This is a genomic window from Vibrio sp. D404a (assembly GCF_030248535.1).
Classification (GTDB): domain Bacteria; phylum Pseudomonadota; class Gammaproteobacteria; order Enterobacterales; family Vibrionaceae; genus Vibrio.
Genome location: NZ_JAHGAJ010000026.1, coordinates 1 through 106,740, shown reverse-complemented (window position 1 = coordinate 106,740; position 106,740 = coordinate 1). Strand labels below are relative to the sequence as shown.

Sequence of the window (106,740 nt, the reverse complement as noted above, 5' to 3'; positions counted from 1 at the left end):
ACCTGCACCTGCACCGAAATATCAGCCTGCTCCAGCGCCAATGCAAGTGATGTCGACTTCCCCTCGCCCACAAAGCCGCGGTGGAATGAATGGCAACACAATTTCAACTCACGATCTGGATGAAGAGAACATTCCATCGTGGGCTGAACGTGCGTTTAAGTTTTCCGGATTGTCCGGTGACCATAATCTAATATGGAAGAAGTTTGTCCTTTGGTACAAAGCCAAAGCCAATGAATTAATGCCAATATCTCGAATTGAATCTAAGTTGCAGTACTGGCTAGTTAACGAGAAGCAAAATGAAAGACAACAACCGAAAACCGCTCAATATTCAGGAACTTCAGGACAAACTCAAGGAAATGGGTATCGACAAAAGCTTAGCCCATCTGAGCGCTTCAGGCAGCAACTCATCCAGAAAGGCAAAAAGCCAACTTTCTGATCCTGAGCCTGCTGTTGTTCCAGAAGTTTTACCGGTCGCTGCTTCGCCATCGGTACCTGTTGTTGAGTCCAATACAGGCTCAAATCAGCAAGTGCCTGTCGTTGACCAAGATCCGGCTGAGCTAGAGCTGTCTGACTGGTGTATCCATGTATTCGGTTCATTCCTTAGCGTGTATGAAACGCAATGGGAATACCAATACGGTAGTGAGCCAAGCGGTAAGTTCATTGAGTTCGCGAATACCATCGACTCTGACGGCTTAAACCGCGTGCTGATGCACTGTCATGAGCGTATTCAATTGGGTAACAGCTGGCCACCACAAATGGGTGAGCTGTGGATTCTAAAAGATTCACTGACAGAAGAAGAACTATTGGATAGCCGCATTCGCGTGCTGTCTCGCACAGCAATCAACCCAATTGAGAAGTGGCTAATTCAGAACAAGCTCTACGATTTGAAACGCACAGCTGAAAACAAGCTTGATGCTCTATTTAAGAAGTACTACTTGGAAGCGAAAAGACTTGATGAGAAAGGTATGCTTCATACTGAACTGCCACAACATTTACTGGCGGCGAACTCAGTGAAGAACCTCAACGACTTGAAACGTGAAGAGTACGAAGAGAAGCACGGTAAGGCTCTGAACCCGAGAATCCAACAGATTCTAGACAGTAAAAAGTCTCGATAGACTAGTTAGTTGTAATCGAGCTAGCTCCTTACAATAAACTTAGCTACTCGCAATAAACTCGCTACTTAAAGCCCAAATACAAAAACGCCAGCAATTACGCTGGCGTTTTTATTAATTCGTTGTTTTTGGTGCGATTCAAATCGAAAGCGCCAAAATGACGACTCACTGCTATAGAAAAATCTTACAGTAGGTGGATTGTCGCGTTTAGCGTGAATACACCTGAGTCATCGTCTTTCATCTTGAAGTTCTGGTAGCTTGCACCAACAGATACTGGGCCAAAGATGAAGTACTCTGCACCAACACCGTACATGATATCAACGTCGTCTTGCTTGAAAGAATCGCCCTTCAGCTCGTAAGAGTGCAGACCGCCTTTCGCGTAAACGTGTAGAGGGCCGAAGTCGATGCTTGGCTTAATAGCTAGGTATGCAGTGCTTGCATCCATGTTCTTAACATCGCGGTTACCGTACTTAACGCTATCGAAAGAACCTAGATCCCAGTAACCTGCTTCTACACCGATGATAGGTAGAATACCTGTACCCACGTGGATACCAACTGCCGTTTCTTCTTCGTTGCCTAGTGAGTTTTGACCACCCATTACGCCACCGTATAACCATGAATCAGCCATCGCTGTTGAAGATGCACCTAGCAGAGCTAGCGCTAATAACGTTTTTTTCATACTTGACCTTCTCGTCCTAGCGACGCTTAAGCGGTAAATGATTGCCACTAAAACGTCTTTTTGTAATTACTATCCAATTAACAAGAAAACAAGCAAGATTCATACCTGAACCTTGCTCGGTTATCTCGCTCAATCCTTAACAAGCATCGATAGCGTTTTTAACACGCTTATCCGATACTGGGTACGGCGTGCCAAGTTGCTGTGCGAAGAAGCTTACACGAAGCTCTTCTATCATCCAACGCACCTCTTTGACATTTTCTGGAACCGCGATCCCTTTTGGCACCTTATTCAGTAACTCTTTGTAATCGTTCATTACTGATTCGACTTTAATCATGTGTAGGCGGTCTTTGTTCGGATCAATCGGCAGTTTCTCCATACGACGCTCAATCGCGCGCATGTAGCGCAGGATGTCCGGCAGACGCTTCCAACCACACTCAGTCGCAAAGCCCTTGAATATTAACCCTTCTATCTGCGCTTTGATATCCGACAAGGCAAATGCCATCGATAGATCAACACGCCCTTTCAGCTTTTTGTTGATGTTGAACGCTGTGGTCAGAATGGTTTCAACTTGCTGAGCGATCTCAACAACCGTATCACCAAGCTCTGCACGAACGTGTTCTTTCAATGCTTCAAACTGCTCTGGTTCCCAAACCAAACCACCCTTCTCTTCGATAAGCTTATCGATACCACAAGCGATACAATCATCAATCAAATCAAGGACTTTACCGTAAGGGTTAAAGTACAGACCTAGCTTAGATTTATTTGGCAGGTTCGAGTGTAGGTACTTAATCGGCGATGGCACGTTAAGCAAAATCAGACGACGCTGACCCGCTTTCATGGCTGAGATCTGTTCTTGCTCGGTTTCGAACAGTTTGATCTCTACGCTGTCTTTGGTATCCACTAACGCAGGGAAGGCTTTTACGTCGTAGCCGCCACGTTTTTGTTGGTACACCTTAGGCAGTTCGCCAAAGCTCCACGTGTGAAGGTTCTGCTGTTCGATATCGTCGTCAGCCACTTTCGACAGTGTCTCTTGAACCTTGTCTTTCAAGCTCTCTTTCAGCTCGTGCAGATCTTTGTGCTCTTTCAGCTTACGACGGCGGTGGTCTACCGCGCGGAACGTTACTTTCAAGTGTTCTGGGATCTGGTCAAGTTTCCAATCATCACGTACTACTTCGACACCTGTCATACGGCGTAGCTCTTTCTCTAGAGAATCAAGCAGCGGCGCTTCAAGTGGTGTTACTCGCGCAAGGAATGCATCTGCGTAGTTTGGCGCAGGCACAAAGTTACGTCGTAACGTCTTAGGTAACGATTTGATAAGGCTAATGACAAGTTCTTGACGTAGCCCCGGGATCTGCCAATCAAAGCCACTCTGCTCTACTTGGTTCAGAATCGGCAGTGGTACGTGAACCGTCACACCATCGTTATCGTCGCCCGGCTCAAATTGGTAGCTTAGTTTTAGCTTCAAGCCATTTTGGTGCCAGAAGTTAGGGTAATCTAAATCGGTAACGTGGCTCGCATCGCCACGGAACAGCATCGATTTCTCGAAGTTCAGTAGCTCAGGCGTCTGTTTGCTGGTTTTCTTCCACCACGTATCGAAGTGACGGCCAGAAACCACCTCTTCGCCAACACGCTGGTCGTAGAAATCAAATAGCTCATCGTCATCAATCAAGATGTCACGACGACGCGATTTATGCTCTAGCTCCTCCACTTCTTGTAGAAGCTTGCGGTTCTGTTTGAAGAACGCGTGCTTGGTTTCCCACTCACCTTCAACCAATGCGCTGCGTACAAACAGTTCACGGCTGACGGTTGGGTCAATCGCACCGTAATTCACAAGGCGCTTAGGTACGATTGGAATGCCGTAAAGCATCACTTTCTCGTGCGCCATTACTGCGGCTTGTTTCTTCGACCAATGAGGTTCGCTGTAGCTGCGCTTAATTAGGTGCTTGGCTAATGGTTCAATCCATTCAGGCTGAATCTTAGCAATGATACGCCCCCAAAGTTTTGAGGTTTCCACCAGCTCAGCGGACATGATCCACTTAGGCTGCTTCTTAAACAGGCCAGACGCAGGGAAGATATGGAAGCGAGCGTTACGTGCACCTTGGTACTCGTTCTTCTCTTGGTCTTTCATACCAACGTGCGATAGCAAACCCGATAGCAGCGACTGGTGAATGCCTTCGTAGCTACCCGGTTCGTCGTTAAGCTTGGTATCTAACTCACGCATTGCTTGGTGAATTTGGAAGTACACATCTTGCCACTCACGAATACGCAGGTAGTTCAGGTAATCTTGCTTACACTGTTTGCGGAACTGGTTGCTCGACAGCGCTTTTTGCTGCTTCTTGATGTAGTCCCACAGGTTCACGAAGGTGATGAAGTCTGAGTCTTTATCGAAGAAACGCTTGTGTTTGTCGTCAGACGACTGCTGTTTGTCAGACGGACGCTCACGCGGGTCTTGAATCGACAATGCAGACGCAATAACCATCACTTCGTGCAGGCAGCGATTATTTGGTGCTTCAATCACCATGCGTGCTAAACGCGGGTCGATTGGCAGTTTAGATAGCTTACGACCAATGGCCGTTAGCTTCTTAGTATCGTCGCTGTGATTCTTGTTCTTGCTGTTTGGTTTGCCCGATGCAATCGCACCTAGCTCTTCAAGCAGTCTTACACCATCTTGGATGTTGCGTTTGTCTGGCGCTTCTACAAATGGGAAGGCTTGGATATCACCTAGACCAAGAGCCGTCATCTGCAAGATTACCGACGCAAGGTTGGTACGCAGAATCTCAGGATCAGTAAACTCTGGACGTGATTCGAAATCTTCCTCTGAGTAAAGACGAATACAGATACCTTCAGCCACACGACCACAACGACCTTTACGCTGGTTAGCACTCGCTTGAGATACAGGCTCAATCGGTAGGCGCTGTACTTTAGTACGGTAGCTGTAACGACTAATACGCGCAGTACCTGGGTCGATTACGTACTTGATACCCGGAACCGTTAGCGAGGTTTCCGCTACGTTGGTTGCCAGTACAATTCGACGCCCCGTGTGCGATTGGAAGATACGGTTCTGCTCACCCGCTGACAAACGTGCATACAGCGGCACGATTTCAGTGTCACGCAGGTTACGCTTACTTAGCGCATCTGCGGTATCACGAATCTCACGCTCACCGTTCATGAAGATCAGGATGTCACCTAAGCCTTCATCGCACAGCTCATCAACCGCTTCGAAGATGCCTTCCATTTGGTCACGATCAGAATCGCTATCTTCACCACCCAGTGGGCGGTAGCGAGTTTCTACTGGGTACGTACGACCTGATACTTCAATGATGGGTGCATTATTGAAGTGCTTAGAGAAGCGCTCAGGGTCGATGGTTGCCGACGTGATGATCACTTTTAGATCAGGACGCTTTGGTAGTAACTCTTTCAAGTAACCCATGATGAAATCGATGTTCAAGCTACGTTCGTGCGCTTCATCGATGATGATGGTGTCGTACTGATTTAAGAAACGGTCGTGTTGAATCTCCGCCAGTAGAATACCGTCGGTCATCAGTTTGATTTGAGTGTTATCCGAGATTTGATCGTTAAATCGAACCTTATAACCCACAAACTCACCCAGTTGGGTTTCCATCTCTTCCGCAATACGGTTCGCTACCGAACGCGCAGCCAGACGACGTGGCTGAGTATGGCCAATTAGGCCATAGCGACCGCGTCCAAGCTCAGAACAGATCTTAGGAAGTTGAGTTGTTTTACCTGAACCCGTTTCACCCGCCACGATCACCACTTGGTTCTCTTCAATTGCCTTAGCGATATCGTCACGCTTTTGGCTTACGGGCAGGATTTCTGGGTATTCGATGGTCGGCTTTTGCGCAGCGCGCTGAGTTGCCGTCATCATCGATTGGGCAATATCTAATGCAATCTCGTCAAAGACGGCGTGTTTCGATTTCTCATTTTTAATTCGGCTAGCACCTGCAATTCGCTTACTCAGACGGAAGCGATCACGCATCATACATTCTTTGAGCGCTTTACGAAGAGAGGCAGGTGTATTTTGGGAGGCCTTAGCCTGAGAAGCAGAATTCTTGTCTGCCGCGTCCGAACGTGCGGCGTCTTGATTCTTATCTGCTTTTTCCGGAGACGAAGTCAAAGCGTGTCCTATTCTTTTCATTACATAAAACTTTGCGAATTGTAGCACATAAGGGCTAGAACAAGATAACGGAAAGCACCTTACAAAAAGCCCTCTTCTAGAGTCATTCAATTTTTTCGAACAACTTAAGCAAATCTATCGCCTTTTAGGCTTTCTTTGTTCTCCTATAATGCATCACATAACAAAAAGCACTTATTCAAGGAAAACCATTATGTCTCGTGTACTAGCCCTAAAATCAAGCATCCTAGGCGATTACTCTCAATCAACTAAACTGGTTGAAGAGTTCATCAAAAATGTAGACCAAGATAAACTGACTGTTCGCGACCTAGCTGCAAATCCACTTCCAGTATTGGACTTTTCGGTAGCTACTGCGCTTCGCGCAACGGAAGATCTTTCTCAAGACCAGCAAACGATTGTTGACCTATCTGATACGCTAATCGAAGAGATTAAAGCTGCAGATACGCTAGTGATTGCCGCACCTATGTACAACTTCACTATCCCGACTCAGCTTAAAAACTGGATTGACCTGATTGCTCGTGCTGGCGTGACGTTTACTTACACAGAGAACGGCGTAAAAGGTCTAATCGAAGGTAAGAAAGCGATCGTAGTAACGACTCGTGGTGGCATCCACAAAGACGCAGCGACTGACAGCGTGACACCTTACCTACGTACAGTACTTGGCTTCGTTGGCATCACAGATGTGGAATTTGTTTACGCAGAAGCACTGAACATGGGTGAAGACGCAGCAGCAAAAGGCATCTCAGAAGCGCAGAGCCAACTTGCTGAATTGGCGTAAGTTAACGCTGATTGAAACAAGTAAAATCTGAATAGAAAACAAAAGCCTCATATCACTATGAGGCTTTTGTCGTTATATCGAGTTGTAATTAAAACTCATACTGGAAGTAGATGGTGTTGTAGTTACTGCCGCCCTTGATGCGACCAAACTGGGACGCGTTTTCGAAGATAGCCGAACGGTGGTGCAGCGAGTAACCGAACCAAAGATTGTTGAGGTCATTCTTACCGAACAGATCGCCAACATTCACGTCGAACGAGAAGTCTAGGTAGTTCAATAGATGGCTGGCGGTATAGCCCTTGCGTTCCATCTCAGTCGCTTCGATGTAAGTAATCGAATCGATGTAAGACATACCTTCTGCGACACCAAAACGCCACTGTGTTGGCCAATTGAAGGTGTAGTAAGCCTTAATCGCCACGACATATTCGGTACTGCTCGACTGAACGTCTGAGCTCCAGTGATGAACGATACCCGGCGTTAGGTAGATATCCAACGGGAAACCGAAAATCTCATCCGTCAGAGGGTGACCGTAGAAGAACGACGTAAGCTGGTTATTAAACTCATCTTTCTCAGCGTTGAACTTCATAATATCGCCGATGTTTGAAGGCGTTGCCCAACCGTGTGCCACACGAAGATAAGCTGGGTTACTCAATCGAGGTTTTGGTGCTTTCTCTTTATCGTTAAAGAAGCCAAAGCCAAGGTAGAGTTCACCTTGATAACGGTCTTCCACAATCGATGATTCATAAGCGTTGTCATCTAAGCGTGTCACACTGGTTGAACCCAGTAGATACAGGTTAGAAATGACGTGATACCTAGCTTCAACGCCCACGTTCAAATCAACGCCAGCACCAATATTTTTACCGGTTACCTCATAATATTCGCTGTTAAAGTCGGCACTTTTGTAGCGAAGGGTCGCACTTGGGGTAAATTCCCAGTCACCCACTTCGTAAAAACCTTTCGCACGTAAGTTACCGTGGAAGTTGTATTCACTATCGCTCATTATTTCGGTTTCGACGGCCCACTCATCATCAATTTGATAAGTGAGTTGTCCACCGAAGTCTGCAGTATCACCTTCTATCGCATTTTGCTCTGATGCAGGAATATCAATAAAGCGCATACGTGAGATGGCGTTGAGAGACCACTTCTCATCGTCCGATTGGAGCAAGTAAGCGCCCATTTCAGTGCCATCAATAAACACGTATTCATTTTTGAAAAACAGCATAGGTACAAACGAGCTTACCGATTGATCACCACCCGATGTGTCATAAGGGATACTCGCCGTTCGAAACATCGCGGCTATCCCCCACTCCTGCTCTTCGATCGCTGCTGCATTACCACTGCCTAGTAGTGCACCCGAGCCGACTAAGGTTGCTATTAATTTGTTCTTCATTGTTATTTTTTCTCTGCTGAGCTTATTTCTGCTAACGAATAGACATTTCTTGACCAATTTTGGTCAACTAACTTAATTTTAAGTAACTAACTTTAGGTTTGATCGTCATTGCCCGTTACAATGAAGGTCACCCTTGGTCAATTTAAAGTATTGTGAAAGTTTCAGAATTACAAAACATTATAAACCAGCTTCCGAGCGATGCCGATCCTGACATTGTCATGGGAGAGGCTTGGCTACCTGAAAGACTGGTCGACACCACACTTGATGGTGAGTTGTTGTTTCTTCAATTTGATAATGCTCCTGAAGAAACACAAGGAGACGAAGAAGGTCGTGGTTTCGTGGAGCACGAAATTACCATGATCCGAGAAAAACTCGAACAAATACTTGATGCTCCTTCAGACACCAAGACAAAAGCCGACGCGATGCTGGCGCTATTTTTAATGGGGCATGAACTTTCTAGCTCAGAAGTTATCGAAGTACTGGAAACACCCGACCTCGACAAAGACCCTGTTTAGCTTAAAGACTTCGTTTAACCGAAAGACCCTGTTTAACTTGAACACCTTGTTTAATTTAAAGAATAGTCCACCACCACAATTTTAGGAACACTGTGAAGCCTTCAACACCTCAGACACTCCCTTTGCTTATTGCAGGCCCAATACTGCGTAAAACGACTCAACAAGAGATCGTAATTTGGATCGTGACCAGTCAGCCCCTTTCAGGCTCAGTATCACTTTATCATCGCGATGATGAGCAGGCGTTTTTTGAAGCAGACCTTACTACTCAACAAAGCCTGCAAATCGGGCAGTCTGCCTGGGTAAGTTTGATTCAGCTAAACGGTGAATTCCCTACCAACACCCCATTAGAATACGACATACTGACAGATCAAGGCTCCCTCAAAGAGCTTGCGTCGCACCTCACATATAATGATCGTCAGCGTGTTGAGTTCGTGGTCTCTGAAGAATCGAACTACATTCTTCATGGTTCTTGTCGTAATCCGCACCACCCAAGCAAAGACAGCTTAGTAGCAGCAGATGCTAAGTTAGCAAACCAAGCCCCTTTAGAGCGCCCTGATCTATTGATGATGAGTGGCGATCAGATATACGCCGATCATGTGGCAGGCCCAATGCTCGATGCGATTTGGCAGGTGATTCAGTTACTCGGCCTCCCAGATGAGCGTCTACCTAATGATGCACAGGTGGCTGCGATTCAAGATAGCCAATCTCTGTTCGACAGTGAGTATCACCTATACCAGCGCCATGAATATCTTCCGCACCACAGTCAATCATATTCACTACTAGACAAACTGCTGCCAAATCGAAAGATCCCAATTTTTAGCTCTCGTGAGAGTGAAAACCATTTGGTGACACTCTCTGAATTTGTCGCCATGTATCTGTTAGTGTGGTCACCAACCCTGTGGCAGTGCATCAATCGCGAGCGCCTGATCGAGAATAACTTTGAACAAGGTGGCAGAAAGCTGACACCGCTTGAGCAGCAACAGTGGCGTGATGAAACGGTGGTTATCAATGATTTCATTGAAGGTCTGCCGCAAGTCCAGCGCCTGCTCGCACACATTCCCACCTACATGATTTTTGACGATCACGATGTGACTGACGATTGGAACCTCACCGTCGGTTGGGAACAAGCGGTATTACAAAACCAACTTGCGACACAAGTAATCGGCAACGGTTTGGCTTCATATTGGCTTTGCCAAGGCTGGGGTAATGCACCAGAAAAGTTTGATGATGTGTTTATCGAACACGCGAGGTCTGTGTTTGAGGTTCGCAGCAATGACGAAGCGGAAAACCGTCAGCCAATCATCGACGAGCAAGCGCATCAGGGATTCATTGAATACCTGAGCCGTTTTGAGGAGTGGCACTACACCATCGATTTGTCACCAAAAGTGATTGTGCTTGATACTCGAACGCGACGTTGGCGTTCGGAATCACGAATGAACAAACCTTCTGGCTTAATGGACTGGGAAGCGCTGATTGAATTTCAGCACCAGTTGATGCATCAAGACAAGGTCATCATTGTCTCGGCTGCGCCTATGTTTGGAGTTAAGTTTATCGAAGCACTGCAGAAGATCATGACGACCTGCGGTCAGCCACTCGTGATTGATGCGGAGAACTGGATGGCGCATCCAGGCAGTGCCAATACGCTTATTAGCATTTTCACTCACACCAAGACACCGACCAACTTCGTGGTACTTTCGGGTGACGTACACTACTCGTTCGCCTATGACATTAAGCTGCGCTACCGAAAGAACAGCCCTAATATCTATCAGATCACCTGTAGCGGAATTAAGAATGAATTCCCAGCGCCACTACTCAAGTTCTGCGATGTGTGTGATCGACTACTCTACAGCCCACGTTCAATACTGAACTACTTCACCAAACGTAAGCGTTTGAGAATCGAGAAGCGAAGCCCTGACAATCAGAGCTTTTACCGACTTTCAAACCGCAGCGCAATTGGTGAACTTAAGCTTGATGATTCGGGTAAACCCATCTCTATCACAACCCTAAGTGGTGATGGCAAAGTCACTCGATTCCCAGAGCCTGATTAGTGCCAAGTGGCTTTTCCTACAAACGACAATTTTGTCAACATAGTGTAAATCCACTTGCGATCAGCCAAGGTAAGCCCAATATTTAATAATAAGAGGCTTACCTATATCTCTTTGTTATCAATTCGGTAAGTGCTCGATGTTTATCCGCCGTCGTACTATTGGAGCTTGTTATGTTTAATTCCCTCACTTCGATCTTCAAACAGCTGATTGAAGGCCAAGACCTTAGTAAAACCCCGAAAGCGTCACCCAATATCGCGATAGCAAGCTTGCTGTGTGAAGTGGCAGGGGCAGACCATCAAATTGATGAGACCGAGCAAGCGGCAAAGTTGAAGCTAATTCAGCGCCTACTCGATCTAACGGAGGAAGAAGCGGCAGAACTGCTTGAGAAGGCACAACCGCAGGTAGAGCAATCCGTTTCTCTCTACGACTTTACTTCGCAACTGCGCGAACTTTCTCAACCTGTTCGCATTGACCTAATTCAAGCGATGTGGGAAGTGGCGCACGCTGATGGTGAGATAGACCCAATGGAAGATGCCGTGATCCGTAAAACCGCAGAGCTGCTTTACGTTGACCACAGTGATTTCATTAAGACTAAATTGAATGTGATTGGCGAGAATAAATAACAAAGCTGTTGATACCGAGGTCTGAGATGACCTCAAGCCGCCTTTAATGAGGCGACTTCAATCGCTCGCTTTTGTGTCAGCTTAAGCGCTCACCATGTAAGATCGCCTTGAGTTCGAGTGCTTTGCCATCTTTGGTTACGAATACGCCTCTCTGATCTGAGATATACACACTCTGGTTGTCGTTAATGTCCTCTATATAGGCATTTTTGATATTAACCGTTTGTGGCTCATAGGGCTGTGATTGTTCTAACTGGTACATGAAGTAGTGGCTCCCCCACTTCATGAATACACCAAAAAACTGCTTGGTTTTAACAATACTCTCGTTTTTGTCGTATCCCACATATTGCATTTTTACGCGCCCTTGGTTGAGGTTTAGGTACACTAACTCTGAACCAAGGCCTTCATAATTCGCTTGAAACTGGTAAGCACTCTTAGTTGAAAGTGCCGATACCATACCAAATCCGATAATCGACAAAATGGTCACTCCAATAGGTGTCCAGAATTTATGCATAGCTAGGCTCCTTAGGCGTGCAGAGGGTTTCATTAAGTTCACTCATATCTTGCCATACCAGATCTTCACCAGCGTCTGACCCCTTCGTCACCATAATCTGAGTGCTCTTACAACGAATGCTATTGCGATGAAGCACCACCACGTCTGATTGAACCCCAGCGTGCGAGAGTAAATCTGGTAGTTGCTCTAGATTAGACAATGTGCCGTCGTGATACACCTCAATTCCTTGATACTTATCCTTCTCAATAAAAAAGGTGACGTTGTAGAAACCAACGACGATTAGAGCACTCGCTGCCCACCCTGCAAGAGACGCCACACTAATAGATTTTGGAAGCCAAGAGGTCTGGCGTATATCGACTGCTTTCTCTTCGGCTACAACAGGCTGAGGCGTGCTTTCAATGCTTTGTGTTTCGACATTGGCTTCTGGGAGGCTAAGCGTTTCCAATTGCGCTTTCTCGGCGTCACCTGCCAGTTCAAGTCCCTGCTGCTGTGATCGACTGTTCAGGTTCGGAATGCAGTAACCTTCTTTCTGTACAGTGACGACTTTAAAATCCGCATCCAACTCTTTGAGCGCGGTACGGATATTCTTGATAGCGACATTCAATGAACTGCCTGTGACCACTTTCCCCGGCCAGCAGTGTTCAAGTAAATATTCTCGCTTTAATGTTTGAGGGCTAGACTCTAATAAGTATTTGAGAATAAAGCACTCAGACAGTGATAAGGGTATTTCTCTATTTAATTTAGCACTCTTTAATATACAATTTTCAAATTCTAACGTCATATCACATATATTAACTTTATCTTTATTTAATGAGTTCATAAGGCGAGAAATTTAATTAAAACAACTCGCCTTAGAGTATCATAATAATACGATCAAGATCACAGGTTTAATTTAAACCCTAATTCACTAATATGCATATTTGCCAAACCTAGCTTTACCGCTTCTAGTTCATGGGCAATATTACCTGCATCAGTTTCGTCTTTCGCCAATACCGCAATAGAATATATCGGGCGAATCATTTTCTCTGAGGCGTCATCGGAAACAATATTGGTATCCATTATATAGGCTGACGTAATTCGACCTTGTGCGCTCCAGTCTACGACTTTCTGTAGGTCTCTCGCGATAACTTGATCCACCAGCATTTTGTCTTCTGGCTCTTTCCACTCTAATTCGATCGCATAGTTTTTAAATGCTACGTTAATATCAAGCCATTTGTTGCCTATCTCTCGAACCTCAGTTATCTCAACTAAGTCTTTGTACTGGAAAGGTAGATTGCCGATCACCTTTCTCACTTCATCAGCACTCTCCGCTTCCATCACAAACTTGATGATTGGGAAGCTTTGACCGCCTACCATACTCTCACTCACGAACATGTCATGGATATAGCCGGCATCGATGAGATGAGCGAAGGCTTTTTTCTGTTTTGGCATTACGTCAAATATCGCCTGAGGGTCGTCAGTTTTCCACGCAACCGCTACGCCAAAGGCCGCTGCAGAGCTTTGTATTGAAAACACTAAGCTAAAAAAAGCTAAAAACAGAGTGCTCACCACTTTGAGAGCGCGGTTTCGACCTGAAAAGTCAAACAGACGGGCGGAGCGATTAACACTAAACGTATTGATAACAGTATTTGAATTCATGCGGAGCCTCATTAGTTGCGGATAACTTCATATAAATTGGGATCAGCAGCAATGCCATCTTGGCTTAGGGCTGGCAGTTCATTGCGCATAACATTGATTGCGTCCATAAAGTGTTGTTGACTCGACCACTGAGCAACGTTGATGTAACGGTAGGTCGCATCTTGGCTAAGTGAACGATGCAGGCTTGTAGAGATATAGCCCGGTTGCTTTTCTAGAATCGCACGAGCCTCCTCCCAATACGCCAATGTCTCCACATCTTTGTCACCATAAACAGAAAATGTATTAATTAGCACTACAGGTTGAGCTTGCGCAAATGTCGTCAATATTATTAACGCGCTACCTAGACAATATTTTAACTTGTTGTTCATTTTATTCTCCATGTTAAAGGCGAGTTAAAGCTAACATTCAGACTCTTTGCCTAGAACGGCAAAACACCAATTTTAATATTAATTAATTCAAATAAGATGAAATAATATTAAACATTAGGCTTTATTCTTCTTTATTGAGCGGGATGGAAATATAGTTCCACGACTTATCACTGGAGAAAGTTACTATGGAAAATAATAAACATAATTCTAGACTTAGCCTAAATCACGTTCATATATCTCATTGGGTTTTGGTGCTTTTAGTGTTAACAACATTAACGATTGGCTTCACTCTAACCAAAATCTTAGAGCATAACGAGAAAGCCAATTTGGCGTTTATTCATCAATTATTAGGGTTCCACATCATCGCGGTTTCTTTATACCTAATCATGAAGGTGCTTCGAAAGAACAAACTCAATATCACCTTAGCGACCATGGTGCATATCGCGTTGCCAATCACGCTCATCACAATTGCTGTCACCGGCATCAGTATGGCTGTGATAGGTACGCCATGGTCGGCAGCATATACATGGCTGATCCCAGATCTGACAGCGCCCAAGCAACAGTTTGTATTTCTGTTTTCGCTTCATTCCAATGCCATCAAGATATTGCTTATGTTGGTCACGCTTCATCTGCTTGGCGCACTAAAGCATCACTTTATTGATAAAGGGGACAAAGTTATGAAACTCATCGGAAAAGTGTCATAGATGAAACAGTAACCCACAAATTTGAAGAGCAGCTCAACTTCTGAGCAAAGCCCTCATTACTCAACCGTAATGAGGGCTTTTTTGATTGGCCTTGCTGAATCTTCATTTTGATTCTCACATTGAGATATTCACTTGATCTCCTATCTCCAAAATAACAAAAACCCAAAAAAGAACTAACTTTCAATCAGTTAACTTTTGGCACCCTGTTTGCTCTATTTAGGTTTTTAGGGACAAAAGGGAATCAACCATGAGAAAGCTACTTCCAACAATACTAACAACATCAGTCGCGCTCACCTTGTACGGATGCGGAGGTGGCGGAGGCGGTGGTAGCACATCAACGCCAGCAGCTACACAAAGTTTTACCGATATCTCCGTACCGAGCTCTTTTGAGTGGAGCGGATCGACTTCTCGCGATTTGACCATCAATGTTGTCAGCGACGTTTCGCAACGCGACGGTGAAGCAGCAGCGATACGCGGCTCTCACATCATCAAGCTGTACAGTATGAGCAGCGACGGTACTGACTCCCAACCTTTTTATACGGGAATGACCAATAGCGACGGCCAACTGACTAACACATTAAGCCTGTTGGACACATGGCAAGGCATTAAATTGGTGGCACTCGTTCGTGGCAATGAGTGTATCTCTCAGGTTGATTCGACAGACATTGCCAATGATCTGTACGTCAGTTGCAACATCGTTTTAGACGCTGATTAAGGAGTGAATATTATGGATAATATGAAAAAATCACTGCTTGTAGCTGGTTCCATCGCCGCGTGTAGTTTTTCCAATCAAGTCTTCGCAGCCGCTTCAGAGAACCAAACCGTCGACAACGGCGATGGTTCTACCACTGTGACTCAGAAGATCAATGCGAGCAGTACCCCTCCCCATTATGTTGCACCTTCTGGGTACGGCTTTTCAATCTACAGTGATAAGAACGAAGACTATTCATGGCAACATGACATCTCTATCCCATCAGGCGCACAAGTCACCTCTGCGACCCTAACTATCTATGCCTATGATGTGGATTCAGAGGCGCATCACGGTGAAAATGGTGAGTACGACAGTGTTACCGTCGACGGTACTATGCTGAACCCTGGTTTCCTTCAAGGGACCAACAACAATTGGTCTACCACTGTATTTGACTTACCGCTTGCTTCATTGGATGACGGTTTAATTAACGTTGACTTAGACATTGATGTTAATGGCGACGGTTGGTTAACCACGCTCGATTACAGCTTATTGACGGTAACCTACACGGAGATCGAGAACGATCCCCCATTCACTCCAACCTTATCTCGCAGTAGCGGTTTAGGCGATAATGACCCGCTAGTGGTTTCAGTAACAGGCCCTAGCCCTGCCGACCCAGATGGCGACTCGGTCACCTATACCTACCGTTGGTTTGTCGATGTTGGACAAGGTTTCTATGTAGACGATGAGTTCGTTGGCAAGAATGACAACAACGGCGCTACCCTACCTGCTAACCAAACGGAAAATGGTGAGCTGTGGAAAGTACAGGTAACTGCGGTTGACTCAAACGGTCTGATTAGTAACTTTGCAGAAATCAGCTGGCCAGAAATTGGTGATAGCGATGGCGACGGTGTGGCTGATGCCAATGACTACGCACCAAATGATCCGAATATCGCGTTCTACAGCCGCACGCCAACCACTGGCTGGCATACACTAGCGTACGAAGATCTATGGCCATATGAAGGTGATTACGACCTGAATGATTTCGTCACTCGCTACGCCTACGGTGTTTACACTAATGCCAGCAATGAAATCACGCGATTCGACTACTATGGTCAAGCAGTAGCGCGTGGTGCGGCAGACAACAATAGCTTTGCAATATCTCTTGCAGGATTAGAAGCCTCTGATGTCGGCAATCTGACGCGTACAATTGATGGTGTGACTACAACGGTGACTCCGGAAACTGGTCACACTGGTGAGATGGTATTTGTATTAATTGATAGTGTGAGTGATTTACTACCAGCTAACGGTTCATCTAACTTCTACAACACCGAAGCAGGTGATAACCGAAGTGCGGTCGATTACAGCGCGTCACTTGTAATCAATGGTTCAATGAGCAGCTTGGCACCAAAAGCGTTCAACCCGTTCATTTTCAAAGTTGGTTCTCGAAACAAAGAGATTCACTTGATGAACTACCCGAACACAGACCTTGCCAATACCAGCATATTTGGCGTCGGTGATGATGACAGTGTCGCTGAGGATAACGAGTTCTATCAAACTCAAGCCGGTCTACCTTGGGCATTGGATATCCCTGCAAACTGGGCTCACCCTTACGAAAGAACAGACACCAGCCAAGCTTACCCAGACATTACACCTTGGGTAGAGAGCGGCGGTGCAACCCATACCGATTGGCACTCTAACCCTGCTCCATCTAAAACGTGGTAACGGACTCGTGAGTCTAATCAACAACCAATAACCAAGGGCTAAGAGCCAAAAGCTAATAAGAAAAAAGCCACCATTACCGATTGAGTAATGGTGGCTTTTCTAATGAATAACGCTGAGTTTTAAAGCATCGTCAATGTCAGCTTGGCGAGATTGTAAGCATCCACATAACCTGAGTGCTGACGACCTTCCCACTCAATATTTTGCGCTTCTTGAGCCGCTCGGTGACCGATGCGTTTGTCTTTCAGACGATGTTGAATGCGGTACAAAGTCGCGATATTGAGGAACTCTGTAAACGGAGGTTCAATCCCTTTCTCAATACACTCTTTGTGTAAAATCAGGTCATCACGTCCCCAAGCAGCGTAAATCTTGTTCGGGCCACCGAAGTTTTTGATCATCGATTGAACGACAGATGCTAGTGGGCGACCTTGCTTTTCGATTTTACGCGGAGTAATACCGGTTAATTCTGCGCAGAACAAAGAGACTTCATCTTTTTCAGGCTTAACGTAGTACTGTGCTCGTTTTACGATTTGACCAGAAGCCAGATCAATCTCAGCCAGACCCACTTCAATGATCTCGCCGGTTGTTCCTACTCCATCTTCGTTCCAACAGCACATTTCCAAATCGAAACAGACTACTCGATTGTGATTCATACGTTGCCTAATTCTCTCGTCTAAAATTTCAAAGCAGGGATTGTACCTGAGCCTATTCAAGATCTCGACCCCAAGGCTGTTAAGTGCTCAATTCACCTGCAACTTATGTTTGTCTGCTGAGTCACATAGGTAAGCTGTTAAGTCACATAGATACTCAACTATCGTAGGATACAGAAACCGCCGTTGTTGCTATAAAGCACGCTAACCATCGCTGTGAGTATTCGCGATCGTCACTTGATCTCGCCCATTGAGCTTACTTTGGTAAAGCATGCTATCAGCCTTCTGAAGAATACCATTATTGGTTTCACCTTGATAAACCGAAGCACCAATACTCAGCGTACAGCCAATCGGCTTTCCTTGATACTCAACGACTGTCGTACGTACTAGAGACAAGATCGTATCTAAATAAACGGCCAGTTCATCTGTCTCGATCACCGTTGAGATAATGCTAAATTCATCGCCGCCTAATCGGAAAAAGCGGTCATCAGATCTAAGTACCTTGCTAATTACTTGGCTAATTTCAATCAGTAAAGCATCGCCGGCGGGGTGTCCGTAATGGTCATTCACCGTCTTAAACTCGTCGATATCAAAACTGACCAAACTGAACTGACAGCCTTGTTTTACAGCATCATCTAGCTGCTTGTTGAACGCTCGACGGTTGTAGATTTCTGTCAACGAATCGTGCTCTACAAGAAAACGTAGCTCTTCGGTTCGTTCATCCAACATTTGCGAGAGACGTTCTTTCTCTCTAACTTGGAGATTAACGATGTAAGAGAGTAATAGCGCAATCGTAAAGCCGACAAACGCGATCCCGGCGAGAACCAAGTAGCTACTTCGCGTTAAGTGTTCACCAAGTTTAAACTCAACCATCCAATCTCGATTCGTCAAACTAATGGTTTTTTTGATGCTGTGACCTGCAACCAAGTCAAACCCTTCCGTCTCAAAGAGAATGGGATCATCTTCTGCATCAAAACCGGTGTCACTGACTCGAACAAACACATCGATATCACCGATCGTTGAAGCTAGTAAGTTTTCAAAGTAAAAAGTCGTGCGTACGACACCCACAACCACGCCAAGTAACTCATCGGTATACCCCTTAAAGACTGGGTGATAAACCAGCATGCCTGTCTTTTCCAAACTTTGATCAAGGCCATCTTGGATCAAGCGTACCTTGTCAGACAGGTTCGCTTCGCGCGTGTCGCGAATGCTGTCGACAATGCGTTTAAAGCGTTCTCGGGACGAGTAAAAGCCGAGTAACCCAATATTCTCTTCGGAATTTGGATAGATGTCTGACGCGATGAAGATTGGTTCTCCATCCATGATGTAGCCGTAGGTTTTAGGCCCGTCTTTAGGAATGGTGAAAACTCGATATTCAGGATAGCGTGCTTGCATGGCCTCGGTATGAGCAGGGATTTGCTCTTCAGTCACCCGCTCCATCCACTGCAATCCAATCAAACTTTTGGAGCCATTAATGGTGTGCTGGGCGAAAGTATCAAATTTGTCCCAGTTTTCTCTGTCTGTCGAATAGAAAAAATTGGCACCAGAACCAATATAAGCCACATCGTTATTAATAAAAACACGCAAGCTTTGGGTTTGGTTTTCCGCAAAGTTATCGAGGTTCGACAAGAGAGCACGGTTTTGATTCACCACGACAATAATGAAACATAACGCCGTGATAAGAAAAACCACAGCGAATGTGATAAGCGGCAGTGAACGTCTTTTCAACCCAGTAAATGGGTCGACCGTATGGGGCATGTGACTTCCGAATTGATGTTAATTAACAAGCAAATTATACACCGACAGAATGCCAGTCTTTAATTAGCTTTTGCAGTTTAATAAGAGAAATAGAACACCGTTAGCAAAAATCCAAGTCAAGCGACCAATAAAACAACACAAACAGATTAATATTCAAGCTAACACACTAAAAAAACCTATCTTCAAAACCATTAAATAAAGCTCTTAGGCCTTGAATATGCTAGTATCTACCCATATTTATAGCTTGAAAGAAACCCATTTACCTCAAGGTAAAGCACCGTTCTTTCCGACCAGTATATTCATTTATACAAGCGAATATACCGTTAAATCAATCTAAAGAGAAATCACAATGAACTTTGATTTAAACCTTATCCCACAAACGTTTGATATGCTTCACGCAGGCCTTACTGCATCAAGCGTTTTACTACTGCTTATCGCTGTGTCTCGCAAATCTAAAGTCGTCGAAAAAGTGGTAGAAAAACCAGTAGAGAAAATTGTTGAAGTAGAAAAGCCAGTCGAAAAGATCGTTGAAGTTGAGAAAGTTGTTGAAGTAGAAAAAGTCATCGAGAAAGTAGTAGAAGTTGAGTCTAAACTGGCTACCGCGTCTACTGATTCAGCAATGCAACTTCTGTCTATCATGCAGCAAGAAGCTCGCCTTATCGATTTCCTAAAAGAAGACCTAACTTCATTCTCTGACGAAGAAGTAGGCGCTGCAGCTCGTGTTATTCACACTGGCGGTCAGAAAGTTCTGAGCGACTACGTGACTCTATCTCATATCCGCACTGAAGATGAAGAGACTCGCATTACTGTAGCTGAAGGCTTCAACCCACAAGAAGTTCGCCTAACGGGTAACGTAACTGGTAGCGCTCCATTCAACGGTACGCTTGTTCACAAAGGTTGGAAAGCGACTGAAATGAAGCTGCCTAAGCTAGCTGAAAACTACGATGCATCAGTAATCGCACCAGCAGAGGTGGAGCTATAATGGAACAGCACAACCATTTATCTCAAGACGCTTCGTCTCAAGAACAACCAGCACAAGAGCAAGGCGCTAAATACAGCGTTGGTATCGACTTGGGTACAACACACTGTGTACTTTCGTTCATCGATACGACAAACGAAGACGCTCGCGTTGAAGTAATGCCAATCCCTCAGCTTACTGCTCCGGGTACAGTAGAAACACGCAGCCAACTTGGCTCGTTCCTATATCAACCGCACGAACATGAGATGAACGAATCATCACGCGTTCTTCCTTGGTCAACAGAACCAAAAGCACTGGTTGGTGCTATCGCGCGTAACCTAGGCTCAAAAACGCCAATCCGCCTAATCGCTAGTGCAAAGTCTTGGCTATGTCACGGTGGCGTGAACCGTCGTGATGCTTTCCTTCCTGCAGGTAGCCCTGAAGAAGTTGAAAAAGTATCACCGCTAAAAGCGACTGAACTTTACCTAGAGCACCTGAAAGATGCATGGAATCACGCGAATCCGTCGCACCCTCTTTCAGAGCAAGATGTTACGATCACTGTTCCTGCGTCTTTCGACCCTGCGGCGCGTGACCTAACGGCAGAAGCAGCGCGTAATGTTGGCTTCACTCACCTAACTCTACTTGAAGAGCCACAAGCGGCACTCTACAGCTGGATCGATAACAGCAACGATCAGTGGCGTGATGAAGTTGAAGTTGGCGACATCGTATTAGTTGTCGATATCGGTGGTGGTACGACCGACCTTTCTTTGGTTGAAGTAACTGAAGACGAAGGCAACCTAACTCTGAACCGTATCGCGGTAGGTGAACACATCCTACTTGGCGGCGACAACATGGACCTTGCTCTGGCTTACCGTCTGAAGATGAAGCTAGCACAAGAAGGCAAAGAGCTGGCTCCTTGGCAAGTTCAAGCGATGACGCACGCATGTCGTGACGCTAAAGAAGCGCTACTGAATGATGCTGAGCTTCAAGCTGTGCCAATCGTGGTTCCAAGCCGTGGCTCTAAATTACTGGGCGCGACGCTAAAAACTGAGCTGACACAGCAAGAAGTTCAACAAACTCTGGTTGATGGTTTCTTCCCTAAAGTGGCAGTCACAGACCACCCAGTTCAAAAAACGCGTGGCGCACTGACTCAAATGGGTCTGCCTTACGCTCAAGATGCGGGTATTACGCGTCACATTGCTGCTTTCCTCTCTAAGCAAGCAAACGCGCTATCATGTGGTGAAGACACGGCTCAGCAAGACTTCAACCCATTCGCAAACATGCCAGGTATGCCAGGTGGTGAAGCGCCTGCTGCTGATTTCATTAAGCCAACCGCTATCCTATTCAACGGTGGTGTTCTGAAATCTAGCCTATTGGCGGATCGCCTTTCAGACACGATCAATGAGTGGTTGATCAACGCTGACGCTGAATTTGCTAAGCAGCTTTCTGGTCTAGATCTTGACCTTGCCGTTGCAAGTGGTGCTTCTTACTACGGCGCTGTTCGCCGCGGTCAAGGCGTACGTATTCGCGGTGGTATCGCTTCTGCTTACTACGTGGGTATTGAAAGTGCGATGCCAGCAATTCCGGGTATGGCTCCTCCAATGGAAGCACTGTGTGTTGCACCATTTGGTATGGAAGAAGGCTCAAGCGTTCAAGTACCAAGCCAAGAGTTCGGCCTAGTCATCGGTCAACCGGTTCACTTCCAGTTCTTTGGTTCAACGACACGCCGTGACGATGAAGCAGGTACTCACCTTGATCACTGGGCTCCAGAAGATCTTGAAGAGCTTCCAGAAATTCAAGTGACTCTACCAGTGTCTGAAGGTCGCCGTGAAGGTGAGGTTGTTCCTGTAACACTAGCATCACGCGTAACTGAGCTAGGCACGTTATACCTAGAAGCCATTGCGACTGACAACGGTCAAAAATGGCATGTTGAGTTCGACGTTCGCGAAGATGCGAATAGCGACTCCAACGAAGAAGCATAATGACTCAACGGCACCTTAGCGGGTGCCGTTATTTTATCAATGTGTCACTCCCTACCACACTGCGCGAATCGATAGGGAGTCTATTTATAACCAGATGTGATGAGATTCCCGACTCAGTTGTTTACTACGATTAGTATTACACCTCCATCAATGGAATCAGGTTCTAGAGCAAGACAACAATAAGATCAACGCTCTCTACTCACTGGTCATCACTCTGGCAGAAAAAGGTTTTGTATGGCATCTCCTCGTTTCTTAGTCGGTATCGATTTGGGTACCACCAATACTGTGGTGGCTTACTGTGAAATCACCGACGATTTACAACAATCCCCTGTTTCTCTGTTCGACATCGACCAGCTTATTGGCCCTGGCGAAGTGGTTCGTAAACCCCTACTCCCCTCTTTCCGTTATCACCCAGCTCAAGGGCAGATTGCACAAAACGACCTGATTCTGCCGTGGGACGTTGAGCCCGTTGCTGGTGATATCAGTAACGTCATTGTTGGTGAATGGGCCCGTGAACTTGGTGCTAAGGTTGAAGGCCGCCAAGTGTCCAGTGCTAAAAGCTGGCTCTCACACCAAGCTGTCGATCGTAACTCAGATATCCTACCTTGGGCAGGCGCAAGCGATGTGGATAAGGTTTCTCCTGTGGTTGCGAGTGCAAGCTACCTAAACCACATCCGCCAAGCTTGGAACTACCGCAACCCGAGTAACAAGCTGGAAGATCAAGATGTTGTGGTAACCGTGCCAGCATCGTTCGACGAGACAGCACGCAAACTCACGCTTGAAGCAGCGCAACTTGCAGGCCTAACAAAAATTCTACTGCTAGAAGAGCCACAAGCCGTATGTTACGACTGGTATGCACGTCACCAGCAAACTGCTGCTCAGGAGCTTGAGCAACTGCCGCTGATCTTGGTGTGTGATGTCGGCGGTGGTACGACCGATTTAAGTTTGATTGAAGCACGCTTTAATTCTAAAAATGGCGGTGAAGCTGAGCTAGCCCTTGATCGTATCGGCGTTGGTGAGCACTTAATGCTTGGTGGTGATAACCTCGACTTAGCATTAGCGCACCTTGCTGAGCAGCGTTTCAACCAAACCAAAAAGCTCAATGCTTCTAGCCTGACAAAGCTTATTCAACAGACTCGTAGTGCCAAGGAAAGCCTGCTTTCTAGCGAAGCGCCAGAGGATGTGAAAATCACCATGCTGGGCAGCGGTTCAAAGTTGCTAGGTGGTACTAAGAGTATTGGATTAACCAAATCAGAAGTACACCAGATTGCTCTTGAAGGCTTCTTCCCTCTTTCTGATTTCAATGAAGTTCCAGACAAGCGCCGCAGTGCCGTGGTTGAGTTTGGTCTTCCTTATGTTGCCGATCCAGCAGTCAGCAAACATATCGCTGAATTCCTGACTCAACATCAACAAGTATCGAAAGCAGCGCTAGATAACTCTTCAATCGAGTACGATGAATCTACACCGGCTATTCCGGTAGCAATCCTATTGAACGGTGGTGTGTTCAACAGTGATTTAGTGACTGAACGTATCACTCAACTGATTACGAGCTGGAAAGGCTCTGAAATCACGGTATTGGATAATCCACACCCTGACTGGTCTGTAGCACTTGGTGCGGTTGCCTTTGGTAAAGCACGCCGCGGTGCACAACTGAAAATCGGTGGCGGTGCCGCTCGTTCTTACTTCCTGCACCTGCAAGAGAAGAACAAGATGGGTAAAGCGCTTTGTCTGCTTGCTAAAGGTACCGAAGAAGGCCACGAGATTCGTCTAAGCAGCCGCCGCTTCTCATTGACTCTGGGTGAGCCTGTTCGCTTTAACTTGTTGACCTCAACACATGATCAGATCGCGCATGATACTGCGATTCAAAACGGCGTGATGGTGGATGTCGATGCCGACTTATTCTCTCCACTTCCTCCTTACATCTCGACCCTTGAAAGTTTTGATGACAAAGAGCTGCAAGCCAACCAAAAAGAACGTGTTGAGGTTCAGCTTGCTTGCCAACTGACCGAAGTCGGCACACTTAAAATGGAGTGCGTGAGCGTTAATGACGACAGTCAGCGCTGGTCATTAGAGTTTGAGGTACGTAATAAGCAAGGTGACGATGCAGAGCAAGAGAAGCTGCACCCTCGCCTTGAAGAGTGTAAAGAGCTCGTGTCTCGCCTCTACAGCGGCAACAAGAAAAGTGCAGAATCCAAAGAGATCAAAACTCTCGCTAAGGATCTTGAAAAGCGCTTGGGTAAACGCGACGAGTGGGATTTCACAACTCTGCGTCATCTGTTTGATACTTTCTCCTTAGGTAGAAAACGTCGCCGCCGCTCAGAAGCCCATGAGAAAAACTGGCTTCGCTTAGCTGGGTATTCAATGCGCCCGGGCTTTGGCGATCCAACAGACTCTTGGCGTATGGATCAATTATGGGGACTCTACCAACAGGGCATCCAGTTTAAGAACCACCAAGGCTGGACAGACTGGTGGGTGTTCTGGCGTCGCGTTGCCGGTGGTTTAAACCAAGAGCAGCAAGAGACCATATTGGCAGACATTGCTAAGTACCTGCACCCAGGAGCGATGAAGAACCCTAAATCAGCGAAAGATGCGCAAGACCATGGCTATGAATCTATGGTGCGTTTAGCCGCATCTTTAGAGCAGCTTGAGGTCGAAGACAAAGCGCTACTTTCAACTTGGTTCCTCAACAAAGCCATCAATCATAATCAGTTTGAGCAGGCACACTGGTGGGCGCTAGGTCGCTTGGCCTCACGTACTCCACTGTATGGTAGCCAACACAGCGTGATCCCTCGTGAGCAAGCTGAGCAGTGGTTGCCTAAACTACTTGAGCAAAACTGGCACAAAGAGCCAATGATCGCGTTTGCGGCGGTAATGATCTGTCGTAAAACCGGTGACCGCTTATTCGATATTTCTGATGACTTCCGTGACCAAGTGGTTGAGAAACTGAAGAGCAGTAAAGTGCCAGACTCGTGGCTAACGTTAGTGACAGAGGTAACAGAGCTGTCAGAGAGCGAATCTAAGCGCGTATTTGGTGATGCTCTACCAAGCGGGCTGAGTTTGATTCAAAGCTAATCGCTGAACACGATCACTTGATAATAAAAAAGCCACTTTCGCTGATTGAAAGTGGCTTTTTAGTTTATGTTGGTTACCTTGTTTAACCATTTAAATCGTTGAACCATAACGTGGTTTGTCATTACTAATGTTTTGTTCCAGTTGGGTTAATCGTAAAATCCGTGTGTTCGTAAATATCAGACAGCTTTTTAGGTTTCTTTGGTTTTGCTCCTCGTTTAGTTGGCTGATGAGTTTCGTTCAATATCCACTCCTCATGCATTTTTGCCGAATCCAAGAAATCTGGATCTTCCATTGCTTCCTTGCGAAGTTTATTTACACGTTCGAGAGTTTCCCAAATCATAATACTTCACCTCCACTAAGGCAGTACTATAAATTTAGTTCATAACGGAAAAACTTCAAATAAACTAATGAGATAGCGATCTCATTTTGAGAATAGACTCAATAAATCTCGATTTAACCACACCAGTTTATGGCCTTCGACACGATCAAAAAAGCGAGCCAACCGCTCGCTTTTTCATGTTCGATTCCGCTTAAGATCAATCTGCGCGGTTGCCGATCTTCACAGTGCCGTTGGTTGCGAACCAAAGCGCTTGTGAGCGACGACGACCTAACAGGATTGGGCCATCATCATAGAATAGGAAGTTCTTCCAGTGCTTCTTGAATACTGACCATTTGGTCTCAAGCACATTGTACTTTTCATAGCAAAAATAAACAGTTACGTCATCTTGCCAATCGATAAAGTCTAAGATCTCTTGTGGCATCTCAGGCTCATCGGCTTCCCAATTCTCCATCCAACTGATCTCTTGCTCCCAGTTCGATGCCTTGCTCGGCCAGTCTTGTGAGCTCAGTCTTTCTGCGTCTGGGCTCTGCGGGCTCACGTTCTCTTTCCAGAACTGAGAAGCACGCGCCTGTGTCATAGGTTTGATCTTTTCTAAGTCTTCAGCAGGCAATGGCATTGACTGATGAGTGAAAATCCATTTTCTTTGGTATTCGTCCAAAGTTGTATATGACATCAAATTTCCTTAACTTTTAAAAAGCCTTGTTCAATCGGCTTGATATTTTTACTACCGAGCTTAAACACTCAGCAAATTCTAATTCTAGATCATCGCGATCATTTATCTTCCCAATTCGGGTTGATCAATGAAGTGAGGACATGATCTCGCCACTGGCCGTCGATCAAAAGGTAGTCTTTAGCAAACCCTTCTTTCTCAAAGCCTAAATGCTGTAATACCGCCGCACTTCTTTCATTATGTGGGATATACCCAGCCATGATGCGATGCATCTTCTGCACTTCAAACATGTAGTCCAAAGCCATGCGAAGCGCTTTACGCATGTAACCATTGCCCTGCGCATCTTTCGCCAGGGAATACCCCAGGTTACACGCATGAAATGGGAATCGAGATAGATTACTGAACGACACGGTGCCTAACATTTCGTTAGTCTCTGCGTTGATAATCAAGCAGTAGTAAGCCAGCCCCATTTTGTGTAGCTCATTTAACTTAATTAGACGCTGAGCCCAACCCGTGCGTTCGAAAAACGCTTCTTCACGAGTGGGTTCCCACGGCTTTAAATGCTCACGGTTAGCTTGAAAATAACCACTGATCAAAGACGCATCGTCTATTTCCGCGGTACGCACAATCAGATTGCCTGAGCGTTTATATAGACGCTCAGGAGTGCTTCTATCTTCCATCAAACGTCCCTAATTCTTGCGAATACCATAGTCTCGAAGCTTGTTAGCAATCGAGGTATGAGACACATTCAATCGCTTAGCGAGTTTACGGCTAGATGGGAAAGACTGATAAAGCTTCTCTAAGATTTGCGATTCGTAGTCTTTCATTATCTCATCCAGTGAACCGTCTAGGCTAAGGTTAGCCATTCCAGAGTTCATGGTTTCTAGCTGAGGTAAGTGGAACTGCTCGACCGCTAAAGTATCGCCTTCTAACTCAGTCAGTGCGCGAAGCACCATGTTATCGAGCTGACGGATATTACCCGGCCACTGATAATTGCCAAGCTGCTCAACCAGTTCTGCAGTTAGCTTAGGTTTCAGCATACCGAGTTGCTGCGCGTACTTAGCCACAAAAAGCTCAAGCAGAGGCGCAACGTCATTCGAGCGCTCTCTCAGTGCTGGAATCGACAGCGTCAGTACATTTAAGCGGTAGAAAAGGTCTTCACGGAACGAACCAGAGTCTGCCAGTTCAGACAGTTTGTGGCGCGTTGAAGCGATAATACGCACATCTGCATGCATCTCTTCTTCTTCACCAACACGTCTAAAGCTGCCGTCTTGTAGGAAGCGCAGTAGTTTAATCTGCAGGTGCGGGCTCATCTCACCAATTTCATCGAGGAAGACCGTACCGCCATTCGCTTGCTCAAAGATACCTTTATGGCCCTGCTCATGGTTAAACGAGCCCGGAGCGTGACCAAACAGTTCGGTTTCCGCAACATCATCTGGCATAGAGGCACAGCTCAAAACAAGGAAAGGCGATGAAGAGCGATGAGAGCGGTTATGACAAGCTTTCGCTAGCATCTCTTTACCTGTGCCCGTATCACCTTCAATCAGTAGCGGTTGGTCAAGCATCGCCAGTTTCTTAGCTTGGCTAATCAGTGCTTTATGACGGTTAGAGACACCGACAAAGTGCTCGAAGCCTAAGTTGTTCTGCTCTGGTAGCGAGTCTTGTTGCGCTTGATCTTGCTGACACGAGCGAATGGTCATTACGCCACTGGCCAATACTGGCTCATTGACGTCACCACCAAGGTAAACAGGAAGGATTTCGATAGAGAAGTCTAATCCGTCCAACACAACCACTTCACGATGACGTTTTACGTCACCCTCAATCCAACGACTGAAGTTAAAGTTAGGGACAAATGTAGAAAGCGGCTCACCCACTACCTCACCTTCGGTTTTACCAAATAGGTTAAGGGCAGCGTGGTTTACCATGTCCACCGAACCTTTTAAGTCGATGGAAATAACCGGGTCGGGAAGGTTTGCGAGCAGTGCAATCAGCTCTGTGTTATGCCTTTCGCTCGGCATAAACTGAATCTTTCGGACGTCCTTTACACCAGAAATTCGACGAATTTCAGCCATAAGTTCACTAAAGGCATCAAAATCGATATCTGGACAATTCAGATAGATAATGCCTTTAACATCGATCTCAATACCGCGTAGGTCGATGCTTTTTGTTGCTAAAATATCAAGCAGCTCACGGGTTAAACCGAGTCTGTCTTCACACAATACTTCAAGACGCACAAGTATTCCTATTCAAGGTGTCAGGATAAGTTGACAGTAGTGTGAATTAAGGCCTCAATTCAGTCAAGAAGAAGAGTAAACAGATGTTTACTCTTCTCTCAATAATTACTTGATTGCGATACGTTTCAGCTCGTGTACCACTGCTTTGCGCATATGCGATAACTTCACTTTGCGATCCTGATGCCAAGGCATTGGACGCAGCAGTGCCATCGCTTTCAAGCCCAAGCGAGCCGTGAGTATACCGACACCTAAGCCTTGACCCGCTCTTGCTGACACCTTGCCCGCCAGATCCATAGAAACAAGGTCCATGCTGGCATCAATCGCCAGTTCACTTGCCCCAGCGGCCGCCATGTTGATCAACACCAATTTAAACAGCTTCAATCGAGACCAGTAGCCAAGCTCAATACCATACACATCGGCGAGCTTTTCAATCATAGTGAAACTGCGCCACGCCACCAGCAACATATCCGCTGCTGCTAACGGGCTCAAGGCAACCAATGCCGCCGACTCAGTCGAATACTTGGTGACCAAGTTAGTCGCTATCTTGTCTTGTTGGGACACCACAAGCGCATCGTACATGTCTAGCACTTCAGCGTCACTGTGCGCTGGGTTAACGCTGTTCTTCCATCTATCATACGCTGGCGACTCAGCAATAATGCCACCCTGTTTTGCAATCTCTTCACAGAAGGCTTTGCCCTTACCCACGCTGTCGCTTTTCAGTAGCGCTTCACTTTGCTCTTGCACGCTAAAGTGGTTTCGTAATGAACGCAGTTTCCATAGCTCTTTACCCATAGCACCAAGGCCTAAGGAGGCGATCGCTGCCATAAAACCAACCCAACCTAGTGATAGCCAGTCCGCGGTTTGGATTGCCGTTACCACACTGTCGATAGCTTGCCAGCCCACTAGGCCCGCAAAAGCCGTCAGTAAGCCTGAAGCCAACCATTTACGACCGCGACTTGGACGGATGATCTGCTCGAGTTGTTGCTCTGGTTCGCCCTGCAGTTCGCTGTCCTGTTCAACCGCGGCAGGGACAAACTTCTCCTGCTCTTCGAAAACCGTCTGCGCATTAAGCTCTGGCGTCGCTTGATGTTTCTGCTCTTCGGCAAACTCACTGTTCAGTGGTTGGTCGAAGACCTTTTTTGATTTCAGCTCACTCATATTGTCTCGCCCCCTACTTAAGTTTGTCGCCAATAAGATATTCCAACGCTTTGTCCATTCTCAGGTGCTGACAAGGTTCATCAGAATGCTGAGGCATGGGTCTGAAGCTGGTAAAGTCAAAGCTACTCTCTTGCCAATACTCTTTATGTGGCAGTTTCTTAGGCACTTCACCCGGATACATAGTTTGTGGCTCTCCATCCAATGTCGTACCTTGTAGCGCTGGTTGGCTGCTAGAGCCTGAAGCGATGAAACCTGCACTGGTTGCTTGAATAGACGCGATGCTCATGCAGCTCATCTCGATATGTTCAAACGCTGCTTGTTGCCACGCTGGATGCACCATCTGTTGTAGCAAAGAGACAAGGTTTGGATGCTGATCCGGTGTTACGTGGTCTGCTTTGGTCGCGGCGAATAGAATCTTGTCGATCTTAGGAGCAAACAGGCGACGTAATATATTGCTGCGACCATACTTAAAGCTTTTTAGTAGCTGCTCTAGAGCGCCACGCATATCCATAAAGGAGTCGTGCCCTGCGTTTAAAGGCTGTAAGCAATCCACTAGTACTATCTGGCGATCGAAGGTCGAAAAGTGATTCTTATAGAACGCCTTGACGACTTTCTGCTGGTACTCTTCATAGCGCGCTTTTAGTACAGCATAGTTACACCCTTTGCCATATTTCTGCTCAGGCTCAAGGCATGGGAAAAACTGCAATACTGGTGCACCTTCTAGCTCTCCCGGTAACACAAAACGACCCGGCTGAACCCAGTGCAAACCTTGCTCCTTACACCCATGCAGATATTGAGTATAAGTATCAGAAATCTGCGCCAAACGCTTTTCGTCGGCATCGGCCAACAGATCCAGCGCACTCGCTTCGTCTTTCCACGCATCAGCGAGTTCGGCACGTTGTCCTTTTAATGCTGCAAACTGAGACTGACTCCAAGTATTGAAGTCCATATCCAGCAGCGGCAAATCGAGTAGCCACTCTCCCGGATAGTCAATGATATCTAGGTACAGAGTGCTGTTTTTACTGAGAAGCTTTTTAGCTCCTTTCGCTGGCTTGTATTTAAGTGCCAAGCGAATCTCACTCACATCGCGTGTCGGAACTGGCCAAAATGGTGGCTCCGCATGCAGGGCATCCATCGCTTCGTCATAAGAGAAGCGTGGGATCATCATGTTATGCTGCGGTATGCGTTTCGCTCCAATCAATCGGCTATCACGCGCTGCCGAAAACAGTGGCAGATTACTGTGCGTTGAGGTGTGCAGCAGCTGGTTCACTAAAGAAGTGATAAACGCGGTTTTACCGGCACGCGATAAACCCGTCACCGCAACTCTGATATGAGAATCCGTTCCTCGACTGATAAAGTCACTCACTTCTTGTGTTATTTTTTTCATTCGAACGACTCCGTTAAACTTGGCTCTGCATGCTTGAACGCACACGAGCGTAATTCAAAAACAGGGGATAAGAAAGAGAAGTAAATGAATGCATCCGGCCTGTCTATGCGAGGTATTATCTAATATCGTTTCTTAATGCTAGATGAATAAAAGCCCCTGATTACCGTTATAATCAGGGGCTTTATACATTTTGCTTTTTACATACGTTCTTTTTGAATCAAGAAACGTTTGACGACTAATCGTCTTCTATCAATTTATAGATAACAAATAGCGCAATCTCTGCAATCAACCACAATGCACATGTAATTGTGACGTATTTATTATCGAAAATGCTAATCCCTTTCAAGATCAGATCATAACCAACAAAACCACCAATCACCACGGCTAAAATAATCTGGAGGATCTGAATAAAACGAGGCATCCGTTTCTCCTATGTTCTTATATCAAACTATGTGTTTATCACTATATCATTGATAATAAGACAAAAGTGCAGGAGTTGCTGCACTTTTGTCGTTTTCGAGCAATAAATCTAGATTTTTTGCCCTAATCGCTCACTGATTACTGCTCTGCTTCAGCGATTTTCACTTTCCAAGTATCAGGACCAATTTGGTGTGCGTTAGCGCCTGTCGAGTCTACCGCTACGGTTACTGGCATATCTTCAACTTCGAACTCGTAGATCGCTTCCATACCCAAATCTTCAAACGCCACAACGCGTGCTTTCTTGATCGCTTTCGCTACAAGGTACGCAGCACCGCCTACCGCCATTAGGTAAACCGCTTTGTGCTCTTTGATAGACTCAACGGTTGCAGGGCCGCGCTCTGCTTTACCGATCATACCCATGATGCCTGTTTCATTGAGCATCATGTCAGTGAACTTATCCATACGTGTCGACGTTGTTGGACCCGCTGGACCTACTGCTTCATCACCAACTGCATCAACTGGACCTACGTAGTAGATAAACTTACCTTTGAAGTCGACACCTTCAGGTAGACCTTCACCGCTCTCAAGCATGCCTTGAATACGTTTATGCGCCGCATCACGACCCGTTAAGATCTTGCCTGATAGAAGAACGGTTTCGCCCGTCTTCCACTCTTGAACATCTTCCTTAGTCACTTCATCAAGGTTCACGCGACGTGTATTTGCGCCCGCTTCCCAAGTGATGTCTGGCCACTCTTCTAGCTTAGGTGGCGTTAGCTCTGCTGGGCCGCTGCCGTCTAGCGTGAAGTGTACGTGACGCGTCGCTGCACAGTTAGGGATCAAACATACTGGTTTAGATGCAGCGTGTGTTGGTGCTGTCTTGATTTTAACGTCGACTACAGTCGTCAGACCGCCAAGGCCTTGTGCGCCGATACCCAGCTTGTTTACACGGTTGAAGATGTCTAGACGAAGCTCTTCTTCTGCGTTCTCTGGGCCTTTCTCGATAAGCTCTTGGATATCGATGTGTTCCATTAGAGACTCTTTCGCCAGTACCGCTGCTTTCTCAGCCGTACCACCGATACCTATACCTAGCATGCCCGGTGGACACCAACCTGCCCCCATGGTTGGCAGTGTCTTTTCTACCCACTCTGCAATGTCATCAGAAGGGTTTAGCATCACCATCTTGGTTTTGTTTTCTGAGCCGCCGCCTTTCGCTGCGATCTGAATTTCTACCTTGTTGCCCGGCACCATGTTGATGTGAACGACAGCTGGCGTATTATCTTTGGTGTTAATACGCTTGCCCGCAGGGTCCATTAGGACAGATGCACGCAGTGGGTTATCTGGGTTGTTGTAAGCTTGACGAACGCCTTCATCAACCATCTCTTGAACTGTTAGGTCTGTTTCCCATTTCACATCCATACCGATGTTAACGAAACAGGTTACGATACCCGTATCTTGACAGATTGGACGATGACCTTCTGCCGACATGCGAGAGTTAATCAGAATCTGAGCAATCGCGTCTTTTGCCGCTTGGCTCTCTTCTTTCTCGTACGCTTTTTCTAGGGCTTGGACAAAGTCTAAAGGGTGGTAATAAGAAATGTACTGAAGTGCGTCAGCGACACTGCTGATCACATCTTGCTTACGAATAACCGTCATTGCATGCCTCTTTATTGTTCTAGTTCCATGTTGGGCTCATGGCTCTATGGGTGTTTAGCTATTTATAATGTTGAGCTTAATTTAGTTGCGTTCACTGATGTTTCTATGGGGAATCGAAATCGCCCAGATATTCGCCAGTCTCGCTTTGCACTAAACCCCTTGTTTGAACTGTGTGAATCAAGAGCCCATTTTAATTTCAATTTATGATACTCTTGCTTCCTCTCACACGCCATGCAGTGATCGAACTCTTTGTCACAAATTAAACAAATGAATAACAACGAACTCCAGTCTATCCAAATCAAGCCGCTCGAATATCAATCAACTTTAGCTAAACAGCTGTTTTCAGGTATTGAAACCCTACCTTGGGCAATGCTATTACGCTCTGCATCAGAAAGCCATGTTGATAGCCGTTTTGACATTTTGGTTGCTCAACCGGTCGCCACATTCGAAACAATCGGTCAAAAAACCACGATAAATGTTAATGAAAATCGTATCGTTTCTGATACGGATCCGTTTGAGTTGCTGCATCAATATCAACAGGAGTTAATCCCTGATCTTGATTGCGAACATGACTTGCCGTTCGTCGGTGGTGCATTGGGTTATTTCAGCTACGATTTGGGACGTCGTGTAGAGACACTACCAGAACTGGCTAAACATGATATTAGCGCACCCGATATGGCTGTGGGTTTGTATGACTGGGCGGTGATTGTTGACCATAAACTAAAGACAGCCTGTGTAGTCGGATTGAATGTTGAAGAACGCTTTGCATGGCTGCAAGATCACCAACAGAAAGCGTTGTCCTCTTTTGGCTTAACCAGTGAATGGCAATCGAACATGACCCAAACCGGTTACGGTGAAAGATTCGACTCTGTGCAGGAGTACCTACTTTCAGGCGACTGTTACCAAATCAACTTAGCGCAGCGTTTCCACGCCAGCTACCAAGGCTCTGAATGGCAAGCGTATGACAAGCTTGAGCAGTACAACAGTGCGCCCTTCTCTGGCTTTATTCGCCTTGCAGACTGCGCGATTTTGAGTGTCTCTCCAGAGCGATTCCTAGAGCTCAAAGACAACACGATTGAGACTAAACCGATCAAGGGCACGCGCCCTCGCTCTGAAGACGCACAAGTCGATGCCGAATACGCGACTGACTTAGCCAATGCAGAGAAAGACCAAGCGGAAAACCTGATGATCGTTGACCTATTGCGTAACGACATTGGCCGTGTGGCAAAGCCGGGCACCGTGCATGTGCCTAAGCTGTTTGATATTGAGAGTTTCCCAGCCGTTCACCACCTTGTAAGCACCATACGTGCTGACTTAGATGAGCAGTACCATGCGACAGATTTATTGAGAGCGTGTTTCCCGGGCGGCTCTATCACTGGTGCACCTAAGGTAAGAGCAATGCAGATCATCGAAGAGCTAGAGCCTCATCGACGCTCTGCGTATTGCGGCAGTATCGGCTATATCAGCCGTCATGGTCGTATGGACACCAGCATCACCATTCGTACTCTGGTTGCGGAAGATGAGACGTTATACGCTTGGGCGGGTGGCGGTGTGGTTGCAGACAGTGATTGCCAATCTGAATACCAAGAGACACTAGATAAGCTAAGCAGAATCCTACCTGTGCTTGCTCAAGACTAATCGAAAGCACAACGGCAACGGAATGTTCTAGATACTCTATATGTGCGAACAGCATAAAAAAACCAGAAGTACGAGCTTCTGGTTTTTTGTTTTTTACGGGTGAAATCGTAGTAGATAGACAGCACTGAACTTGTGCTACTGGTTAACCGAAGACACGCCCCACTTCTTGAGCATCTCTTTTAAATCATTGGCCGTGTATGGCTTACTGAGTATGTCATCCATTCCACATTCAATGCAGCGTTCGCGCTCTTCCAGTGTGGTACCCGCGGTGAGTGCAACAATCGATCGGCTGTAACCCTGTTCACGCAGTTTCTCTGTCGCTTCAAAGCCATCCATGACTGGCATTCGACAATCCATAAACACCACGTCATATTCGTTGGCACTGGCCAAGTCAAAGCCCTCGACACCATTGTTTGCGATGGCGGGTTCAATCTCATGCTTACGCAGCATTTGTTGGATGATGATCTGGTTCATCTTGATGTCGTCTACTACTAGTACTTTGAGCAGTGACAAGCCCGTATCAGAGACGACGTTCTCTTTTCCTGTCTCTTCATCATGAGTGGTATTGACCACAATCAAGGGCACAGCGATGGTAAAGGTTGTACCAACACCCTGTGTGCTCTCTACAGAGATACGGCCATTCATCAGGCTCACGAGTTTACGACAGATCGCAAGCCCCAACCCCGTCCCTTCATAGTTACGGCTGCTGGAACGGTCTGCCTGAGTAAATGGGTCAAACAGCGTATTGAGCGCCGCTTCAGCAATCCCGACCCCGGTATCTTCGACAGCAAACACAAACTGATTGTCTTTCCAATTCACATTGACCTTTACGTGGCCCTCTTCGGTAAACTTAATCGCGTTACCTATCAAGTTCACAAACAACTGAGTAATACGCTCTAAGTCACCATTGAAATAATCAGGAACTTGCTGACCTATGGTGATTGTAAAATCAATCTGCTTCTCAGCGGCGCGGTTAACGAAAATGCTCTCGATGGTTTTCTTAAGATCGCGCAGTGCAAAAGTTTTGGGAATCAGCTCTAACATCCCTGCGTTGATCTTACTGTAATCAAGCAGGTCGTTAATTATGGTTCTGAGGAACTCACCGGATTGGCTCAGGTTATTGATGATCTCACGTTGAGGTTCAGTCAGTTCCGTATCGCTGATCAGTTCTGCACTGCCAAGCAAGCCATTGAGAGGCGTCCGCAGTTCGTGGTTGATCATCGCCACAAAGTCTCGAGTCGAACGCTCTGACTCCTCTGCGCGGCGTCTAGATTCAATATTGCGGTTAATAGCGAGTTGATGAGTGATGGCGCTGCAGATGAGGTCTGTCACCAGCATTAATTGGCTCTGAATAAAGTCGCCGTCTTGGTCCCCTAGGTTCACCTTAACCAAAAGTGAGCCGATAATGACCTGCTCAACCTCAAGCGGGATCACCAATACATCGCCTTGCCAAGTCAGCTCTTGAATATCGAGGTCGACGTCGCTGAGCGCAGCATCGCCGTAATCAAAGGTTTGAAGTTCTGGTAACAGTTTGGGTGGTAAGACTAATCGACTGGCTTCAATAAGATAACTGTTGGTGACATTGGTCGTGAGCTCCTGAAGCATCACGTCATCAAGGTCATTACGCAGAAAGGCTCTACCAAAGTCGATCAACAGGTTGTCGATCTGCTCTTGGAACTCAATACGTCGAATATTGGCGTTGGAACGTTTCTCAAGCTGACGCAGTGCCAGCTCAAGCTGTTGGTTCGCTTCAAAAAGCTCTAGGCTTTTCTGCTCAAGTAACCTTTCTGCTTCTTTTCTTGCTGCAATCTGTCGTTTGAGCTTTCGCTCAAGGGCCGACTCTGAACTCATACGGCTATTCTACTCTCAAGTTGAAACGTACTACACTCTGGTCTTCATTTTGAGGGATCATCTCGATAGCGATAGATTCGTTGTGGTACTCGGCACACCCCTCAATCAAACCGAGGCAGACGTGAGACATACAACGGGCACTTTTGTAGTCAAACACCAATTGAGCTTCTTCTGTGGTCAAAAAGGTAAATTGAGGTGGCTCAGCGTCTGGGTACAGCTTCTTCACTTCCACATGAATATAACGCTCTACGTGCTGGATAAACTGAAAGGTGGTATTGCTGTGGTTAAGACTGGCTTTATCAGGTAAAGAGTCGAGTAAATTCTTAAACACCGATTGGCCGAAAACACGCTGCAAGCTTGCAGCATCAATGTCAGTTTTTTTACTAAGGTTGATGATCAGCTTAACCAAGTCTTTGTGGTCATAGCTGCCAACCGAGGTATAGATACCTTCGTCTTCTGACATCTCTAGCACTTCTTCTAGAAGATCTAGGCCAAACTTATCTTCAACAAGCTCTAAGAATTCGGTAAATATGATTCCCTTCATTGCATACCTTCCACTTTGTTGTAATTAGAATATCGTTATTTGAATGTTCACCCTTTCTTATCCTAAGAACGTAATCCCAAGCTAAATGCCTAACAATTCAATAAATAACGATTGTCGGCAGGGTTTCTAACAATATAGCAAATATGCAACGCTTCGCATCCCCTCTGCCATAAAACTGTCGTCTGTTACGGATTGGTGTTGAGCCAGAAGTTGTGCTTATACTTAATAGCATAATAATCAATAAATTGGCTCAGCATGAACAGACAGAACTTCTTACAGCAATTCCAACTTAACCCTATTGTGGGCTATCACCCAGAATCTATTGAGCGCGTGGCGCAAATTCGTGATGAAGATCTACGCCAAGCCGCCGTCGTTGTCGGATTAGTTGAACGTGACAATGGGCTTAACGTAATTTTTACTAAACGGGCTGCACATCTGAAACATCACCCCGGTCAAGTGAGCTTTCCCGGTGGCAAATACGAACAAAGCGACCCGACTTTACAACACACTGCACTACGAGAATTACAAGAAGAGATAGGGATTGTTAAAGAACAGGTAAAAGTTATCGGTCAGCTCCCTGCTTTGAACACCATCAGTAAATTTTCAGTAACGCCGATTGTGGCTCTGATTGATCCTGACTACCAACCGAGAATCGACCGCAATGAAGTGGACTCTATTTTTGAAGTGCCAGCTGAATATGTGTTCGACCAAGCGAACTTACATAGTCATTTAGTGAATTTTAAGCAGGTCAAGCATCGTGTGTTCGCTATGCCCTACGAAGACCAGCTAATCTGGGGTGTAACGGCACAAATTGTACAATCAATGCAGCAACATGTACTGAAACAAGTTACATAAAATGGAGGTTTCGGTTATTTTTTCTTAACAAATGCTCAAATTTTCATGGAACAGATTTATTAATACATTTTTACGCAAACGGTTACCTTGTATAAAACTAAAACAGCCCACCTTTCAGATAAGAAAAACTAATATCAAACATTAACAAAAATCACCTGTAGCACGCCAAAATCGTGATCATAAAACCGTTTTTCGCATATCATATAACAAGCCGTTTCATTACATGATTTAGATCTATTTTTTGCCGAAGAAAATTCTGCAAAATTAGCCCCAACTTATTTCCTGTTCCCAAAAAATGAGTAATTTAACATGAACACAACAACTTCTTCGGCAAATGCCGTAAAAGACTCGAGCAAGTTTACTTATAAAGATTTTACTTGGTGTCTTTCTCTGTTCGGTACAGCAGTCGGTGCTGGCGTACTATTCCTTCCAATCAAAGCTGGCGCGGGTGGTTTTTGGCCATTAGTTATCCTAGCTCTAATCGCAGCACCAATGACTTGGTTTGCACATAAATCTCTAGCACGTTTTGTACTGTCTGCAAAAAACCCTGAAGCAGATATCACAGATACAGTAGAAGAACACTTCGGTAAGACTGGCGCGAACCTTATTACTTTCGCTTACTTTTTCGCTATCTACCCAATCGTTCTAATTTACGGTGTTGGTATCACAAACACTGTAGACTCTTTCCTTGTAAACCAAATGGGTATGGAATCTATCCCTCGCCCTCTTCTTTCTGGTGCACTTATCCTTGCTATGACAGCGGGTGTTGTATTCGGTAAAGAACTGATGCTTAAAGCAACTTCAGCGATGGTTTACCCACTAGTATTCATCCTACTAGCGCTGTCTTTCTACCTAGTTCCTGATTGGAACACATCTATGATGGACGTAAGCCCAGAATGGTCTGCTATGCCTTCTATCATCTGGCTAGCAATTCCAATCATCGTGTTCTCTTTCAACCACAGCCCAATCATTTCTCAGTTCTCTAAAGAGCAACGTCGTGTACACGGTGAAAACGCAGTTAAGAAGACTGACGCGATCACTGGTGGCGCAGCAATGATGCTGATGGGTTTTGTAATGTTCTTCGTATTCTCTGTTGTACTTTCTCTATCTCCAGAGCAACTAGCAACAGCGCAAGCACAAAACATCTCTGTACTTTCTTACCTAGCTAACGTTCACGAGTCTCCACTTATCTCTTACATGGGTCCTCTAGTAGCGTTCGCAGCAATCACTTCTAGCTACTTCGGTCACTTCCTAGGTGCACACGAAGGTCTAGTAGGTCTAATCAAATCTCGCTCTAACACTCAAGTAAGCAAGATTGAAAAAATCTCTCTAGCGTTCATCGTTGTGACTACTTGGATTGTTGCGGTAGTTAACCCAAGCATCCTAGGTATGATTGAAACAATGGGTGCTCCAATGATTGCAGCTATCCTGTTCCTAATGCCTATATTCGCGATGAACAAAGTACCAGCGATGGCTAAGTACAAAACTTCAGCACCTGTACAAATCTTTACAGCTTTATGTGGTCTAGCGGCTATTAGTTCTGTAATCTACGGCGCTCTTTAATCTCAGCACCATTACACTGATGCCCATGAGTGAAGCATTACTCATTGAGCAAGCTGAGCATTAAAACCAAATATAATGATAATAAATGAGCCTCCCTACTCCCCTTGGGAGGCTCTCTTTTGAGGTAATCACTATGATTAGTGTTTTTGATATCTATAAAATCGGTGTTGGTCCATCGAGCTCACACACAGTTGGACCAATGAAAGCGGGTAAAGAGTTTATTGATGATCTTCGTTCAATGGGAAAATTGCGCGACATCACTAAAATCACCGTGGACGTATATGGATCACTATCACTGACAGGGAAAGGTCACCACACAGATATCGCTATCATCATGGGTCTTGCTGGCAACACCCCTGAGAAAGTAGACATCGATTCTATTCCGGGCTTTATCGCTCGCGTAGAAGAAACTGAGCGCCTTCCTGTTGGCATGCACTGTCACACAGTATCGTTCCCGAAAGACGGTGGTATGAACTTCCATACTACTAACCTTGAGCTACACGAAAACGGCATGACTATCCACGCTTGGATCGATGACGAAAAAGCGTACTCAAAGACTTATTATTCTATTGGTGGTGGCTTCATCGTTGACGAAGAGAACTTCGGTAAAGAAGAAGAGAACCCAATCAAATCGCCTTACGAATTCACAACCGCTGAAGAGCTAGTGAACCAGTGTAAAGAGAGCGGCCTTTCTATCAGCACACTTGTGATGAAGAACCAAGCAGCCCTTCACTCTGATGAAGAGTCTCGCACTTACTTCGCGAACATCTGGAAAACGATGCGTGAATGTATGGATCGCGGCATGAACACTGAAGGTATTCTGCCTGGTCCACTCCGTGTACCTCGTCGTGCTGCGGCACTTCGCCAACAGCTGATGACTTCAGAGAAAACGACTAACGACCCAATGTCAGTGGTTGACTGGGTTAACATGTTCGCTTTCGCTGTAAACGAAGAGAACGCAGCTGGCGGTCGTGTAGTTACTGCACCAACAAACGGCGCATGTGGCATCATCCCTGCGGTACTTGCTTACTACGATAAGTTCATCCAAACAGTAACAGAGAAAGACTACATCCGTTACTTCGCGGCTTCTGGCGCGATCGGTGGTCTTTACAAGCGTAACGCTTCTATCTCTGGTGCTGAAGTTGGCTGTCAGGGTGAAGTTGGTGTGGCATGTTCTATGGCTGCTGCTGGTCTTGCTGAGCTTATGGGTGGTAGCCCTGAGCAAGTATGTATGGCTGCAGAAATCGCAATGGAGCACAACCTAGGTCTAACGTGTGACCCAGTTGCTGGTCAAGTACAAGTACCATGTATCGAACGTAACGGTATTGCTGCAGTGAAAGCAATCAACTCGACTCGTATGGCACTACGTCGCTCTTCTGCTCCAACTGTTTCTCTAGATAAGGTTATCGAAACCATGCTAGAGACAGGTAAAGACATGAACGCGAAATACCGTGAGACTTCTCAAGGTGGTCTAGCAATCAAAGTGGTTTGCTAATCGCAAGCACCTTGAATCGCTAAAATAGAAAAGGAACGCCGAGGCGTTCCTTTTTTGTATCTGTCACTTAGTTACTTTGGTTAATAAGCTTAACAGCAAAAATTAAATCACTTGTGAGATCAACAAGAAGCAACCAAACAGCAGTGAGAACAACATCATTACATTCCCACCTTCTGCCGTGTATCGTCCCTCTTCTACCTTCATGAAGCGTTGCTTGTGTACCATCACTAATGGGATAAACACCGCTAAGAAAACTAAGATAATACCTGCATAGTTCAACACTTGAAGGAATTTATCCGCAGCGAGTAGCGAACCCGTTAGTGGCAGAATGAAGCTGATGACATAAGTCACTACTGTATTCTGGTTAAACATGTCACGGTTCTGGTTGAACAGCGCCATGGCTACACCGAAGAATGAGGTAAGCAGTGCCAAGCCAGTAAAGGTCGACAGGATGTTACCAATCCAAGGTGATTTGGTTTCAAAAGCCGCCATTAGGTCTGAAACATTATGGAAACTTCTGAACTGCTCTTCACTCAGGTTACCCACTACGGCGAACAGCCAGCATAGGTAGCACACTAATGGGATAAGAGAGCCCACAATCACCATATTACGCAGTTGCTTGTCGGTCGCTTCTTGGTTGTAAGAAACCAAAGTAGGAATCACCACCATAAAGCCAAAGCTGGTAAACAAGATCGCACTGGTTTTGATTAGTGACAAATGATCATGACTCGTTACTTGCGTCAGGTTTTCTTGGGTCATACCCGGAGCAAGGAAGGTCATGGTGATAGCTAAGCTAGCAAGCATCACAAAGAATAGAGCTCGGTTTAGCTTATCAATAACACCTGTACCACATGCCACTACAGCACCAGCAATCAAAGTGAACGCGATTTGTCCCGTAGTCGCACTGATGTTAATACCAAGGCTTGCCAATACCTGGCTCAGAAGATCGCCAGCACCTAAGATGTATGCCATCAATAGGCAGATAAGCAGGGCGTATAGTAGGCCATTGGTAATTAATTGACCTTGTCTACCTAGCGTTTTGCGCGCGATTGAGTTCAAGCCAAGGCCTCCACCAGCCTTGATTGTCGCTTCCAATAAAAGAAGCGCTGCGTAAGTGGTACCGAAACAGATCAGCACCATCAAAAGTGAACCGTATAGCAATCCAAATTGAGCGAGAACCATTGGAATTGCAAGCATACCAGCACCCAGAGCGGTACCAGCGATAATTAGGGAGCTCCCTATCATTTTAATATTCATTGTCTTTAACTTATTTATTTTGTTTTTAATAGGTGTACTTCTCTGTCATCAATCAAGATGCAAAGAAAATTCGAAAGAAGTTAAGCTTTAAAACGAATATCGATAGGAGCGATAAGCGGAGTTAAATCGCGAGAAGGCAGTAGAAAGCGAGCTGTGATAAAAGCGAGATTGTAGAGAAAGAGAGGCAACTGAAGAGTTCTGTTGCTGATGTGGTGAACCTTCTGTCGGTTCGATGATTGGTGATGTGATTTTGAATTTCATCTGTGTGTCCAAACTAATCACATTCCATGTTATTGCAAGCAGCGATCCGTTACTGCCCTCCTCAGTATTGAGGTAAATTCATCTTAACGAAAGACGCCTGAAAAACAACGTTACAACCTTATTTTCTGCTATTTTTTGTTCATTTGTCTGTAATTTAAACAATCAGAGTTAAAAAGCATCACATATATTCTAAATAACCCAATTAAACGATCCTATTGGCCACATTTATCGCAAAGTTTTAACCAATATTTACAAGCTATTTTCATTTCTAATTACACGCCCAACCCTATAGATAGACATATCAATTAAAGATTTAATTAGTTGAAAGAAGATCAACATATCACCCGTATCGCGTTATTTTTATGACGTTTTTACGCCAAAATTCCATCACAAAGCTGCTACATCACAGAAACATAACCACAATCGGAGTGTGGTCACACAATTACCCCTTTATGATAGGTACCGCATAGTTTTATCGCTAGAGTATGCTCGTCATTATAATTAATAAAAATATGTGTTCGGTATGCGCTCAACAATAACGTTTAAAATACTGGTAGCACTGGCAGTGGTCTTCTCCCTACTCCTCGCTATCTCTACATACTTCCAATACAGCCAACAGAAACAGCTTGTAAACTCAGTTTTGAGTGAGCAACTGCACGACAAAGCCAGCAATTATTTCGATAGCCTGAACATGATGATGCTGACAGGCACCATGTCGCAAAAAGAGACCCTACGCCACAAAGCGTTGGCTCAAGAAGGCATTGAAGATGTTCGTGTTCTGAGAGCTGACTCTGTTAGCAAACTCTATGGTCCGGGTAATGCAGACCAGCAGCCTAAAGATGACATAGACAGACGCGCTTTGGCGGGTGAAACCGTGATTGAACCTTTCAGTGCCGATTGGGGCAAAGGCTTGGTCATCGCGTTGCCAATGAAATCAAGCGAGAACTACCGAGGCACCAACTGCGTTTCTTGTCATATTGCGCCTGAGGGCGAGGTGTTGGGTGCTATTCGTCTAGAGTACAACTTGAGCCATGTTAACGACCTGATTCACACTCAAACCATTACCGCGATCGTCATTATGGCGGTGATCTCGTTTGTCGGCTTCGCCCTTACCATGACACTGATCCGTAAGATCATTGTTCGTCCGCTTCAGCAAACCTCGCGTTTTATGACTCAAGTAAGCGACAACAAAAATCTATCAGAAAGACTGCCTATTGAACGCAACGACGAGATTGGGTCTTTGTCTGCCGCTATTAACTCATTTATGAAAACCGTATCGAATAGCTTGAGCCAAGTTCAGGATACCTCTCATAAGCTGAACACGTCAGCCAACCAACTGACCAGTGTTGCCCATATTACTGAAACAGCCGCTAGCGACCAACAAGATGAAACCGCAGAAGTTCAAAGTAATATCGAGGGTATTCAAGCGCAGCAAGTAAGTGCAGAGCAAGCCACCGTTACAGCCTCTAACCTTATCAATCATACAGCCGATGTCGCGTTCAAGAGCGCTAACCAAGCGCACGATGCCAGCAATGAGATCAAGAGCCTAGTCACCAGTATTGAAGAGGTAAAAGAGAAGATTCAGTCGCTCAATCAACAGACGGGTGAAGTCTCCTCTATCCTGACCGTGATTCACGGTATCGCAGAGCAGACCAACCTGTTGGCGCTTAATGCCGCTATTGAGGCAGCACGAGCAGGTGAACAAGGTCGTGGGTTTGCTGTCGTGGCGGATGAAGTGCGCCACCTCGCGTCTCGCACAGCAGAAGCAACCGGCAACATCGAGTCGATCATCCATCAATTCCAACAAGGCAGTGAACAGTCGCTTCATTCAGCCGATCGTGTTTGCGCTCAGGCATACCAAAGCTCAACGGATATCGATTCGCTTGCAGCGGAAATGAACGGTGTGGTTGAAGAAATGAAGCAGGTATTGGCTCACGCTCAAGATATTCAGCATCAAACGCAGTCAACGACCCACGCGACCAAGGATGTACAGAACAAGATTGAGGCGATCACCTCTCATGCCAATAACACGTCTCAATCGGCGGCAAGCACACGTGATATCAGTAACGACCTTGAAGAGCTGTCTGATCACCTTGAGAGCTTGATCAACCAGTTTACCCTTTCTAATAAGCAACAAGGAAGCTAATCACGCTTCTTCTTATCTGCAACAAGGCCGACTAATAGAGTAAAAAGTCGGCCTTTAAAGAAAAATAAGTCCATATAGGAAATATTTCTTTCTTCAACTAACAATAAAGGTTGAAGCTCTCTGTGTGACAGGTAATATGTTCCATTGATTTAAAAAGTTTATACAACTCAATGTTTCGATTGTTTTTTGTTCAAGTATCAGAAAATTAAAACTATCGTGATTTAGCATTGGGTTGAATTTGTCCCTCAATGGAGAATGAAACCAACATGACTTACGCGCCTGTAAAAGACGTACTTGGCGGCAAGCTAGCGGTAGACAGTGAAGTAACTGTTCGCGGCTGGATCCGTTCACGTCGTGATTCCAAAGCTGGAATCTCTTTCCTTGCCATTTATGACGGCTCTTGTTTCGACCCGATTCAGGCCGTGGTCCCTAATAATCTTAATAATTACGAAAACGAAGTACTAAAGCTGACTACAGGCTGCTCTGTTGAAGTAACTGGTAAGATTGTTGAGTCTCCTGCGAAAGGTCAAGACTTCGAACTTGCTGCAACTGACGTTAAAGTTGTAGGTTGGGTTGAAGACGCAGAAACTTACCCAATGGCGAAGACTCGTCACTCAATCGAATACCTACGCGAAGTAGCACACCTACGTCCACGTACTAACGTAATCGGTGCGGTTGCGCGTGTTCGTAACTGCCTATCTCAAGCAATCCACCGCTTCTACCACGAGCAGGGTTTCTTCTGGGTATCTGCTCCACTAATCACAGCTTCTGATGCAGAAGGTGCTGGTGAGATGTTCCGCGTTTCTACGCTAGACATGGAAAACCTACCTCGCACTGAGAAAGGCGATGTTGATTACAACGAAGATTTCTTCGGCAAAGAGACATTCCTAACGGTATCTGGTCAGCTAAACGCAGAAGCTTACGCTTGTGCACTAAGCAAGGTTTACACGTTCGGTCCTACGTTCCGTGCTGAAAACTCAAACACAAGCCGCCACCTAGCTGAGTTCTGGATGGTTGAGCCTGAAGTTGCATTCGCTGACCTAGAAGACGTTGCTAAGCTGTCTGAAGACATGCTTAAGTTCGTGTTCAAAGCAGTACTTGAAGAGTGCCGTGATGACCTTGAGTTCTTCGCTCAACGCATCGACAAAGAGGCAATCACTCGTCTAGAGCAGTTTGTTTCTTCTGACTTCGCACAAGTTGACTACACTGACGCAATCCAGATTCTTCTAGATTCAGGTCGTGAGTTCGAATTCCCAGTTGAATGGGGTATCGACATGTCTTCTGAGCACGAGCGTTACCTAGCTGAAGAGCACTTCAAAGCACCAGTAATCGTGAAGAACTACCCGAAAGACATCAAAGCATTCTACATGCGTGCTAACGATGACGGTAAGACGGTAGCAGCTATGGACGTACTAGCACCTGGTATCGGTGAAATCATCGGTGGTTCTCAGCGTGAAGAGCGTCTAGACATCCTAGACGAGCGTATGCGTGAAGTAGGTATCGACCCTGAACACATGAGCTGGTACCGCGACCTACGTAAATACGGTACAGTGCCACACGCTGGTTTCGGCCTAGGCTTCGAGCGTCTAGTATCTTACGTAACAGGCATGGGCAACGTACGTGACGTGATCCCATTCCCACGTACTCCTCGCTCTGCGAACTTCTAATTCCGCATTTAGCTAGAATTAAAAGAAAGAAAACAAAAACCTCCGCAATTGCGGAGGTTTTTTTATGGGGGATATATAGGAGTATAAAGATATTAACTTTGATCTTGCTTTTCCGCATAGCGAATCGCCAACGCGCAGATACCAAACAGAACAAAGGGAATAGCAGCTGTGGTGTATTCAGTCCATGCCATGTCAGCAAAGGCTTTAGCGAGCAGGACATGCCCGAAGATCAATAAAACGGCACAAAAAATCGCGACTAAGATGAGCTTAAGTTCATTACCGGCTGGGGATTTCAACATAACGGTTTCTCCAATATTTGGTCTACCGTTATTCAATCACAGATTATGTTGTTGAAAGGCGTACAGTTATGCGTGATTCGAGGCGTACAGTTTCTGAAAACGCAACCTTATGACCGCCTCGACAGTTGATGAGCCAACTTCCCTACCGTTTTCAATGCAGACTCTCGCTCAGGAGTAAATTCATGAGAAAAGTTGAGTCGAATCGCATGAGACACTTGCTGGCTATCACTAAACAGATCACCCGAAGCAATACTGATCCCCTGCTCCATCGCCAGTTTATACAGCTTATGGCTATCAAATGATTCTGGAAAACGAACCCAGATGAAGTACCCTCCTTGTGGCTCTTCCAATTCAATCGAGGTCGGGAAGTGTTCTCGTATCGCATCAATAAAGCCCTGTTTTCTTGCTTGTAGATGCTTACGTAGCTTGCGTAGGTGGTTGTCGTAGCTCTCGTGCGTCAAAAAGTGTGCGACCCCAAGTTGGACAGGTGCGCTACTCGATAAAGTAGACAGCAATTGCTGTTTTTGAATCTGATTGTGATAACGGGCATTAACCACCCAACCAACTCGATAACCGGGGCATAGACTCTTGGAGTAAGAACCACATAGCAATACCGAGTCGTCAGTATCATAAGCCTTGAGCGGTTTAGGCTTTTCCCCTTCGTAATAGAGATCCGCATAGACATCATCTTCAATGATCAATGTCTGATACTCACGAGCAATAGACGTAACCTCTTGCTTGCTCTGCTCTGATAGACAAGTACCCGTCGGGTTTTGGAAGGTAGTCATCAGCCAGCACGCTTTAACGTCATGGTCATTGAGCACCTGCCTAAATGCTTCAATATTCAGCCCCTGCTTTGGGCAAACCTCGACTTCAATCGCATTCAGGCCCAATCGTTCCACGGCCTGCAATGCTCCGTAGAAAGCTGGCGCTTCAATCACAACGGTATCACCGGGCTTAGTGACGGTTTGTAAACTTAGATTGAGCGCTTCCATTGCGCCAGAGGTGATCACGATATCTTGATGGCTTACAGCGATACCTTGTTGAAGATAACGCTGTGCAATCTGACGCCTTAGAGATTCACTCCCGGGTGGCAGGTTATTGATAACACTGGCGCCAGTCATCTTGCGACCTGCACTGGCGAGGTTTCTCGTCAACACAGGCAGCGGAAATAGGTCAGGGTCGGGAAAGGCAGAACCAAATGGCACCACGCCCTCTGCTGAGCTCGAGGTCAGGAAATCGAACAATCGATCATTGATGGCTCGCTTAGGCTCTGAAGCTTCAGGCAGAGTTACTAACGTCTCAATTTTCGGTGCAACAAAATAGCCGGACTGCGGCTTAGCGATGATCCAGCCCTCGCTCTCTAACAACTGGTAGGCTTGTAGAACAGTGCTATTGCTGACTTTATAGTTACGACAACTCATACGAACTGACGGGATCTTCTCGCCAGATCGCCAAGTATTATTGGCTATCTGAGTGCGAATGTCCTTTGCCAGCTCTTCGTAACGTGCCATAAACTCTAGTACCTAAAGAATCAATAAACCCAATACTCTAGCATTAACATGGGCTTAGATTATAGCTATCCCACTGATTAAACATCATTTATATAATTGTGTGAAAAACTTCACAGAACTACTGACGTGCTCTGCTAACTTTGATGCATAGCGATAAATCTAGATCGCTCTAAACTTATACAGATGTTCACAATAACAATGCGAGACCATAATGAAAAAGATAGAAGCAGAACACTTAGAGTACAAAGGTGAATCAAATGGTGTCCACAGTTGGACAACGCCGAGTGGTCAGCCTTATTACTGGCACCCAGATTGGCTGCACATCGCTGAAGATGCGACTGGCTCGCACCCAAAAGAGAAACTCGATCTTGTCGATGACCAACCTGCAACTGAAAAACATGCAGTATCGGCAATCCTAAAACACATCAACCAATGGGCTGCAGATAAGCTTGCTTCACACCCAGAAATTGAAGCGGGTTCAGTAGAAGCTGAGATCAACTTGAAGAAATAGAACCGCTCATTATACGTTCACTGGTGAAGCCAAATTTGCCAGTGAACCGTTCCTCTCCCCGTCTCACCTTTACTGGCTCACCTCACTTTAACCGACTTTCCAAAAGCAAACGTTTCATTTAACAAATCACTCAATATGTTCACTTAGCTCTATCAATTCTCGCCCCTCACCGATAGAATCGTCAAAATCCATACAAAATAATAATTATTAAGAAATGTTTTTTTGCCTGCCTCGTTCTAATAAAGAGTCATGGAAGCAGACTAGGATAATAACAAGGATTAATCGATGGATTCTTCGCACTACAATGCTAACCTAACCGCGAAACTCTACCTTCTTGCGGGCTTGCTGTTTGGAACCTACGGCAGCCGTGTCTGCCCAATGCTTGAAACACTCACAGCAATCGAAACCCTAACTCATGTAGGACTGGTTTTTGCAGCTCTACTCTTCATACGCCTTCAAATCGCAACGCGCTGGGCTACTTTTCAAAAAAGCGAGTACATCAAGCTCGATACCACGCTGTTTTTCGCTTTCAGTGTACCTCTCGCGACGTATTACAACCTGAGTTACGACTTCCCATTAGACAGCAACCTCAAGGTACTGTTTGGGCTTGCTTTGTTTGGCTTTTTCACGGGCAGTATTCTTGAATTAGATTCAAAGTTAAAACAGATGGATAGCTACCAAACTCAAGGCGCTAACAGCATTGAATTAAGTGGCGTTCGTCAGTCATTGGTTAAGCAATTGATTGGTTTAGTGTTGATTTTACTGACCTCGTTAACCTTAATGCTCAGCATGGTAGCAATAAAGGATGTGTTCTGGCTTGAGCACAATCCAGAACGCATCTTAGATGGCAGTGGCAAGATCAGTATCATGAAAGAGTTTGCTTACCTATCGCTTGTTTTGGGCGGTTACGCTGTAGTGATCATGACGATGTGGAGCAAGCTGATTAAGAAAATTCTATTGAGTCACGAATGCGCACTGGTTGAAGTCACCAGAGGGAATATTCAATCTCGCCTGCCTGTTTTCAACCATGATGAGCTTGGCTCTATGGCATCACTCACCAATGACATGCTCGACAGTCTTCAATCGGTTCAGCAAGAGGTAAAAACCACCCGCGACGTCGCAATTGTGAGCTTGTCTGCTTTAGCAGAATCTCGCGATAACGAAACAGGCGCGCATATTTTACGAACACAAGAGTATGTCAAAGCCTTAGCCGAACAGATGAGTTTGTCATCGAAACACGCGTCTCTACTCACACCAGAATACATAGAGCTACTGTACAAATCGGCCCCGTTGCACGATGTTGGAAAAGTCGGCGTGCCTGACAACGTGCTGCTAAAGCCAGGTAAACTGACCGATGAAGAGTTCGACATCATGAAAAAGCACCCAGAGATAGGTGCTGAGGCGCTGTCTATTGCCGAAGGTCAACTTGGTAGCAGCTCATTCCTAAGAGTTGCAAAAGAGATATCTCTAACCCACCATGAAAAATGGAATGGCAGCGGTTACCCCAACCAACTCGCGGGTGAAAACATCCCTCTGTCTGGCCGCTTGATGGCACTGGCTGATGTGTATGACGCATTAATCTCTAAACGTGTTTACAAGCCAGCGTTTAGCCACGATAAAGCAAAAAGCATCATTATTGAGGGCAAGGGGGAACATTTTGACCCCGATGTTGTGGAAGCCTTCTTAGCCGTAGAACAGAAATTTGTTGCAATAGCTGCAACTCATAAAGATGGAAAGCAGGATATCAATGAGTTAGAGCGAGAAAACTTCACTTTACAACCCGCTTAACGTCCCCACCAGACGCTTCGCTATTAAGACAAAACACACTAATTTCTTACACCCTATTGGTTTATCCGTAGGGTGTTTTATTAGATATATTCGTGCTTTACTCATAAATTCAAACGAAATAGATTTTTTTTCCTCTTTCTACCCAATTCGTATTGTCTTCAAAATTTCATACAGGTATAAATACCACTAGATACTATCCCCTCTCAATTGACATGGATGAAGATTATGTTTGAAAAAGTACTCGCTGCCCCAGCAGACCCTATTCTCGGCCTGACTGAAGAGTTTAAAAAAGACGCTCGCGCAGAAAAAATCAACCTTGGTGTTGGTATTTACAAAAATGAAGATGGCCAAACGCCAGTTTTAAAAACCGTAAAAAAAGCGGAAGCAGCTCTTCTAGAAAACGAGAAAACTAAATCTTACCTAACAATTGAAGGTACTGCTGAGTACGGCCTAGCGGTACAGAAACTACTATTCGGTGCTGACGCTGAGATCGTAACTTCTCAACGTGCTAAAACGGCACAAGCTCCAGGTGGTACTGGTGCTCTACGTGTTGCTGGTGAATTCATCAAGCGTCAACTTGGCGACGTGAAGATCTGGATCAGTAACCCAACGTGGGCTAACCACAACGGTGTTTTCTCTGCTGCTGGTATTGAAACGGCTCAATACAGCTACTACAACGCAGAGACTAAAGACAAAGATTTCGCAGGCATGGTTGCTGACCTAGAGAAAGCCTCTGAAGGCGATATCGTTCTACTGCACGGCTGCTGCCACAACCCAACAGGCATCGATCCAACAGCAGAAGAGTGGGAAGTGCTGGCTAAGCTGGTTGCTGAGAAGAAACTTCTTCCACTATTCGACTTCGCTTACCAAGGTTTTGCTAAAGGCGTTGAAGAAGATGCTGCTGGTCTTCGTACTTTCGCTAAGTACAACAAAGAGATCCTAGTCGCGAGCTCGTTCTCTAAGAACTTTGGCTTGTATAACGAGCGTGTTGGCGCATTTACTCTGGTTGCAGAATCTGCAGACGTTGCAAACACAGCCTTCTCTCAAGTTAAGAGCATCATCCGTTCTATCTACTCTAACCCACCAGCGCACGGCAGTGCTGTTGTAACTCACATCCTAGGCGATGCTGAACTGCGTGCAGAGTGGGAAGCTGAAGTAGCAGAAATGCGTGACCGTATCCAAGAGATGCGCGAACTGTTCGTATCGACGCTTAAAGAGCAAGGTGTTGACGCTGACTTCACGTTCATCGAACGTCAAAACGGCATGTTCTCTTTCTCTGGTCTATCTAAAGAGCAAGTAAACCGCCTAAAAGAAGAGTTTGCGATCTACATTGTTGGCTCTGGCCGTATCAGTGTTGCAGGTATGACTAAGTCAAACATGCTACCACTATGCAAAGGCATCGCAGCGGTACTATAAGTGACGTCGAATGTAGAAAAAGCCAGCTTTCTGCTGGCTTTTTTGTTATTGAATGATTGTGTTTTCTATCGTTTCGATACATCAACCGACATGAGACGTCGATTTGTTAGCGTTTTTAGCCCGCTAGTACTCCAATCTAAACTCTAAACCCAGTTCGTTGGTACGCTCCCCGGCACCATCACTTTCACCGTCTCGGTGCTGATATGCCCCTTCAATTGAGAACTTAGACGTCACCTTATAACGTAATCCTAGGTGGTAAATCTCTTCATCAAACAGGTCGCTTCGATTGGCTTGAATACTGCCATTGGCAACCCAACGTTTAGCAAAGCCGTAGTTCAGCTCAACCTTACCGCCATGAATAAATTCAGTATCCGATTCAAGGGTTTTATTATTTGAATTGAGCTCGATTTCCCCTTTCGTTACCCCTAACAAATAAGAAGCGACGACATCAAGATCTTGGCGGATATTAAAACGATAACCCGCGCCTCCCATGAGGGTATCAATACGCGTAGTACTCTCATCTGGGTGAATAAAACGTGCAGTATAATCACCAATCAGCAACCACTGGTCCGTCATTTCATAGCTTACATCCAAGCCAAACACGGAGGCGTTATTATTCCCCCCAGCATCTTCATTTAAGCTGCCCGAATAAACCGAGGCTGAAACGTAGTTATAATCGAGAATGGTTGATTCTCTATCTTCAGCCATAGCGCCTGCAGAGAAAGCAGTACATACAGAGATTAAGCCCAGCTTCCATATCGACATTTAACTCTTCCTTAACACTTTTTCTTTAAATCAAAGGTTAGTCTATCCATAAGACTTTAAAAAGGTTTTACCTCACAGAATGATTTGTCCCGGAAAAAAATTATCAAATGATGTACCATGAAATCATATTAACTTACGGATGATTATTATGGATGCTGAGTTATTAGAGATTCAAAATTTCCTCGCGCAATATCCCCCTTTTAGTGAATTACCGGAAGAGATGCTGACGAAAGTCACAAGCAGCGTGGAAATCTCCTATTACCGTCAAGATACGCCCATTATTCACTTTGGCGACCAAATCCACGATTTATACGTGGTACGCAGTGGCGAAGTAGAGGTTTATCGACGTAAAGGAGAACTCTATAACCGTTTAGATGAGGGTGACCTATTCGGTCAAATGGGTCTGCTAACCAATAACAAGGTGCGCTTCCCAGTCAAAGCCATCGAAGATACCCTGCTGTACTGCATCCCAGAATCCATCTTTCAAGAACTCTACGACGGTTACGACTCGTTCGCCGATTTTGTAGAGGTAGAAGATAACGCCCGCCTGCGCCAAGCCATTTCAAACAACAGCGACGCGAACGATCTCACGACATCAAAGGTAAAAACGCTACTGACTAGCGATGCACCGATGATCGAAAAAACGCGCACCATTCAACAAGCAGCGACCATGATGGCAGAAGATAATGTCTCTTCACTGCTGATTATCGACCCAGATATTGTTGAAGACGATGAAGATGATTCAACGCCCGTGATCGGCATCATCACCGACCGCGACTTGTGTACACGTGTGCTTGCAGCAGGACTTGATCCGTCGGATGAAGTCTCTAGCGTAATGACACCAGAGGTTATCTCTCTCGACCACAACGCTTACGTATACGAAGCCATGATGACCATGCTTCGCTACAACGTACACCACCTGCCAGTACTTAAAGATAAGAAGCCAATCGGTATTATCGAAGCGACTGACATTGTCCGCTACGAATCTCAAAACTCATTACTGTTGGTGAGCAGCATCTTCCAGCAACAGAGCATTGAAGATCTTAAAGTGCTCTCAGAACAGGTCAAAGACAGCTTTGTTCGTTTGGTCAACGAAGACGCCAACGCTCACATGGTGGGAACGGCAATGTCGGTAATTGGCCGAAGCTTCAAACAGCGTATCATTGAACTTGCAGAAGAGACATTAGGTCACGCGCCTATCCCTTACTGCTTCCTCGCTCTCGGCTCAATGGGCCGTGATGAGCAGTTACTGGTTACCGACCAAGACAACGCGATTATTCTCGACGACACATACAACGAAGCCAAGCATGGCGCTTACTTTGAGGCTTTCTCTAAGTTCATTTGTGATGGTTTAGATCAGTGTGGCTATAGCTACTGTACTGGCGACATCATGGCAACCAACCCAACTTGGCGTATGACGCGCACAGAGTGGGAAGAGTGCTTTGCTGACTGGATTGATAATCCAAACCCGAAAGCGCTACTTAATGCCTCGATCTTCTTCGACCTAGATGGTGTTTATGGACGATTGAAATGGGCTGAGCAGCTGAACAGCTTTATTGTTCGCCGTTCGCGTAAGAACAACCGTTTCTTGGCGTGTTTGGCACGTAATGCGCTCAACCGTACACCACCTCTTGGTTTCTTCAAAGATTTCGTGATGGAGAAAGATGGTCGTCATAATAACTCCATCAACCTTAAACGACGCGGTACGGCGCCACTGGCCGATTTGATTCGTGTCCACTCTCTCGCGGTTGCCTCACGCTCAAAGAACTCTTTTGAACGACTAGATGACATCATCGATGCGGGTATCCTACCGAAAGGGCGAGCTCAAGATCTGAAGGATGCGATGGAGTTTATCTCTATGGTTCGTATTCGCCACCAAGCACTGGACGTCGATAATAATATTGAACCAGACAACAATATCGAGCCTGAGAACCTATCGGACTTTGAGCGCCGCAATTTAAAAGATGCGTTCCAGATCCTAAGTAATGCTCAGAACTTCCTGAAGTTCCGTTACCAAGCCAACAACAATTTTAAGTAGAGACGATGAATAAAATATTTAAGTCACCTGCGGTAGATTGGCACTTTAAGTTCGCGCAAAAACTCGACCGCGTTAAAGATGAACGACTCAAGGAGTTCTACACTAAGCCTCTGCCCGACCCGGATACCCCACTCTCTGAGGTGACCTTTCTGGCGTTGGACTTTGAAACAACCGGATTGAATGCATCGAAAGATGGCATCATTACGATTGGCTTGGTGCCATTTACGCTCAACCGCATCTATCTTAAACAAGCGCGTCACTGGACACTAAGACCAAGCCAAAAGCTTGAGGAAGAGTCAGTGGTGATTCACGGGATCACTCACAACGACATCATTGATGCTCCAGACCTGAATGAAGTGCTGGATGAAGTGCTAAAAGCGATGGCTGGACATATCCCAGTGGTTCACTATCGCCGCATTGAGCGTAACTTCCTCGATAACGCGCTGCGTGTGCGCTTAGGTGAAGGGATAGAGTTCCCAGTGTTGGATACGTTAGAGATTGAGTCTCAAGTGCAGTACAAGCTCGCTGGCGGCTTATGGAACAAACTCAAAGGTAAAAAGCCGGGGTCAGTCAGACTTGGTCAAAGCCGACGTCGCTATCACCTTCCCGATTACACGCCGCACCACGCATTAACGGACGCGATAGCCACCGCTGAACTCCTTCAAGCGCAGATTGCCCATCACTACGATGCGAGCCGTCCCCTGAAAGAGTTCTGGCTGTAAATGGGATAAAGCGCCCCATCACAAAAACGATAAAAAAGGAGCGACTCAGCTCCTTTTTGTTTGCCCTTGAAAGCCTTAATCGCTTTGGGCCTCATAGAAGCGACGCTTTTCGTTATACATGTCTTGGTCTGCGACGCTGAACATGTCACTGAGTTCAGAACTGTCACTCTGGGCATGACCAATAGAAAAGAGTACAGGTATCTGCTGAGCATTGACCAAAATGTGCGCCTGTTTCTGGTCGGCATACAGTTGCGTCTTAAGCGCTTCAACGTTAGGCAGAGCACTTGGCGTTAAGGTCAACACGGCAAACTCATCCCCACCCAGTCGATACATATTGCTATGCCCGTCTAAACGCCCTTGTACAATATCAACACACGCTTGAATTAATCGGTCACCCGCTTGATGCCCATGAATATCATTGGTCGGTTTTAACCCGTTAACATCGATAATCAACAACGATAACACCCAACCTTTTTCCAGCACTTTTCGCTCGCTGTAATTAAGGTCATCATCGAACGCTTTGCGATTAAAACAACCTGTTGCGAGGTCAATTCGAGTCAGGTTCTCTAGCTCAATCCATGCGGCAAGCTGCTTCTGGTAGAGGTCGAAAATCAACTGCTCTTCATCATTCAGCATCGGCTCATCATTGCTGCGTTTAAAGTATCCAATCACCTTCCCTTTAGAATCGAGAAGGGATTGGTAACGGAATGCCTTATTCTCTCGTAACGAAGGCTTGGTAAACGAGAATTGAATGCTCTTAACCGAAAGCAGGGCCCCTAGTTGGGTTTCCACTAGATTAGGGATCAAACGGTACTCAACCCCTTGTCGCATCGAAGAAAACTCAACAATCCTCATGATACTGCGCTTTTGGTCTTCCTCACGCTGAAGTGAATTGGTCAACCTGCTCGTCTTCTCTTCGACTGTTTTTTCAAGTTGGATATTGAAATTTTCCAGCTGAGCGTTGTTCACTTTGATCTGTTGATACGCCGATTTCAGCTTGTCATTGCGAATGGTTAATTCATCTAACTGAAGTCCAATGCGTTGCCACATCTTATCGAGCAAAACACTGAAGGCAAAAAACTCAGAGAACCTATGCTGCTCAGGCTTATTGGTGGGTAACTGATCTTGAGAATAAGACTCCACAGCTCCTGACAGCAAATTCAGCTGACGTGAGAACCAGTGGTTCAATACCAAAGCGAACACAACGGCTATCCCAAACGTCGCAAACAAGATTCGCACGAACACCACTTGCGCCTGCTGCATCTCTTCTTGGCGAGCTTCATCAGAGACATTGTGCTTCACTTCAACCGATAACGGTTCTAAAAAAAGTGGGTTGCTGATGGTCACCAAATGCGCGTCTTTATCGACAGGGTTCAAGTCCGCAGTATGGGAATAGTGAAACTCGACAGATTCCTGCTCATAAAGAAATGGCTCAACCTTGGCTTGAAGTTGATCATAACCCACTAATACAACGAGATAGCCTTGAGGTGAGTATTTGGACCCTTCTACCAATCGATAAGGCAGTATTGGCGCAACAATCGCTATGCCTGAGTTGGACTCATCTGCAATCGATGGTTCAGCGAATTCACTATGGAACAGCTTTCCCTGAACATAGGTCGCCTTGGCTCGTTTAATCTGACTGAGCAGTTGACTGTTTTCAAAGTGATATAGACTGCCTTTGTTGTCGTAAATTGGGCGCCAGCTCTTATCCAAAATGTAAGTCGCGGAAACGCCTTCTGCGAGCTCATTGAAGCGCGCCATTTTTTCCCAAACCACGCTGGAGAAGAAGACATTATTCCCCGCTTTAAGCAGAGATCGATCTTGGGCATACCACTCTGTTAGGCGCAAAGTCAGATCGATTTGGCTCTGTACGGTTTGCGTAATGCCTTGGGTAGAATTCTCAAGCTTGACTAACTTCTGCTCCAACAAGCTTTCTGACTGCTTATTCAGAATTAACTGGCCTGCAAAATAAACCGGCATAATCGCACAACAGAACAGCACCAAACCCATGGTGTATTTGAGAGAGAGCCTCACTATTGTTTCCCTCCGACTTGCTTAGCGTAGCGCGCCACAAAATCATCATAGAAAGCTGGGATCTCATCCTTTGGCATCCCCAACTTATAACGCTCAAGAGCGCGTGCAGAGGCCTCCCAAACGATCGCCATATAGTAGTCACTCGACATCATCTGCGCAGCCTGAAACTGGCGATACATCTGAGTGAAATCTTTTTGATTGGATGTCATTCGCTTATGATTCACATCTTTAAACGGCGACATCATGGCGTCACTTCGTGCCAGATAGCTGAATCTGTTCGACTGCAAGTAGCTGACCATTTCACGCAGCACCATTTGCTTTTCAATGTCTTGCATCCCTTTCTCAGTGATCGCGAACACTTTTGCACCACTGAATGACGCCATCTTCTTACCTTTGTAAGTCGGCAGTGAGTTAATGGTTAGATTAGGTTCCGCTTCAACGAGTTGGTGATACGCCCAGTCGCCATCAATGAGATAGTCGATCTCACCTTCGATAAACATTTTGCGTGCACACTGGTTATCACAATCGCTCGCAATCACGCCTTGACTCTCTAGATGTTCTATAAAATCAAAAATGGCGACCACACTCTCACCGTCAATATTTCGAGACGATAGCGGTTGATTCGAAAATAGCTGATGGAACGACAAGTAGAAGTACATATTTGGATTAGGGAATGCGATCGTTTTACGCGACGACGCCTGTGCCTGAGCAATCAACAACTCCCATGTTACCGGTGTCCTGACTTGGTTACGTGAGTAAAGTGCTAATTGATTTCCAATCGCAACAGGCAACGCTTTGAGTTGTCCATTAATGTCGACCACTTCCAACGCTTTTGGCTCATAGCGGCTCTTATCCACCCAACTGTTTGGAATGGTTGAAATATCAATGTAGTCAGATAAGCCTAGGAAGTCTGAAGGCACCCAAATCGCATCTGGGAACGCGGCATCCCTTGGATCAGCGACCACTAACTCAGCTCGAATGCTATTGATATCAAAAGGTCGAACTTCAACCGTATGTTCGGTCAAGGCTTCTACATGCTCTTTTACGTTCTGAGCTGTTTCAAATTCTATGCCTGCCCATATCTCAATGGTTGCTGCCTGCGTCACTGTCGTAGAATGCGCCACCAAAAGGAGAAACGCTGCTAGCCCCGCTAATATTTTCAAACCTGCCTCATTGCCAAAACAAACGCTATTGGAGACCGCAAATTTGCGGCGATACGTTATATAGTATTTGTTCATTAAAAAGAAGAAAATTCACCATCAACACCCATTCAAACGGAGCTTTTATCTCCACGGCATTGAGTACCATTTACAATAACGCGTACGGTTATGATTGACGAGGAAATAGTTTCCGTGTCTTGACCTGGCTCATCTTATGTAGCTGTGTGGGCTTTATGTTGCATGCTCATCCAAAGGTAACGCACGAATAGCAGATACAAAAAAGGGTGCCACACCGTGACACCCTTTAGGAAAATCGTCTTTAGCGACTATACGTTTTGCAATTATGCGTTCTCTTTTTCAAACTCTTTCATGAAGTTCACGAGAGCTTGAACGCCTTCTAGCGTCATCGCGTTGTAGATAGATGCGCGCATACCACCCACAGCTCGGTGACCTTTTAGTGACTTAAGGCCCGCTTTGTCTGCAAGCTCTAGGAACTTGCCGTCTAGCTCAGGCTTAGCCAATTGGAAAGGTACATTCATACGAGAGCGGTTCGCTGGGTGAACTTGGTTACGGTAGAACTCTGACTCGTCGATCGCGTTGTAAAGCAAATCAGCTTTCTCTTTATTAACGCGCTCAACCACTTCTACGCCGCCTTCCGCTTTTAGCCACTTGAACACTAAACCAGACAAGTACCACGCAAATGTTGGCGGTGTATTGAACATAGAGTCTTTCTCAGCAAGCACCTTGTAGTTCAAGATGCTTGGTAGAACTGAATTTGCCAGTTCTAGAAGATCATCACGAACAATCACGATACAGATACCCGCAGGGCCAATGTTCTTCTGAGCGCCAGCGTAGATCACACCGTATTTTGATACGTCAATTTTACGAGAAAGAATGTTTGAAGACATGTCTGCAACGATTGGCTTATCTGTTACAGGCAGCTCGTTGATCTCAATACCATCAATGGTCTCGTTTGGACAGAAGTGAACATACGCCGCTTCTGGGTCAATCTTCCATTCGCTCGCAGGAACCACAGCAGCTTTACCATCAACGGTCGTTTTCGCATTAAATACATCGATTTCTGCGTACTTGCTTGCTTCAGTTACGGCGCTCTCTGCCCAGTAACCCGCATCAACATACGTTGCTTTGGTTTTATCACCTAACAGGTTCAGTGGAACCGCAGCAAATTGAGCGCGTGCGCCACCTTGGCAAAACAGAACTTTGTAGTTGTCAGGGATATTCAAAAGATCACGTAAGTCTTGCTCCGACTCATCCGCTACTTGAATAAATTCTTTGCTGCGATGGCTGATTTCCATCACGGATGTGCCTAAGCCATTCCAGTCGATAAAATCCGCTTGCGCTTGCTTCATTACTGGTTTTGGTAATGCTGCCGGACCTGCACTGAAATTAAAAACGTTATCTAAAGTGTTTTCCATGGGGGGTGATGCTCCTGCTCGATAATAACTAGGCTAGATTAAAAACTAAGGCTCGATAAAACGGTAGATCGATATAACTATGCAAGTAATACCACGTTTTACTCAACATAAAAAGCAACAAAAGAGGTCTACAGACCTCTTTTGTTATGTATCGGTTAAAAATCTTAGCTTTGGCTAGCTACTGGTCGTATTCACGATGATTGCACTTCAAATTACTGCATTAAAGCCGGCATTAACAGTGCAATTAGTGGAATTTCTTGCCCATTTTCAAAGACTAAATTTCCATTTTCTAGCGCAGCGTGAATTTCATAACCTGTATCCGTTTGTTTAATCATCTCCATCACCATCAATTCATCGATGCCTTCTTGAATAAATGGATACTCTTGGACTAGCTCATTAGAGAAGCTTGAACTGATATCACCTGTCAGAGCAGGAATGATTAGGCTCGGATCACTGCTGATGTTTTCAGTACCTTCTGGAACGCTCACTAACCACTTAGATTGGAACTCACCCTCACCAAGGTCGAGCGAGATGTTCTTCATTGAAAGGTCGAAACCTTTTGCGAACAGAGTATCGATGTAAGGAATGATCTGTTCGATGTCTTCCTGTGTTAGTACTGGATTCGATTGGTAGATCTCAAAGACTTTCTCAAACGACTGGCTATCTAACTTATCCATCTCAAAGTCAACGTTCAGGTTGTTCACTTCACCGTCACTGGTTTGAATCGATGCGATGTTTAACTTTAGGTTGCTGCGCAGACGCTTGGTCGCTTCATCAAGGTGTGATTCAAAATCGTATTGAGAGTTTTCGATAGAGACATAAGGCTGCATTGTTGCATCGGTCACCGCAAACGACTCAATCGTGAAGTTTTGCGTACCTAGCCAGTAACCTTTCGCTTGTTTGCCTTCACCAACACCTTGTAGGTTGGATAGGGTCATCTCTTCGCCAGATGGGAAATCAATCTGAATAGAAGGAATATCAAGCTTGTAATCGATCTGACCTAATACCGTCGCGTGACCAGACACCGTTGATTTCGTAATAGAGACCGATGTAGCGTTCTCCTCTGTACCTTGGTGGTTCAGCTGGCTTAACTCAAGGTTAAAGCTTGTATTGCCATTCAGCTCTGTGCTTGTTGTTAACGTCAGTGGTAGGTTTGGCTGGTCTTCTAGTGTCGACAGTGCATCAAGGCCAATCAGACCATGGCTAACGTCACTGTTCACAATGTACTCACTCGGTAAGCCATCAATTTCCAACTGCTCTTTTAAGCTCTCATCAACAACCGTAATGCGTGTTTTAACATTCGATGAGAAGTAACCGCGGTCATAGTCGACAATTTCAGCCTGAATGCTAGAACTGTTTAATGTTGCGATACCATCTGTAATCGCATTCTGTCCAATCTGACCAACGGCTAGCGGCCAACAGAGTGCTAATGAAATAGCGCCGCCGATGGCACCAATTTTTCTAAGCTGTTCCATGTGTTCTCTTTAATTACGATCGTTTGTATTACTCAGTCTAACCTAACAATAGCATTCAGGAAACATTGAGTTAAATCAGTCTATTGCCTGATACTTCAATCAGCTCGGCAAATTACTAACTAGCTCTCATCCTTTACTGACGCATATTGATATTCTAATGCTAGGGAAGTCATTGAGGGAAAAATGTGAATCAATACGCTGTGATTTGTTTAGATAATAATCCTGTTAGCATTGAGCGAATAAGGATCGAACTCGCCCCACTTTCGGCGGCGTTCGATATCTATACGGCTGAGGATCTCGACGAAGCGCATCAGGCTCTGCGAGACATTCACGACAACCATCAAACTGTCGCTCTAGTGATTACACACCACCATTCTCAATTCGATGGCGTGCAGTTTCTTATTGAGCTAGAGCAGTTACCCCATACTAATACTGCGCGCACTATTTTGGTTAGCGCATCGTCAGATATCCAAATTATTTTAACCGCAGTTAATGAAGGACGTCTGAATCACTGTTTGACGAAGCCCGTGCCTGATCAAGTGCTGTTCAAATCTGCACAGAAGGAGCTCACCTCTTTCATCATAAAGTACGCGTCCGATGACCTGCTTGCCTACAGCCAAGTGCTCGACCAGCAACGTATCCTTAGAGCTCACATAGAACAGAAGATTCGCTCGTTCCAATCGGGTTTTATTCATGACTTTCATCAGCTGTCAGATTCGGCTTTAGCAGAAAAAGTGATCACTGCACTGCAAGACTTTTTCTCTCAAAACGACAAAACCAAAGCGATACGCGTCTATTCTTCCGATCACTTGCTCACTAAAGAGGGCGAAGACAACCGCTTCTTATGGTTTATTACACAAGGTGAAGTGGCGCTTTATAAGAAAGACGAACTGGGGCAGCAACGCGAAGTGGTTCGGCATACCAAAGGGAATATCGTTGGCGGGATGTCCTTTGTGACGGGTGAGCCCTCTTTTTCAACCGCAATTACCCTAACCTCAACCCATGTTATCAAGTTAGACCGAGATGTATTCTCGCAAGTGATGCATTCAAACAGCACCCTGTTACCGCTATTCACCAATCTACTACTGCGCCACTTCAATCGCCGTCTGCAGCGCAGTATTACCACCAAGCTTCGCCTGCAAGAGACGCTGGAATCACTCGAATCTGCCCACCAGCAACTGATTGAGAAAGAGAAGATGGCAATGTTGGGTCAACTGGTGGCCGGTGTTGCTCATGAGCTCAATAATCCGATTGCCGCAATTCTTCGCAGCATTGAAACGCTTGCCGACAATCTCGATTCGATTTTGGTTAACTCCACCTTGCCTAACTCGACACTCGCCACACAGGTTCTCGACAAAGCGAAACAATCCAAGCCTCTGTCGACCGCACAAGAGCGAGATCTCGTTAAAGCCCTATCTTCAACAATCAGTGATCGAACTTTGGCTAAGAAAGCGGTCAAGCTTAACCTGACTGACCAACAGCAAGTGATAGAGACACTTCAACAGTCTCCGAATGCCGCTAAAGAGCTATTAAACGACTTAGAGCACTACCACTTGGTTGGCAACTCCATTCGCTCTATCCATGTTTGCAGTAAACGAATCGCCGACATGGTGAAAAGCCTCAAGGGGTACGCCAGACAAGATGACGAGGCCAAGCTGCAAGCCGATCTTCATGAAGGGCTAGAAGACACGTTAGTGATTTTTGAAAATCGACTCAAAGTCCACACCGTAGAAAAGCACTATGATACCGACTTACCGCGTCTGCTTTGTCAACCCCTAGCGTTGCAGCAAGTCTGGACTAATTTACTCTCTAACGCCTTAGATGCCCTACCCGAACGCGGCACGATTGAAATTACCACCTCGGTAAAAGAGCGCGATCAACAGGAACACTTGGTCGTCGAGATTAAGGACAATGGACATGGCATAGACAGCGCCCACTTGGAAACCATCTTCAGCCCCAATTTCACCACTAAGAAGGAAGGAAACTTCGGACTCGGAATTGGACTTTCTATCTCTCAACAAATCGTAACCGCCCATAGCGGGTTCATTACCGTTGAATCAGAGCCTAACTGTTATACCTCGATGCAGGTATGGCTACCTCTTGAACCACAAGGAGCTTCAAATGAATAAGTACCTAATACTATGTGTTGATGACGAGCCTGAAGTGCTCAACAGCGTCCTTCAAGACCTTGCACCATTCGAAGAGCACTTTGTGGTTGAGGGAGCAGAATCGGTCGATGAAGCGAAAGAGGTGATTCAAGAAATGCACCAAGACGGCATAAAATTGGCGCTTATACTCTGCGATCACATTATGCCCGAAAAAACCGGCATCGATTTTCTGATTGAGCTGAATAAGAATGCTCCGACTCAGCCAACGCGCAAACTTCTTTTAACCGGACAAGCTGGGTTAGAAGATACCGTTACGGCAATCAATAACGCCGCACTCGACTTCTATATCTCCAAACCGTGGCGCGGCAATGAGCTCAGAGACACCATTACACAACAACTTACCGACTATGTTATCCAGCAAGACGATAATTTGTTGCAATGGACCTCGATTCTCGACACCGAACGAATTCTTACAACTATGGCGAATAAACGAACCAGTTTTGGCGAGTAGATTACAATTCTGGCAATCAAAGTTGCACAATGGCACCCAATTTGCTTACTTTTTAGCTAAATGACAAATGAATGACATTTAAAAGGATTACTTTTCTACAAGTTAGACTAGAATGTCTCAAAATTATTGTTTGTGCCACTGGGTGCAGACACAGGGAATTAACATTAATATAGGTTTACTGTCGTTATGCGTAAAATTCTACTGACTACCGCTATGCTTATGGCATCTAGCCAAGCATTTGCTGCCGATGATCAACCACAAGTGATGAGCAACTTCAGCTACGATTACTTTGAAGCTCGTATCGGCGCAAGCCCAGTTACTTTCGGTGGCGCGTTCAGTAAGTCAATTCACCCAAATGCTCACGCTGTAGCACGTATCGACTCTGAATTTGAGGGCGACTTCGATTCTGCTGTTGGTCTTGGTTTCCACTCTCCAATCAACAATTGGGCTGACCTTACTGGTGAAATGCTGATGCGTATCGTACAGCCAGAAGACTCTAGCTCAACGGATCTTGGTATGGAACTAAACCTTGGTGTTCGCCAATGGCTAGGTCCACAGCTTGAGGTTGGTGGTAAAGCGGGTTACGTATCTATCGATGACAACGACGATTGGATCGGTTCTGTATACGCGCGTTTCCACTCTACAGAGCTATTCTCTCTAGGTGCTGAAGCTCGTATCAACGACTTCTACGGTGATCAAATCATGTTCACTACTCGCTTTAAGTTCTAATAAAGTTGAACGAAAAGTCGAAAAGTGGCTTGTTAAGCGATTGAATAGATAAACAAAAACCGAGGATTATGTCCTCGGTTTTTATTTGTTTTGAATAATTTTGAGCATATATGTGGATTCTAGTGGCAGCTCTTCAATAGCTGTTGTTTACGAGGTTCTTGAAGCAGTTTCCAGTGAATACCATCAATTGCGCCAGCAAATTTCCAAAGTAGCTTTAGGTCTACATCGTTGCCGTAAGTTTTACGAACCTTACTGAAGACTTCAGATGCGCCTAACTGCATAAACATAGAAACATCCTCGACACCCGCTTTCTTAACCATGCGCTCTAACGTCAATTGCATGTTAGGCAGGTCACGTAGACGGCGACTCGCTGTCGATTTCTTGAAACTACGTTGTTGAACTGAATTATCGATAGAAGTACGAATAATGCTATCCAGCTCAGGGTGCTCACACGTAAACAGATCGGTAATATCGTAGTAATTTACAGTGGCTGTTGTCTGCTTTTTGACGTGGCGATATTTCTCGCAATCTAGATCCGTCAATTTTTCATCGAGTGACGAACCGCCGCGAATAAATAAGCAGCCTTCGCTAATCAATGCAAACATCGCGTCGCTCTGAAAGAGGCCAGTACCTCCGAACATTGAACGCTTTTGGTGCTCACCAAACTTACTTACGTAATTAATAAATGCTGTCTCGGTCATATCCATTGATCCTTAATCAAATTACCCCGATTAGTACGATCACCAGATAAGCAGCTTTTTTGTATGCGAAAATAAAATGTTCTAAATATAGGTAACTATTATGAATTGCTTGTCACCTTTGAAATAAATCATACTTCGAAAAGAAAATTAAGTCTGGACTTAGGTCACAGCAATTAATTGAGTATCGAGGGATTTCATGATTGATATCACATTACGCCATTATTCGTCGCTTTCATTTTGACGCCTAATGTTATCCCGGTTCAAATTTAGCTGTTATAGACTGAAACCGATTTTTACTTATGTCCTATTGCGCGGCAGCATTCCGGCTTGTAAACTGCAGTTGTCTTATTATTTATTCCCTTTATATGAATCATTTATCCTTCTATTGGCTTCCTGAGAACAAAGCACTTCTACTCAAAGGACTTGAGACTGAGTTCGCCCAACTGGTTAGCAGCTCTATTGCCTCTGGCAGAATCAACTTACCTCCTATCCCAGATGTGGTTTTAAAAATTCAGAAACTTTGTACGCTTGAATCTACCGGAATCGCCGATGTAGCAAAATGCTTGCTAGAGGATCCCGGCCTTACCGCCATTGTGATTCGTGTTGCTAACTCAGTCGTATTTAATCGCCGCAACATTACCTGCGTCGATATCATGACCGCTGTATCGCGCCTCGGTATTCTTCGAGTCCGAGATATTGTGACCGCTCAAGCCATTGAGCAATTGAAGCACAGCGTTAATCTCAGCCATGATTGCAATCAGCTGTTAAGACAAAGTGCGTCGATTTCGAAAGAGCTCGGTGCCACTATGGTTTTGGTGACTAACCAATTCAAAGAGTTTGAACCAAAAGAATACAGCTACCTAGAGCAAGAGAAAGCGCTCTTGGTCGGCCTACTGGCGGATATCGGTCTTTTCTGCCTAGTCAGCGAATATCACAACTATTTGGAACGAGGCAATTATCTCGACCAAGATATCGCATTGCAGATCTTCCAAACTCAGTGTTCTGCCACCAGCCAACTGGTATTAAAGCAGTGGGGATTTGACCGTGATTTTATTGATGTCTCTTCTAATAAGTCCTCTATAAACAGTGAGAAAGACGTTTCTTACCTCGATATCGCACGAATTGCTAATCATCTCTTGATGTTTAGAAACAATGATGAAAACATCGACTCTCACGAAGTCGAACTCAACGTCACCGGAGCTGAAGTTCTCTATCAACTCAGCAACTTAAATGACAACGAGTTCCACGTACAGCTTAACGACGTTATCAGTGCGAGCGGTTTATAAGGCGATAAACCGCTAAAAGCAGCATCGAGGGAATCATGTTTACAGGGATGATCTTCATTTTTGCCCCGCTTGTGGTGGGGTACCTATTTTCTATTTCTAGTGAAAAGGCACTAGAGATGATCAATCGTGCCACTTCTTATCTGATATACGTCATCTTAGGATTGATGGGATTGAGCCTCGCCGCGCTCGATAACCTTGGTAGCAATTTACAGACGATTTTGCTCTACACAGCAACCTTCTTCGTCTGCCTGAGTGCCTGTAATTTATTGGCACTGCCGCTCATTGATAAAGCCCTGCCGCTACAAACCGACAGCAGCCAAAAGAAACTGCCGCTTTCATCAATGGCTCTAGAGTCGGCAAAACTCATTCTAGTCGTCGGGTCTGGCCTTATTGCGGGTCTATTACTCCCAATTGGTTTGGGCTGGGTCGATACTGCAAGCGAATGGATTTTATTCGCTCTCCTCTTCTTCATCGGTATTCAACTGCGTAATAGCGGACTCACACTGCGTCAGATCCTGCTTAACAAGCACGGTATGGTGATCGCAGCGACCATCATTGTGACCTCTATGCTCGGTGGCGTGATTGCTGCGTACCTATTGGATATTCCTCTTTTCCGTGCACTAGCGATGTCTTCGGGCTTTGGGTGGTACTCTCTGGCGGGCATCTTAATGGGCGATGCGTTTGGACCTGTTTATGGTGGCGCTTCCTTCATGTTAGAACTGCTGCGTGAACTGGTAGCTCTAGTCGTGATTCCAATGCTGATTCGCAGCTACCCATGTACCTCGATTGGCTATGCTGGTGCCACCGCGATGGACTTCACTCTGCCCGTTATTCAGACCACAGGTGGCGTTCGCTGTGTGCCGATTGCGATTGTCAGTGGCTTCATTTTGAGCCTACTGGTACCAGTATTGATGCTATTCTTTGTATCTCTTGCTAACTAGATCGCAGGAATGGCAGATGAATTCTATTAGAATGCGTTCGTGTCTCTTTACTGGAAATACCGAAATTACCCAAGATACTGAAACAGTTACCGAAATAAAAAGGCACTAAGTGTCGTTGCTCAACAAATACCAACCACGGTAATCTGTGAAAACGTAGTCCTAAATAAAAACAGTTCTAAAAAGAATAAACCCAAAAAGGAACCGCTATGAAACGCCTTTGTGTCGCACTACTGCTAGCATCAACTTCTACCTTCTCTTTTGCAGCAGAGAGCTTAACTGGAAATCAACAATGTCTTGCTGAAAAATACGATGCGTATATCGATGCGTCTCTGAATTGGTATGCCGATCTTGCTGACCTAACCTCAGAACAATACCCAGAGCTTGAAGAAGTGAGCCAGTGGTTCCTTGAAGGCCGTAAGCACCACTTTGAACTCAACCGTGCTGCTGTTCGTTATTACCTAGTGAACGACTCAAGCAAAGTAGCGACTGAACAGTCTATCGAAGGTTGGTTGAAGCTAGAGCAACATGACATCAAAGAGTTGTCACAGCGTGATGACGAGCTGGGTAAGATTGCTAAGACAACATTCGACGATCGCCAGTCTAAACCTCACGCTCAAAACTATGAGCTACGTTCTGCGTTCGCGGAGCTTCTAAGCCATCCTAAACAGATTGATACAGCCCTTCAGCGCTACAACCAATCTATCGCTAAAGTTGAAAGCACTCAGTGTAAATAGCGACATATTCGCTACTTTTAAATAAAAGTAACGTTTATGGGAAGTGGGATTTCATAATTAAGACGGGACTTTGTTCCCGTTTTCGTTTAGATTGTCCCGCTCGCGTCAATATTAGAAAAATAACTCGCTTGCTATGGTTACGGAACAAAAAACAGCAGATGTGAGCTTTGATAGCCTGCTTCGTATCTTTACGGTACCAGAAGGCCCAGATTCAACGCTGACACAAATCGAAGACAAACTTTCACAAAACCTGAATCAATTCTTACGAGAGCACATCGTGGCGGAAGAGAAGCCACTGCGTGAGATTGAGAAGGACTTTTCCAATGCTCAAATCCCTGAGCAACCGGAGTTTGTTTCTGAACATACCGAGCATCTACTCGATTCACTGGTTTCTCACTCAGTTCACACCTCGTCTCCAAGCTTTATTGGTCACATGACGTCGGCTCTGCCGTACTTCTTGATGCCGCTGTCAAAGATCATGATTGCGCTTAACCAAAACCTTGTGAAGATTGAGACATCGAAAGCGTTTACGCCGCTTGAACGTCAAGTGTTGGGTATGCTGCACCGTTTGATCTATCAAGACAACGATGAGTTCTACTCACGCTGGATGCACAGCGCCAACCACTCTCTTGGTGCGTTCTGCTCTGGTGGCACCATTGCCAACATTACTGCTCTTTGGGTTGCGCGTAACAATGCGCTGAAAGCTCAAGGCGAGTTCAAGGGTGTGGAGAAAGAAGGCCTGTTTAAGGCGATGAAGCATTACGGCTATGAAGGCCTAGCGATTCTGGTTTCTGAACGTGGTCACTACTCACTTAAAAAAGCCGCTGACGTACTAGGTATCGGCCAAGAAGGTTTAGTATCAGTAAAAACTGATAACGACAACCGAATCTGTACTGAAGACCTGCAGCGCACCATTACCGAGCTAAAGAGCAAAAACATCAAGCCATTTGCGGTCATTGGTGTGGCTGGTACCACTGAGACAGGTAATATTGACCCGCTTAAAGCGGTGGCCGAGATCTGTGCTGAAGAAGATTGTCACTTCCATGTGGATGCAGCTTGGGGTGGTGCAACGCTAATGTCGAACAATCACCGTCACCTGCTTGATGGTATTGAGTTAGCAGACTCAGTGACGATTGATGCCCACAAACAGCTCTACATCCCTATGGGTGCGGGTATGGTGTTGTTCAAAAAGCCTGACGCGATGACGGCTATTGAGCATCACGCACAGTATATCCTTCGTAAAGGGTCAAAAGATCTAGGTAGTCACACGCTAGAGGGCTCTCGCTCAGGCATGGCGATGTTGGTTTACGCAGCAATGCACATCATCAGTCGTCCGGGTTATGAGCTGCTTATCGATCAGAGCATCAACAAAGCGCGCTATTTCGCCGACCTTATCAAGCAACAAAGTGACTTTGAGCTCGTTTCTGAACCTGAATTGTGCCTTCTGACTTACCGTTATGTGCCTGAAAGCGTTAAACTAGCGCTTGAAAAAGCAAACGACGCTGACCGCACCGAGCTTAATGAACTTTTAAATGAACTAACGAAGTTTATTCAGAAGAAGCAACGTGAAACCGGCAAATCGTTTGTATCTCGTACGCGCCTTAACCCAGAGGCTTGGTCGCACCAACACATCATTGTGTTCCGTGTGGTACTGGCTAACCCGCTCACTGGTAACGATATCCTAACCTCAGTGTTAGAAGAGCAGCGTGAAATCGCAAAACTTGCTCCGAACTTAATGGGCAAGATCACCGCTCTGGTTAGTAAGATTCATTCTTAAGAATTCAAATTTAGTTGCACCAGATTGAAAATTTCTTTCTTTTTGGTGTAACTAACCCGTCAATTCCACACCTATTTGCGCTTTTTTTACTCAAACCCTCTTCCAGTTTTGTAGTTTTCTAAAATTTTGTTGAGGTTTGTCATATTCTTAAGCATTCATCCCGTGTTTTTGTATTAGTAAATAGTGTGTTGGGTTTATACTTATCCTATGGTGCTAGTTAAAAATATATCTATTTGAAACGGCAATGCTAAAGAGCAATATCGCATTAGCTATTTATTTGCTTGATAACTCTTTGCTGCTCTTTGTTTCAGCCACTCCCCTGGTTCGAAGATATTAATTAGCAAGTTGTTCTCTATACCCTCGTGAACACTATGAATACATTAGAAAAAATACAAAAAAACCTGGAAAATTTCAGCAAGTCTGAGCGTAAAGTCGCCGAAGTCATTATGGCTTCACCTCAAACTGCTATTCATTCTAGTATTGCTACGTTGGCGAAAATGGCCGATGTAAGTGAGCCCACTGTTAATCGCTTCTGCCGTCGTTTAGATACGAAAGGCTTCCCTGACTTCAAATTGCACCTAGCTCAAAGCTTGGCAAACGGGACACCTTATGTGAACCGCAACGTTGAAGAAGATGATGGCCCAGATGCCTACACGCATAAGATCTTTGAATCGACAATGGCGTGTCTGGATGTGGCTAAAAACAGCCTTGATTCGATGCAAGTGAACCGTGCGGTTGACCTGCTAACACAAGCTAAGCGCATCTCATTCTTCGGTTTGGGTGCTTCTTCGTCTGTGGCGAAAGATGCTCAAAACAAGTTCATCCGTTTCAACATTCCAATCACATGTTTTGAAGACATTGTGATGCAACGAATGAGCTGCATTAACTGTAGTGACAACGATGTTATCGTTCTGATTTCACACACTGGCCGTACTAAGAGCCAAGTCGAAATCGCGAACTTAGCGCGTGAAAACGGTGCAACGGTTATCGCTATCACCGCGAAGGACTCTCCACTGGACAAGGCAAGCTCACTGTCGATTTCACTGGATGTGCCTGAAGACACTGACGTTTACATGCCAATGGCAAGCCGCGTAGTACAGATGACTGTCATCGATGTACTGGCAACGGGCTTCACACTGCGCCGTGGCACAGGTTTCCGCGAGAACTTAAAGCGTGTCAAAGAGTCACTGCGTGATTCTCGCTACGAGAAATACTCTCAGTTCTAATGCTGTACATAATCATTAAAAAATGGAGCCAATTGGCTCCATTTTTGTTTTGTGCTTTTTCCAAGTGATGGCTCATCCTTAACGCCTCTGATTGAAGCTTAGATCGTCCAGCTATTGCCCTTCTCAACAACACTGTTTTCTGAGGCGTATGAGTTAATAATGGTAAAGCTTGATTCCTTAGCCCCTTCACTATGCGTTTTATGCTGATGCTGAACCGGATCGCAACTGCAATCACGGCACACTTTTTCCAAGATATGGACCAAGCGCGCTTTATTGAGCGGTAGCGGGTTGCCTTTAATTGCAACTGACTTCATCGCATCCTCTGCGACATCAGCAAATGGGGTTTTACACACGCCGAAATGCAACAGGCTCGGTATTTCAAGTGTCTCTAACAATTCAGACAACCAAGAGACCGACTGCTCCTCAATCGCGTTATTATCCCCTGTGACTATCGCTGCGATACGCTGATAGCGAGTTAAGATATCTTCCCTGCCTTGCTCTCTTGCCACCTCAATGTTCTCTAACATTACTAGCGGGGCTAAACGCGCGGTAATAATACTGTGCGGGGCATGGATTTTCCCGCCAAGTGCAGACGCTAAACCATGCGCAGCGCCAAGCTTGGCATTTGTAATCGCCATACCACCTAGCATGGAAGCAAAAGCCAAATCAGAACGGGCCTCTGGTTGATCTTCCACACACGCCTTCACCACCGAAGCACTCAGCTTTCGTAAACCCTCTTCACAGATCATATCGGTTAATGGGTTTGGGTCACCACAAACGTAGGCTTCCATCAAATGGGTAAACGCATCCATCGCGCCACGACCCGAGAGGTAAAGATTAGTGCCATAGGTCAGCGTTGGGTCGACAATGGCAACATCGGCCAGCATGTCTGGACTGCGCAGGCTGATTTTGACCTGATCTTGTCCCGATTTGAGCACCGCATTTTTAGTGACCTCAGCGCCTGTACTGGCTGTGGTCGGAATGGCAATGAAAGGCAGTGGTTTGGCCTTGAGTGGCACGTTACGCCCTACGACTTCTACATAGTCATAGACATTACCTTGGTTGGGTAAAATCGCAGCCAACGCTTTCCCCATATCAATGGCACTGCCGCCACCCATCGCTATCACCATATCGGGTTTAAAACGTCGGGCCGAAGTCGCAGCCTCTTCAACCATCTTAATATTGGGCTCACCGGATACAGCGATGTGTTGATAACGCATACTTTGCGAATCGAGATATTCGGTCACGATCGTGGTTCTGTCTAAATTACTCCCCGTCACCAGTAAGACACTGTAGCCATACTGGTTAAACTGAGACAGTGAAGACTGTAATGCTCCTTCACCAAAGATGATCTTTGTAGATGTCATAAATTGAAACATGGTGCCTCCTGCGCCTATGACCAAACAATACTACGAACTCTTGGTTGCTGTGGTTTGCTAAAACGATATAAATCAGTGGATAAATTCAAATGCGGTCTGAATCACCTAACTGCCTGACTCATCTAACTACAAGATGCCTGTAACTGAATCGAATTTTTTTGACTCGGTGCAACTTGTCGCATTAAAAGAAGCTCAAAGTCAGATTCTTAGCGCTAATTCACATTCTGTGCCCTATCTCCTTGCTGTGCGCGAGGGCATTTTATGAAAGCCAACAGGTGAATGAATACTATTTAAGCTGATAGGCAAAACCTATTGCATTAACAGGCAATTCCATCTTTATTTCCCTATGTCATTAAGGCATAGTTGGTCTTAAGAATTTTGAGTCGTATTCGTTTAAGAATAGTTAACAATAATAGGTTAACGAGCCTCATCCCGTATTTAGGAGAAATGAAATGTTTGTAGTAATCTTTGGTCGCCCTGCTTGTCCATTCTGTGTTCGTGCTAAAGAGCACGCTGAGACTCTTAAAGCTAAGCGCGATGATTTCAACTACCGTTATGTTGACATTCACGCTGAAGGCATCAGCAAAGCTGACCTAGAGAAAACAGTAGGTAAGCCAGTTGAAACTGTGCCACAAATCTTCATCGACCAAGATCACATCGGCGGTTGCACAGAGTTTGAAGCATACGCAAAAGAGAACCTAGGTCTTTTCGATTAATCGAAAACCGATATAAACAGAGCGATAGCCAATAGCAAACGCCTGTAAAATCAGAGACAAATCTCGATTTAAAAGCTCACGCCACTCGCGTGAGCTTTTTTAATGGATAGAACAAAAATGAATCACGTGAATTTCAAGTAAAATAGTAAATTAGCGCTTATAATTTATTTATAATTAGATACAATTCACATCTCTACACTACCTTATGTTTCACGCCTTATATTGAGCTGCTGCTGTGAATATCGACGTTGTACTTTTGCTTGAGCAAAACCCTATTCTTCTCATTTTTGTCGTATTAGCGATTGGCCTTGCCATTGGTAAAATCCGCTTTGGAAATCTTCAACTAGGTAACTCTATTGGTGTCTTAATCACCTCACTCGTAATGGGTCACCTTGGCTTCTCATTCAACGCAGAAGCACTCACTATCGGTTTCATGCTGTTCATCTACTGTGTGGGTATTGAGGCAGGACCAAACTTCTTTGGTATCTTCTTTAGAGACGGTAAGCATTACCTTATCTTGAGTTTAGTGGTGCTCTCAACGGCGCTCGCCCTCACCTACTTCAGTAGCGAGTACCTAGGTTTAGGCTTTGGTCTATCAGCCGGCATGATGGCGGGAGCGTTAACAGCAACACCGATTCTGGTAGGTGCGCAAGATGCCCTCAACTCAGGGCTTGCAGAAGTACCACGTAACATGGATATCGGTCTGGTCATCGAAAACTTGTCTGTCGGCTACGCGATGGCTTACTTAGTCGGCCTTATTAGTATGATTATGTTTGCTCGACTGATTCCTAAGCTGCAAAAGGTAAACCTTCATGACTCTGCTGAGCAAATCGCGCAAGAGCGTGGCTTGGGTGCATCGGGGCAGCGTAAGGTGTATCTGCCTATTATCCGTGCTTACCGCGTTGGACAAGAGCTGATCGACTGGACAGATGGTAAGAACCTACGTGAGCTGGGTATCTACCGCCAAACAGGTTGTTATATTGAACGTATTCGTCGTAATGGCATTCTTGCCCACCCGGATGGTGACGCGATTCTGCAAGAAGGCGATGAGATCGCGCTAGTTGGCTTCCCAGACAGTCACGCGCGTCTTGATCCAAGCTTTAGAAACGGTAAAGAGGTATTCGACCGTAACCTTCTCGACTTGCGTATCGTAGAAGAAGAGATCGTCGTAAAAAGCGACAGTATTGCAGGTAAGCGTCTTTCAGACCTTAATCTCTCTGAGTATGGCTGTTTCTTGAACCGTGTAGTACGTGCACAGATTGAAATGCCGATGGATTTGAACATCGTCTTGGCGAAAGGTGATGTGCTTCAAGTGAGTGGTGAGAAGAGCCGTGTTCATGGCCTAGCTGAGAAAATCGGTTTCATCTCGATTCACAGCCAAATGGCTGACCTAATGGCATTCTGCAGCTTCTTCATTCTGGGCATTCTGTTTGGTTTGATCACCATGACTTTCGGCCAAGTGTCGTTTGGTCTTGGTAATGCGGTTGGCCTACTGCTTTCGGGCATCATGCTCGGCTTCTTGCGAGCAAACCACCCAACCTTTGGCTACGTGCCTCAAGGGGCTCTGAACATGGTCAAAGACCTTGGTTTGATGTTCTTCATGGTCGGCATCGGCTTGAGTGCCGGTGGCAAGATATTTGAGCACTTAACTCAGGTAGGTCCGCAAGTCATAGGCATCGCTCTCATAGTCAGTGTGCTGCCTGTTATCTTCGCTTATCTTGTGGGCGCTTATATCCTCAAGATGAACCGTGCACTGCTGTTTGGAGCCATCATCGGCGCAAGAACCTGCGCACCTGCAATGGACATAGTAAACGACCACGCACGTTCTACGATTCCTGCACTGGGTTACGCAGGTACATACGCGATAGCCAACATATTGATGACCCTAGCCGGTACTTTCATCATCATTATCAGCTAACGACTAGATTGGTTCAGATTTTTCTAATGCACTAATTCAGCTTTGGGTTAGTGCATTTTTTATTGCTCCAAATCTTGTCGTACCCGCTCTTCTATCTTTTCTCATCTCGAAACTCGTATCTCGTATCCGCCCTTAATTCCCTTCGTATCTCGAATCTCGTCACTCGTATCTGCTCTCAACTCCCTTCGTATCTCGCTACTCGAATCCCGTGTCCGCTCTTAATCTCTTCGTATCTCGGCACTCGCATCCCTCATCTGCTCTTTAATCTGCCCCAATAAAAAAGAGGCACTCAATGAGCACCTCTTTCGTATTTAAACCAAGCAATTAGAATTAGATGTCTACTACATCAAACTCAACAGCTGGGTTAACGTCTGCATCGTAGTCTACGCCTTCAACGCCGAAACCAAACAGCTTCAAGAACTCTTCTTTGTACTCTACGTAGTCAGTCAGTTCTTTTAGGTTTTCAGTCGTGATTTGTGGCCATAGGTTACGGCAGTGTTCTTGGATATCTTCACGAAGTTCCCAGTCATCTAGACGTAGACGGTTCTTGTCATCCACTTCTGCTGCGCTGCCGTCTTCTTTGTATAGACGTTGGCTGAACATGCGGAAGATCTGTTCCATACAACCTTCGTGTACGCCTTCTTCACGCATCTTCTTGAATACCATTGCGATGTACAGTGGCATTACTGGAATTGCTGAACTTGCTTGAGTCACAACAGACTTAAGAACAGCAACGTTCGCAGTGCCGCCAGTTTGACCTAGTTTCTCGTTAAGAGCCGCTGCAGCGCGGTCTAGGTCCATCTTAGCTTTACCTAGCGCGCCATCCCAGTAGATTGGCCAAGTTAGCTCAGTACCAATGTAGCTGTATGCAACTGTTTTACAGCCATCAGCAAGAACACCAGCTTCAGAAAGCGCGTTGATCCAAAGTTCCCAGTCTTCACCGCCCATTACGGTTACTGTATCTTTGATCTCTTCTTCTGTTGCAGGCTCAACGCTTGCTTCAATGATCGTGTCTTTGTTTGTATCAACTGCTGTTGAAGTGTAAGTCTCACCGATAGGCTTAAGAGAAGAACGAACAACTTCGCCAGTCTCAGGCATTTTACGTACTGGAGAAGCCAGAGAGTAAACCACCATGTCAACTTGACCAAGGTCTTCTTTGATTAGGTCAATTGTCTTTTGCTTAGCTTCGTTAGAGAAAGCGTCGCCATTTAGGCTCTTTGAATACAGGCCTTCTTCTTTTGCTAGCTTGTCGAATGCTGCTGAGTTGTAGTAGCCAGCTGTGCCCGGCTTTTTCTCAGTACCAGCTTTTTCGAAGAAAACACCGATAGTTGAAGCGCCGCCACCAAATGCAGCTGCGATACGAGAAGACAAGCCATAGCCACTTGAAGAACCCACAACAAGTACACGTTTTGGTGCATTTGCAATTGGGCCTTGAGCTTTGGTGTAAGCGATTTGTTCTTTTACGTTAGCTTCACAACCAACTGGGTGTGTTGTAGTACAGATGAATCCGCGAATTCGAGGTTTGATGATCATATTCAACTTCCTTAAAAAATCCCTGTTAGGATAAAAGTTTCGTCTACAAATGGCATCTAATTTCTTCAAAAATGTGGCTAAAATGCAAGTGGTTGGAGCACTCGGGTTGTATTTGCAGACATTTGTTCAAAATTCTAGCAAAGTTCTGGTTTAGTGATGTACAAATACAAAAAAGGCACCTCGAAAGGTGCCTTTTGATGATATTTCTATCAAGCAACGCTATTTAGCTTAGGTTTCAGCTCTTTTCGCGTCAAAGTTTCACTATAGTCGTGGCTAAAGTGGTCAACTTGAATGGCAGCGTAGCGCAGTTTGTCTGCTGCCAAGATTTGGTCAACTTCAGCTTGTGTCAGTACGTCTGCTGCCAGTGCTTGCGCTAGACGGTCAGCCAAAAGACCTTTACGGTCAACTTTACCTGCTTTCACTGCTTTGAAAATCTTACGCTCTAGTGGTTTGATGTCATACATTGCCACAAACGCATTTTCCATTAGACCAACGCTGTCATCTTCGTCTTGGCCAATGTAGCAAAGGTGCGTTAGGCGCTCACGGTGCGCTCCCGGAGTCATTAGACTTTCTGCAAGTTTCACTGTTAGCGTATCGCTAGGCTTCTCGAAGTGGTTGCCCACTGGGAAGATTAGCCCTTTCAGAACCTTACCCACTACCTTGTTAGGGAAGTTACGGTAAGCTTCCTGTAGCGACTTAGCCGCGTGATGGAAACAGTGCTGTACTGCGTAGTGCAAGTAATCTAGGTCAGCTTGTTGACGACCTTCATCTTCATACTTCTTAAGCGCAGCAGATGCCATGTATAGGTAGCTTAGACCATCACCTAGACGTGCAGAGATTAGCTCTTTACGTTTCAGCTCACCACCTAGCGTTAGCATCGCAAAGTCTGCACTTACTGCTAGCGCGCGACTCAAACGAGTCAGGTCTTGGTAGTATGGTTTTGTTGGACCGCTCATATCGGCTTTAATGAACTTAGAGCCTGTTAGTGCAGCGCCAAATGCGCCAAACGTGTTCTTAGTTGCGTGGGAGATGTGCTTGAACAACAAGTCATCAAAGTCTTTCGCACCTTGCTTCTCATCTGGATTTGCCGCCGCTTCCATCTCGCTCAGTACGTATGGGTGACAACGTGTTGCACCTTGACCAAAGATCATCAGGTTACGTGTCAGGATGTTTGCACCTTCTACTGTGATTGCAACTGGAATACCTAGGTAAGGTGCAGCCAAGTAGTTCATTGGACCATCTTGAATAGCACGACCTGAGTGAATATCCATTGAATCGTTCAAAATAGTACGCGCCATCTCTGTCATGTGGTATTTCGCGATAGCCGTTACGATGCCCGGTTTCTCTTTTAGGTCTAGAGAAGTCGTGGTCAGCGTACGTGTTGCTTCAAGCAAGTAGGTTAGACCACCGATACGACCTAGGCTCTCTGCGACACCTTCAAACTTACCAATCGACATACCAAATTGCTTACGAACGTATGCGTATGCGCCTGTAGTACGTGCAGTCAGGTGACCCATTGCTGTACCCAGTGCTGGTAGTGAGATACCACGACCGGCAGACAGACACTCAACCAACATACGCCAGCCTTTACCTGCGTAATCTGCACCGCCGATTAGCCACTCCATCGGGATAAACACATCATGACCACGGGTTGGACCGTTCATGAATGCAAGACCGAGTGGGTCATGACGCTCACCAATCACGACGCCTTCATGATCAGCAGGAATCAACGCACAGGTAATGCCGATATCTTCTTTATCGCCCAATAGTTTTTCTGGATCGTGCAGTTTAAACGCAAGACCAAGTACCGTAGCAACTGGCGCCAGCGTGATGTAACGCTTATTCCAGTTAAGGCGGATACCCAATGTCTCTTTGCCTTCGTGCATGCCCATACACACAGTACCCACATCTGGGATACCACCCGCATCAGAACCCGCTTCAGGGCCGGTTAGAGCGAAACATGGAATGTCAGTACCGTCAGCTAAGCGCGGTAGCCAGTAATCTTTTTGCTCTTGAGTACCATAGTGAGAAAGCAGCTCACCAGGACCAAGCGAGTTCGGAACCATTACTGATACTGCGGCACTGATACTGCGCGTCGCAATCTTGGTTACGATTGTCGAGTTAGCAAGAGAAGAGAAATTTCGACCACCGTACTCTTTCGAGATAATCAGCGAGAAGAATCGTTCTTTTCTTAAGAAGTCCCACACTTCCTTTGGAAGGTCACGGTCTTCTTTCACAATTTTGTGGTCGTCAAGCATTTCAAGCAGAGCTTCTAGCTCATTATCCATGAACGATTGCTCTTCAGCCGTCAATTGTGGCTTAGGGTATTGATGCAGCTTTTGGAAATCTGGTTTACCAGAAAACAGCTCTCCATCCCACCAAACACTACCGGCTTCCATCGCTTCTTTCTCAGTGCTAGAAAGTGGCGGCAGTACTTTTTTGAAGAGTTTAAAAGCTGGGTCACTTACCCATTTTTGTCTTAGAGAGCTCATAGTTCAGATCCTTTTGTTCACTATTTTTGGTGTGAAATTTTGCTTCTTATTGTTCTATTCGTTCGCCGACATTCCTGCCGCCAAATAAGGAATCAAGATATCGACAACCGCTTTTGCATCGACCTCTCTTCCGTAATCATTTTCTGATATTTCCATCAGAGCTTGGCTTGAAGCCATGGTGAAAACACAAGTCCCTAGGGTGAAGTGCAATCGCCAAAATAACTGTTCTTGCGTTAGGCTCGGATTCGCTTTCATTACTGATGCCGTAAACAGCCCTAATACTTCACTGTAACGAGTGGTGATAAACCAACGTAGGTGACCTTGAACATCGGTATAGCCACGTCCAATCAGCAACATAAATCGACTGGTGCCGTCTGGTCTCACATCGTTCAGGGAGCGCAGTGGTGATCTCAGTGATTCGAATACGTCACTCATAGTGTACGTTTCGTTCAGATTGAGGTTCACTAACGCGTCGTGAAGTGCTGGCATGAACGCTTCCAAGTAGCGATTGATCACCGCTCGAACCAAGGTCTTTTTATCGCCGAAGTGATAATTTACCGATGCAAGATTCACATTGGCTTTACTCGTAATCGTGCGCAACGAGGTGTCGTTAAAGCCGTGCTCTGCAAACAATCCTTCTGCTACATCCAGTATCTTTTCTTTGGTCGAACTTCTTGGTGCCATTTCAATCACTCGTATTAAACAACTGTTTGAAATATACCCATAGAACATTTATTTAACAAGTAAGCAACATCACATTTTCACCCATTGGTCGTACCAGTGGATAAAATCGTGTGATAACACGCTGAATTATCGGCGTTTTAAAAATTAAGAAAAAAAGAACAAATTTTGTCGGAACTGAATGAAAGTTGGCGGGTCATAAAAAGGGTAACAAGTAGCGTATTTTGAAGTCTTTCTGGCCGTCAGACTTGTCCCACTCTCTTGTTACTTACTGCAATTTCCTTATTAACTCCTATACTTGTATCCGCCCAAACCGTGTTGGTTTGGGCTTTTTTTTATCTGTAGTTAGTAACTTTTGACTGTTTGAACCCATTCCTCACCTTTGATCACTCCTTTTAGAAATCCTCCATAAATCGACCGAGCAAGCTATTGAGATAATTAACAATAAGAAGTCCGAAATTTGTGTCCGTCAACAACGTGCAGTGCACCTTCTCGATCGTTATCACTCAGATCGCTGTACAGTATCCGCATTAACGTTAATTTTTTTATCTAAACTTCTCATTTTCCAAGCAAATGTCCTAAGCTTCGAATACAAGGTCAGTTTTTTCCAACCACCTGAACTTGTCATCATAAAGAGACAGTCAAAAGTAGAAGGAGAACTACTTTGAAATTGTTCAAATTATCTTTGTTGAGTTGCCTCATTGTCGCAACTCCTATTGGGGCACAAACGCTAGAACAATCAGTCGCTATAACACTTGCTACAAATCCAGAGCTGAAAAGCATCTTTAATGAGTTTGCGAGTGTACGAAGTCAAAACGATGCTGCAGGAGGCGCTTATCTTCCTAGCATCGATCTAGACGCCGGTATCGGGTATGAGGGGATCAATCCAGCCCCGAATAATGGCCCTGATACAGATCTGACGCGTAAAGAGGCGACTGTATCGCTAACTCAATTACTTTGGGATGGCTCTGCCACGCTCTACAACATGGATCGAACTGCGGCTGAAGCCGAGTCGGTTCGTTTACAACTGCTTGCTGATGCAGAAGACAAGGCGTTAGAAGTAACGCAAGTCTATCTTGATGCGGTAAAGGCGACTGAAGTCTTAGCTCTATCTGAAAGTAACCTGTCGGTTCACAAGAAGATATACAAAGACATCAAACGCCGCGCTGAATCAGGCATCGGCTCAACAGCGGATGTCTCTCAGGTAGAGGCTCGTATCGCAAAGGCTCATGGTAACCTTTTGGCGGCGCAGAATAACCTGATTGATACCCACACTCAGTTTAGGAGGATCGTCGGCCAAGAGCCGTTGGGTCTCGTATACCCACGTGCTGATGTGTCAAAGATCCCTCTTTCACTGACCGATGCTTTGGTGTTTGCTTATGAACATCACCCAGTGATCCAAATCTCTGGCGCCGATGTTGACGCTGCACACTTCCAATATAAGCAATCGAAAGGTGTTAACTACCCTACTTTCTCAATTGAGGCTTCCCAGACGTGGCGCGATGATGCGGGCGGTGACGAAGGCTCAAGTGACGAGACACTCGCCATGCTGCGTATGCGTTACAACCTGTATAACGGTGGTAGCGATTCTGCAGAGAGTGAAAGTGCGGCTTACCAGCTAAACAAAGCCAAAGATCTTCGTGATAGAGCTTATCGACAAGTAGAAGAAGGGCTTCGCTTGTCATGGAGCGCACTGGACCTAACCCTTCAGCAAAAGAACTTCTTATCTGATCATGTGGACTCTGCTGCCGAGACTGTAATCGCTTACCAAAAGCAGTACCGCATCGGGCAACGAACCTTGCTTGATGTACTCAACACTGAGAACGAACTGTTTGAAGCTCGTAAAGACTACTTAGATGCACACTATGCAGAGCAATACGCTAAGTACCGAGTGTTGAATGCGACGGGAACACTACTCGATGCCATGTTGGTCGACGTTCCTGAAGAATGGACAAGAGCAATGGAGTATTGAACATGAAATCTATGTATCTCATTTTACCCGCTTGTCTCATTTGTCAGCCGTTGATGGCCTATGAAGAAGAGCCCTATGACGAGACACCCCTGGCTGTTCAGATCGCCGATTTAAAGGACGATGATTTGGATGGCGTGATTAACGCCCGTGACGACTGCCCTTCTACACCAAGAGGTGCATTAGTCGATAACGACGGCTGTGGTGAAAAAGTTCGTGAGCAAGAAGTGAAACAACTGCGAATCCTCTTTGCTAACGACTCCTACGAAATCAATCCTGTGTTCTCTGATCAGATCCGTCAAATGGCTCTCTTCTTAGAGACATACGAATCAGCCTCTATCGAAGTACAGGGCTATGCAAGTAAAGTTGGCTCTGCGGAGCACAACCTTGCGCTTTCAAAGGAGCGAGCACATGCAGTTGAAGATAGATTGATTGCAAACGGTGTTGAACCTGAGCGTGTCCGTATCGTTGGTTACGGCGATACACGACCAGAAAGTGCCGGAGACGATGCAACCTCACATGCTCTCAATCGCCGCGTAACAGCGACCGTTGTGGGCTTAAATGAAGAGATTGTTGAGGAGTGGACGATTTTCACCACCCTTGAAAAGTAGCTTCAAGACAACATTGAGCTTTGCGCTCGTTTAAAAGTATTGAGCTTAGTAGAGCTACTGAGCTGTTGAGGACTAATAAAGTATCGTGAAAGCTTAGGATAACAAACCCAAAACAACGTCAGGTGGCTGGGTAAAAGGCTTAAACAATAAAGCCGTGATGAGTTAAATCATCACGGCTTTTTCGTTTCTTTGTCATCATGTTTTAATCGGTATTAGCGGCTCCTGTCTGAACCAGCCAATACCCTCAAACATTATCTGTATTGATTACAGTTTTACTTCTTGGTGCTTAGTTTTCGGTAGAGAAATACTTAGCAGGAAGTAACCTAAGATAGCTGCTGTCGTTGAGCCCATTAGGATGCCTAATCGAGCTAGAGTATCAAAATCTGCGTTCGTTGGACCAAATGCCAGTGAAGAGATGAAGATAGACATCGTAAAGCCGATACCACACAGCACAGATACCGCGAAGATGTTCATAAAGTTCACACCCTCAGGTAGCTTAGCGACACCCGTTTTCACAGCACCCCAGCTGAATAGGAAAATACCCAGCGGCTTACCAACCAACAGACCTAAAGCAATACCAAGCGGTAGCATACTTGTCAGGTTAGACAGTGAGATGCCTTCTAGTGAGATACCTGCGTTTGCAAATGCGAAGATTGGTAGAATCGCGAATGCAACATACGGGTGCAGTGCATGCTCTAGGTGCTTCAACGGTGAATGCTCACCTTTGTTGCCTTTAAGTGGAATCGCAAAACCGATAACCACACCAGCAAGTGTTGCGTGAACACCCGACTTCAATACTGCGAACCACAGGATTGCACCAACAACGAGGTAAACACTTAGCTTGGTTACATGCTTATTGTTCAGCATAAACAACACACCAGTCGCGATAAAGCCAACCGTAAGTGCAAGCGTAGATAGATCACCTGAGTAGAACAGTGCAATGATAACAACAACACCTAGGTCATCGATGATTGCTAGTGCTAGTAGGAACACTTTCAAGCTTACCGGTACACGGTTACCTAGAAGCGCCATGATACCAAGTGCAAAAGCGATATCTGTTGCAGCTGGGATAGCCCAACCTTGCAGCGCTTCTGGGTTACTTGAGTTAAATAGCACGTAAATTAATGCAGGAGCCAACATACCACCTACCGCAGCGATAGCTGGGAAGATTGCTGTCTCTTTAGATTTTAGTGCACCTTCTAAAAGCTCACGCTTTACTTCAAGGCCAATAAGTAGGAAGAAGACTGCCATTAGGCCGTCATTAATCCAGTGAGAAACGGACATACCAAATACGTATGTGTGTAGCATACCCTGATACATTTCGTTCAGAGGTGAGTTCGCTACGAACATTGCAATTGCCGCTGCAATTACCAAAATGATGCCGCCAGCAGATTCCATTTTAAAGAAGTCACGGATGACGTCGTTCATGATTTCGCCCTTATATTTATTATTTAAATAAACGAATAACAAAGAATAGACACGAGTGTATAGCCAACTTTCGACGATACATAATCACTTCTTTGGATGTTTAACTTCGGTTTTTCCTACAAATACTAAACAATACGTCGTATATTCCATAATGTTGTGAGTTACACTAAATTAAGTATAGATGACCAACTATATAAGTGTAAGCTAGTTAATCCCTCCGCTGGGTGACCTAGATTGCATAAAAAAAGGCTATCAAATGATAGCCTTATATAAAAGTTAATAACCTGTCAGTTGCATAAAGCCTGTCGCTTCATGGCTTCCACTGGCCATAATGGGTCCTTCCCAATACGGGATCACAAACGGTAGCCACATATCTCTACGTTGAATCCGAGTTGTGAGATTGATCTCATATTGAGGCACATTGACGATCCACTGGAGCGGCATTCTTCGTCCATTGAGCAAGGTAGTGTTCGGTAATGGTTTGATATCTATATCAGAATCCGACAGCTGGTAAACCTTACCCGAGCGAGTTGCTAGCGTACCGAACACATAAGGCATCTGCTGATTATTACGGTAACGACTCACACTTAAGGCCGAGCCATCGTCTAGATTGAAGACAAACCAGTCCCAACCCTGCTGTCCTTCTCCCAGTAAGCCGCTACCCCACTCCTTGTGCAGCCATGCAGTACCAGAGACCTCTATTTCTGCTCCATCGAGCTTTAGAGTGCCATCTAGCGCTAAAAACGGAGCACTAAAGTTATATGAAGCAATAGGAAGCAGATCGTGTTTCTTCTGGTAGCCATTTTCACCATTCAAAACATAAGGCCCTTTGGTGACGGAATCGAGCTCTAAACCGAAGGTGTCGGTTTCCACACTTAAGCGCCCCGGAAATGGCGTCGCGCCAAGTGCACGCCAATTCCAGTTATCAATCCAAATACGGAACGGGCGATTGGTCATACCCGCTTGTCCAATACCACCACGTGCTAGTCTCTGCTCTTTCCAGACTTTTGTTGCGGAGGTAATCACCACGTTTGAAATGTAGATCTGTGGGCTTTGCCAGCCACGAGTCTCGCGCTCGTCGGTTGCAATCCGGAAGAAGCTCCACTGGACAGAGTAATCCTTGCCTGTGGCATCTTCTAAGGTCGCGAAATAGTGCCACCACTCATGTTGATACTCAGGATGGAATTGAAAGTCCTGCGGCAGCGAGACTGTGCGATCAGGCAATACCGGTTCAAACACCTTAAATTGCTCACTCACCAATACAGAGTTCACTTCATTCATGCCCTTATCACCCACTTCTGCAAAGTATGAGTAATAAGCCCAAATACCAACGAACAGACCAAAGAAGCCAATCAGTAATATAGAGGACAACACATTGTTTCTAGGCTTTTTCACGCCTTGTCTTTTACCCATTTACAGTGCGTCCCTCAAGGATTTCATCGGTGTATTACCTATCATACGAAGTACTGGTAATGCCCCTGCTAGCATCAGAGCGGCCATAGACCATGCAAAGGTAATAAAGTAGTCCCACGGTATGACTTGCAGCTCAAGCGACCAGCCAAACGACTGTTTAATAACAATATCAACAATCAGGTTCGCTAGCGCTAACCCTAATGGGATCGCGATTAATGAGGAAATCAGGCCAAACACGAACAACTGCAAGCTACCGGTAAAGATCAGCTCTTTTGCTGATACACCTAAGCAACGCTGCAACGAAATATGTCGCTGTCTCGACACCTCACCCGCGATAGTCGCGAAGAAGATACCAAATACCGCAATCACCAAGGTGATGTTGCCTAGGGTATCGGCGATCGCAAAGGTATGGTCAAAGACGCGCATCGCTTGGCTATGGATATTGTTATTATCGAAGATACGCTCGGAGCTTAATCTAAACACCGACTCCAATCGATTACGCAGCCCCGCAGGATTTACTTCGTCTTTCAGTATCACGCCTAAGCCGACGTTGCCCCGCCCTGCAAAGCCATATAACCAGTTGCGATGCGACATCATCACTTGATGGTAAGGGTTACCATAGTCGTAGTAGACACCCACGACTTGCCACCCAGAGCCTAGGTTGTCGTACATATCAATGTAATCACCAGGTCGGATACCTAGTTTGAGCGACATCGACTCACTAATCAGTACGCCTTTTGAGTGATGTAGGTGATACCAGTAATTCGGGATACCTAGTTTAATCGTTAATGCTTCAAGCTCGCCTTCTGACGGCCCCGTACTAACGACTTGAATACTGCCCACTGGCGATGGAATGTCTTTCTCCCAGCGCCACCACACTGAATCGACTTCAGGTTGGTCAGACAGCCAGTTGCTCATGCGTGCAGCGGCATTGTTGGTTGGGTAGATGTATAAATCTGCAGCCAAACGCTGTGATAACCATTTATCAGTGGTATCACGAAAACTCCCGACCATGGTTTCTACGCCAATATTAGCGGTCATCGCGAGCATGAAGGCCATGGTGGCAACACCACGGTAGCTCATGCTTGCTGCAGCATCAGCGAAGAACCAACGAGCACGCACCCAGCGCAGAGAATAAGAGAAACTATTGAACAGCTTCCACATTAAGAATGGCGTAAACAGCGCCACACTCACTAGCATCAGGGCGATGATAGCAAAGCCAGACTCTTGAGTTTGCGGAGCTTGATACACGGCAACCGCTGCAACACAGAAACCACAGCCGATAAGTGCTTGCCACGTAAACTCGGTACCAGCAAAGCGCATTAAAGACAAACGAGAAGAGAGTCGAATCGGCTGAGACTTAAGAAGGCGGATCAACGGCCACGCACACGCTAGGAACGCGCCTGCTAATGACATCGCCAAACTGTAACCACTCGACTTCCAGCTCCAATCAATACTCAGGCCTACGTTTGCATCGTAAAGGTCGCCTAAGCTTGAGGATACAGCTGGCAACAGTTGGTTAGCGAGCATCACACCAAAGATGTTGCCACAGATCCAACTGACTAAAACCAACGCCAGCAACTCAAAACAGAGCGCCTTGGTTAGCTGCCATCCCGATACGCCCGTTTGTCTCAGAACGCCAACCAAAGGCTGTCTTTGGATAAACGAAAGCGACATCGCTTGATAGAAGATGAAAAGACCCACAACAAAAGAGAGCATCCCCATTGCTGTTAGGTTCAGGTGGAACGCGCTAGTGAGCGATTCCAACTCAGCTTTTGAACTACGTGAAATCGTCAAACCATTCGGCAACATGTTCTTCAAGCGTTCGAACTTAGCTTCAGACATGTCTGAACAAGCAATCACAGAAAGACCCGCACTGCGTTTTAACATTCGCAGTAGAGAAATATCGGCGATCAGACGCGTACCATTAATCATGTTGTTTTGGTCGACGACCAGTGGCCCCAACTGAGAGCCATCCATCAGGTGGATATAATCGCCATCACTCCACTCCATGTGCTTAGCAAGATCGTCACTCACTAAGATTGGATATGGTGGCTTCATCAGATTCAACGTCGTGAGATCTTGAAGAGCAACACCTGGCTGCAGCTGAAGCATAGAGACCGGGTCTAAGCCGATCAGCATGAAGTTAGAGCCGTTTTCGTCAGTTACGCGATGGTTATCAAAAGGAGCACACTGCTGGAAGCCTTCACGGCGCAGTTGGATATAAAAGCCTTGTGGGATTTTATTCGCGTTGTGTTTAGGACGAATACGGTAAGGAAGCGGATTGGAAAACAGTTTTTCGCCATGAGCATAACTCTGCTTGGCGTGTTGGTTAATAGCTGTCACACCAACCAAAAGAGAAACGCCCAGTGTTAAACCGAGCCAAACAAGAATGATTTGAAGTGGGTAGCGTCGATAGTGACCGAGTAGCGCTTTAACTACGGGCCATAACATGAAGCTGTCCCCCTTGAAGACGAATGCAGCCATCCATATGCTGCGCCACTTTTTCACTGTGTGTCACAAGCAACAGTGTACATTCCAATTCACGCGCCAATGACGTCAACAAGCGCATAACGGCTTCTGCGTTACGCTCATCCAGACTACCGGTTGGTTCATCGGCAAGAAGAATCTTTGGCTCCATATAAAGAGCACGTGCGATCGCCGCTCGCTGCTGCTGACCACCAGACACCTCTTCAGGGTAACGCCCTAATAAAGGCATTAAGTCTAAAGCGGATAGAATTTGACGCCATAAGCCTTTATCTTCCGGCAAACCTTTCAACTGGCGACAGAAACGGATGTTGTCAGCAATGTTGAGGGTTGGCAGTAAGTTAAACTGCTGAAAGATATGACCGATGTTGTTACGACGGTAAGCAGTGCGGTCACGCTCTTTGGCGGCGTGCATATCGAAGTTTGGGAAAAGAATCTCGCCAGAATCCGCAAGGTCTAACCCTGCGATTAAATTGAGTAGTGTACTCTTACCTGAACCGCTTTCGCCCATCAATGCAAGCTGGTCACCTTGGTTTAATGTTAGTTCAGCACCTTGTAAGACGGGGTGGAATTCGCCCCCATCGACATAGCCTTTACATAGGTCTGATAGCTTTAACATTAAACAGCTCACATTAGTTAGAATTTGGAAGGAGAATCTACACTAAATCTATGGTTGTAGGAAGTAATTTGAAAGATAGATCACATGCTAAGTATAAAGTCACATAAATCTTACGTCTGACTTCAACTTCCTATAAGATTTTTTATCCATTTCTTACTCTTCATGCGATAGAGCGACCCACCCCATTTGATCACCTCTTCTGTTAAGAACATCAAATAGATCCATTCAGGTTCAACGCCAAAATAGATAGCTGCAATAGCCGCTAAAGGGATACTAATCAGCCACTGGGCAATCAGATCTTGGTAGAGGCAGAATTTCACATCTCCACCAGCTCGTAAAACGCCAACAATCACCGTCATTGGGATAGAACGAACCACAATACCTAAGCTCAAAATCAAGATGAATTTTTCAGATAACTCACGCGTTTCTGGAGTGAGTGCGCTGAAGGAATCTAGGATTGGAGCTTGAACAAAATAGAGCACCAACGCGACCACAATACTGGTGAAAAACGCAATGATGCTGATGCCCAGAGCTTGGTAGTAGACCGCTTCATTATTTTTAGCGCCCAATTGGTTGCCCACCAGCACCGCCGCAGCATTAGACATACCAATAAGAAGTGCCAAAGAGATTGATTCCACCGGAGTCATCACTGAGAGTGCAGCCAAGCCCTGAACACCTGACTGCCCCATGATGGCGTGATAAGCAAATAAGCCACCAGCCCAAGCTAAAAAGTTGAACGTGGTCGGTAATGAGAGCTTAAGAAAACGCACCACTTTATCTAACGTTGCTGCAGCTATTATATCAGCACGTTTAAATGCCAATAAATGCTGTTTCCAATAGAGGTATCCATACAGTGTTATTACCTCAATGGCACCACTCAGTACTGTTGCAATCGCAGCACCTTTAATTCCCATTGCTGGCATACCTAAGTTACCAAATATCAGCACCCAGTTGAGGAAGATGTTAGAGAGGATGCCAATACCGCTAAAGAAGGTACTCAACCCCGGACGGTGCATCGCACGAAGCCCCACCGCCATACTGCTCACACAAGCTACCGCAAACATGCTGAATGAGGTAATTACGATATAATCAGTACCTAAGCCAATAACCTCTTGAGAATCTGTCGTGACACCCATGACTTGCGTCGGGAAAGCGATAAAGAACAATACCGTCAGCGCCGCAAAGAACATTGAAACAAGCCAAGTCAGTGCTGTACTTTCGCGAACGCCCTGCCGATCTCCGGCTCCCCAATATTGAGCCGTTAGCAGCGCACCACCTGTCGTCACCCCAACCAACATAATCGTCGTCACGAACATGGCACGACTCGCCACGCCTACGGCCGCAATATCCGCCTCACCCAGTTGTCCCAACATCAAAACGTCGACCAAGCCTCGGCTTGAAAACATAATGCTTTGCAGCGTGATTGGTAGTGCAATCGCAATCAGTTGGCGAACAAAGTCACCCTTGGTATGACGTATTATTGAAGCAAGAAGCATAAGATGACCTCAATGGAACTTATTGAAGAAAAAGAGGAATACCGAATCAGTATAACAGTGATGCTTTTCATCTACTGCATTCAATCACACTCGTAATTGAAAATAGCGGTCTATAGAAGACGTTCACAGTGTTAATAGAAGCACATCGCCTCTACAAACCAGTTCAGTGGAGTCTAGGCTAACTAACACAGGTTGATGGCTCTGTTATGAAATCAAGTGAGCAGGTATTAAATCACAACCAATACAAACAATGAATGAAAAACAAGCATCTACAAGAGAAATAGGACCGAGCAATTCATTTACTGAGCTTTTATCTCTCTAAATCGTCAATTTTGATTAAAATCAAAGATAGTCCCGATAGCTAAATACATGAAATTGTTATCAAAAATAACATAAGCAAGTAAATATCTGTTTTGACACAGGTTTAAATGTTAAAAATCTTATAATCTATAAAATCGATTAATATCAATTCCTTTTTACCATTTCATTAAGTTCAATTAATTCAATAACTTCCAATGCAAATCATTAGGGAGTCAACCATGAATAATAAGAAAATAGTACTTGGGTTAGTGGGTTTAGGTGTCGCGGCTTATTTGGGTTCAGTTTATATCGTGAATCAAGACGATAAAGATCTGGCTAAACAAACGCTCGCGCAATACTCACATTTGGATCCTCAATCGCTCGATTTCCAAGCGATGAAGATCATGGCAGATAAAGGCTGTGGCTACTGTCACACCTCTGACAGCGAAATGCCATTCTACTCGGAATTTCCGATTGCCAAGAATCTAATGGAAGCCGATGTGCGTGTCGGTGTTCGCCATTTTGATATCAACAAGCTCTTCAGAAACATTAAAGAGCAACAACCTGTCTCTGAGGTAGCTCTGGCACGTATCGAAAAAGTGCTTTATGACGATTCAATGCCACCTAAGCTATACCAGTCTATGCACTGGGCGGCGGGTATCTCAAACGACGAGAAACACACACTATTGAAGTGGATCCGTGAAAGCCGAGCAGAACGCCACCAAGACTCGCCTGTAACGGCGGAGCGTAAGCAGCGTGCATTGCAACCTATCTACACCACTTTCGAAGTCGATGCAGACAAAGCCGCTCTGGGTAAGATTCTTTTCCACGATACTCGCCTTTCAGGAGACGACACGGTTTCTTGCGCTTCTTGTCATAGCCTAGACACCGGCGGTGTGGACAACCTTGTTGGTTCAGTCGGCATCGACGGTCAAGTTGGCGGTATCAATGCACCGACCGTATTTAACTCTGTCTACAACAAGCTCCAGTTCTGGGATGGTCGTGCTCACGATCTCCAAGCACAAGCTGGCGGCCCTCCGTTCAACCCAATTGAAATGGGTTCGCATGATTGGGCTCAAGTGATTGAAAAACTAAGCAATGATGAAGAGATGGTTGCGATGTTCGAACATGTTTATCAAGGCGATATGACAGGCGACACCATCACCCACGCCATTGCAGAATTTGAAAAGACATTGACGACGCCCAACAGCCGATTCGACCAATATCTCATGGGCGACAAGCAAGCGTTGAACGAAATCGAGCAACATGGTTTGGATCTCTTTAAACAATACAGCTGCCATACCTGTCATGCTGGTGAAGCGATGGGTGGTGAGACGTTTGAAACCATGGGTACTAAAGCTGATTACTTTGCAGACCGCGGCACCTCAGTCACCGCTGAAGACATGGGCCGATTTAATGTAACGGGTGAAGCCAGCGATAAGCACAAATTCAAAGTACCAACGCTACGCAACATTGAGCTAACGGCGCCATACTTCCATGACGGAAATGCGGAGACGCTTGAGCAAGCCATCTACGACATGGGCAAATATCAGGTTGGCGTAGAAATGTCAGATAGCGAAGTGAAAGCAATTAAATCGTTCTTAAAAACCTTAACGGGTGAATACAAAGGCGAAACGCTGAGTACTAAGACTGACAACGCAGAATCCGCAAGTGATGTGTAACTAACACAACATGTTAAGACACCACCTATAAGGTAAACGCAATCTGAGCCAATAGTGAGATACTATTGGCTTTTTTGCATATGACACTGGTAAATTAACAGTTAGTGACGTCCCTACTTCATATCAACGAATGGAGTCTTTATGAAGAAAGTATTGGTGTTAGGCGCTTCTGGCTATGTTGGTTCTCAGCTTTTACCTCAACTCCTTGAGCAAGGTTATCAAGTGACGGCAGCGGCTCGTCACATCGACTATTTACAAGCCCGGACTGAACCCCACCCTAACCTTTCACTTAAATATTTAGACCTTGCTGATGCAGACGCCACTCAAGCACTGGTGCCTGATTTCGATCTGGTTTTCTTCCTTGTCCACGGCATGGCTGAAGGACATGACTTTATTGATTACGAGCTTACGTTAGCAAGAAACTTTGTTAACGCCCTTGGACCTCGCAATCAACACGTTATCTATTTAAGCTCATTGCAGCCCCAAACGGCCGATTCGGATCACTTACAGGCCCGAAAGAAAACCGGTGATCTTCTTCGATCAGGCCCTGTACCTGTGACTGAACTTCAAGCAGGTGTGATCATCGGCCCGGGATCCGCAGCCTTCGAGATCATGCGCGACTTTGTCTATAACCTGCCGATTATGATCGCACCGAAATGGGTAGACTCCAAAGCCAACCCAATTGCGTTGAAAAACCTCAACTACTACTTATTAAAGCTGTCAGAAGAGCGTCCAGAATCTCATCAAACTTTTGAAGTCGGCGGCCCTGACATCGTCAGCTATCGCAATCAATTTGCCCACATTGCCAAAACCGCAGATAGACCACTCCGCTTATGGGCGACGTCGTTACTGACTCCGACAATGGCCTCTTACTGGCTTGGTGTGGTGACATCCGTCCCTTCTAATATAGGCCGTGCCTTGCTCGCTGGGCTAAAACACGACTTCATCGCCAACTCTATCGCCATTCAAGAGCGCTACCCACAGCCTCTTATTCCTTTTAAAAAGATGGTTGAGCAAGCAATTCACTCCGAAGGTGAGTTTGTTAAAAGCAATGTCTGGGGCTTTGATAAAACCGCATTCAAACGCTGGCAAGCCGGCTACGGTTACTACCCAAAACAAACAGGTGCGACCATCAAGTCGACGGTTTCGAAAGAGCAGTTATGGCAAGTGGCGCAACAGATTGGCAGCCCTAAACAAGGTTACTTTTTTGCCAATGGCTTATGGCGCACCCGTGAATGGCTAGACTTGTTCTTTGGTGGCGGCGTACCAAAGCGCCAAGAGCCTGAAGGGCCAACACTCAAAGTGGGCGATCATATCGATTCTTGGAAAGTGATTCGCTGTGAAGAGAACCAGTTCCTATCTCTGCTATTTGGCATGAAAGGCCCCGGCCTTGGTCGCCTCGAGATAACAGTTTCCGACCTTGCCGAGAAAGATCAATCAAATAATCAAAGTGAACTCAACATCACCGCTTGGTGGCACCCGAAAGGCTTTCTAGGGTTGCTGTATTGGTTTGCCATGATGCCAGCGCACCTGTTTATATTTAAGGGGATGGTAAAGGCGATAGAAAGACAGGCTAAAGAGCAGATGCGGGATACGAGTAGCGAGATGAGAAGAGATTAAGAGCAGATTAGAGTCTCGAGTGGCGGGATGCGAAGAGATTTAGGGGCAGATTAGAGTATCGAATAGCGGGATGCGAAGAGACTTGAGAGCAGATTCGGGATTCGGGTGGCGAGATGCGAAGAAATTTAAAATCAGATTCGGGATTCGAGTGGCGGGATGCGAAAAGATTTAAGAGCAGATTCGGGATTCGGGTGGCGAGATGCGAAGAGATTTAAAAGCAGACTCGGGATTCGAGTGGCGGGATGCGAAAAGATTTAAGAGCAGATTCGGGATTTGGGTGGCGAGATGCGAAGAGATTTAAAAGCAGATTCGGGATTCGAGTGGCGCGATGCGAAGAGATTAAGAGCGGATTCGGGATTCGAGTGGCGGGATGCGAAGAGATTAAGAGCGGACTCGGGATTCGAGTAGCGGGATGAGAAAAGATTAAGAGCAGATATAGACTCGAGGCTCGGGATAAAAAAAGAGCGGATAATTCCGCTCTTCGTATCTCTCATCTCGTATCCCGTATCTACTTCTCAGCAATAAAGCTGATTGGAATCTCAGCCAGTTGATTGCCTTGGTTAGCTGGGTAAACGATATATTCGCCGTGATACTTCACCGCAGATTTGTAGTCAGTAACTTTGTGCAGCATGAAGCCAGATTCCATCGCTGCTTGAACGAACTCTGCATGGTTGCCACGGACAAACCAGTTCATTGGCTTCGCCATCAGTTCACCATCGAACGAGTCGTCGCACTGCTTACCACAAAGTGCAAAAGAGTGTTCGCCGTCGGTGAAGAACTGGATCTTACCACCAGTGGTCAGTTCGTCTTCACTTGAAACGCTCCACCCCATCTCGTACATCTTCTCCATGAAGGCTTCTACATCACTGTCTTTCAACGCTTTTGGCTCTTCACCTTGTGGGAAGAACTTTGCGTAAAACGCAGAAATGCGACGGAAGGTGAACGTCAGATCCGAGTTATTACCTTTGGAACGACCCTGCTTCTGCCAGCGAATCAAATCCGCCGCCACACAGCGGTCATACGCCTGAGACTTGATCGCTTTCGTTACCCAGCGCACCAAGTAAAGGTTATTGGCAATCGGTGCATCTACCGCTTTGCCTGTCTTATGTAGAGCCGTTAACTCATCCAGTGCTGTGTTAACCAGCTTTTGAATTTCAATATAGTATTTTGACATTATGCCTTCTTTCCTAATGTCCAATAAAGTAGCGCTGAAAGTACGGCACACAGTGCCATCACAATGACCATAGAGCCAGCACTGTCACTCGGTAGGAACGCAACAATTGCACCCACTACAGAGCCTGTACCAAAACGTAATGTACCCGCTAGAGACGAAGCCGTGCCCGCCATATTTGGGTAACCGCTAAGCAGCAAACCCATGGTATTACTGCCGATGGTGGATAGAGTGCCAATGAATAGCATCACAAATGGCACAATTCCCCACAAACCCAGATCTAAAGTCCAACCGATGAACAAGCCTATGCCCGCAAGCAACTGAATCGATAGTCCCACTCTTAACATAGTGTGAGAGCCTACTTTTTTCACCATTCGGCCATTGATGCTGGTCATCAAGATCATCGCAACAATGTTTAGACCAAACAGGTAACCAAACAGGTCTGGGCGCACGCCATAGATATCGATGTAAACGAACGAGCCTGCCGTTAAGAACGCAAACATACCTGAGAACGAAAACGCACCCGAGAAAATCAAACCCATTGCGGTTTTGTTCTTACATAGGCGCAAGTAGTTACGCATGGTGGTTTTAAAACGCAACGGTTGACGCTTCTCTACTGGCAATGTCTCAGGGATCTTAAATGATACTGCTAGAATTACGATTACAGCGAAAATAGCCAATACCCAAAAAATCGAACGCCAGCCAAACCACAACGCTAGGTAACCACCAATCATTGGTGCCACCAGCGGTGCAACCGTCATCACAAGCGTAACGAACGACATGGTTCTTGCGAAATCTTCACGGTCAAACATGTCACGCACGACCGCTTGAATAATCACTGCCGCTGCTGCGCCTGCGAAACCTTGCGCGGTACGCACGTAAGTCAACGCATCAATACCGTGTGTCGTCGCACTCACCACAGAAGCAATAGCAAACAGAACGACACCAATCAATAGAACTGGTTTGCGACCATAGCTGTCGGCCAACGGGCCGTGAAGCAGCTGGCCAAGTGCAAAACCTGCGGTATAAGCTGTCAGCGTAATTTGAACCTCACCCGCTGTCACACCCAGATCTTTAGCGATGGTTGGCATCGCTGGCAGATACATGTCGATAGCAAGTGGCGTTAGTGCACCAATGGCACCAAGAATCAAGAACAGCAACAAGCCTAATTGAGGCGTTTCAGGTTGGGAACTGGGGGCAGTTTGGGTTTGCATAAATCTCCGACTAGGTACTAAAAACTAAGAACTGCGTTTGGACGCAAAACAGAATATTGGCTGAGACTTTCCTAGTACCAGTCAAATCAAATAGCCGACGCTATCCTTGGTCGGCATTAAATAGAGCGAAGGATTACTTCCAGATAGAGTCGATCTCTTCTTGAGTTAGGTAGCGGTACTCACCCAAATCTAGAGACTCATCCATTTCGATTTCACCAATACGCTCACGGTGAAGCGCTTCAACTTTGTTGCCTAGCGCTGCGAACATACGTTTAACTTGGTGGTACTTACCTTCATGGATGGTAAGAAGTACTTCGCGCTCTGCACGCACTTCAAGGTGTGCAGGTAGAGTAAGACCATCTTCGCTTTTCAGCTGGATGCCCTCTTTGAATTTCTCAACGTAATCGTCTTCTACTGGATCCACCAGCCAAACACGGTACATTTTTTCACACTTATGTTTCGGTGAAGTGATACGGTGCGACCATTGACCATCGTCTGTCACAAGCACAAGACCTGTAGTATCTACATCTAGACGACCAGCAAAGTGCAGCTTGTCCATCTTAATCTCGTCAAGCAGGTCAAACACCGTACGATTAGAGCTGTCTTCATGCGAGCAAACAAAGCCTTCCGGCTTGTAAACCATGATGTAACGTGGGCCTTGAACACGCAGTTCATTGCCTTGCCACTCAACCACGCACTCTTCGGTAACCTTAGTGGCACCGCTTTTTTGCATGACCTCGTTCACTGTCACTGTTTTTGATTTTAAAATCTGTGTTGCTTCTTTTCGAGTGACGCCTAATGAGTCACATAGAAATTTATCTAAACGCATGAATACCTCAACTAATCTAAGTCAGGTATTATAGTCACCTTTGCTCAATTAGTTGAGCGATTTCACACTATTTTTGCCACTTTACAAGACGCAATATGTATACACTTCGTCCTTATCAAGCTGACTCCGTAAAATCTGTTATTCATTACTTCCGTAAACACCAAACACCCGCCGTTCTGGTTTTGCCAACCGGTGCCGGAAAAAGCCTGGTGATTGCTGAGTTAGCACGCCTCGCAAAAGGACGAGTGCTTGTGATGGCACACGTAAAAGAGCTGGTTGAACAGAACCACGAAAAATACGAAGGCTATGGACTCAAAGGTTCCATTTTCTCGGCAGGTTTGGGGCGCAAAGAGACCGACCAGCAAGTGGTATTTGCATCGGTGCAATCTGTGGTGCGTAACCTTGATGCCTTTTCAAATCAGTTTTCATTGCTGGTTATTGATGAATGCCACCGCGTACCCGACGAGAAAAACAGCAGCTATCAGAAAGTGATTGCTCACCTACGAGAGAATAACTCCGGCATTAAGGTGCTTGGTTTGACGGCGACGCCTTATCGACTCGGGATGGGCTGGATTTACCAGTACCACACTCGCGGACAAGTGCGCTCTGAAGAGCCGAGATTTTTCCGCGACTGTATCTTTGAGCTGCCGATTCGTTACTTGCTAGACGAAGGATTTTTAACGCCAGCGAGAATGATTGATGCACCCGTGCTCAGTTATGACTTCTCCCAGCTAAAACCCGCCAATACGGGTCGCTATAAAGAAGCCGAACTCGACATGGTGATTGAACAGTCGAAACGCGCAACACCACAAATCGTCGAGCAGATTATTCACCTAGCGAAAGACAAACAAGGCATCATGGTTTTCGCGGCCACCGTGCGCCACGCTCAAGAGATCCTAGGTTTGTTACCTGAAGGGGAAGCAGCAATTGTGATTGGTGATACGCCAACCTTAGAGCGCGATCAGATCATCAACGATTTTAAGCAGCGCAAAACCAAGTATCTGGTGAATGTATCGGTATTAACCACAGGCTTCGATGCTCCGCACGTAGATCTGATTGCTATTTTGCGCCCTACTGAATCAATTAGTCTATATCAACAAATCGTTGGTCGAGGTCTTCGTCTGTCTCCCGGTAAAGAAGAGTGTTTGGTGCTCGACTATGCAGGCAACAGTTACGATCTCTATCAGCCAGAGGTAGGCGACCCAAAACCAGACTCGGACAGTGAAATCATCACCATTCCCTGCCCTGCTTGCGGCTTCAATAATAACTTCTGGGGCAAGCTCGATAGTAATGGCTTCCTACTCGAACACTTTGGCCGTAAATGCCAAGGCTACTTTACCGATGAAGAGACCGGCGAGCGCGAACATTGTGGCTATCGCTTCCGCGCTAAATATTGCGGTGAGTGCGGTGCTGACAACGACATCGCAGCGCGTATTTGCCATGAGTGCGATGCAACCTTGGTTGACCCAGACAAAAAACTCAAAGACGCTCTTAATCTTAAAGATGCGTTGGTATTCGAGTGTTTAGAAATGGACCTTAACGTCTTCAAAGATGACAAAGGCAAGTCACAACTTAAAGTGACCTACCGAGGTGAAAACCAAGCTCAGGTGCATGAGTTTTGGTCGCTCACCACCAAGAAACAGAAGCAGACCTTTAAAGACCAATTCGTTCGTCCTCATTTGGCGGACAGGCACCGTCCTTTTGAGGAAGCCTCGCCAACCAAAGTGGTTGCTCACCAACACAGATTCAGACCACCGCAGTTTGTGATTGCACGTAAGGTTGGCCGTTTCTGGAAAATGCGTGACAAGATCTTTGATGATGAGCTTCAAGAGCGTTAATCCTTATTCACCGCGACTGTGTCATTAAACCCACAACAAAGGCTGCTAAAGTCTCATTGTGGGTACGATTCACTTTCTGTTCATCTTCACTTTTTTATACTAGTCACTATCAACATTACCTAGGATTCGCTATGTTTAGTAAAGCAATGATTTCTTTGATGTCTTTAAGCTTTGGCTTAGTGGTTTCCAGCTCTGCATGGGCGGATTCACACCCTAACGGGCACGACCTCGTTCAAGACGTTCACAAAGAAGGCACTCGCATCGAGTTCGAAGAAGACCAAGATGAAGTGTATGAAGCCGTAAGAGAGGGTTACATCCGCCCGTTTTCTGAAATGTACGCCGCGGTAGAAAACGACCTTCATGGCCGAATCATCAAAGTCGAGCTTGAAGAAGACGACGATATCTGGGTTTATGAACTCAAGATCAACTACGACAACAACATTATCAAAGTCGAGTACAACGCTGAGACGTTAGAGATGTTGATGATCAAGGGTCGAAACTTCAAAGATGCGATTAAAACCGACAGCAATTAACGAATAACGAATAACAACAAAATAAGAAGAGCCAATCATGAAAATTCTAGTCGTTGAAGATGAACCGCGCCTAGGCGAACAAATTGTTGAAACCCTTGAAGGTGCCGACTGGGTACCAGAACTGTCGCAAGACGGCATTGATGCCCTGTATCGTGCCACTTCAGAAGAGTGGGATGCCATTGTTTTGGACTTAGGTTTACCAAAACTCGATGGCTTAACGGTATTGAAAGGCATTCGAGATGAGAACATCAACACACCAGTGATTATCCTTAGCGCACGCGACACACTGACACAGCGCGTAGAAGGCTTAAACGCCGGTGCCGATGACTATCTCACCAAGCCATTTGAAATGGTTGAGTTGATTGCCCGTATTCGCGCTCAACTGCGCCGAGCATCAGGTTCCGCTTCTCCGGTTCTACAGATTGGTGATTTGAGCTTAGATACACGTAGCTCTAAGGTACTGTGGCAAGGTCAGGCAGTGAGCCTAACGGCACTGGAATACAAAGTTGTTGCCTACTTTATGCATAATAAAGACAAGGTTATCTCACGTACTGAATTGGTTGAGCACATCTACAAGCAAGACTTCGACCGCGACTCAAATACCGTTGAGGTTTTCATTGGTCGTATTCGCAAAAAAATCGCGCCAAAGATCATCAAAACCGTGCGCGGTTTAGGCTATCAGCTCAACGCTGAGTAATCTGTCCCCTATCAATGAGTGGCTCACTTTGACCCTAGATAAAGGTGAGCCAATTAGCGATGATTCTAAATAAACAGTCTCTTAAGAAAATCAGTCTAAAAAGCCGCTTGCTCCTCGCTGCGGCTTTTTGGTTAGGTGCAATGATCCTCGCCGCCGGTATCGGTATTCCTAAGCTGGTCAATGACTACCTAGTTGATGATGTCAAACAACAGCTTAGCCTGACCATGGACGAACTGACCGCCAATATTGAAACCAATGACGCTGGCATGTTGGTGATGCTCGAACGCCTTTCCGACCCTAGGTTTAATCAGCCCTACAGTGGCGTTTATTGGCGTGCAGCCAGTGAAGGCCAAGTGATTCGCTCTCGCTCTTTGTGGGATAAGGACATGGAGATAAAACGTTCTCCTCTCCGCACGTCGATCAAAGGGCCAGATAAAGAGAATCTCATTCACATTGAACAAAAGATATACCTGCCAGAATTTAGTGACCCTGTCACCATCACCATAGGCGTCGATGAAGACCCGCTTGAATCTACCCTTCATGACCTTACTGGCCAAGTGTGGATTATCTTAAGCTTGTTGTTTGTTGGCGTACTGTTACTTATCGGTATCCAAGTCAGTTGGTCATTGCTGCCACTCAACAAGATGCAGCGCGAGTTAGTCATGCTGCGTAAAGGCGAACAGCAAGGTTTGAGCGACACTTATCCAAAAGAAGTCTCACCGCTGGTATCTGATTTGAATGCCCTCCTCTTCCACTATCAAGAGTTATTAGAGCGCGCCAGAAACCACGCTGGTAATTTGTCACACGCACTAAAAACACCCCTTTCAGTGCTGAAGAATGAAGTGCATGCGGTACCTAAAGAGAATCAACCGTTATTGCAGCAGCCGATTGACCAAATACAGAGCCAGATCGACTATCACCTAGGCCGTGCTCGTATGGCAGGTGCAATGAACATACTCTCGGTGAAATCATCACCTTGTGAACGCGTCGAAGCGATTTCTATGGCGTTTGATAAGGTGTATGCAACCAATGAAGTTACCATGATCAATGAGTTAGATTCAGAGATTGAGGTCGCCGTAGAGAAGACCGATCTTGATGAAATGGTCGGTAACTTACTGGAAAATAGCTACAAATGGGCAGCCAGCATTATTCGAGTTCATTCCAATCAACTCAGCGAAGGGCGAATCGAGTTGATCATCGAAGATGATGGCCCGGGAATCCCAGAAGAGAAAATGAGCCAAGCGGTTAAACGTGGCGTGCGCTTAGATGAAACCACACCGGGGACAGGCTTAGGCTTAAACATCGTGAATGAGATGGCCCACAGCTATCGTGGACAACTCAATCTAGAGAAAAGCTCAATGGGTGGTTTGAAAGCGACGCTTATTTTGCAGTTGTCTCAAGGCTAAAATGAAAAGAGGTACACAACTGTGTACCTCTTTTTCATATCATCGCCTTTCTTAAATCTCTTACCCACCAATCACCAAGATATTGCCATCGGTAAAGTAATCATGGTCATCGTTTAGAACCTCGGCTCTCGCTAAAGGTTGTTGTTCTATCGATACCTGTGGGAGGCTTTGTCGCACCTGCAATTCTAAGCTGTCACGCTCTGCATCTACATTTGGGTCGATGTTATGCAGTATGGTCACGATACCTGAGTAGGGCGTGAGCTTTAATCCATTGTCGTAACTGATTGCACCAAGCCACTTGGTGCGCTGTGTTTCTGGGTCTAACCCAGCACGCCACCAGCGAATGTGGCTACGCTTCATCAAATCACCCGGCAACTGAAAGGCCATGTCTTGTGGTTCGCCTCGCCAATATAGATCCGACACTGGTGGCGTATTTTCTTTGAGTAAGGTTAAGTAGCCCGTCCACTCAATCTCGTTACGTGAAAAGGTTTGATTCTCTATCCAACCCAACTCTCCCATCAGCTCTCTCGGGCTCTCTCCAATGTAAACCACGTTTATCGCTTGTGCATCGTAGAAAGAGGACTTACCCGGAAAGGCTTTATAAGTCACGGTATCTAAGCGTATCGATTGAGAAGCCAACTCTGAAGGCTGAGCAGTGAAATCGTCGGCTTTCCAAAAGAAGTGGGCGTAGTTTGCGTAAAGTAGCCAAGCCACCAGCAGTGCGCTCGACTTAAGCATCACTTTTCGCCATTTAAGACGACGGGCAATCACGGCGAATACACCAACCACGAACAAACCGACCAATAAGCTTTGATGCTCAGAAATAAAAGTCTGAATTCCTTGCAACATCGGGAAGTGCTCTAGGCCATGGGCCAATAGTGCTCCCCAGAAAATAAACTGTCCGCCACCAAGCACCAAGCCAACGGTCGCCAACAGTGAAAACTTACGCCAAGGCACCTTATGAGAGCCCGCAATAACCGGCACTACCCATGCAATGGGTCCTAACAGACGCGCAAATAGAATAATGTAAGTTCCTTTTCTGGCGATCATATAGCGGCAGCGCGCAATCAATCGCCTTGTTTTAGGGCGGTAAGCAATCAGCTTTCTTTGCGCCTTAAAACCCCATTTAGTACCAATAAAATAACTAAGTTGGTCACCGATAAAGCCGCCCAACATCACCAACACTAATGCCGACCAAACGCCAGAGTAGGCTTGATAACCAGCGGCAATGAAAAACGGCTCTCCCGGCACAAAAAGGTTGGGGCCGATCAGCGCATCACCTAATGCGCCTAAAAACAGTCCTAATCCCTCAAACATAGCGATACCTATCTAATTATTGCTCTCTGTAGTGACCGAATTTGTAGTTCATTTCGTTGTTACGCATCTCGCCTTTAAAGAATCGGCGTACGTTCGCTTTAAGGTAAGTCATGCCGGTTTCAACCACGCCATCTTGGTCTAAGCGTCTTGGGTCAAAGCCAAAGGTCATATTCAGGAAACGAAAGCGCCATGTCTTGCTGGCTCTTTTCACGTAGTCACAGTCTTCACACAAAACAATCTCTTGATCGAAGCCGCCTATTTCTTGGTGTGCACGCTTAGTTGAAAAAATGCAGGCGCCAACCGCAGTTGGGAAGAAGAACTGGGTTGTGAACAGACCAAAGTTGAATAGTCCATATCCAAACTTGTGCACTAGAGGTAGCCCTTTCGAGCTCATATAAACACCGGCCACTTCAAGCTTACGCTCATCCAGTTCATAGAGAGCTTTGGCAAGGAAGTTTCGTGGCAGCGAGACATCGGCGTCCAAGAAAAGGATGCGATTGTATTTCGCCAGAGAAGCGCCTGTATTGCGACCTAAGCTTACGCCTCGCTCTTCCATATGATGAACAGTGAGTGACGGCAGTGCCGACTCGTAGGCCTGTGCAACCTCTCGCGTTTTGTCGTCGCTGTTCGAGTCCACGACAATCACTTCGAACTCTTGGTGTGTTTGCACACTCAGTTCTTCCATTAGACGCCCAATGCGCTTCTCTTCGTTTAACGTGATAACCACAATGCTGATCGGTTCCATAATTCCACCTATTCGTTTCTGCTGTTTGATTAACAATAAGACTAACGAGGTACGCCTTAACCAATCCTTAGTGTGGCATTCATATTCCGTTCATTAACATGATGATTTGATGAAGATTAAAATAGATTTGGTGACAGAATAGAAAACACATAAATTGGGGTAAACGAGCATTTGCGGTGGTTTTCTCTACAAACAGTCCAATTTGCTCGGTTATTTTGTTTCGGCACGGGGATCTTACTTGCTCATTAAAGAATAGAGTGTTAGTATCCGCGCTCGCTCAAACATGAACTTGTTTATTTTGAGCATTACCACACACTCAAGGTCGCATTGAGGTGTGAACTTAATTTTTACTAATTTGAGAGTAAAACTATGAAATTCGAAGCAGTAGTACGTACTGAACTAGGTAAAGGTGCGAGCCGCCGCCTACGTCACGCTGGTCAATTCCCAGCAGTTGTTTACGGTGGTGAAGCAGCGCCAGTTTCTATCGCGCTAGCACACGACGACGTGATCAACCAAATGGACAAGCCTGAATTCTACGAAGCAATCACTCTAGTGATCGACGGCGCAGAAGTTAAGGTTAAGCCACAAGACGTTCAACGTCACGCTTACAAGCCAAAAGTTGAGCACATGGACTTCATCCGCATCTAATTCCCTACCAAGGAATTAGTTGGATAAATCCAACCTTTTGCATAAAAGATAAATCGACCTTACCAATCGATAAATCTAAAAATTCGAAACCCCGATGCTACCAACATCGGGGTTTCACCGTTTTTAGGGTTTAGAATCTCACTGCCCTTCTACCTAATTCTCTATCTAACCACCTATTTAACAGACAGCCGATTATTTGAAGTCTATTTTGGCTGCAATATCACCCCAATCAAAATGCCCATACTCCACGAATCCAAGGCTTTGATAGAAGTTTCTCGCCACATTGTTTTCCGCACAGTAACCAATATGAATCGCTTTAGGGCTCTTCGACTGAATTTCTTCTAACACGCACTTCATCATCATTCGACCAAACCCTTTACCTTGATGGCTTCTATCCACCATGACGCGAAAGATATAATACTCGTCAGGCCTAGCTGTGGGTGCCCAATCAGCACTAAGCCACTCACTATACATGATGAAGCCCACGACCTTACCTTCCACAACGGCCGCCCTAGGCTGATAGTCACGATTAACCGCCGCTTGTGCCATAGAGTGAACATTTTCAGACACGAGTCCTACTTGGCTCTTTTCAAGCTTAAGGCTGACAACTTCGTTTAGATTGTCTTTGGTTACTTTTACGAGTTTCATTTTATTACTTCGCCATCGCCTCTGCTCAACGAGCATCTAAAAATACGCTGCTTCTGGGTAATCGGTTATAGGTAAGGCTGACCATTTTGACGCAGCTTTACTAAAATTGATATAGGTGAACACTCAACGTTAGGAACAAGCTCAATGGACTACGACATAGATAAAGCATCAGAACTGGCTCTGGCCCTTCTTTTCTTAACCATGCATAAGAATTCCAAATTTGATGATTCATACCGCGCGTGGAAAGGTCTCGATTTTGACGTAATGAATCACCTTTACGAAAAAGGACTGATACTTGACCCAGTTAACAAGAACAAATCGGTGATCGTGACTCCAGAAGGAGCAAAGCAGGCCGAAGAGCTGTTCAATAAGTGGTTAAAGAAATAGGAAATAATTATCTGGATGGGAAGATGATTACGAGTATTAACCCGGAGATAGAAGCTGTTTAGTGTCGACTAGAGTGGCGCCAAAAGTAAGATGGTGGCGACATAGTCGTTTTGTTATGTTTTTACTTTCGCTAATGTGGTGTTTCAATATTAGATAACGAAAAAAGTACTCTATAGCTATCCAGTTTCTCTAATTTACTTTGGTACTGAGATACTATTGAAAATTCAATATAATCTTCTGCTTCAGTGCCCAAAGGTGAAGGGTTTGGATAGATGACAGCCAACGCTAAATATTTCGATAATTTAGGCTCATTGTTCAGCAAAGTCGAGAGACGCTGCGAAAAATCTTCATGCCACTTTTTTACAGTCCATGCATTGTTAACCGAAGTATTTCTAATTTGTCTGTCAAATCTGGCTACATCTACAATGCAATCGTGAAAGAACTTCCACGGCCTATGGTCAAAACCATCTAAACCATTGAAAAGATTTTTAATTCTATCAATCTCAGTGGCCTGGCAAGCATTAAGTCGTTCAGCAACATGACTCTGAATGATATCCAAGCAACTCCCATAAGTTTTTGCTTGAAGATCTAGCTCTGAATCCCCATCAAATTTTTGGTTGCTAGTCATAAATTACTCTTCAGTTGAATAAAAACACAACGCCTTGTTAAGGGGTGAGCAACGTAATACCGAAGCTTCTGTATACCACCTTAAACACTAGACTTAACGCATAGTAAAAATGCCACGCGTTGCGAATCCCTCTTGAACAATTTGTTATACAAAAACCTACAGCGCGTAGGCTACCCTCTAAATCCTAGTGAATGTACTTTAATATCAATTACTTTGATTTCTGTCGTTTAGCCCATTCTTCTGAGGCATCCCCCATTGTCAAACCTGTGGCATTGTTAATCCAATTCATGAAATCACGATCAAACTTAAAATTTTCGCCAAACTTTGATTTGAAATATCTGCGAACGTTCTGAGTCGTTTTATAGCTATCTGTAATTATGGTGCTGTCATCAATATGATTTTTATGCCAATCAACCTTATCCATGGTTTTGAAACCTCCTTTTGTATAACGCCGCGTTAAGTAGTGAGCAACGCTACCACCTAACCTAAACCATTGCACCGTAAACACCAAAACTCGACTTGAACTGAGAATGCCGAGCGTTGGGAATCCGTCTTAAACGCTTTGTATGGATAATAAGCACTCCAACCGGGTAATGTGAGACCCAGGCTTTAGCTGCAACTAAAGCTTTCTATGTAGCAGTTCGTTTAAACGCTGGCTCCCCCATCGAGAGACCGATAA

General features: G+C 45.7%; 87 protein-coding genes and 2 pseudogenes. 43 read left to right on the top strand and 46 right to left on the bottom strand.

What is annotated here, in order from left to right:
* Both KI655_RS17060 and KI655_RS17055 read left to right on the top strand, forming a co-directional pair.
* Positions 1-436: pseudogene (locus KI655_RS17060) on the top strand (hypothetical protein); the annotation flags it as partial.
* Complete coding sequence (locus KI655_RS17055) at positions 357-1,115, top strand: hypothetical protein (RefSeq protein ID WP_150872786.1); 759 nt, start codon at positions 357-359, stop codon at positions 1,113-1,115. The pseudogene KI655_RS17060 and the gene KI655_RS17055, both read left to right, overlap by 80 nt.
* Positions 1,116-1,296: 181 nt before the next feature.
* On the opposite strand, the gene KI655_RS17050 is transcribed toward KI655_RS17055, so the two are convergent.
* Positions 1,297-1,791, bottom strand: coding sequence for an outer membrane beta-barrel protein (locus tag KI655_RS17050; protein WP_032548790.1), 495 nt, complete (start codon positions 1,789-1,791; stop codon positions 1,297-1,299).
* A 136-nt stretch (positions 1,792-1,927) separates the two neighbouring features.
* Positions 1,928-5,926 carry an ATP-dependent RNA helicase HrpA gene (hrpA, locus tag KI655_RS17045; RefSeq protein WP_285407369.1) on the bottom strand — a complete coding sequence of 1,333 codons (3,999 nt, stop codon included), beginning with the start codon at positions 5,924-5,926 and terminating at the stop codon, positions 1,928-1,930.
* Between the two features lie 211 nt (positions 5,927-6,137).
* Here hrpA and KI655_RS17040 point away from each other — a divergent pair, with 211 nt between their 5' ends.
* Positions 6,138-6,722 carry an FMN-dependent NADH-azoreductase gene (locus KI655_RS17040; protein ID WP_285407362.1) on the top strand — a complete coding sequence of 195 codons (585 nt, stop codon included), beginning with the start codon at positions 6,138-6,140 and terminating at the stop codon, positions 6,720-6,722.
* Between the two features lie 88 nt (positions 6,723-6,810).
* Here KI655_RS17040 and KI655_RS17035 read toward each other — a convergent pair whose 3' ends face one another.
* Positions 6,811-8,109 carry a MipA/OmpV family protein gene (locus KI655_RS17035; RefSeq protein ID WP_285407361.1) on the bottom strand — a complete coding sequence of 433 codons (1,299 nt, stop codon included), beginning with the start codon at positions 8,107-8,109 and terminating at the stop codon, positions 6,811-6,813.
* 152 nt (positions 8,110-8,261) lie between these two features.
* Here KI655_RS17035 and KI655_RS17030 point away from each other — a divergent pair.
* The 3 genes and pseudogenes from KI655_RS17030 to KI655_RS17020 form a co-directional block, all read left to right on the top strand.
* Positions 8,262-8,609, top strand: a pseudogene (locus KI655_RS17030) (hypothetical protein); the annotation flags it as partial.
* A 107-nt stretch (positions 8,610-8,716) separates the two neighbouring features.
* Entirely contained in the window at positions 8,717-10,672 is a 1,956-nt protein-coding gene (locus KI655_RS17025; RefSeq protein WP_285407359.1) for an alkaline phosphatase family protein, read from the top strand.
* 170 nt (positions 10,673-10,842) lie between these two features.
* Positions 10,843-11,295 (top strand): TerB family tellurite resistance protein, encoded by a 453-nt coding sequence (locus KI655_RS17020; RefSeq protein ID WP_285407358.1) that lies wholly within the window; start codon positions 10,843-10,845, stop codon positions 11,293-11,295.
* Between the two features lie 76 nt (positions 11,296-11,371).
* Here the strand turns inward: KI655_RS17020 and KI655_RS17015 are convergent, their stop codons facing one another.
* The 4 genes from KI655_RS17015 to KI655_RS17000 form a co-directional block, all read right to left on the bottom strand.
* On the bottom strand, positions 11,372-11,806 hold the full coding sequence (locus tag KI655_RS17015; protein ID WP_285407356.1) for a hypothetical protein: 435 nt from the start codon (positions 11,804-11,806) through the stop codon (positions 11,372-11,374).
* Positions 11,799-12,587, bottom strand: coding sequence for a transcriptional regulator (locus KI655_RS17010; protein WP_285407354.1), 789 nt, complete (start codon positions 12,585-12,587; stop codon positions 11,799-11,801). Before KI655_RS17010 ends, KI655_RS17015 begins: the two co-directional genes overlap by 8 nt.
* A gap of 98 nt (positions 12,588-12,685) precedes the next feature.
* A complete protein-coding gene (locus KI655_RS17005) occupies positions 12,686-13,237 on the bottom strand; it encodes a hypothetical protein (RefSeq protein ID WP_285407368.1) in 552 nt (183 codons plus the stop codon).
* Between the two features lie 218 nt (positions 13,238-13,455).
* Positions 13,456-13,812, bottom strand: a complete 357-nt coding sequence (locus tag KI655_RS17000) for an antibiotic biosynthesis monooxygenase (protein ID WP_285407353.1) — start codon at positions 13,810-13,812, stop codon at positions 13,456-13,458.
* A 185-nt stretch (positions 13,813-13,997) separates the two neighbouring features.
* Between KI655_RS17000 and KI655_RS16995 the strand changes: the two genes are divergently transcribed.
* The 3 genes from KI655_RS16995 to KI655_RS16985 all read left to right on the top strand — a co-directional run bounded on the left by KI655_RS16995 (position 13,998) and on the right by KI655_RS16985 (position 16,929).
* Positions 13,998-14,516 (top strand): cytochrome b/b6 domain-containing protein, encoded by a 519-nt coding sequence (locus tag KI655_RS16995; protein ID WP_285407351.1) that lies wholly within the window; start codon positions 13,998-14,000, stop codon positions 14,514-14,516.
* A gap of 247 nt (positions 14,517-14,763) precedes the next feature.
* Positions 14,764-15,231, top strand: a complete 468-nt coding sequence (locus tag KI655_RS16990; RefSeq protein WP_285407349.1) for a hypothetical protein — start codon at positions 14,764-14,766, stop codon at positions 15,229-15,231.
* Positions 15,232-15,243: 12 nt separating this feature from the next.
* Complete coding sequence (locus KI655_RS16985; RefSeq protein WP_285407347.1) at positions 15,244-16,929, top strand: LruC domain-containing protein; 1,686 nt, start codon at positions 15,244-15,246, stop codon at positions 16,927-16,929.
* A gap of 119 nt (positions 16,930-17,048) precedes the next feature.
* Here KI655_RS16985 and KI655_RS16980 read toward each other — a convergent pair whose 3' ends face one another.
* Together KI655_RS16980 and KI655_RS16975 are read right to left on the bottom strand one after the other, a co-directional pair.
* A complete protein-coding gene (locus tag KI655_RS16980) occupies positions 17,049-17,579 on the bottom strand; it encodes a 3'-5' exonuclease (RefSeq protein WP_285407345.1) in 531 nt (176 codons plus the stop codon).
* Between the two features lie 201 nt (positions 17,580-17,780).
* Complete coding sequence (locus KI655_RS16975; RefSeq protein WP_285407343.1) at positions 17,781-19,334, bottom strand: sensor domain-containing diguanylate cyclase; 1,554 nt, start codon at positions 19,332-19,334, stop codon at positions 17,781-17,783.
* Positions 19,335-19,683: 349 nt separating this feature from the next.
* Between KI655_RS16975 and KI655_RS16970 the strand changes: the two genes are divergently transcribed.
* From KI655_RS16970 to KI655_RS16960, 3 genes are all read left to right on the top strand, one after another.
* The gene (locus tag KI655_RS16970) at positions 19,684-20,316 is read left to right on the top strand and encodes a DUF2760 domain-containing protein (RefSeq protein ID WP_285407341.1); all 633 of its coding nucleotides are present in this window, start codon (positions 19,684-19,686) and stop codon (positions 20,314-20,316) included.
* A complete protein-coding gene (locus KI655_RS16965; protein WP_285407340.1) occupies positions 20,316-22,274 on the top strand; it encodes an Hsp70 family protein in 1,959 nt (652 codons plus the stop codon). Before KI655_RS16970 ends, KI655_RS16965 begins: the two co-directional genes overlap by 1 nt.
* Before the next feature lie 234 nt (positions 22,275-22,508).
* On the top strand, positions 22,509-25,346 hold the full coding sequence (locus KI655_RS16960) for an Hsp70 family protein (RefSeq protein ID WP_285407339.1): 2,838 nt from the start codon (positions 22,509-22,511) through the stop codon (positions 25,344-25,346).
* A gap of 124 nt (positions 25,347-25,470) precedes the next feature.
* Here KI655_RS16960 and KI655_RS16955 read toward each other — a convergent pair whose 3' ends face one another.
* The 8 genes from KI655_RS16955 to KI655_RS16920 all read right to left on the bottom strand — a co-directional run bounded on the left by KI655_RS16955 (position 25,471) and on the right by KI655_RS16920 (position 33,208).
* The gene (locus KI655_RS16955; protein ID WP_032548757.1) at positions 25,471-25,686 is read right to left on the bottom strand and encodes a hypothetical protein; all 216 of its coding nucleotides are present in this window, start codon (positions 25,684-25,686) and stop codon (positions 25,471-25,473) included.
* Between the two features lie 196 nt (positions 25,687-25,882).
* Positions 25,883-26,359, bottom strand: a complete 477-nt coding sequence (locus KI655_RS16950; RefSeq protein ID WP_285407337.1) for a DUF2947 domain-containing protein — start codon at positions 26,357-26,359, stop codon at positions 25,883-25,885.
* Positions 26,360-26,457: 98 nt separating this feature from the next.
* Complete coding sequence (rimJ, locus tag KI655_RS16945; RefSeq protein WP_032548753.1) at positions 26,458-27,036, bottom strand: ribosomal protein S5-alanine N-acetyltransferase; 579 nt, start codon at positions 27,034-27,036, stop codon at positions 26,458-26,460.
* A 9-nt stretch (positions 27,037-27,045) separates the two neighbouring features.
* Positions 27,046-28,590 carry a transcriptional regulator TyrR gene (tyrR, locus tag KI655_RS16940; RefSeq protein ID WP_285407336.1) on the bottom strand — a complete coding sequence of 515 codons (1,545 nt, stop codon included), beginning with the start codon at positions 28,588-28,590 and terminating at the stop codon, positions 27,046-27,048.
* A gap of 105 nt (positions 28,591-28,695) precedes the next feature.
* A complete protein-coding gene (locus KI655_RS16935) occupies positions 28,696-29,748 on the bottom strand; it encodes a YcjF family protein (protein ID WP_285407335.1) in 1,053 nt (350 codons plus the stop codon).
* A 13-nt stretch (positions 29,749-29,761) separates the two neighbouring features.
* Positions 29,762-31,135 carry a YcjX family protein gene (locus KI655_RS16930; RefSeq protein ID WP_285407334.1) on the bottom strand — a complete coding sequence of 458 codons (1,374 nt, stop codon included), beginning with the start codon at positions 31,133-31,135 and terminating at the stop codon, positions 29,762-29,764.
* A 235-nt stretch (positions 31,136-31,370) separates the two neighbouring features.
* On the bottom strand, positions 31,371-31,556 hold the full coding sequence (locus KI655_RS16925) for a hypothetical protein (protein WP_032548748.1): 186 nt from the start codon (positions 31,554-31,556) through the stop codon (positions 31,371-31,373).
* Between the two features lie 137 nt (positions 31,557-31,693).
* Complete coding sequence (locus KI655_RS16920) at positions 31,694-33,208, bottom strand: fumarate hydratase (RefSeq protein WP_032548746.1); 1,515 nt, start codon at positions 33,206-33,208, stop codon at positions 31,694-31,696.
* A gap of 267 nt (positions 33,209-33,475) precedes the next feature.
* On the opposite strand from KI655_RS16920, the gene pabB reads away from it, so the two are divergent.
* Positions 33,476-34,846, top strand: a complete 1,371-nt coding sequence (gene pabB / locus KI655_RS16915; RefSeq protein WP_285407331.1) for an aminodeoxychorismate synthase component 1 — start codon at positions 33,476-33,478, stop codon at positions 34,844-34,846.
* A 135-nt stretch (positions 34,847-34,981) separates the two neighbouring features.
* Here pabB and KI655_RS16910 read toward each other — a convergent pair whose 3' ends face one another.
* Both KI655_RS16910 and KI655_RS16905 read right to left on the bottom strand, forming a co-directional pair.
* Positions 34,982-36,697, bottom strand: a complete 1,716-nt coding sequence (locus tag KI655_RS16910) for an ATP-binding protein (RefSeq protein ID WP_285407330.1) — start codon at positions 36,695-36,697, stop codon at positions 34,982-34,984.
* A gap of 4 nt (positions 36,698-36,701) precedes the next feature.
* Positions 36,702-37,241, bottom strand: a complete 540-nt coding sequence (locus tag KI655_RS16905) for a heme NO-binding domain-containing protein (RefSeq protein ID WP_285407328.1) — start codon at positions 37,239-37,241, stop codon at positions 36,702-36,704.
* Between the two features lie 255 nt (positions 37,242-37,496).
* Here KI655_RS16905 and KI655_RS16900 point away from each other — a divergent pair, with 255 nt between their 5' ends.
* The 3 genes from KI655_RS16900 (at position 37,497) to KI655_RS16890 (ending at position 41,154) form a co-directional block, all read left to right on the top strand.
* On the top strand, positions 37,497-38,096 hold the full coding sequence (locus KI655_RS16900; protein ID WP_285407327.1) for a CoA pyrophosphatase: 600 nt from the start codon (positions 37,497-37,499) through the stop codon (positions 38,094-38,096).
* A 309-nt stretch (positions 38,097-38,405) separates the two neighbouring features.
* Complete coding sequence (locus tag KI655_RS16895; protein WP_285407325.1) at positions 38,406-39,659, top strand: aromatic amino acid transport family protein; 1,254 nt, start codon at positions 38,406-38,408, stop codon at positions 39,657-39,659.
* Between the two features lie 133 nt (positions 39,660-39,792).
* Complete coding sequence (locus KI655_RS16890; protein ID WP_150894305.1) at positions 39,793-41,154, top strand: L-serine ammonia-lyase; 1,362 nt, start codon at positions 39,793-39,795, stop codon at positions 41,152-41,154.
* A gap of 102 nt (positions 41,155-41,256) precedes the next feature.
* Here the strand turns inward: KI655_RS16890 and KI655_RS16885 are convergent, their stop codons facing one another.
* Both KI655_RS16885 and KI655_RS16880 read right to left on the bottom strand, forming a co-directional pair.
* Positions 41,257-42,399 carry an amino acid permease gene (locus KI655_RS16885; protein WP_285407321.1) on the bottom strand — a complete coding sequence of 381 codons (1,143 nt, stop codon included), beginning with the start codon at positions 42,397-42,399 and terminating at the stop codon, positions 41,257-41,259.
* 99 nt (positions 42,400-42,498) lie between these two features.
* Positions 42,499-42,672, bottom strand: coding sequence for a hypothetical protein (locus KI655_RS16880; RefSeq protein WP_160168781.1), 174 nt, complete (start codon positions 42,670-42,672; stop codon positions 42,499-42,501).
* Positions 42,673-43,195: 523 nt separating this feature from the next.
* Between KI655_RS16880 and KI655_RS16875 the strand changes: the two genes are divergently transcribed.
* Both KI655_RS16875 and asnS read left to right on the top strand, forming a co-directional pair.
* A complete protein-coding gene (locus KI655_RS16875) occupies positions 43,196-44,818 on the top strand; it encodes a methyl-accepting chemotaxis protein (protein ID WP_285407319.1) in 1,623 nt (540 codons plus the stop codon).
* A 266-nt stretch (positions 44,819-45,084) separates the two neighbouring features.
* Entirely contained in the window at positions 45,085-46,485 is a 1,401-nt protein-coding gene (gene asnS, locus KI655_RS16870) for an asparagine--tRNA ligase (RefSeq protein ID WP_150868825.1), read from the top strand.
* 92 nt (positions 46,486-46,577) lie between these two features.
* Here the strand turns inward: asnS and KI655_RS16865 are convergent, their stop codons facing one another.
* Both KI655_RS16865 and KI655_RS16860 read right to left on the bottom strand, forming a co-directional pair.
* On the bottom strand, positions 46,578-46,784 hold the full coding sequence (locus tag KI655_RS16865; protein ID WP_285407317.1) for a hypothetical protein: 207 nt from the start codon (positions 46,782-46,784) through the stop codon (positions 46,578-46,580).
* A gap of 107 nt (positions 46,785-46,891) precedes the next feature.
* Entirely contained in the window at positions 46,892-48,298 is a 1,407-nt protein-coding gene (locus tag KI655_RS16860) for a PLP-dependent aminotransferase family protein (protein WP_285407315.1), read from the bottom strand.
* Between the two features lie 211 nt (positions 48,299-48,509).
* Between KI655_RS16860 and KI655_RS16855 the strand changes: the two genes are divergently transcribed.
* The 3 genes from KI655_RS16855 (at position 48,510) to KI655_RS16845 (ending at position 52,013) form a co-directional block, all read left to right on the top strand.
* Positions 48,510-48,809 (top strand): hypothetical protein, encoded by a 300-nt coding sequence (locus KI655_RS16855; RefSeq protein WP_285407313.1) that lies wholly within the window; start codon positions 48,510-48,512, stop codon positions 48,807-48,809.
* A 285-nt stretch (positions 48,810-49,094) separates the two neighbouring features.
* Positions 49,095-50,597: an HD domain-containing phosphohydrolase gene (locus KI655_RS16850; RefSeq protein ID WP_285407312.1), complete on the top strand. Its 1,503-nt coding sequence runs from the start codon at positions 49,095-49,097 to the stop codon at positions 50,595-50,597.
* A gap of 225 nt (positions 50,598-50,822) precedes the next feature.
* Entirely contained in the window at positions 50,823-52,013 is a 1,191-nt protein-coding gene (locus KI655_RS16845; protein WP_285407310.1) for an amino acid aminotransferase, read from the top strand.
* Between the two features lie 123 nt (positions 52,014-52,136).
* Here KI655_RS16845 and KI655_RS16840 read toward each other — a convergent pair whose 3' ends face one another.
* Positions 52,137-52,778 carry an outer membrane beta-barrel protein gene (locus tag KI655_RS16840; RefSeq protein WP_285407308.1) on the bottom strand — a complete coding sequence of 214 codons (642 nt, stop codon included), beginning with the start codon at positions 52,776-52,778 and terminating at the stop codon, positions 52,137-52,139.
* A 148-nt stretch (positions 52,779-52,926) separates the two neighbouring features.
* Between KI655_RS16840 and KI655_RS16835 the strand changes: the two genes are divergently transcribed.
* A complete protein-coding gene (locus tag KI655_RS16835) occupies positions 52,927-54,816 on the top strand; it encodes a DUF294 nucleotidyltransferase-like domain-containing protein (protein ID WP_285407307.1) in 1,890 nt (629 codons plus the stop codon).
* 5 nt (positions 54,817-54,821) lie between these two features.
* Entirely contained in the window at positions 54,822-55,538 is a 717-nt protein-coding gene (locus KI655_RS16830) for a 3'-5' exonuclease (RefSeq protein ID WP_285407306.1), read from the top strand.
* 75 nt (positions 55,539-55,613) lie between these two features.
* Here the strand turns inward: KI655_RS16830 and KI655_RS16825 are convergent, their stop codons facing one another.
* The 4 genes from KI655_RS16825 to KI655_RS16810 all read right to left on the bottom strand — a co-directional run bounded on the left by KI655_RS16825 (position 55,614) and on the right by KI655_RS16810 (position 61,643).
* On the bottom strand, positions 55,614-57,548 hold the full coding sequence (locus KI655_RS16825; protein ID WP_285407367.1) for a GGDEF domain-containing protein: 1,935 nt from the start codon (positions 57,546-57,548) through the stop codon (positions 55,614-55,616).
* 23 nt (positions 57,549-57,571) lie between these two features.
* Complete coding sequence (locus tag KI655_RS16820) at positions 57,572-58,735, bottom strand: extracellular solute-binding protein (protein WP_285407305.1); 1,164 nt, start codon at positions 58,733-58,735, stop codon at positions 57,572-57,574.
* Positions 58,736-59,073: 338 nt separating this feature from the next.
* Positions 59,074-60,168 (bottom strand): 3-phosphoserine/phosphohydroxythreonine transaminase, encoded by a 1,095-nt coding sequence (serC, locus tag KI655_RS16815; protein ID WP_285407303.1) that lies wholly within the window; start codon positions 60,166-60,168, stop codon positions 59,074-59,076.
* Between the two features lie 212 nt (positions 60,169-60,380).
* Entirely contained in the window at positions 60,381-61,643 is a 1,263-nt protein-coding gene (locus tag KI655_RS16810) for a DUF945 family protein (protein WP_285407301.1), read from the bottom strand.
* A gap of 185 nt (positions 61,644-61,828) precedes the next feature.
* On the opposite strand from KI655_RS16810, the gene KI655_RS16805 reads away from it, so the two are divergent.
* The 3 genes from KI655_RS16805 to KI655_RS16795 all read left to right on the top strand — a co-directional run bounded on the left by KI655_RS16805 (position 61,829) and on the right by KI655_RS16795 (position 64,991).
* A complete protein-coding gene (locus KI655_RS16805) occupies positions 61,829-63,772 on the top strand; it encodes an ATP-binding protein (protein ID WP_285407299.1) in 1,944 nt (647 codons plus the stop codon).
* Positions 63,765-64,262: a response regulator gene (locus KI655_RS16800; protein WP_285407298.1), complete on the top strand. Its 498-nt coding sequence runs from the start codon at positions 63,765-63,767 to the stop codon at positions 64,260-64,262. Before KI655_RS16805 ends, KI655_RS16800 begins: the two co-directional genes overlap by 8 nt.
* Before the next feature lie 186 nt (positions 64,263-64,448).
* Positions 64,449-64,991, top strand: a complete 543-nt coding sequence (locus KI655_RS16795) for a hypothetical protein (RefSeq protein ID WP_285407297.1) — start codon at positions 64,449-64,451, stop codon at positions 64,989-64,991.
* Positions 64,992-65,110: 119 nt separating this feature from the next.
* On the opposite strand, the gene KI655_RS16790 is transcribed toward KI655_RS16795, so the two are convergent.
* On the bottom strand, positions 65,111-65,692 hold the full coding sequence (locus KI655_RS16790) for a TfoX/Sxy family DNA transformation protein (RefSeq protein ID WP_285407296.1): 582 nt from the start codon (positions 65,690-65,692) through the stop codon (positions 65,111-65,113).
* Positions 65,693-66,057: 365 nt separating this feature from the next.
* On the opposite strand from KI655_RS16790, the gene KI655_RS16785 reads away from it, so the two are divergent.
* The 5 genes from KI655_RS16785 (at position 66,058) to KI655_RS16765 (ending at position 71,656) form a co-directional block, all read left to right on the top strand.
* Positions 66,058-66,978, top strand: a complete 921-nt coding sequence (locus KI655_RS16785; protein WP_285407294.1) for an HDOD domain-containing protein — start codon at positions 66,058-66,060, stop codon at positions 66,976-66,978.
* Positions 66,979-67,013: 35 nt separating this feature from the next.
* Entirely contained in the window at positions 67,014-67,919 is a 906-nt protein-coding gene (locus KI655_RS16780) for a lysine exporter LysO family protein (RefSeq protein ID WP_285407292.1), read from the top strand.
* A gap of 206 nt (positions 67,920-68,125) precedes the next feature.
* Positions 68,126-68,653, top strand: a complete 528-nt coding sequence (locus KI655_RS16775) for a hypothetical protein (RefSeq protein WP_285407291.1) — start codon at positions 68,126-68,128, stop codon at positions 68,651-68,653.
* A 133-nt stretch (positions 68,654-68,786) separates the two neighbouring features.
* A complete protein-coding gene (panP, locus tag KI655_RS16770; RefSeq protein WP_285407290.1) occupies positions 68,787-70,430 on the top strand; it encodes a pyridoxal-dependent aspartate 1-decarboxylase PanP in 1,644 nt (547 codons plus the stop codon).
* A 371-nt stretch (positions 70,431-70,801) separates the two neighbouring features.
* Entirely contained in the window at positions 70,802-71,656 is an 855-nt protein-coding gene (locus KI655_RS16765) for a MurR/RpiR family transcriptional regulator (RefSeq protein WP_261902762.1), read from the top strand.
* A 98-nt stretch (positions 71,657-71,754) separates the two neighbouring features.
* Here KI655_RS16765 and KI655_RS16760 read toward each other — a convergent pair whose 3' ends face one another.
* A complete protein-coding gene (locus KI655_RS16760; protein WP_285407288.1) occupies positions 71,755-73,035 on the bottom strand; it encodes an iron-containing alcohol dehydrogenase in 1,281 nt (426 codons plus the stop codon).
* Between the two features lie 452 nt (positions 73,036-73,487).
* Between KI655_RS16760 and KI655_RS16755 the strand changes: the two genes are divergently transcribed.
* Both KI655_RS16755 and KI655_RS16750 read left to right on the top strand, forming a co-directional pair.
* The gene (locus KI655_RS16755) at positions 73,488-73,751 is read left to right on the top strand and encodes a GrxA family glutaredoxin (RefSeq protein WP_004741562.1); all 264 of its coding nucleotides are present in this window, start codon (positions 73,488-73,490) and stop codon (positions 73,749-73,751) included.
* Between the two features lie 235 nt (positions 73,752-73,986).
* The gene (locus tag KI655_RS16750) at positions 73,987-75,669 is read left to right on the top strand and encodes an aspartate:alanine antiporter (RefSeq protein ID WP_285407279.1); all 1,683 of its coding nucleotides are present in this window, start codon (positions 73,987-73,989) and stop codon (positions 75,667-75,669) included.
* Positions 75,670-75,999: 330 nt separating this feature from the next.
* Here the strand turns inward: KI655_RS16750 and fabV are convergent, their stop codons facing one another.
* The 3 genes from fabV to KI655_RS16735 form a co-directional block, all read right to left on the bottom strand.
* Positions 76,000-77,202: an enoyl-ACP reductase FabV gene (fabV, locus tag KI655_RS16745; RefSeq protein WP_285407277.1), complete on the bottom strand. Its 1,203-nt coding sequence runs from the start codon at positions 77,200-77,202 to the stop codon at positions 76,000-76,002.
* Between the two features lie 209 nt (positions 77,203-77,411).
* Positions 77,412-79,694, bottom strand: a complete 2,283-nt coding sequence (locus KI655_RS16740) for an acyl-CoA dehydrogenase (RefSeq protein WP_285407275.1) — start codon at positions 79,692-79,694, stop codon at positions 77,412-77,414.
* Positions 79,695-79,748: 54 nt separating this feature from the next.
* Positions 79,749-80,378: a TetR/AcrR family transcriptional regulator gene (locus KI655_RS16735; RefSeq protein WP_285407273.1), complete on the bottom strand. Its 630-nt coding sequence runs from the start codon at positions 80,376-80,378 to the stop codon at positions 79,749-79,751.
* 661 nt (positions 80,379-81,039) lie between these two features.
* Here KI655_RS16735 and KI655_RS16730 point away from each other — a divergent pair.
* Complete coding sequence (locus KI655_RS16730) at positions 81,040-82,347, top strand: TolC family outer membrane protein (protein ID WP_285407271.1); 1,308 nt, start codon at positions 81,040-81,042, stop codon at positions 82,345-82,347.
* Positions 82,344-82,955 carry an OmpA family protein gene (locus tag KI655_RS16725; RefSeq protein ID WP_373417307.1) on the top strand — a complete coding sequence of 204 codons (612 nt, stop codon included), beginning with the start codon at positions 82,344-82,346 and terminating at the stop codon, positions 82,953-82,955. Before KI655_RS16730 ends, KI655_RS16725 begins: the two co-directional genes overlap by 4 nt.
* Positions 82,956-83,219: 264 nt before the next feature.
* Here KI655_RS16725 and nhaA read toward each other — a convergent pair whose 3' ends face one another.
* From nhaA to KI655_RS16700, 5 genes are all read right to left on the bottom strand, one after another.
* Positions 83,220-84,383, bottom strand: coding sequence for a Na+/H+ antiporter NhaA (gene nhaA, locus KI655_RS16720; protein WP_285407270.1), 1,164 nt, complete (start codon positions 84,381-84,383; stop codon positions 83,220-83,222).
* 276 nt (positions 84,384-84,659) lie between these two features.
* Positions 84,660-85,796 (bottom strand): lipocalin-like domain-containing protein, encoded by a 1,137-nt coding sequence (locus KI655_RS16715; protein ID WP_285407268.1) that lies wholly within the window; start codon positions 85,794-85,796, stop codon positions 84,660-84,662.
* Positions 85,797-88,250 carry an ABC transporter permease gene (locus tag KI655_RS16710; protein ID WP_285407266.1) on the bottom strand — a complete coding sequence of 818 codons (2,454 nt, stop codon included), beginning with the start codon at positions 88,248-88,250 and terminating at the stop codon, positions 85,797-85,799. It lies immediately after the preceding gene.
* Positions 88,231-88,902, bottom strand: coding sequence for an ABC transporter ATP-binding protein (locus tag KI655_RS16705; RefSeq protein ID WP_285407264.1), 672 nt, complete (start codon positions 88,900-88,902; stop codon positions 88,231-88,233). Before KI655_RS16705 ends, KI655_RS16710 begins: the two co-directional genes overlap by 20 nt.
* Positions 88,903-89,024: 122 nt before the next feature.
* A complete protein-coding gene (locus KI655_RS16700; protein ID WP_285407263.1) occupies positions 89,025-90,398 on the bottom strand; it encodes an MATE family efflux transporter in 1,374 nt (457 codons plus the stop codon).
* A gap of 539 nt (positions 90,399-90,937) precedes the next feature.
* Here KI655_RS16700 and KI655_RS16695 point away from each other — a divergent pair.
* Both KI655_RS16695 and KI655_RS16690 read left to right on the top strand, forming a co-directional pair.
* Positions 90,938-92,380, top strand: a complete 1,443-nt coding sequence (locus KI655_RS16695) for a cytochrome c peroxidase (protein ID WP_285407262.1) — start codon at positions 90,938-90,940, stop codon at positions 92,378-92,380.
* 141 nt (positions 92,381-92,521) lie between these two features.
* Positions 92,522-94,000, top strand: coding sequence for a DUF2867 domain-containing protein (locus tag KI655_RS16690; protein ID WP_285407260.1), 1,479 nt, complete (start codon positions 92,522-92,524; stop codon positions 93,998-94,000).
* Positions 94,001-94,508: 508 nt separating this feature from the next.
* On the opposite strand, the gene KI655_RS16685 is transcribed toward KI655_RS16690, so the two are convergent.
* From KI655_RS16685 to rsuA, 3 genes are all read right to left on the bottom strand, one after another.
* Entirely contained in the window at positions 94,509-95,174 is a 666-nt protein-coding gene (locus KI655_RS16685; protein ID WP_285407258.1) for a DUF2913 family protein, read from the bottom strand.
* Positions 95,174-96,385, bottom strand: coding sequence for a Bcr/CflA family multidrug efflux MFS transporter (locus KI655_RS16680; protein ID WP_285407256.1), 1,212 nt, complete (start codon positions 96,383-96,385; stop codon positions 95,174-95,176). The genes KI655_RS16685 and KI655_RS16680 overlap by 1 nt, the downstream gene beginning before the upstream one ends.
* A 133-nt stretch (positions 96,386-96,518) precedes the next feature.
* Positions 96,519-97,214: a 16S rRNA pseudouridine(516) synthase RsuA gene (rsuA, locus tag KI655_RS16675; protein ID WP_285407254.1), complete on the bottom strand. Its 696-nt coding sequence runs from the start codon at positions 97,212-97,214 to the stop codon at positions 96,519-96,521.
* A gap of 95 nt (positions 97,215-97,309) precedes the next feature.
* Between rsuA and KI655_RS16670 the strand changes: the two genes are divergently transcribed.
* The 4 genes from KI655_RS16670 to KI655_RS16655 all read left to right on the top strand — a co-directional run bounded on the left by KI655_RS16670 (position 97,310) and on the right by KI655_RS16655 (position 101,688).
* Positions 97,310-99,052 (top strand): DEAD/DEAH box helicase, encoded by a 1,743-nt coding sequence (locus KI655_RS16670; protein WP_285407253.1) that lies wholly within the window; start codon positions 97,310-97,312, stop codon positions 99,050-99,052.
* Between the two features lie 131 nt (positions 99,053-99,183).
* Positions 99,184-99,585 (top strand): PepSY domain-containing protein, encoded by a 402-nt coding sequence (locus KI655_RS16665; protein WP_285407252.1) that lies wholly within the window; start codon positions 99,184-99,186, stop codon positions 99,583-99,585.
* A 37-nt stretch (positions 99,586-99,622) separates the two neighbouring features.
* Positions 99,623-100,282 (top strand): response regulator transcription factor, encoded by a 660-nt coding sequence (locus KI655_RS16660; RefSeq protein WP_285407251.1) that lies wholly within the window; start codon positions 99,623-99,625, stop codon positions 100,280-100,282.
* 59 nt (positions 100,283-100,341) lie between these two features.
* Positions 100,342-101,688 carry an ATP-binding protein gene (locus KI655_RS16655; protein ID WP_285407249.1) on the top strand — a complete coding sequence of 449 codons (1,347 nt, stop codon included), beginning with the start codon at positions 100,342-100,344 and terminating at the stop codon, positions 101,686-101,688.
* 60 nt (positions 101,689-101,748) lie between these two features.
* Here KI655_RS16655 and KI655_RS16650 read toward each other — a convergent pair whose 3' ends face one another.
* Both KI655_RS16650 and KI655_RS16645 read right to left on the bottom strand, forming a co-directional pair.
* Positions 101,749-103,005 carry an LssY C-terminal domain-containing protein gene (locus tag KI655_RS16650; protein ID WP_285407248.1) on the bottom strand — a complete coding sequence of 419 codons (1,257 nt, stop codon included), beginning with the start codon at positions 103,003-103,005 and terminating at the stop codon, positions 101,749-101,751.
* Positions 103,006-103,021: 16 nt separating this feature from the next.
* Positions 103,022-103,750 carry a glycosyltransferase gene (locus KI655_RS16645; protein WP_285407246.1) on the bottom strand — a complete coding sequence of 243 codons (729 nt, stop codon included), beginning with the start codon at positions 103,748-103,750 and terminating at the stop codon, positions 103,022-103,024.
* Between the two features lie 369 nt (positions 103,751-104,119).
* Between KI655_RS16645 and rplY the strand changes: the two genes are divergently transcribed.
* On the top strand, positions 104,120-104,398 hold the full coding sequence (gene rplY, locus KI655_RS16640; protein ID WP_285407245.1) for a 50S ribosomal protein L25: 279 nt from the start codon (positions 104,120-104,122) through the stop codon (positions 104,396-104,398).
* Between the two features lie 192 nt (positions 104,399-104,590).
* Here the strand turns inward: rplY and KI655_RS16635 are convergent, their stop codons facing one another.
* The gene (locus tag KI655_RS16635) at positions 104,591-105,046 is read right to left on the bottom strand and encodes an N-acetyltransferase (protein ID WP_285407244.1); all 456 of its coding nucleotides are present in this window, start codon (positions 105,044-105,046) and stop codon (positions 104,591-104,593) included.
* Positions 105,047-105,190: 144 nt separating this feature from the next.
* Here KI655_RS16635 and KI655_RS16630 point away from each other — a divergent pair, with 144 nt between their 5' ends.
* On the top strand, positions 105,191-105,433 hold the full coding sequence (locus KI655_RS16630; protein ID WP_285407243.1) for a DUF6429 family protein: 243 nt from the start codon (positions 105,191-105,193) through the stop codon (positions 105,431-105,433).
* A 130-nt stretch (positions 105,434-105,563) separates the two neighbouring features.
* Here the strand turns inward: KI655_RS16630 and KI655_RS16625 are convergent, their stop codons facing one another.
* Both KI655_RS16625 and KI655_RS16615 read right to left on the bottom strand, forming a co-directional pair.
* Entirely contained in the window at positions 105,564-106,061 is a 498-nt protein-coding gene (locus KI655_RS16625) for a hypothetical protein (protein WP_285407242.1), read from the bottom strand.
* Positions 106,062-106,269: 208 nt separating this feature from the next.
* On the bottom strand, positions 106,270-106,485 hold the full coding sequence (locus KI655_RS16615; RefSeq protein WP_029837056.1) for a DUF6434 domain-containing protein: 216 nt from the start codon (positions 106,483-106,485) through the stop codon (positions 106,270-106,272).
* Between the last annotated feature and the right edge of the window lie 255 nt (positions 106,486-106,740).

Excerpts from the sequence above, each read along its gene's own strand:
- KI655_RS17055 (WP_150872786.1), top strand. The coding sequence starts at position 357 with ATGGGTATCGACAAAAGCTTAGCCCATCTGAGCGCTTCAGGCAGCAAC.
- KI655_RS17050 (WP_032548790.1), bottom strand. The coding sequence starts at position 1,791 with ATGAAAAAAACGTTATTAGCGCTAGCTCTGCTAGGTGCATCTTCAACA.
- KI655_RS17040 (WP_285407362.1), top strand. The coding sequence starts at position 6,138 with ATGTCTCGTGTACTAGCCCTAAAATCAAGCATCCTAGGCGATTACTCT.
- KI655_RS17035 (WP_285407361.1), bottom strand. The coding sequence starts at position 8,109 with ATGAAGAACAAATTAATAGCAACCTTAGTCGGCTCGGGTGCACTACTA.
- KI655_RS17020 (WP_285407358.1), top strand. The coding sequence starts at position 10,843 with ATGTTTAATTCCCTCACTTCGATCTTCAAACAGCTGATTGAAGGCCAA.
- KI655_RS17015 (WP_285407356.1), bottom strand. The coding sequence starts at position 11,806 with ATGCATAAATTCTGGACACCTATTGGAGTGACCATTTTGTCGATTATC.
- KI655_RS17010 (WP_285407354.1), bottom strand. The coding sequence starts at position 12,587 with ATGACGTTAGAATTTGAAAATTGTATATTAAAGAGTGCTAAATTAAAT.
- KI655_RS17005 (WP_285407368.1), bottom strand. The coding sequence starts at position 13,237 with ATGCCAAAACAGAAAAAAGCCTTCGCTCATCTCATCGATGCCGGCTAT.
- KI655_RS17000 (WP_285407353.1), bottom strand. The coding sequence starts at position 13,812 with ATGAACAACAAGTTAAAATATTGTCTAGGTAGCGCGTTAATAATATTG.
- KI655_RS16995 (WP_285407351.1), top strand. The coding sequence starts at position 13,998 with ATGGAAAATAATAAACATAATTCTAGACTTAGCCTAAATCACGTTCAT.
- KI655_RS16990 (WP_285407349.1), top strand. The coding sequence starts at position 14,764 with ATGAGAAAGCTACTTCCAACAATACTAACAACATCAGTCGCGCTCACC.
- KI655_RS16985 (WP_285407347.1), top strand. The coding sequence starts at position 15,244 with ATGGATAATATGAAAAAATCACTGCTTGTAGCTGGTTCCATCGCCGCG.
- KI655_RS16980 (WP_285407345.1), bottom strand. The coding sequence starts at position 17,579 with ATGAATCACAATCGAGTAGTCTGTTTCGATTTGGAAATGTGCTGTTGG.
- KI655_RS16975 (WP_285407343.1), bottom strand. The coding sequence starts at position 19,334 with ATGCCCCATACGGTCGACCCATTTACTGGGTTGAAAAGACGTTCACTG.
- KI655_RS16970 (WP_285407341.1), top strand. The coding sequence starts at position 19,684 with ATGAACTTTGATTTAAACCTTATCCCACAAACGTTTGATATGCTTCAC.
- KI655_RS16965 (WP_285407340.1), top strand. The coding sequence starts at position 20,316 with ATGGAACAGCACAACCATTTATCTCAAGACGCTTCGTCTCAAGAACAA.
- KI655_RS16960 (WP_285407339.1), top strand. The coding sequence starts at position 22,509 with ATGGCATCTCCTCGTTTCTTAGTCGGTATCGATTTGGGTACCACCAAT.
- KI655_RS16955 (WP_032548757.1), bottom strand. The coding sequence starts at position 25,686 with ATGATTTGGGAAACTCTCGAACGTGTAAATAAACTTCGCAAGGAAGCA.
- KI655_RS16950 (WP_285407337.1), bottom strand. The coding sequence starts at position 26,359 with ATGTCATATACAACTTTGGACGAATACCAAAGAAAATGGATTTTCACT.
- rimJ (WP_032548753.1), bottom strand. The coding sequence starts at position 27,036 with ATGGAAGATAGAAGCACTCCTGAGCGTCTATATAAACGCTCAGGCAAT.
- KI655_RS16935 (WP_285407335.1), bottom strand. The coding sequence starts at position 29,748 with ATGAGTGAGCTGAAATCAAAAAAGGTCTTCGACCAACCACTGAACAGT.
- KI655_RS16930 (WP_285407334.1), bottom strand. The coding sequence starts at position 31,135 with ATGAAAAAAATAACACAAGAAGTGAGTGACTTTATCAGTCGAGGAACG.
- KI655_RS16925 (WP_032548748.1), bottom strand. The coding sequence starts at position 31,556 with ATGCCTCGTTTTATTCAGATCCTCCAGATTATTTTAGCCGTGGTGATT.
- KI655_RS16920 (WP_032548746.1), bottom strand. The coding sequence starts at position 33,208 with ATGACGGTTATTCGTAAGCAAGATGTGATCAGCAGTGTCGCTGACGCA.
- pabB (WP_285407331.1), top strand. The coding sequence starts at position 33,476 with ATGAATAACAACGAACTCCAGTCTATCCAAATCAAGCCGCTCGAATAT.
- KI655_RS16910 (WP_285407330.1), bottom strand. The coding sequence starts at position 36,697 with ATGAGTTCAGAGTCGGCCCTTGAGCGAAAGCTCAAACGACAGATTGCA.
- KI655_RS16905 (WP_285407328.1), bottom strand. The coding sequence starts at position 37,241 with ATGAAGGGAATCATATTTACCGAATTCTTAGAGCTTGTTGAAGATAAG.
- KI655_RS16900 (WP_285407327.1), top strand. The coding sequence starts at position 37,497 with ATGAACAGACAGAACTTCTTACAGCAATTCCAACTTAACCCTATTGTG.
- KI655_RS16895 (WP_285407325.1), top strand. The coding sequence starts at position 38,406 with ATGAACACAACAACTTCTTCGGCAAATGCCGTAAAAGACTCGAGCAAG.
- KI655_RS16890 (WP_150894305.1), top strand. The coding sequence starts at position 39,793 with ATGATTAGTGTTTTTGATATCTATAAAATCGGTGTTGGTCCATCGAGC.
- KI655_RS16885 (WP_285407321.1), bottom strand. The coding sequence starts at position 42,399 with ATGATAGGGAGCTCCCTAATTATCGCTGGTACCGCTCTGGGTGCTGGT.
- KI655_RS16880 (WP_160168781.1), bottom strand. The coding sequence starts at position 42,672 with ATGAAATTCAAAATCACATCACCAATCATCGAACCGACAGAAGGTTCA.
- KI655_RS16875 (WP_285407319.1), top strand. The coding sequence starts at position 43,196 with ATGCGCTCAACAATAACGTTTAAAATACTGGTAGCACTGGCAGTGGTC.
- asnS (WP_150868825.1), top strand. The coding sequence starts at position 45,085 with ATGACTTACGCGCCTGTAAAAGACGTACTTGGCGGCAAGCTAGCGGTA.
- KI655_RS16865 (WP_285407317.1), bottom strand. The coding sequence starts at position 46,784 with ATGTTGAAATCCCCAGCCGGTAATGAACTTAAGCTCATCTTAGTCGCG.
- KI655_RS16860 (WP_285407315.1), bottom strand. The coding sequence starts at position 48,298 with ATGGCACGTTACGAAGAGCTGGCAAAGGACATTCGCACTCAGATAGCC.
- KI655_RS16855 (WP_285407313.1), top strand. The coding sequence starts at position 48,510 with ATGAAAAAGATAGAAGCAGAACACTTAGAGTACAAAGGTGAATCAAAT.
- KI655_RS16850 (WP_285407312.1), top strand. The coding sequence starts at position 49,095 with ATGGATTCTTCGCACTACAATGCTAACCTAACCGCGAAACTCTACCTT.
- KI655_RS16845 (WP_285407310.1), top strand. The coding sequence starts at position 50,823 with ATGTTTGAAAAAGTACTCGCTGCCCCAGCAGACCCTATTCTCGGCCTG.
- KI655_RS16840 (WP_285407308.1), bottom strand. The coding sequence starts at position 52,778 with ATGTCGATATGGAAGCTGGGCTTAATCTCTGTATGTACTGCTTTCTCT.
- KI655_RS16835 (WP_285407307.1), top strand. The coding sequence starts at position 52,927 with ATGGATGCTGAGTTATTAGAGATTCAAAATTTCCTCGCGCAATATCCC.
- KI655_RS16830 (WP_285407306.1), top strand. The coding sequence starts at position 54,822 with ATGAATAAAATATTTAAGTCACCTGCGGTAGATTGGCACTTTAAGTTC.
- KI655_RS16825 (WP_285407367.1), bottom strand. The coding sequence starts at position 57,548 with ATGGGTTTGGTGCTGTTCTGTTGTGCGATTATGCCGGTTTATTTTGCA.
- serC (WP_285407303.1), bottom strand. The coding sequence starts at position 60,168 with ATGGAAAACACTTTAGATAACGTTTTTAATTTCAGTGCAGGTCCGGCA.
- KI655_RS16810 (WP_285407301.1), bottom strand. The coding sequence starts at position 61,643 with ATGGAACAGCTTAGAAAAATTGGTGCCATCGGCGGCGCTATTTCATTA.
- KI655_RS16800 (WP_285407298.1), top strand. The coding sequence starts at position 63,765 with ATGAATAAGTACCTAATACTATGTGTTGATGACGAGCCTGAAGTGCTC.
- KI655_RS16795 (WP_285407297.1), top strand. The coding sequence starts at position 64,449 with ATGCGTAAAATTCTACTGACTACCGCTATGCTTATGGCATCTAGCCAA.
- KI655_RS16790 (WP_285407296.1), bottom strand. The coding sequence starts at position 65,692 with ATGACCGAGACAGCATTTATTAATTACGTAAGTAAGTTTGGTGAGCAC.
- KI655_RS16785 (WP_285407294.1), top strand. The coding sequence starts at position 66,058 with ATGAATCATTTATCCTTCTATTGGCTTCCTGAGAACAAAGCACTTCTA.
- KI655_RS16780 (WP_285407292.1), top strand. The coding sequence starts at position 67,014 with ATGTTTACAGGGATGATCTTCATTTTTGCCCCGCTTGTGGTGGGGTAC.
- KI655_RS16775 (WP_285407291.1), top strand. The coding sequence starts at position 68,126 with ATGAAACGCCTTTGTGTCGCACTACTGCTAGCATCAACTTCTACCTTC.
- panP (WP_285407290.1), top strand. The coding sequence starts at position 68,787 with ATGGTTACGGAACAAAAAACAGCAGATGTGAGCTTTGATAGCCTGCTT.
- KI655_RS16765 (WP_261902762.1), top strand. The coding sequence starts at position 70,802 with ATGAATACATTAGAAAAAATACAAAAAAACCTGGAAAATTTCAGCAAG.
- KI655_RS16760 (WP_285407288.1), bottom strand. The coding sequence starts at position 73,035 with ATGTTTCAATTTATGACATCTACAAAGATCATCTTTGGTGAAGGAGCA.
- KI655_RS16755 (WP_004741562.1), top strand. The coding sequence starts at position 73,488 with ATGTTTGTAGTAATCTTTGGTCGCCCTGCTTGTCCATTCTGTGTTCGT.
- fabV (WP_285407277.1), bottom strand. The coding sequence starts at position 77,202 with ATGATCATCAAACCTCGAATTCGCGGATTCATCTGTACTACAACACAC.
- KI655_RS16740 (WP_285407275.1), bottom strand. The coding sequence starts at position 79,694 with ATGAGCTCTCTAAGACAAAAATGGGTAAGTGACCCAGCTTTTAAACTC.
- KI655_RS16735 (WP_285407273.1), bottom strand. The coding sequence starts at position 80,378 with ATGGCACCAAGAAGTTCGACCAAAGAAAAGATACTGGATGTAGCAGAA.
- nhaA (WP_285407270.1), bottom strand. The coding sequence starts at position 84,383 with ATGAACGACGTCATCCGTGACTTCTTTAAAATGGAATCTGCTGGCGGC.
- KI655_RS16715 (WP_285407268.1), bottom strand. The coding sequence starts at position 85,796 with ATGGGTAAAAGACAAGGCGTGAAAAAGCCTAGAAACAATGTGTTGTCC.
- KI655_RS16710 (WP_285407266.1), bottom strand. The coding sequence starts at position 88,250 with ATGTTATGGCCCGTAGTTAAAGCGCTACTCGGTCACTATCGACGCTAC.
- KI655_RS16705 (WP_285407264.1), bottom strand. The coding sequence starts at position 88,902 with ATGTTAAAGCTATCAGACCTATGTAAAGGCTATGTCGATGGGGGCGAA.
- KI655_RS16700 (WP_285407263.1), bottom strand. The coding sequence starts at position 90,398 with ATGCTTCTTGCTTCAATAATACGTCATACCAAGGGTGACTTTGTTCGC.
- KI655_RS16695 (WP_285407262.1), top strand. The coding sequence starts at position 90,938 with ATGAATAATAAGAAAATAGTACTTGGGTTAGTGGGTTTAGGTGTCGCG.
- KI655_RS16690 (WP_285407260.1), top strand. The coding sequence starts at position 92,522 with ATGAAGAAAGTATTGGTGTTAGGCGCTTCTGGCTATGTTGGTTCTCAG.
- KI655_RS16685 (WP_285407258.1), bottom strand. The coding sequence starts at position 95,174 with ATGTCAAAATACTATATTGAAATTCAAAAGCTGGTTAACACAGCACTG.
- KI655_RS16680 (WP_285407256.1), bottom strand. The coding sequence starts at position 96,385 with ATGCAAACCCAAACTGCCCCCAGTTCCCAACCTGAAACGCCTCAATTA.
- rsuA (WP_285407254.1), bottom strand. The coding sequence starts at position 97,214 with ATGCGTTTAGATAAATTTCTATGTGACTCATTAGGCGTCACTCGAAAA.
- KI655_RS16670 (WP_285407253.1), top strand. The coding sequence starts at position 97,310 with ATGTATACACTTCGTCCTTATCAAGCTGACTCCGTAAAATCTGTTATT.
- KI655_RS16665 (WP_285407252.1), top strand. The coding sequence starts at position 99,184 with ATGTTTAGTAAAGCAATGATTTCTTTGATGTCTTTAAGCTTTGGCTTA.
- KI655_RS16660 (WP_285407251.1), top strand. The coding sequence starts at position 99,623 with ATGAAAATTCTAGTCGTTGAAGATGAACCGCGCCTAGGCGAACAAATT.
- KI655_RS16655 (WP_285407249.1), top strand. The coding sequence starts at position 100,342 with ATGATTCTAAATAAACAGTCTCTTAAGAAAATCAGTCTAAAAAGCCGC.
- KI655_RS16650 (WP_285407248.1), bottom strand. The coding sequence starts at position 103,005 with ATGTTTGAGGGATTAGGACTGTTTTTAGGCGCATTAGGTGATGCGCTG.
- KI655_RS16645 (WP_285407246.1), bottom strand. The coding sequence starts at position 103,750 with ATGGAACCGATCAGCATTGTGGTTATCACGTTAAACGAAGAGAAGCGC.
- rplY (WP_285407245.1), top strand. The coding sequence starts at position 104,120 with ATGAAATTCGAAGCAGTAGTACGTACTGAACTAGGTAAAGGTGCGAGC.
- KI655_RS16635 (WP_285407244.1), bottom strand. The coding sequence starts at position 105,046 with ATGAAACTCGTAAAAGTAACCAAAGACAATCTAAACGAAGTTGTCAGC.
- KI655_RS16630 (WP_285407243.1), top strand. The coding sequence starts at position 105,191 with ATGGACTACGACATAGATAAAGCATCAGAACTGGCTCTGGCCCTTCTT.
- KI655_RS16625 (WP_285407242.1), bottom strand. The coding sequence starts at position 106,061 with ATGACTAGCAACCAAAAATTTGATGGGGATTCAGAGCTAGATCTTCAA.
- KI655_RS16615 (WP_029837056.1), bottom strand. The coding sequence starts at position 106,485 with ATGGATAAGGTTGATTGGCATAAAAATCATATTGATGACAGCACCATA.